This window comes from Streptomyces sp. NPDC004327, from assembly GCF_042873935.1.
Taxonomy (GTDB): Bacteria; Actinomycetota; Actinomycetes; order Streptomycetales; family Streptomycetaceae; genus Streptomyces.
This window is the reverse complement of the sequence record NZ_JBIAME010000006.1, coordinates 55,426-168,107: the sequence shown is the minus strand read 5'-3', so window position 1 is coordinate 168,107 and position 112,682 is coordinate 55,426. Positions and strand designations below refer to the sequence as shown.

104 protein-coding genes and 2 tRNA genes (2 of these 106 only partly in view) are annotated in these 112,682 nt (G+C 72.2%); 64 read left to right on the top strand and 42 right to left on the bottom strand.

Annotated features, from left to right (window positions below; genetic code table 11):
• The 4 genes from ACFYU9_RS21475 to ACFYU9_RS21460 form a co-directional block, all read left to right on the top strand.
• Positions 1-309 carry the final stretch of an alkaline phosphatase gene (locus tag ACFYU9_RS21475; protein ID WP_389345721.1) on the top strand. It extends 1,209 nt beyond the left edge of the window, so 309 of the gene's 1,518 nt are visible here — the last part of the coding sequence; its start codon lies beyond the left edge, outside the window; its stop codon occupies positions 307-309.
• Between the two features lie 91 nt (positions 310-400).
• On the top strand, positions 401-955 hold the full coding sequence (locus ACFYU9_RS21470; protein WP_389345720.1) for a hypothetical protein: 555 nt from the start codon (positions 401-403) through the stop codon (positions 953-955).
• 542 nt (positions 956-1,497) lie between these two features.
• Positions 1,498-1,890 carry a hypothetical protein gene (locus tag ACFYU9_RS21465; protein WP_389345719.1) on the top strand — a complete coding sequence of 131 codons (393 nt, stop codon included), beginning with the start codon at positions 1,498-1,500 and terminating at the stop codon, positions 1,888-1,890.
• 62 nt (positions 1,891-1,952) lie between these two features.
• Complete coding sequence (locus ACFYU9_RS21460; RefSeq protein WP_389345718.1) at positions 1,953-3,236, top strand: VanZ family protein; 1,284 nt, start codon at positions 1,953-1,955, stop codon at positions 3,234-3,236.
• A gap of 248 nt (positions 3,237-3,484) precedes the next feature.
• Here ACFYU9_RS21460 and ACFYU9_RS21455 read toward each other — a convergent pair whose 3' ends face one another.
• A complete protein-coding gene (locus ACFYU9_RS21455; RefSeq protein ID WP_389345717.1) occupies positions 3,485-3,955 on the bottom strand; it encodes a hypothetical protein in 471 nt (156 codons plus the stop codon).
• 1,473 nt (positions 3,956-5,428) lie between these two features.
• Here ACFYU9_RS21455 and ACFYU9_RS21450 point away from each other — a divergent pair.
• Positions 5,429-5,773: a hypothetical protein gene (locus ACFYU9_RS21450; protein ID WP_389345716.1), complete on the top strand. Its 345-nt coding sequence runs from the start codon at positions 5,429-5,431 to the stop codon at positions 5,771-5,773.
• On the opposite strand, the gene ACFYU9_RS21445 is transcribed toward ACFYU9_RS21450, so the two are convergent.
• The 3 genes from ACFYU9_RS21445 to ACFYU9_RS21435 all read right to left on the bottom strand — a co-directional run bounded on the left by ACFYU9_RS21445 (position 5,755) and on the right by ACFYU9_RS21435 (position 7,561).
• Positions 5,755-5,828: transfer RNA gene (locus ACFYU9_RS21445), tRNA-Pro, on the bottom strand. The two genes, ACFYU9_RS21450 and ACFYU9_RS21445, sit on opposite strands and share 19 nt — an antisense overlap.
• 50 nt (positions 5,829-5,878) lie before the next feature.
• Positions 5,879-6,562 (bottom strand): Pr6Pr family membrane protein, encoded by a 684-nt coding sequence (locus ACFYU9_RS21440; RefSeq protein WP_389211210.1) that lies wholly within the window; start codon positions 6,560-6,562, stop codon positions 5,879-5,881.
• A 57-nt stretch (positions 6,563-6,619) separates the two neighbouring features.
• A complete protein-coding gene (locus tag ACFYU9_RS21435; protein WP_389345715.1) occupies positions 6,620-7,561 on the bottom strand; it encodes a metallophosphoesterase in 942 nt (313 codons plus the stop codon).
• 74 nt (positions 7,562-7,635) lie between these two features.
• Between ACFYU9_RS21435 and ACFYU9_RS21430 the strand changes: the two genes are divergently transcribed.
• Positions 7,636-8,100: a GatB/YqeY domain-containing protein gene (locus ACFYU9_RS21430; protein ID WP_389211214.1), complete on the top strand. Its 465-nt coding sequence runs from the start codon at positions 7,636-7,638 to the stop codon at positions 8,098-8,100.
• 90 nt (positions 8,101-8,190) lie between these two features.
• Here ACFYU9_RS21430 and ACFYU9_RS21425 read toward each other — a convergent pair whose 3' ends face one another.
• On the bottom strand, positions 8,191-10,416 hold the full coding sequence (locus ACFYU9_RS21425; protein ID WP_389345714.1) for a transglycosylase domain-containing protein: 2,226 nt from the start codon (positions 10,414-10,416) through the stop codon (positions 8,191-8,193).
• Positions 10,417-10,696: 280 nt separating this feature from the next.
• On the opposite strand from ACFYU9_RS21425, the gene ACFYU9_RS21420 reads away from it, so the two are divergent.
• The gene (locus tag ACFYU9_RS21420) at positions 10,697-10,999 is read left to right on the top strand and encodes a hypothetical protein (RefSeq protein ID WP_389345713.1); all 303 of its coding nucleotides are present in this window, start codon (positions 10,697-10,699) and stop codon (positions 10,997-10,999) included.
• Positions 11,000-11,409: 410 nt separating this feature from the next.
• On the top strand, positions 11,410-11,754 hold the full coding sequence (locus ACFYU9_RS21415; RefSeq protein ID WP_389211220.1) for a WhiB family transcriptional regulator: 345 nt from the start codon (positions 11,410-11,412) through the stop codon (positions 11,752-11,754).
• A 34-nt stretch (positions 11,755-11,788) separates the two neighbouring features.
• Here ACFYU9_RS21415 and ACFYU9_RS21410 read toward each other — a convergent pair whose 3' ends face one another.
• Both ACFYU9_RS21410 and ACFYU9_RS21405 read right to left on the bottom strand, forming a co-directional pair.
• The gene (locus ACFYU9_RS21410; protein ID WP_389211511.1) at positions 11,789-13,084 is read right to left on the bottom strand and encodes an ArsA family ATPase; all 1,296 of its coding nucleotides are present in this window, start codon (positions 13,082-13,084) and stop codon (positions 11,789-11,791) included.
• Positions 13,085-13,170: 86 nt separating this feature from the next.
• Positions 13,171-14,133, bottom strand: coding sequence for an ArsA family ATPase (locus ACFYU9_RS21405; protein WP_389211222.1), 963 nt, complete (start codon positions 14,131-14,133; stop codon positions 13,171-13,173).
• A gap of 129 nt (positions 14,134-14,262) precedes the next feature.
• Here ACFYU9_RS21405 and ACFYU9_RS21400 point away from each other — a divergent pair, with 129 nt between their 5' ends.
• The 5 genes from ACFYU9_RS21400 to ACFYU9_RS21380 all read left to right on the top strand — a co-directional run bounded on the left by ACFYU9_RS21400 (position 14,263) and on the right by ACFYU9_RS21380 (position 17,698).
• Complete coding sequence (locus tag ACFYU9_RS21400; RefSeq protein ID WP_176101022.1) at positions 14,263-14,418, top strand: DUF4177 domain-containing protein; 156 nt, start codon at positions 14,263-14,265, stop codon at positions 14,416-14,418.
• On the top strand, positions 14,418-14,888 hold the full coding sequence (locus tag ACFYU9_RS21395) for a RidA family protein (RefSeq protein ID WP_389211223.1): 471 nt from the start codon (positions 14,418-14,420) through the stop codon (positions 14,886-14,888). The genes ACFYU9_RS21400 and ACFYU9_RS21395 overlap by 1 nt, the downstream gene beginning before the upstream one ends.
• A gap of 89 nt (positions 14,889-14,977) precedes the next feature.
• Positions 14,978-15,907, top strand: a complete 930-nt coding sequence (locus ACFYU9_RS21390; protein ID WP_389345712.1) for an NUDIX hydrolase — start codon at positions 14,978-14,980, stop codon at positions 15,905-15,907.
• On the top strand, positions 15,904-16,734 hold the full coding sequence (locus tag ACFYU9_RS21385) for an MBL fold metallo-hydrolase (RefSeq protein ID WP_389345711.1): 831 nt from the start codon (positions 15,904-15,906) through the stop codon (positions 16,732-16,734). The genes ACFYU9_RS21390 and ACFYU9_RS21385 overlap by 4 nt, the downstream gene beginning before the upstream one ends.
• A gap of 79 nt (positions 16,735-16,813) precedes the next feature.
• On the top strand, positions 16,814-17,698 hold the full coding sequence (locus ACFYU9_RS21380) for a prohibitin family protein (RefSeq protein ID WP_389211228.1): 885 nt from the start codon (positions 16,814-16,816) through the stop codon (positions 17,696-17,698).
• Between the two features lie 79 nt (positions 17,699-17,777).
• Here the strand turns inward: ACFYU9_RS21380 and ACFYU9_RS21375 are convergent, their stop codons facing one another.
• On the bottom strand, positions 17,778-18,452 hold the full coding sequence (locus tag ACFYU9_RS21375; protein WP_046910193.1) for a Crp/Fnr family transcriptional regulator: 675 nt from the start codon (positions 18,450-18,452) through the stop codon (positions 17,778-17,780).
• Between the two features lie 214 nt (positions 18,453-18,666).
• Between ACFYU9_RS21375 and nth the strand changes: the two genes are divergently transcribed.
• Genes nth through ACFYU9_RS21360 form a run of 3 tightly spaced genes read left to right on the top strand, consistent with a single transcriptional unit; the run spans position 18,667 to position 21,677 of the window.
• On the top strand, positions 18,667-19,668 hold the full coding sequence (nth, locus tag ACFYU9_RS21370) for an endonuclease III (RefSeq protein WP_389211230.1): 1,002 nt from the start codon (positions 18,667-18,669) through the stop codon (positions 19,666-19,668).
• 46 nt (positions 19,669-19,714) lie between these two features.
• Positions 19,715-20,428 (top strand): NUDIX hydrolase, encoded by a 714-nt coding sequence (locus ACFYU9_RS21365; protein WP_389211232.1) that lies wholly within the window; start codon positions 19,715-19,717, stop codon positions 20,426-20,428.
• A gap of 49 nt (positions 20,429-20,477) precedes the next feature.
• Entirely contained in the window at positions 20,478-21,677 is a 1,200-nt protein-coding gene (locus tag ACFYU9_RS21360; RefSeq protein WP_389211234.1) for a MarP family serine protease, read from the top strand.
• 101 nt (positions 21,678-21,778) lie between these two features.
• Here the strand turns inward: ACFYU9_RS21360 and ACFYU9_RS21355 are convergent, their stop codons facing one another.
• The 6 genes from ACFYU9_RS21355 to ACFYU9_RS21330 form a co-directional block, all read right to left on the bottom strand.
• Complete coding sequence (locus tag ACFYU9_RS21355) at positions 21,779-21,967, bottom strand: hypothetical protein (protein WP_389211235.1); 189 nt, start codon at positions 21,965-21,967, stop codon at positions 21,779-21,781.
• 231 nt (positions 21,968-22,198) lie between these two features.
• Complete coding sequence (locus ACFYU9_RS21350) at positions 22,199-23,146, bottom strand: alpha/beta fold hydrolase (protein WP_389211236.1); 948 nt, start codon at positions 23,144-23,146, stop codon at positions 22,199-22,201.
• Complete coding sequence (locus ACFYU9_RS21345) at positions 23,143-23,646, bottom strand: phage holin family protein (protein WP_389345710.1); 504 nt, start codon at positions 23,644-23,646, stop codon at positions 23,143-23,145. Before ACFYU9_RS21345 ends, ACFYU9_RS21350 begins: the two co-directional genes overlap by 4 nt.
• A gap of 46 nt (positions 23,647-23,692) precedes the next feature.
• A complete protein-coding gene (gene nhaA, locus ACFYU9_RS21340; protein ID WP_389345708.1) occupies positions 23,693-25,105 on the bottom strand; it encodes a Na+/H+ antiporter NhaA in 1,413 nt (470 codons plus the stop codon).
• Between the two features lie 239 nt (positions 25,106-25,344).
• The gene (gene acs, locus ACFYU9_RS21335) at positions 25,345-27,300 is read right to left on the bottom strand and encodes an acetate--CoA ligase (RefSeq protein WP_389211239.1); all 1,956 of its coding nucleotides are present in this window, start codon (positions 27,298-27,300) and stop codon (positions 25,345-25,347) included.
• 233 nt (positions 27,301-27,533) lie between these two features.
• On the bottom strand, positions 27,534-29,948 hold the full coding sequence (locus ACFYU9_RS21330) for a SulP family inorganic anion transporter (RefSeq protein ID WP_389345707.1): 2,415 nt from the start codon (positions 29,946-29,948) through the stop codon (positions 27,534-27,536).
• Between the two features lie 232 nt (positions 29,949-30,180).
• Between ACFYU9_RS21330 and ACFYU9_RS21325 the strand changes: the two genes are divergently transcribed.
• Positions 30,181-31,497, top strand: a complete 1,317-nt coding sequence (locus tag ACFYU9_RS21325; RefSeq protein ID WP_389211241.1) for a hypothetical protein — start codon at positions 30,181-30,183, stop codon at positions 31,495-31,497.
• A gap of 153 nt (positions 31,498-31,650) precedes the next feature.
• On the opposite strand, the gene ACFYU9_RS21320 is transcribed toward ACFYU9_RS21325, so the two are convergent.
• Positions 31,651-32,637 (bottom strand): ATP-binding protein, encoded by a 987-nt coding sequence (locus ACFYU9_RS21320; protein ID WP_389211243.1) that lies wholly within the window; start codon positions 32,635-32,637, stop codon positions 31,651-31,653.
• A gap of 102 nt (positions 32,638-32,739) precedes the next feature.
• Between ACFYU9_RS21320 and ACFYU9_RS21315 the strand changes: the two genes are divergently transcribed.
• Positions 32,740-33,558 (top strand): oxidoreductase, encoded by an 819-nt coding sequence (locus ACFYU9_RS21315; protein WP_389345706.1) that lies wholly within the window; start codon positions 32,740-32,742, stop codon positions 33,556-33,558.
• A 389-nt stretch (positions 33,559-33,947) separates the two neighbouring features.
• On the opposite strand, the gene ACFYU9_RS21310 is transcribed toward ACFYU9_RS21315, so the two are convergent.
• Positions 33,948-34,787 carry an HAD family hydrolase gene (locus tag ACFYU9_RS21310; protein ID WP_389211247.1) on the bottom strand — a complete coding sequence of 280 codons (840 nt, stop codon included), beginning with the start codon at positions 34,785-34,787 and terminating at the stop codon, positions 33,948-33,950.
• Positions 34,788-35,355: 568 nt separating this feature from the next.
• On the opposite strand from ACFYU9_RS21310, the gene ssd reads away from it, so the two are divergent.
• The 7 genes from ssd (at position 35,356) to ACFYU9_RS21275 (ending at position 40,333) form a co-directional block, all read left to right on the top strand.
• Positions 35,356-36,420, top strand: coding sequence for a septum site-determining protein Ssd (ssd, locus tag ACFYU9_RS21305; RefSeq protein ID WP_389345705.1), 1,065 nt, complete (start codon positions 35,356-35,358; stop codon positions 36,418-36,420).
• A complete protein-coding gene (locus ACFYU9_RS21300) occupies positions 36,417-37,568 on the top strand; it encodes a TadA family conjugal transfer-associated ATPase (protein ID WP_389211250.1) in 1,152 nt (383 codons plus the stop codon). Before ssd ends, ACFYU9_RS21300 begins: the two co-directional genes overlap by 4 nt.
• Positions 37,568-38,413 (top strand): type II secretion system F family protein, encoded by an 846-nt coding sequence (locus ACFYU9_RS21295; RefSeq protein WP_389345704.1) that lies wholly within the window; start codon positions 37,568-37,570, stop codon positions 38,411-38,413. Before ACFYU9_RS21300 ends, ACFYU9_RS21295 begins: the two co-directional genes overlap by 1 nt.
• Complete coding sequence (locus ACFYU9_RS21290) at positions 38,410-39,168, top strand: type II secretion system F family protein (RefSeq protein ID WP_389211255.1); 759 nt, start codon at positions 38,410-38,412, stop codon at positions 39,166-39,168. Before ACFYU9_RS21295 ends, ACFYU9_RS21290 begins: the two co-directional genes overlap by 4 nt.
• A gap of 223 nt (positions 39,169-39,391) precedes the next feature.
• Complete coding sequence (locus ACFYU9_RS21285; protein ID WP_389211257.1) at positions 39,392-39,604, top strand: DUF4244 domain-containing protein; 213 nt, start codon at positions 39,392-39,394, stop codon at positions 39,602-39,604.
• Complete coding sequence (locus ACFYU9_RS21280) at positions 39,591-39,947, top strand: TadE family type IV pilus minor pilin (protein WP_389211258.1); 357 nt, start codon at positions 39,591-39,593, stop codon at positions 39,945-39,947. The genes ACFYU9_RS21285 and ACFYU9_RS21280 overlap by 14 nt, the downstream gene beginning before the upstream one ends.
• Positions 39,944-40,333: an Rv3654c family TadE-like protein gene (locus ACFYU9_RS21275; RefSeq protein WP_389211260.1), complete on the top strand. Its 390-nt coding sequence runs from the start codon at positions 39,944-39,946 to the stop codon at positions 40,331-40,333. Before ACFYU9_RS21280 ends, ACFYU9_RS21275 begins: the two co-directional genes overlap by 4 nt.
• Here ACFYU9_RS21275 and ACFYU9_RS21270 read toward each other — a convergent pair.
• Complete coding sequence (locus tag ACFYU9_RS21270) at positions 40,254-42,752, bottom strand: DEAD/DEAH box helicase (protein WP_389211262.1); 2,499 nt, start codon at positions 42,750-42,752, stop codon at positions 40,254-40,256. The two genes, ACFYU9_RS21275 and ACFYU9_RS21270, sit on opposite strands and share 80 nt — an antisense overlap.
• A gap of 78 nt (positions 42,753-42,830) precedes the next feature.
• Between ACFYU9_RS21270 and ACFYU9_RS21265 the strand changes: the two genes are divergently transcribed.
• The 14 genes from ACFYU9_RS21265 to ACFYU9_RS21200 all read left to right on the top strand — a co-directional run bounded on the left by ACFYU9_RS21265 (position 42,831) and on the right by ACFYU9_RS21200 (position 61,030).
• Complete coding sequence (locus tag ACFYU9_RS21265; RefSeq protein ID WP_389211264.1) at positions 42,831-43,184, top strand: STAS domain-containing protein; 354 nt, start codon at positions 42,831-42,833, stop codon at positions 43,182-43,184.
• A gap of 65 nt (positions 43,185-43,249) precedes the next feature.
• Positions 43,250-43,708 carry an ATP-binding protein gene (locus tag ACFYU9_RS21260; RefSeq protein WP_389211266.1) on the top strand — a complete coding sequence of 153 codons (459 nt, stop codon included), beginning with the start codon at positions 43,250-43,252 and terminating at the stop codon, positions 43,706-43,708.
• A 264-nt stretch (positions 43,709-43,972) separates the two neighbouring features.
• Positions 43,973-46,327: a sodium-translocating pyrophosphatase gene (locus tag ACFYU9_RS21255; protein WP_389211268.1), complete on the top strand. Its 2,355-nt coding sequence runs from the start codon at positions 43,973-43,975 to the stop codon at positions 46,325-46,327.
• 188 nt (positions 46,328-46,515) lie between these two features.
• Entirely contained in the window at positions 46,516-47,151 is a 636-nt protein-coding gene (locus ACFYU9_RS21250; protein ID WP_389211270.1) for a small secreted protein, read from the top strand.
• Positions 47,152-47,263: 112 nt separating this feature from the next.
• Positions 47,264-48,811, top strand: coding sequence for a methyltransferase (locus ACFYU9_RS21245; RefSeq protein WP_389345703.1), 1,548 nt, complete (start codon positions 47,264-47,266; stop codon positions 48,809-48,811).
• Positions 48,812-48,959: 148 nt separating this feature from the next.
• The gene (locus ACFYU9_RS21240; RefSeq protein WP_389345702.1) at positions 48,960-49,271 is read left to right on the top strand and encodes a hypothetical protein; all 312 of its coding nucleotides are present in this window, start codon (positions 48,960-48,962) and stop codon (positions 49,269-49,271) included.
• A 413-nt stretch (positions 49,272-49,684) separates the two neighbouring features.
• Positions 49,685-50,140: a hypothetical protein gene (locus ACFYU9_RS21235; protein ID WP_389345701.1), complete on the top strand. Its 456-nt coding sequence runs from the start codon at positions 49,685-49,687 to the stop codon at positions 50,138-50,140.
• A gap of 31 nt (positions 50,141-50,171) precedes the next feature.
• Complete coding sequence (locus ACFYU9_RS21230) at positions 50,172-50,369, top strand: hypothetical protein (protein ID WP_389345700.1); 198 nt, start codon at positions 50,172-50,174, stop codon at positions 50,367-50,369.
• A gap of 250 nt (positions 50,370-50,619) precedes the next feature.
• A complete protein-coding gene (gene topA / locus ACFYU9_RS21225; RefSeq protein WP_389211276.1) occupies positions 50,620-53,442 on the top strand; it encodes a type I DNA topoisomerase in 2,823 nt (940 codons plus the stop codon).
• 119 nt (positions 53,443-53,561) lie between these two features.
• Positions 53,562-56,723, top strand: coding sequence for a dTMP kinase (gene tmk / locus ACFYU9_RS21220; RefSeq protein ID WP_389345699.1), 3,162 nt, complete (start codon positions 53,562-53,564; stop codon positions 56,721-56,723).
• A gap of 59 nt (positions 56,724-56,782) precedes the next feature.
• Entirely contained in the window at positions 56,783-57,985 is a 1,203-nt protein-coding gene (locus tag ACFYU9_RS21215) for a DNA polymerase III subunit delta' (protein WP_389211279.1), read from the top strand.
• Positions 57,986-58,064: 79 nt separating this feature from the next.
• A complete protein-coding gene (locus ACFYU9_RS21210) occupies positions 58,065-59,603 on the top strand; it encodes an alpha/beta hydrolase (RefSeq protein WP_389345698.1) in 1,539 nt (512 codons plus the stop codon).
• Positions 59,604-59,699: 96 nt separating this feature from the next.
• Positions 59,700-59,776 (top strand) — tRNA-Thr (locus tag ACFYU9_RS21205).
• Between the two features lie 381 nt (positions 59,777-60,157).
• Positions 60,158-61,030: a helix-turn-helix transcriptional regulator gene (locus tag ACFYU9_RS21200; RefSeq protein ID WP_389211283.1), complete on the top strand. Its 873-nt coding sequence runs from the start codon at positions 60,158-60,160 to the stop codon at positions 61,028-61,030.
• An 87-nt stretch (positions 61,031-61,117) separates the two neighbouring features.
• Here the strand turns inward: ACFYU9_RS21200 and ACFYU9_RS21195 are convergent, their stop codons facing one another.
• Genes ACFYU9_RS21195 through ACFYU9_RS21165 form a run of 7 tightly spaced genes read right to left on the bottom strand, consistent with a single transcriptional unit; the run spans position 61,118 to position 67,910 of the window.
• A complete protein-coding gene (locus ACFYU9_RS21195; protein WP_389211284.1) occupies positions 61,118-62,104 on the bottom strand; it encodes an aldo/keto reductase in 987 nt (328 codons plus the stop codon).
• A 39-nt stretch (positions 62,105-62,143) separates the two neighbouring features.
• Positions 62,144-63,781: a vanadium-dependent haloperoxidase gene (locus ACFYU9_RS21190; protein ID WP_389345697.1), complete on the bottom strand. Its 1,638-nt coding sequence runs from the start codon at positions 63,779-63,781 to the stop codon at positions 62,144-62,146.
• A gap of 44 nt (positions 63,782-63,825) precedes the next feature.
• Positions 63,826-64,524 (bottom strand): AAA family ATPase, encoded by a 699-nt coding sequence (locus ACFYU9_RS21185; protein WP_389211288.1) that lies wholly within the window; start codon positions 64,522-64,524, stop codon positions 63,826-63,828.
• Position 64,525: 1 nt separating this feature from the next.
• Positions 64,526-65,572, bottom strand: a complete 1,047-nt coding sequence (locus ACFYU9_RS21180) for an AvrD family protein (protein ID WP_389211290.1) — start codon at positions 65,570-65,572, stop codon at positions 64,526-64,528.
• A gap of 3 nt (positions 65,573-65,575) precedes the next feature.
• Positions 65,576-65,848, bottom strand: coding sequence for a phosphopantetheine-binding protein (locus ACFYU9_RS21175; RefSeq protein WP_389211292.1), 273 nt, complete (start codon positions 65,846-65,848; stop codon positions 65,576-65,578).
• A complete protein-coding gene (locus ACFYU9_RS21170; RefSeq protein WP_389211295.1) occupies positions 65,842-66,567 on the bottom strand; it encodes an SDR family NAD(P)-dependent oxidoreductase in 726 nt (241 codons plus the stop codon). The genes ACFYU9_RS21175 and ACFYU9_RS21170 overlap by 7 nt, the downstream gene beginning before the upstream one ends.
• Complete coding sequence (locus ACFYU9_RS21165; protein WP_389345695.1) at positions 66,564-67,910, bottom strand: class I adenylate-forming enzyme family protein; 1,347 nt, start codon at positions 67,908-67,910, stop codon at positions 66,564-66,566. Before ACFYU9_RS21165 ends, ACFYU9_RS21170 begins: the two co-directional genes overlap by 4 nt.
• A 216-nt stretch (positions 67,911-68,126) precedes the next feature.
• Between ACFYU9_RS21165 and ACFYU9_RS21160 the strand changes: the two genes are divergently transcribed.
• A complete protein-coding gene (locus ACFYU9_RS21160; protein ID WP_389211299.1) occupies positions 68,127-69,059 on the top strand; it encodes an NADP-dependent oxidoreductase in 933 nt (310 codons plus the stop codon).
• A gap of 7 nt (positions 69,060-69,066) precedes the next feature.
• On the opposite strand, the gene lepB is transcribed toward ACFYU9_RS21160, so the two are convergent.
• Positions 69,067-69,855: a signal peptidase I gene (gene lepB, locus ACFYU9_RS21155; RefSeq protein ID WP_389345694.1), complete on the bottom strand. Its 789-nt coding sequence runs from the start codon at positions 69,853-69,855 to the stop codon at positions 69,067-69,069.
• Positions 69,856-70,045: 190 nt separating this feature from the next.
• Between lepB and ACFYU9_RS21150 the strand changes: the two genes are divergently transcribed.
• Entirely contained in the window at positions 70,046-70,723 is a 678-nt protein-coding gene (locus tag ACFYU9_RS21150; protein WP_389211303.1) for a pyridoxamine 5'-phosphate oxidase family protein, read from the top strand.
• Here ACFYU9_RS21150 and ACFYU9_RS21145 read toward each other — a convergent pair.
• Together ACFYU9_RS21145 and ACFYU9_RS21140 are read right to left on the bottom strand one after the other, a co-directional pair.
• On the bottom strand, positions 70,720-71,511 hold the full coding sequence (locus ACFYU9_RS21145) for a sigma factor-like helix-turn-helix DNA-binding protein (protein WP_389211305.1): 792 nt from the start codon (positions 71,509-71,511) through the stop codon (positions 70,720-70,722). The two genes, ACFYU9_RS21150 and ACFYU9_RS21145, sit on opposite strands and share 4 nt — an antisense overlap.
• A 16-nt stretch (positions 71,512-71,527) precedes the next feature.
• Positions 71,528-71,917, bottom strand: coding sequence for a DUF6479 family protein (locus tag ACFYU9_RS21140; protein WP_389211307.1), 390 nt, complete (start codon positions 71,915-71,917; stop codon positions 71,528-71,530).
• A gap of 192 nt (positions 71,918-72,109) precedes the next feature.
• Between ACFYU9_RS21140 and ACFYU9_RS21135 the strand changes: the two genes are divergently transcribed.
• Together ACFYU9_RS21135 and ACFYU9_RS21130 are read left to right on the top strand one after the other, a co-directional pair.
• Complete coding sequence (locus tag ACFYU9_RS21135) at positions 72,110-72,619, top strand: SigE family RNA polymerase sigma factor (RefSeq protein ID WP_389345693.1); 510 nt, start codon at positions 72,110-72,112, stop codon at positions 72,617-72,619.
• A gap of 95 nt (positions 72,620-72,714) precedes the next feature.
• Positions 72,715-74,013 carry a hypothetical protein gene (locus ACFYU9_RS21130; protein ID WP_389345692.1) on the top strand — a complete coding sequence of 433 codons (1,299 nt, stop codon included), beginning with the start codon at positions 72,715-72,717 and terminating at the stop codon, positions 74,011-74,013.
• 150 nt (positions 74,014-74,163) lie between these two features.
• Here the strand turns inward: ACFYU9_RS21130 and ACFYU9_RS21125 are convergent, their stop codons facing one another.
• Together ACFYU9_RS21125 and ACFYU9_RS21120 are read right to left on the bottom strand one after the other, a co-directional pair.
• Entirely contained in the window at positions 74,164-75,876 is a 1,713-nt protein-coding gene (locus ACFYU9_RS21125) for a bifunctional 3'-5' exonuclease/DNA polymerase (protein WP_389211313.1), read from the bottom strand.
• A 47-nt stretch (positions 75,877-75,923) separates the two neighbouring features.
• Positions 75,924-77,192, bottom strand: coding sequence for a LuxR C-terminal-related transcriptional regulator (locus ACFYU9_RS21120; RefSeq protein WP_389211315.1), 1,269 nt, complete (start codon positions 77,190-77,192; stop codon positions 75,924-75,926).
• Between the two features lie 153 nt (positions 77,193-77,345).
• Between ACFYU9_RS21120 and ACFYU9_RS21115 the strand changes: the two genes are divergently transcribed.
• The 7 genes from ACFYU9_RS21115 to ACFYU9_RS21085 all read left to right on the top strand — a co-directional run bounded on the left by ACFYU9_RS21115 (position 77,346) and on the right by ACFYU9_RS21085 (position 84,752).
• Complete coding sequence (locus ACFYU9_RS21115) at positions 77,346-78,263, top strand: NADP-dependent oxidoreductase (protein WP_389211317.1); 918 nt, start codon at positions 77,346-77,348, stop codon at positions 78,261-78,263.
• A 415-nt stretch (positions 78,264-78,678) separates the two neighbouring features.
• A complete protein-coding gene (locus ACFYU9_RS21110; RefSeq protein ID WP_389345691.1) occupies positions 78,679-79,812 on the top strand; it encodes a DUF2786 domain-containing protein in 1,134 nt (377 codons plus the stop codon).
• A gap of 364 nt (positions 79,813-80,176) precedes the next feature.
• On the top strand, positions 80,177-82,243 hold the full coding sequence (locus ACFYU9_RS21105) for an FUSC family protein (protein WP_389211321.1): 2,067 nt from the start codon (positions 80,177-80,179) through the stop codon (positions 82,241-82,243).
• Positions 82,244-82,439: 196 nt separating this feature from the next.
• Positions 82,440-83,012, top strand: coding sequence for a hypothetical protein (locus tag ACFYU9_RS21100; RefSeq protein WP_389345690.1), 573 nt, complete (start codon positions 82,440-82,442; stop codon positions 83,010-83,012).
• A 74-nt stretch (positions 83,013-83,086) separates the two neighbouring features.
• Complete coding sequence (locus ACFYU9_RS21095) at positions 83,087-83,671, top strand: SigE family RNA polymerase sigma factor (protein WP_389345689.1); 585 nt, start codon at positions 83,087-83,089, stop codon at positions 83,669-83,671.
• Positions 83,668-84,372: a hypothetical protein gene (locus ACFYU9_RS21090; RefSeq protein WP_389211323.1), complete on the top strand. Its 705-nt coding sequence runs from the start codon at positions 83,668-83,670 to the stop codon at positions 84,370-84,372. Before ACFYU9_RS21095 ends, ACFYU9_RS21090 begins: the two co-directional genes overlap by 4 nt.
• A 167-nt stretch (positions 84,373-84,539) precedes the next feature.
• Positions 84,540-84,752 (top strand): DUF397 domain-containing protein, encoded by a 213-nt coding sequence (locus ACFYU9_RS21085; RefSeq protein ID WP_389211515.1) that lies wholly within the window; start codon positions 84,540-84,542, stop codon positions 84,750-84,752.
• Positions 84,753-84,829: 77 nt separating this feature from the next.
• Here the strand turns inward: ACFYU9_RS21085 and ACFYU9_RS21080 are convergent, their stop codons facing one another.
• The gene (locus ACFYU9_RS21080; protein WP_389211325.1) at positions 84,830-85,333 is read right to left on the bottom strand and encodes an ATP-binding protein; all 504 of its coding nucleotides are present in this window, start codon (positions 85,331-85,333) and stop codon (positions 84,830-84,832) included.
• Between the two features lie 358 nt (positions 85,334-85,691).
• Between ACFYU9_RS21080 and ACFYU9_RS21075 the strand changes: the two genes are divergently transcribed.
• From ACFYU9_RS21075 to ACFYU9_RS21060, 4 genes are all read left to right on the top strand, one after another.
• Entirely contained in the window at positions 85,692-86,564 is an 873-nt protein-coding gene (locus tag ACFYU9_RS21075; RefSeq protein WP_389211327.1) for a helix-turn-helix domain-containing protein, read from the top strand.
• Between the two features lie 141 nt (positions 86,565-86,705).
• Positions 86,706-88,175 (top strand): aldehyde dehydrogenase family protein, encoded by a 1,470-nt coding sequence (locus ACFYU9_RS21070; protein WP_389211329.1) that lies wholly within the window; start codon positions 86,706-86,708, stop codon positions 88,173-88,175.
• A gap of 119 nt (positions 88,176-88,294) precedes the next feature.
• Positions 88,295-88,843 carry a DinB family protein gene (locus tag ACFYU9_RS21065; RefSeq protein ID WP_389345687.1) on the top strand — a complete coding sequence of 183 codons (549 nt, stop codon included), beginning with the start codon at positions 88,295-88,297 and terminating at the stop codon, positions 88,841-88,843.
• 34 nt (positions 88,844-88,877) lie between these two features.
• On the top strand, positions 88,878-89,492 hold the full coding sequence (locus ACFYU9_RS21060; RefSeq protein ID WP_389345686.1) for a PadR family transcriptional regulator: 615 nt from the start codon (positions 88,878-88,880) through the stop codon (positions 89,490-89,492).
• Between the two features lie 110 nt (positions 89,493-89,602).
• Here the strand turns inward: ACFYU9_RS21060 and ACFYU9_RS21055 are convergent, their stop codons facing one another.
• Positions 89,603-91,018, bottom strand: a complete 1,416-nt coding sequence (locus ACFYU9_RS21055) for a glutamate decarboxylase (protein ID WP_389211334.1) — start codon at positions 91,016-91,018, stop codon at positions 89,603-89,605.
• A gap of 50 nt (positions 91,019-91,068) precedes the next feature.
• A complete protein-coding gene (locus tag ACFYU9_RS21050; protein WP_389345685.1) occupies positions 91,069-92,373 on the bottom strand; it encodes an ion channel protein in 1,305 nt (434 codons plus the stop codon).
• Positions 92,374-92,488: 115 nt separating this feature from the next.
• Between ACFYU9_RS21050 and ACFYU9_RS21045 the strand changes: the two genes are divergently transcribed.
• A complete protein-coding gene (locus ACFYU9_RS21045) occupies positions 92,489-93,250 on the top strand; it encodes a MerR family transcriptional regulator (protein ID WP_389211337.1) in 762 nt (253 codons plus the stop codon).
• 107 nt (positions 93,251-93,357) lie between these two features.
• On the opposite strand, the gene ACFYU9_RS21040 is transcribed toward ACFYU9_RS21045, so the two are convergent.
• Positions 93,358-93,726: a YbjQ family protein gene (locus ACFYU9_RS21040; protein ID WP_389211340.1), complete on the bottom strand. Its 369-nt coding sequence runs from the start codon at positions 93,724-93,726 to the stop codon at positions 93,358-93,360.
• A 255-nt stretch (positions 93,727-93,981) separates the two neighbouring features.
• Here ACFYU9_RS21040 and ACFYU9_RS21035 point away from each other — a divergent pair, with 255 nt between their 5' ends.
• Positions 93,982-94,677, top strand: coding sequence for a DedA family protein (locus tag ACFYU9_RS21035; RefSeq protein WP_389211343.1), 696 nt, complete (start codon positions 93,982-93,984; stop codon positions 94,675-94,677).
• Between the two features lie 69 nt (positions 94,678-94,746).
• On the opposite strand, the gene ACFYU9_RS21030 is transcribed toward ACFYU9_RS21035, so the two are convergent.
• Positions 94,747-96,405, bottom strand: coding sequence for a threonine/serine exporter ThrE family protein (locus ACFYU9_RS21030; RefSeq protein ID WP_389211345.1), 1,659 nt, complete (start codon positions 96,403-96,405; stop codon positions 94,747-94,749).
• 139 nt (positions 96,406-96,544) lie between these two features.
• Entirely contained in the window at positions 96,545-97,036 is a 492-nt protein-coding gene (locus ACFYU9_RS21025; protein WP_389211347.1) for an inorganic diphosphatase, read from the bottom strand.
• Positions 97,037-97,141: 105 nt separating this feature from the next.
• Between ACFYU9_RS21025 and dacB the strand changes: the two genes are divergently transcribed.
• From dacB to folE, 6 genes are all read left to right on the top strand, one after another.
• Positions 97,142-98,581 (top strand): D-alanyl-D-alanine carboxypeptidase/D-alanyl-D-alanine-endopeptidase, encoded by a 1,440-nt coding sequence (gene dacB, locus ACFYU9_RS21020; protein WP_389211349.1) that lies wholly within the window; start codon positions 97,142-97,144, stop codon positions 98,579-98,581.
• A gap of 125 nt (positions 98,582-98,706) precedes the next feature.
• Positions 98,707-99,858, top strand: a complete 1,152-nt coding sequence (locus tag ACFYU9_RS21015; RefSeq protein WP_389211350.1) for a zinc-dependent metalloprotease — start codon at positions 98,707-98,709, stop codon at positions 99,856-99,858.
• Between the two features lie 194 nt (positions 99,859-100,052).
• Positions 100,053-101,075, top strand: a complete 1,023-nt coding sequence (gene tilS / locus ACFYU9_RS21010) for a tRNA lysidine(34) synthetase TilS (RefSeq protein WP_389345683.1) — start codon at positions 100,053-100,055, stop codon at positions 101,073-101,075.
• A gap of 50 nt (positions 101,076-101,125) precedes the next feature.
• Positions 101,126-101,665: a hypoxanthine phosphoribosyltransferase gene (gene hpt / locus ACFYU9_RS21005; protein WP_389211517.1), complete on the top strand. Its 540-nt coding sequence runs from the start codon at positions 101,126-101,128 to the stop codon at positions 101,663-101,665.
• A 198-nt stretch (positions 101,666-101,863) separates the two neighbouring features.
• A complete protein-coding gene (gene ftsH, locus ACFYU9_RS21000) occupies positions 101,864-103,888 on the top strand; it encodes an ATP-dependent zinc metalloprotease FtsH (protein ID WP_389345682.1) in 2,025 nt (674 codons plus the stop codon).
• Between the two features lie 99 nt (positions 103,889-103,987).
• Positions 103,988-104,593 (top strand): GTP cyclohydrolase I FolE, encoded by a 606-nt coding sequence (gene folE / locus ACFYU9_RS20995; protein WP_389211357.1) that lies wholly within the window; start codon positions 103,988-103,990, stop codon positions 104,591-104,593.
• A gap of 75 nt (positions 104,594-104,668) precedes the next feature.
• Here folE and ACFYU9_RS20990 read toward each other — a convergent pair whose 3' ends face one another.
• The 6 genes from ACFYU9_RS20990 to ACFYU9_RS20965 form a co-directional block, all read right to left on the bottom strand.
• Positions 104,669-105,175 carry a DUF3180 domain-containing protein gene (locus tag ACFYU9_RS20990; protein ID WP_389211359.1) on the bottom strand — a complete coding sequence of 169 codons (507 nt, stop codon included), beginning with the start codon at positions 105,173-105,175 and terminating at the stop codon, positions 104,669-104,671.
• 51 nt (positions 105,176-105,226) lie between these two features.
• Positions 105,227-105,826 carry a 2-amino-4-hydroxy-6-hydroxymethyldihydropteridine diphosphokinase gene (gene folK / locus ACFYU9_RS20985; RefSeq protein WP_389345681.1) on the bottom strand — a complete coding sequence of 200 codons (600 nt, stop codon included), beginning with the start codon at positions 105,824-105,826 and terminating at the stop codon, positions 105,227-105,229.
• On the bottom strand, positions 105,823-106,182 hold the full coding sequence (gene folB / locus ACFYU9_RS20980; protein WP_362536891.1) for a dihydroneopterin aldolase: 360 nt from the start codon (positions 106,180-106,182) through the stop codon (positions 105,823-105,825). Before folB ends, folK begins: the two co-directional genes overlap by 4 nt.
• Before the next feature lie 133 nt (positions 106,183-106,315).
• Positions 106,316-106,798: a nuclear transport factor 2 family protein gene (locus ACFYU9_RS20975; RefSeq protein ID WP_389211363.1), complete on the bottom strand. Its 483-nt coding sequence runs from the start codon at positions 106,796-106,798 to the stop codon at positions 106,316-106,318.
• Positions 106,795-107,658: a dihydropteroate synthase gene (gene folP, locus ACFYU9_RS20970; protein WP_389211365.1), complete on the bottom strand. Its 864-nt coding sequence runs from the start codon at positions 107,656-107,658 to the stop codon at positions 106,795-106,797. The genes ACFYU9_RS20975 and folP overlap by 4 nt, the downstream gene beginning before the upstream one ends.
• A gap of 53 nt (positions 107,659-107,711) precedes the next feature.
• The gene (locus ACFYU9_RS20965) at positions 107,712-109,562 is read right to left on the bottom strand and encodes a phosphatidylglycerol lysyltransferase domain-containing protein (RefSeq protein ID WP_389211367.1); all 1,851 of its coding nucleotides are present in this window, start codon (positions 109,560-109,562) and stop codon (positions 107,712-107,714) included.
• A 174-nt stretch (positions 109,563-109,736) separates the two neighbouring features.
• Between ACFYU9_RS20965 and ACFYU9_RS20960 the strand changes: the two genes are divergently transcribed.
• A complete protein-coding gene (locus ACFYU9_RS20960) occupies positions 109,737-110,852 on the top strand; it encodes an alpha/beta hydrolase (RefSeq protein WP_389345680.1) in 1,116 nt (371 codons plus the stop codon).
• On the opposite strand, the gene ACFYU9_RS20955 is transcribed toward ACFYU9_RS20960, so the two are convergent.
• Positions 110,839-111,825, bottom strand: a complete 987-nt coding sequence (locus tag ACFYU9_RS20955; RefSeq protein ID WP_389345679.1) for an ABC transporter ATP-binding protein — start codon at positions 111,823-111,825, stop codon at positions 110,839-110,841. The two genes, ACFYU9_RS20960 and ACFYU9_RS20955, sit on opposite strands and share 14 nt — an antisense overlap.
• A 152-nt stretch (positions 111,826-111,977) precedes the next feature.
• Here ACFYU9_RS20955 and ACFYU9_RS20950 point away from each other — a divergent pair, with 152 nt between their 5' ends.
• A protein-coding gene (locus ACFYU9_RS20950; RefSeq protein ID WP_389211373.1) for an ABC transporter permease crosses the window boundary here: on the top strand, positions 111,978-112,682 show its 5' portion. Its footprint extends 3 nt past the window's final position; the window shows 705 of its 708 coding nt (coding positions 1-705); the start codon lies at positions 111,978-111,980; its stop codon lies beyond the right edge, outside the window.

The following is a 112,682-nucleotide window of genomic DNA, read 5'->3' as shown; positions in this document are numbered from 1 at the left end:
CGCTCCTCCTCGGCCAACGTCAAGGACCCGGCCCGCTCCTCCGGCATCGTCAACGGCGCCGGCGCGAACGACCCGAAGAACTTCGGCCCGGCCACCTTCCGTACGCCCGACGACCCGGCGGACGTCAAGGACGGCACCCCGGAGGCCAGCCTCTGGCTGTCCTACCTGTCCGGCAACCACACCGGCGCCGACGTCCCGATCTACGCGTACGGCCCGGGCGGCAAGCGCTTCGCCGTCAGCCAGAACAACGTGGACCTGTACGGCAAGCTCTACCGCCAGCTGTTCGGCGCGGCTCCGCGCACCAACTGAGCCCGCAGGCGGGGCCGGGGCGCGCCGCCAACGCGGCGCCCCGGCCCCGCGCCCGTCGCCACCCGCACCGACCTCCACCGGGAGTACGCCGATGAGCCCGCTCACCCGCACCACCAAGGCCGCCGTGCTCGGCCTCCTCGCCCCGGCCGCCCTCCTGGCGCTCACCGGCTGCGGCGGCCCCTCGGCGGACGCCGGGCAGGACAAGGCCCCCGAGCCCGCCGCGACCGCGGCCGCCCCGGTCACCTTCCCGGCCCCGCGCACCGCCCCGCCCGCCGCGCCCACCCTCGCGCCGGCCCCGGCCAAGGGCGAAGTCCGCATCGAGCAGGGCCCCTTCACCGACCGCGTCCGCCTCACCCGCCTGACGCTCCCGCCCAAGCCCGCGGTGACCGGCCACCTCACCATCACCTCCGACGTCAGCGACGTCCTGGCCCTCGAACTCCGCGCCGCCTTCTACGACGCGACCGGCCACCTCCTCGGCACCGGCTCCTTCCAGTACCAGGAAGAGGGCGAGGCCGCCCACGCCGGCGACGTCCACAAGGGCCCGCGCGCGGTCGGCGAAGGCATCGACTTCACCATCCCGGCGAAGAACCTGAAGGGCACGCCGGCGTCCGCCGTGATCTCGGTACCCGTACTGGTGAACGAGTAAGTCAGCCTGTGCCGACCTTCTGCATCAGATGCAGAAGGTCGTCCGGGGTGAAGTCGGGCTCGACCGCGGACAGTACGCGCCCGCGTGAGTCGCGCGAGGGCCAGCGGGCGTGCCATGTGCATCGCGTCCCCCGCGACTTGACCTTGGTCCGAAGTGAATATCCCTTGGAACGGGCATCGTTCAAGGAGTCAAAGGTCAGGCGTCTCCGCGCGCGAGACCGCGGCAGCTTGTTCAGCGTGGACCTTGAAAACGAACCTGTGCCGCAGTTGAGACCACGTGAATCACCGACATGACAAACGATGCGAATTCATGTTGCGCTGCGGTGTCTTTTCGAATAGGTCCCTTCTGGTATGGTGAAATTCTGCCAAAGTGTGCTGAATCTTGCCTCGCGAATGGGATCAAACGCGGATGAATCGGAAATAAATCAGCGGAACTTTGGCCAAAAGCTTGGTCGGCGTAATTTTCCTTCCTGTTTCGTAGGTAGCCTCTTGTAGGTGTAGAGCCACCTCGGGGTGGTCTGCACCTGATCGAGAGGAATGAAAATGCTGAAGAAGGCCTTAGCTGTAGGTGCGGCGACCGCGCTCCTGGCCATCTCGGGGGGATCTGCATTTGCGGCCTCGAAGAGCACACAGCTCAGCAACGGTGTTCTTACTGTCACAGCGGAAGACGGCTGCACCGTGAGCGGAAATTGCGGCCTCTACTACTCGGCCACGATCTACAAGAAGACCGGTGGCGACACCAAGGTCACGGTTCAGCTCGCTCTGGCCGCCGATAACTGGAACATCTACGACACGCAGAAGACGATATCCAAGGGTCAGACCGTTTCGAAAAGCTGGGGCGGCCGAGCAAAGGCCGACGCGGGCGGGTGCCGCGTCGCTGGGTATATGAAGGCGTCCACGGGTAACTACTACACGCCGACCATCGACGTGTGCTGAGCTAATCTTCCTGATGGCCGGGGCGGAAGATCGCCCCGGCCATCAGGTGTAAGGGTTTCGCGGTGATTGAAGCTTCTGTTTCCGCCCTGCCAGGCCTGGTTGTGTCCTTCGTGCTGCTCGCAGTTCTTTTTGGCGGGGTAACCGCCCTCATCGCGAAAGCTCGATCCAAGCCACTCGCGCCCAGGGTTGCGATAGCTGTCTATCTGAGTGGCGTATTGGCCGTCACGCTCATGCCGGGGAATGCCGGCCTGTCTTCGTGGGAGTGCGACACCGGGCTCCCCGAGCACCTCCTCGATTCCACCAGTTCTCTGCTGAATATCGCTCTCTTCGCACCCGGCGCTGCATTGGTCGTTCTTGTGCACCGGCGACCGCTCGTTGCTGCGTCCTCGTTCATTTTTCTGAGCGGGATTGTGGAACTCGTTCAGTCCAGCCTGAGTTTTGGGCGCTCATGCAGCGTGACCGACCTCGCTGCGAATGCCTTGGGTTCCACCCTGGGAGCCGCGCTCGGATTTTCCCTTCTTAAGCTGCGCCGACTGGGAATCAACCGACCTCGAAAGGACTTCCTTTACGGGGTTGTTATTTTCGTGATCGGCGCGGCAGTGGTCGGTATGTCATTCCATTCCTGGGTCAAGCCCGTGGACATCGTCGCCAAGGACGATCAACTGCATGATCTTGCAGACGCCTCATCTGGGGCCGACGTCTGGATATCTGGTGCTGCGACGGAAGTGTTCGGACGCAATGCGCAAGTCCAGCAGGTTACCGTTGAGAAGTCCGGGGGTTCTCAGAAGGTTACCGCCGAGACGGATCTGGGCAAGATTTCCGGTTGGTGGCCCCAAAAGGAGCTCGATAGCGCCTGGTCTTCGAACACGCTTGGAGACAAGGGCGGCCTTGATGCGAACGGTGCCGCAGTCGTCGGGGAGAAGTTCGCTCAAAAGTGGTTCGCCAAGCATCTTGCTCGGAGCGAACGCAAGGTAAGTCCGATCGGTGAGGGCGCCACGCAGGCATACAACATCAGCTATCGACGCCACGTGGGCAAAGTGATGATGCCTCTGCGTCTCGACATCACGGTCACCAAGTCAGGTCGCATCATGGGCTTCACTGCCAGAACCATACGAGACCCGGAACTTTCCCCTGTGACAGTGAGCGAGGCGCAGGCAAAGAAGGTCGCCGAACAGTCATCGGGACACGCGCCCGGGGCGACGATGCTCCTTGCGGCACGGCTCCACGAGGGATGGCGCCCGGTGTGGCTGGTTGAGGTCGATGGGAAGGATATCGCTGTCGACGCGGCATCAGGTGCACGCGTACTTGAGGAGATCAAGCCCCCGACGGGGCCTCCCAGCGAATAGCGGCAACGCCAGACGGCCTGGCCCCCAAGCATCGGGGCCAGGCCGTCCGCAGTGCTCTGACTGTCAGCCGCATGCCGCCGTCGGCAGACTCGGGCCTTCCCTGCCGTCGTCGCGTCGGCAGTCGGTGCCCGCGGCTCTCAGTTGCACGAAGGGTATACGGAGCGCGCTGGGCAGAGCGTCGGCCGCCAGATCGGGATGAGCGCGCGATCGCTGGTGGTCGTGCTGACGTTTGATGGATCCGAACGCCGTCAGAGGACCACAGTGGGAGACGTCCATTCCTTCCAGGCGATGTCGTCAGCGACGAACGACTTGGCCTGGACGGCATGACCGCTGGCGCCGGCCCGAGTGGCGTTGAAACAGACAGACCGGCCGGCAGGACGAGTCTCGACGTTGCACTCCTTGCTCGGGAAGGTTTCGTTGCCGGCTTCCCAGGTCCTCGTCGATCCAGCGACAGTCGTCGCCGAGGCGAGGTTGATGATGGTCGCGCCCTGGTAGCTGGTACCGCTCACGACGATGCAGGACTGCGCCTGGACGCCCTGCCGGATCGTCACGGTGGCACCGCAGTGCCAGTTGGAGTTCGTGCCGGTGTACGGATTCCACGGGCCATCGACGGCGCTGGCGGGCGTTGCCGTGAGCAGGGCGATCGCTGGTGCAGCGGCAAACAGGAATGCGGCGACCTTCTTCACATCGTCTCCTAGTTCAGCCTGGGCTTCTGGCATGGGCGTGTCATAGACCGCGGCATCGTAAGAGTGGAATGCTGGTGCCGGTAGGGAGCCTGATGCCCGATGGCTGGTCTTCGACTGCACAAGCAGGGAAGTGGTAGCGGTCGCCGGCAGCGTGCACCCGCAGCCGACTCACTTTGGGGACACGGGGGCTCGGCAAGTGCGCTCGCCACCTCCATGGGGGACCAGGCCGTTGGGCCGTGCCCGAGGATGCGGCTTCCATGGGCTGCTGTGCCTCTCACCTGCGCTGATGGTCGCACTCGTCCGCCGCTGTTCGTCGGCGTTGTCGCGCAGTTAGACACTCACCGCTCAACGACCCTTCACGGGCAGGGCCGTTGTCAGTGGCGGCCTCTAGGGTCTCAAGCGCGCGGCCGGCTTCCGGGGCTCCAGCTTTGAAAAGAATGGTTGCATCCTTGGCCTGTCTGGGGGCGGACCGGATACTCGTCCGGGACCTAACCGACGGTCGGGCTTCGTCGATGGCCAGGAGTGACCTGCCAGCGCCGACCGCGCACCACCTCTCGCACTATGCTCACGCGCGTCCGGGGATCAGCGCGGTTTATTGGACTCTCGCGCCCACGCGTATGGCATGGGCTCGTTCGTGTCCAGCACCCAGGGGTTGGGGTACCTGGCGTGACACCCCGTGCACCGAGCGACGAACGTCCCGATCTCGGGGTTCGTCATGATGCTGTAGTTCGATGACGGCAGCGCGCTCATCACGTAGCCGTTTGCAGTCGTTTCAAGGGCCGGCCACTCGGGTGAGCACTCGCACGGCCTGTCCTTCGCGAACGTCTGATCGCCCGGTGCGTCGTACGTGCTCCGGAGCGTCTTAAAAAGCTTCCTCAGTGCCCCCACGACGTCCCTCTGTAATCCCCTGATGCGTTGAACGCGGCCCCCATGAGGCGATCAGGCTACCGCTGGCGCCGACCCCACCATTCACCCCAACTCCCATCCCGTCTGCCGTCGGCCCACACGTGTGTGGAGCGGGCCCGGTGCTGTGGCTGCTCGGCTTGTCCTGGGTCGATGGCAGGCGGGATGGGAGTTCCCCGCCTCAGCACCGCACCGGCCGGCACTCGCGTCCGGTGCCTCCGCCATCGCGGAGTCGGAGCCCCCCGCCGGAGGCATGTCGGTGACCGTGGGAACCCGGCGGCCGTTGGGGCTCGGACTCATGCCCTTGGGCCTGTCCCGTCTTGCAGGGGCGGGCGTCGGCTCAGCGCGCGCGGAGCGGGTGCGATGAGGTAGAGAAACCTGTAACAGGTCCCTAGAGGTGGATCGTTGCGTCGTCGTGCCGCTGGCTCGGGGGGCAGTTCAAGGCGGGGTCGGACCGCTCCGCTTCGCGGATTCGGCGGATCACGTCTTCGGGGCTGCTGTGGCGAGTGGACCCAGATAGCCCCGCCAGTCGGTTCTCCTGGCCCTCGCCTTCGCTTCCGGCGGCTCGATGCCTGCCGCGCCTTCCGCCAGACACTCAAGGACATGGACGGGATCAAAGCCGACGATTGGACGCCTCGAGAGCTCCGGCACAGCTTCGTGTCCCTGCTCTCCGACGGTGGCGTCCCGCTGGAAGTGATCTCGCGTCTCGTCGGGCACTCCGGGACAGCGGTGACTGAGGAGGTCTACCGGAAGCAGATCAGGCCCGTGATCCAGACCGGGGCCAGCCGTGGTCATGGACGGGATCTTGGGCGCCGACGCGCAGCGGCCGTAGACACGCGGGGAGCGGTAGTCACGCAGATAGACGCGCATGCAGAAACAGGTCAGGTAGGTACGGATATCCGTACCTACCTGACCTGCTGTTTCGGCTGTCGGGGTGGCGGGATTTGAACCCACGACCTCTTCGTCCCGAACGAAGCGCGCTGCCAAGCTGCGCTACACCCCGATGTCGCTGCTTCGGTGCTCCCTCTCGGGTCTCCCTCGCGGCGACATCGCTTACTTTAGCCCACCGGCGCCCAGAGACGAAATCCGGTTCTCGCGGCGCCCCACCGCAGGTCGGAAGCGGTCGGCCGTGACGAGGGCGAGGCCGAGGGCGTAGAAGGCGAGGCCCAGGACCAGGGCGTTGGTGAGGACGGCGGGGTAGCCGTGGGCCGGGACGTCCAGGAAGGGGTAGGGGTAGCGGGTCGGGGTGTCGGGGGAGACGAGGGCGCCGCGGACGAGGGCGAAGGCGAAGTAGGCGGCGGGGGCGGCGAGCCACTGGGCGGCGTGGCGCGGGCGGAGGGCGGCCGGGCGGGTGAGGAGGAGCCAGTCGAGGAGTACGCCCACCGGGGTGACGGTGTGCAGGAGCTGGTTGGCGACGGCCCGGGCGCCGGTGAGGCGGGCGAGGGCGGCGGCCTGGTTGAACTCGCTCGACGCGTTGTCCAGGACCAGGTGGAAGACGAGCCCGACGACCGTGATGCAGAGCAGTACCCCGCCCGTCCACAGCGCCGGCAGCGGTGGCTCGCGCCGCCAGGCCCGGACGGCGCCCAGGCCGAGGACGACGGCCACGGCGGTGTTCGACCAGACGGTGAAGAAGCTGAAGACGACGAGGGGGCTGCCCTCGGCGCACTCGAGCGCGATGCCGGTCGCCGCGGCCAGGGCGATCAGCGCGCGGAGGACGGCGGTGAGGCGATACGGCATGGGCCTCACCGTACGGCCCGAAGGCCGCCGGCGAGGCCCGTACGGGTCCCGGCAGGTTCAGTGGTCCCGGGCCGTCAGCGTCAGCAGCGTCGCCTCCGGCGGGCAGGCGAAGCGGACCGGGGTGTAGCGGTTGGTGCCGCAGCCGGCAGAGACGTGGAGGAACGAGGTGTGGCCGCCGGCCGTGTGGGTGGAGAGGCCCTTCACGCGGTCGGTGTCCAGGTCGCAGTTGGTGACGAGGGCGCCGTAGAAGGGGACGCACAGCTGCCCGCCGTGCGTGTGCCCGGCGAGGACCAGGTCGTAGCCGTCCGCGGTGAAGGAGTCGAGGGCCCGCAGGTAGGGGGCGTGGACCACGCCGAGCGTGAAGTCGGCGTCGCGGTCGGGGCCGCCCGCGACCCGCTCGTAGCGGTCGCGCTTGATGTGCGGGTCGTCGATGCCGGTGAAGGCGAGGTCCAGATCGGGCAGCTTGAGCCGGCCGCGGGTGTTGGTCAGGTTGACCCAGCCGGCCGCGTCGAAGGCGTCCCGCAGGCCCTCCCAGGGGTTGTGCACGACGCCGACCGCCGGCGGGTTGCCGTTCAGGCCGTGCTTGCCCTGCACCTTCTCCTTCAGATAGAGCGCGGGGTTGCGCAGCCGCGGCCCGTAGTAGTCGTTGGAGCCGAAGACGTACACCCCCGGGAACTCCATCAGCGGCCCGAGCGCGTCGAGCACCTCCGGCACCGCCTCCGTGTCGGAGAGGTTGTCGCCGGTGTTCACGACGAAGTCGGGGCGCAGCCCGGCGAGCGACTGCAGCCAGGCGCGCTTCTTGCTCTGGCCGGACACCATGTGGATGTCGGAGACCTGGAGAACCCGCAGGTCACGCATGCCGCGGGGGAGCACCGGGATGGTCACCCGGCGCAGTCGGAAGGAGCGGGCTTCGAAGCCCGCCGCGTAGACGAGTCCGGCCGCGGCCGTCGCCGCGAGACCGGCCGTGATCTTCAGGGGGATCCCGTACCGTGCGCGCATCCCCTTATCGTCGCAGACCCGGTGAGCCGAAATGCGTGGGCGGTCCGGGCCCGGCACCTGACACACTTGACCCCATGACCACGCTCAAGGCCAAGCTCCAGGACGACCTCAACGCCGCGATCAAGGGACGCGACGAGCTGCGCTCCTCGACCCTGCGGATGACCATCGCCGCGATCCAGAAGGAGGAGGTCGCCGGCAAGACCAAGCGCGAGCTCTCCGAGGACGAGGTGCAGAAGGTGATCGCCAAGGAGGCGAAGAAGCGCCGCGAGGCCGCCGACGCCTTCACCCAGGGCGGTCGCGCCGAGTCCGCCGAGCGCGAGCTGGCCGAGGGCGAGATCCTCGACGCGTACCTGCCCAAGCAGCTGAGCGACGAGGAGCTGGAGGCCGTCGTGGCCGGCGCCGTCGCGGAGGCCAAGGCCGGCGGCGCCGAGGGGCCGCGCGCGATGGGCGCCGTCATGAAGATCGTGAACCCGAAGGTCGCGGGCCTGGCGGACGGCGGCCGTGTCGCCGCCGCCGTGAAGAAGCTGCTCGCCGGCTGACGCACCAGCGCTGACGCACCAGCACGGACGAGGGCGCCCCTCCCGGACCGGATCCGGGAGGGGCGCCCTCGTTCATGGCCGGGTACGGCGCTACCGGCCGTTGCCGCCTCGGTGGCCGCGGCCCGTCGTCCCGCCGATCATGTTCGGCGGGAGGGTGACGCCGCCGGGGAGCGTGGTGCCCGGACCGTCGCCCGGCTTGTTGTCGGGCTTCTTGGCCGGGTCCTTCGTCTTGTCCTCGGGGTTCGCGCCGCGCGGCACGTCCACCGGGACGAAGCTCGGGATCTGACCGGACTCCAGCGCGCCGGTCATGGCGATCCGCCAGATCGGGCCGGGCAGGCAGCCACCGCAGACCTTGTCGTAGTACTGGCCGCCGATGGTGATGTCGTACATCGAGCGCTTCTCGCCGACGTCGTCACCGACCCACACCGCCGTGGACAGGTTCGGCGTGTAGCCGACGAACCAGGCGTCCTTGCGGTCGTTGGTGGTACCGGTCTTGCCTGCGTTGTCGCGGTCGCTCAGACCGGCGCGGGTACCGGTGCCGTCCTCGACGACGCCCTTCAGCATCTGGTTGACGGTGTCGGCGGTCTTCTCGCTCATCGCGCGCGAGCACTCGGTCTGCGGGACCTTCAGCTTCTCGCCGGCCGCCGTCGTGATCGACTCGATGATGACGGGCGTGCAGTACGTGCCGCGGTTGGCGAAGGTCGCGTAGACCGAGGCCATGTCGAGCGGGGTCGCCTCCTGGCCGCCGAGGGTGATGGAGGGCAGCTCCTTGAGCTTCTTGCCGAGCTCGCGCTCGTACCCCATCTTCTGCGCCATGGTGACCGTGTCGCACAGACCCGTCATCTGCTCCAGCTGCGCGAAGTACGTGTTGATGGACTTGCCGAGCGCGCTGGTCATGTCCCAGCTGCCGGCCTCGGACTGCATCTCGTTCTGCGGGTCCCAGGTGCCGCTGCCGGCCGGGCCGCCCGCGCAGGTGGTGTACGAGCTCATCGGCACCGAGATCTTCCACGGCGTCGTGAACGACTGGGCCGGGCTCAGGCCCTTCTCCAGGGCCGCGGCCGCCGTGATCGGCTTGAACGTCGAACCGACCTGGAAGCCGTAGGTCGTTCCGCCCATCTTCTTGCCGACGGACAGGTTCAGCGTCGTCTGGTGCAGCTTCTGGTCGAGGCCGTACGGGCGGGACTGGCCCATCGAGACGATCTTGCCGGTGCCGGGCTGGACCTGGACCACCGCGGCGGCGACCGGGTCGTCGTTGTCGACCTTGGCGATCGCGGCCTCGTTGGCGGCGGCCTGCGCGCGCGGGTCGAGGGTGGTCCTGATGGTCAGACCGCCCAGGTTCCACAGCTTCTGGCGCTCCTCGGCGGTCTTGCCGAAGACCGGGTCGTTGAGGATCGTCTTGCGGACGTAGTCGCAGAAGAAGCCGGCGCCGTCGACGGCGGTGATGCAGCCGTTCTTCGGCGACTTCACCTTCAGCTTGATCGGGGTGGCCTTCGCCTTGTCGGCCTCGGCCTGACTGATGTCCTTCACGTCGGCCATGCGCTGCAGCACGATGTTGCGGCGCTTGGTGGCCTCCTGGATGTCGTTCACCGGGTCGAAGCGACTCGGCGACTGCACCAGACCGGCCATCATGGCGGACTCGGGGAGGGTCAGGTCGGCGGCGTGCTTGGAGAAGTAGCGCTGCGAGGCGGCCTCGATGCCGTACGCCTGCTGCCCGAAGAACGTGATGTTGAGGTAGTTCTCCAGGATCTTCTTCTTGCCCAGCTCCTCCTCGACCTGGATCGCGAACTTCAGCTCGCGCACCTTGCGGCCCATGGTCTGCTGGGTGGCGAGCGCGACCTTCTCCGGGTCGTCGCCGGCCTCCTCGACGAAGACGTTCTTCACGTACTGCTGGGTGAGCGTGGACGCGCCCTGCGCGACCCCGCCCGACTGCGCGTTGCGGTTGATGGCGCGCAGCACGCCCTTGAGGTCGATGGCGCCGTGCTCGTAGAAGCGCGAGTCCTCGATGGCGACGATCGCCTTCTGCATGTACGGCGAGATCTTGTCGATCGGCACGACCTTGCGGTCTCGCGAGTACACGGTGGCGATGTGGCCGCCGTCGGAGTCGAGGATCGTCGTCCGCTGACTCAGCGGGGGCGTCTTCAGGTTGGACGGGATCTCGTCGAACCCCTCGACCGTGCCCTTGGCGGCCAGCCCGAGCACCCCGGCCGCGGGCAGGGCGATGCCCGCCAGCACGGCTCCGGAGAGCACACTGACACCGAGGAACTTGGCGGCTTGCTGGGTCCGGGTGAGACCACCGCCCGAGCGCTTCTTTGCCATGGGGGCAGCCTAATCCGTAGTGATGAGCGATCCGCAGACGCAGGGGCTTCTCGGAGCGTTCGAGTACCAGACCGTGACATCCAGGTGCAGCCGGGCCGTGGAGGCCTCAACGTGGATCGGTGCGGGGTCCGGTCAGGGTGGTGGCGGCCAGGCGGGCGCTGAAGGGAATGTCTTCGAAGGACCGGGTCCTGGAGGCCTCATCTTCGCTTGCCGCGGCAACGGCAGCCCGACCAGCCGAGACGCCTTGCCCGCAGTGACGGAGGCAGACGATCATGCGCGCATGAGACCCGAAGCGCAGACGTTCGTCGCCGACGGCCCGCTCCCCGACTGGGACTCGACCGAAGAAGAGATCGACAGGCGTTACGACCAGCTCTGCGCGATCGCCAGGCCGGTCACGGGAGAGGAAGCGAAGGCGCTCGTCTCCTGCTTCGGCCCGGACGACTGCTACGGCGTCGCCTGGACGCTCCTGCACCTCATCGAGACCGGCCCCAACCCCGTCCTGGCCGCCGACCCCGGACCGGACGCCAACGAGTGGCACCAGCGGCTCTACCTCCGCGCCGTGAACGGAGGACTCGTCCCCTGAACTTGACGGCATAGCAACGTGAGGCGTCTACGTTCTCATTCGCCGGACACACGTATATGCCTTGGCCTAAGCTGCTCCCAACTGTCACAGCAGTGGGGTCCCGCATCAAGACCCGTGCGTGACATCCGCGTGAAAACCGGCCATGACCGGCCTGATCGGCGTGAGATTCCGCGTACCCGAAGCGCGGGAAGTTCATGCCTGAATCCGACTCATGTCCGAAAAGAGAGCTATGTCCTTCGATCACTCCCCTGGGTGATCTCGCAGGCACGCATAGTCCGTTCGGGCCATTCAAGATTGGGCCCGAAGGGGGTGTTGCGCTGTCGCCACCTTCCGTAACGTCCCAACTGGCAGCGGTGAATATGCCGCTACCGCCGTGGGGGAGCCTCGATTCGGGAGAGGACGGCGCCGGTATGGGCTGGGTAGCTGACTGGAGTGCGCAGGCGGCCTGCCGCACTACCGATCCGGATGAACTTTTCGTGCAGGGCGCGGCACAGAACAGGGCGAAGGCGGTGTGCACCGGATGCCCGGTGCGGACCGAGTGCCTCGCCGACGCCCTCGACAACCGGGTGGAGTTCGGCGTGTGGGGCGGCATGACGGAGCGCGAGCGACGCGCCCTGCTGCGCCGACGGCCGACCGTCACCTCGTGGCGCCGGCTCCTGGAGACCGCGCGCACGGAGTACGAGCGGGGAGCGGGCCTGCTGCCCGTCGCGATGGACGACGACGCGACGTACGAGACGTACGCGGCGGTGTCCTAGCCCCGCAGGGGCCAGGACAGGGCCGGAAGTAGGGCTACGGCCGCGGTATGCGGCCGGCCGTCAGACGATCACCGATGGCGCGCAGTCCGTCGAGATCGTGGACGTCACCGGGCAGGGCGGCCACTTCGGCGACCGCCACCTCGGGATGAAGCGCGGTGAAGCGATCGCGCGTGCGCTGCTCACGCGCGAGCACCTGCATCCGCTCGGCGTGCAGTCGGAGCAGGCCGGCGGTGAGCTCCCTGATGTCGGGGTGCTCGACGTCCTGGGCATCTGCGTCCGGGTCGGCTGTGGGGGCAGCCTGGGGATCGGACGGCTGGGGCGGTACGGCGGCGGTGGCGAGGTCTGACGACTCGGGAGAGGTGGCCAAGGGGCCACGCCCAGTAGTCTTCCCGACCCCCTGATCCACAATGCGGCCCTCGTCAAGATTTTCTGCGGCGGCCCGCGCCCGCTCGGCCGACAGCCGGGCGGCGCCGCTGCCATGGACCCGGTTGAGGACGAGACCGGCCAGCGGCATCTCCTCCGCGGCCAGCCGCTCCACGAAGTACGCCGCCTCGCGCAGCGCGTCCCGCTCCGGCGTGGCGACCACGAGGAAGGCCGTGCCCGGCGCCTGGAGCAGCTTGTACGTGGCGTCCGCGCGGGTCCGGAAGCCGCCGAACATCGTGTCCATCGCGGCCACGAACGTCTGCACGTCCTTCAGGAACTGACCCCCGAGCAGCTTCCCCAGCGTGCCCGTCATCATCGACATGCCGACGTTCAGGAACTTCATCCCGGCCCGGCCGCCGACCTTCGCCGGGGCCATGAGCAGCTTGATGAACTTCCCGTCCAGGAAGGACCCGAGCCGCTTCGGCGCGTCCAGGAAGTCGAGGGCCGACCGGGACGGGGGCGTGTCGACCACGATCAGGTCCCACTCGTCCCGGGCCCGCAGCTGGCCCAGCTTCTCCATCGCCATGTACTCCTGCGTGCCGGCGAAGCCGGCCGACAGGGACTGGTAGAAGGGGTTCTCCAGAATCGCCCGGGCCCGGTCGGCGTCCGCGTGCGCCTCGACGATCTCGTCGAAGGTCCGCTTCATGTCGAGCATCATCGCGTGCAGTTCACCGCCGTCGCTGCCCTTGATGCCGTCCACCTTGCGCGGCACGTTGTCGAGCGAGTCGATGCCCATCGACTGGGCGAGCCGGCGTGCCGGGTCGATGGTGAGCACCACCACCCGCCGGCCGCGCTCGGCCGCCCGGACGCCGAGCGCCGCCGCGGTCGTCGTCTTGCCGACGCCGCCCGCGCCGCAGCACACGATGATGCGGGTGGCCCGGTCGTCGAGCAGCGGGTCGAGTTCCAGGACGGGCGCGACGTCGAGCCCGCCCTGGACCCCGCTCCCCGCCCCGGCCGCCGCCCCGTGCTTCGTCCCGCTCTCCCCGGTCGCCGTCACGCGCCCACCCCTTGTCCCCGCAGCTCCTTCGCCAGCCGGTACAGGCCGGCGATGTCCGCCCCGTCCCCCAGGAAGGGGAGTTCGTACGTCGGCAACCCGATGCCGTTCAGCGCCTCGCGCTGGGCGCGCTCCAGCTCCACCCGCTGGGCGTGCTCCGCGGCCTGCTCCAGGAGCGGTTCGACCAGGCGCGTACCGCCCTTGATGCCGGCGGACGCCAGCGCCCCCGCGACGGCCTCCCGGTGGTCGCCGGAGGCGGCCCGTACCGCCGCCTCGTCCAGGACGTGCGGGCGGACCATGTTCACGATGGCGTGGCCGACGGGCAGTCCGGCCTCGCGCAGCTCCGCGACGCCGTCCGCGGTCTCCTGGACCGGCATCTCCTCCAGGAGGGTCACCAGATGCACCGCCGTGTCCGGGGACTTGAGGAAGCGCATGATCGCCTGGGCCTGGTTGTGTATCGGGCCGATCCTGGCGAGCCCGGCCACCTCGTCGTTGACGTTGAGGAAGCGGGTGACGCGGCCGGTCGGCGGCGCGTCCATCACCACGTAGTCGTACGTGAACCCGCCGTGCTTCTCGCGGCGGCGCACCGCCTCGCACGCCTTGCCGGTCAGCAGCACGTCCCGGACGCCCGGCGCTATGGTCGTCGCGAAGTCGATCGCGCCGAGCTTCTTCAGGGCCCGGCCCGCGCCGCCCAGTTTGTAGAACATCTGGAGGTAGTCGAGGAGGGCGCGCTCGGCGTCGATGGCCAGCGCGAACACCTCGCCGCCGCCCGGCGCGACGGCGATCTTGCGTTCCTCGTACGGCAGCGCCTCCGTCTCGAAGAGCTGCGCGATCCCCTGCCTGCCCTCCACCTCGACCAGGAGGGTCCGCTTGCCCTCGGTGGCGAGGGCGAGCGCGAGTGCGGCGGCGACCGTCGTCTTACCGGTACCGCCCTTGCCGCTGACGACCTGGAGCCTGCTCACGCCTTCGAGCCTAACCACTGGCGGCCCGGACCAATCAGAGGGCCGCCCCGGAGAAGCCCCGGAGTCAGCCCCTACGGGAAATGGGCCCGGGGGAACGGGACGCTCCGCCGCAGCGGCTACAGTCGGCTCATGACCAAGTGGGAGTACGCGACTGTGCCGCTTCTGGTGCACGCGACGAAGCAGATTCTTGACACCTGGGGCGAGGACGGCTGGGAGCTCGTCCAGGTCGTGCCCGGGCCCAACCCCGAGCAGCTCGTGGCCTACCTGAAGCGGGAGAAGTCCTGATGAGCGGGGCCGTCGAGGCGAAGCTCGCCGAACTGGGCCTGACCCTGCCGGACGTCGTGCCGCCGCTCGCCGCGTACCAGCCGGCCGTGCAGTCGGGCGTGTACGTCTACACGTCGGGCCAGCTCCCGATGGTCGGCGGCAAGCTCCCGGTGACCGGCAAGGTCGGCGCCGAGGTGACGCCCGAGCAGGCCAAGGAGCTCGCCGCCACCTGCGCGCTCAACGCGCTCGCGGCCGTGAAGTCGGTCGCCGGTGACCTGGACCGGATCAAGCGGGTCGTGAAGGTCGTCGGCTTCGTCGCCTCCGCCCCCGACTTCACCGGCCAGCCCGGCGTCGTCAACGGCGCCAGCGAGCTGCTCGGCGCCGTCCTCGGCGACAAGGGCGTGCACGCCCGCAGCGCCGTCGGTGTCGCGGTCCTCCCGATCGACGCCCCCGTCGAGGTCGAGGTCCAGGTCGAGCTCGTCCAGGACTGAGCCCCCGCGGCCGTTCCACGAAGCCGGTTCCTCCCGTCGGGGAGAAACCGGCTCTCGTGCATTTCGATGCTTGCGCATAGCATCCGGCCATGTCGAATGGTCAGTCGAACGGCTCGAATGGTCAGTGGTACCCACCGGAGTGGCCGGACCGCATCCGCGCCCTCGCCGCCGGTGAGCTCGTCCCCGCGACACCCAAGCGGGCCGCCACCGTGCTGCTCCTGAAGGACGGCCCGGACGGCCCCCTCGTCCACATGCTGCGCCGCCGCGCCTCCATGGCCTTCGCGGGCGGCGCGTACGCCTACCCCGGCGGCGGTGTCGATCCGCGCGACGAGCACCCGGTGCGCTGGGCGGGCCCGTCCCGCGAGGAGTGGGCGGCCCGGCTCGGCCTCGCCGGCCCGGCCGAGGCGCAGGCCGTCGTCTGCGCCGCCGTCCGGGAGACGTACGAGGAGGCGGGCGTCCTGCTCGCGGGCCAGACGCCGGACTCGGTCGTCGGCGACACCACCGGCGACGACTGGGAGAAGGACCGGGAGGCGCTCGTCGCCCGCGAGCTCTCCTTCGCCGACTTCCTGGACCGTCGCGGGCTGGTGCTGCGCTCCGACCTGCTGGGCGCGTGGGCCCGCTGGATCACGCCCGAGTTCGAGCCGCGGCGCTACGACACCTGGTTCTTCGTGGCGGCGCTCCCGGCCGGCCAGCGCACCCGCAACGCCTCCACCGAGGCCGACCGCACCGTCTGGATCCGCCCGGCGGACGCCGCGGCCGGCTACGACCGGGGCGAGCTGACGATGATGCCGCCGACCATCTCCACCCTGCGCGCCCTGCAGCGGCACGGCACGGCCGCCGGGGCCCTCGCCGCGGCGCCGGAGCAGGACCTGGTCCCCGTGCTCGCGCAGGCGCGGCTCGACGGCGACGAGGTGATCCTGAGCTGGCCGGGGCACGACGAGTTCACCAAGCACGTTCCCTCGCGGACGCCCGGGGCGGGACGCGCGCCGGGGCGCGAGGGCGAGGGAGGAACGGCATGAGCGACGCCCACGCCCTTCCGGGGCAGCCGCGCGGGGCCGTGGTCTCCGGGCCGGCGACCGTGCGCGCGGTCAACGTCCTGGCGCCGAACCCCTCCGCGATGACCCTGGACGGCACCAACACCTGGATCGTCGCCGAGCCGGACGCCGACCTCGCCGTCGTCATCGACCCCGGCCCGCTCGACGAGGGCCATCTGCGGCGCGTCGTGGAGGCCGCCGAGAAGCTCGGCAAGCGGATCGGGCTCACCCTGCTCACCCACGGCCACCCGGACCACGCGGAGGGCGCGGCGCGCTTCGCCGAGCTGACCCGGACCTCGGTGCGGGCGCTCGACCCGGCGCTGCGGCTCGGCGACGAGGGCCTCGCCGCCGGCGACGTGATCACCACCGGCGGGCTGGAGCTCAGGGTCGTACCGACGCCCGGCCACACCTCCGACTCGCTCTGCTTCCACCTGCCGGCCGACCGCGCGGTGCTGACCGGCGACACCATCCTGGGGCGCGGCACGACGATGGTGGCCCATCCGGACGGGCGGCTCGGCGACTACCTGGACTCGCTGCGGCGGCTGCGCTCGCTCACCGTCGACGACGGCGTCCACACGGTGCTGCCGGGCCACGGGCCGGTCCTGGAGGACGCGCAGGGGGCCGTGGAGTTCTATCTGGCGCACCGCGCGAGCAGGCTCGCCCAGGTGGAGACCGCCGTGGAGGCCGGCTACCGGACGGCTCCCGAGGTGGTGGCGCACGTGTACGCGGACGTGGACCGCTCGCTGTGGCCGGCGGCGGAGCTGTCCGTACGGGCGCAGCTGGACTATCTGCGGGAGCACGGCCTGATCTGACGGAACCCCGGAACCCCAGGGCTACGGCGCGTGTCTTACGCTCCGCTTACATTCGGCCGTAGCTCCCGGGGGGAAGCCCGTGTTCGTCATAGCCATCCTGTTGGTCATCACCGCGGCGGTGCTCTACTTCATAGGCCGCTCGAACGACTCCCGCGGTCTCAAGCTGGGCGGGCTCGGCGCGCTGATCGCCGGTCTGTTCTCGCTGGTCGCGAGCATGACGTACGTCGTCAGCGCGTACGAGGTCGGCGTCCCGGTCGCCTTCGGCAAGGTCGGGACGCCGCTGTCGTCCGGTCTGCACGTGGTGTCGCCGTTCACCAGCGTGACGACCTTCTCCACCCGCCCGGTGGACCTCAACCTCTCCGACAAGGACGTGGTCGAGGTGCGTTCCTCGCAGGGCGGCGTGATGTACGTCGAGATCACCGTGAAGTGGGCGGTCCACCAGTCGCAGGCCGTCGAGCTCTACAAGCTGGCCGGCAGCGAGGACGCCATCCAGCAGCGGCTCGTCTACCCGGACAGCCGCGAGATCGTCCGCAACGTCTTCGCCAAGCACACGAGCGAGGAGGGGTACGCCTCCGACCGCGAGGGGATCAACTCCGAGATCGCGACCCTGATCAAGCAGCGGCTCGCCCCGCGCGGCATCCAGGTCACCACGGTCAACCTGCGCAACGTGAAGCCGTCGAACGCCCTGCAGGACCAGATCGACCGCAAGATCCAGCAGCAGCAGGCCACCGAGCGCGCCCTGGAGGCCGCCCGCACCGCGAAGGCCGAGGCCGACCGGCGCCGCATCGAGGCCGAGGGCATCGCCCGCGCCAACAAGATCCTCAACGACTCGCTGACCGACAAGGTCCTGATGAACCAGTGCATCGACGCCTACCGGGAGGCTTCGGCGAAGAACCCGGTCTACGCGGTGCCCTGCGGCGGCGGCAGCTCGAACCCGCTGATCGTGGACGGTTCGAAGCGCTAGGACCGTGGAGACGCGGAAGGGGGCCGCCCGGATCGACCGGGCGGCCCCCTTCTCGTGCGTGCGGGAGCCGCGGCTCCGCTCAGCGCGAGCGCTTCGCGAGGCGCTCCACGTCGAGCAGGATCACGGCACGGGCCTCCAGACGCAGCCAGCCGCGCTGGGCGAAGTCGGCGAGCGCCTTGTTGACCGTCTCGCGGGAGGCGCCGACGAGCTGCGCCAGCTCCTCCTGGGTGAGGTCGTGGACGACGTGGATGCCCTCCTCCGACTGCACGCCGAAGCGGCGCGACAGGTCGAGGAGCGCGCGGGCGACACGGCCCGGAACGTCGGAGAAGACCAGGTCGGACATCTGGTCGTTGGTCTTGCGCAGGCGGCGGGCGACGGCGCGCAGCAGGGCGCTGGCCACCTCCGGGCGCGCGTTCAGCCAGGGCTGGAGGTCGCCGTGGCCGAGGCCGAGCAGCTTGACCTCGGTCAGCGCGGTCGCGGTAGCGGTGCGCGGGCCCGGGTCGAACAGGGACAGCTCGCCGATCAGCTCGCCGGGGCCGAGGACCGCCAGCATGTTCTCGCGGCCGTCGGGCGAGGTGCGGTGCAGCTTGACCTTGCCCTCGGTGACCACGTAGAGCCGGTCGCCCGGGTCGCCCTCGTGGAACAGTGCGTCGCCACGGGCGAGCGTCGCCTCACTCATCGAGGCGCGCAGCTCGGCGGCCTGCTCGTCGTCGAGCGCCGCGAACAGCGGCGCGCGTCGCAGAACGTCGTCCACGAGTTCTCTCCTATGTCGACCTGAGGTGCGATCAATCACAACAAGTTTGACTCACCGGCGGGCCTTTCCGTACGTCAGGGGCCCGATTGGGTCGTGATCGGGTGCGCGCGGGGCGGATGTCGGCCCCGGCCCCTAGGCTGGCCGGGTGTCCAACTCGCCGGTGAGAGCACAGGCCAAGGGGGCTGGAAGAGTGCGGGACGAAGGTAATTCCGCCGTGGGCGAACACGGCGTGTCGAAACGGGCGAATGCGACTAAACGCGCATCGCGGGGCGCGGCTGGCACGTCGAAGAAGACGACGGCGGCCACGAAGAAGGCGACGGCGGGTGAGGCGGCCGCCGCCTCGAAGACGGCTGCCGAGAAGCCTGCTGCGAAGGCTGCCGCGAAGAAGGCCACCGCGAAGGCCGCAGCCAAGCCCGCCGCGCGGCCCGAGTCGCACCTCGCCATGGTCCGCCGGGCCCGGAAGATCAACCGGGAGCTCGCCGAGGTCTATCCGTACGCCCATCCCGAGCTCGACTTCCGCAATCCGTTCGAGCTCCTGGTCGCCACGGTCCTGTCCGCCCAGACCACCGACCTGCGGGTCAACCAGACCACCCCGGCGCTCTTCGCCGCGTACCCGACCCCCGAGGACCTGGCCGCCGCCGTCCCCGAGGAGGTCGAGGAGCTGATCAGGCCGACCGGGTTCTTCCGCGCCAAGACCAAGTCGATCATGGGCCTGGCCGCCGCCCTCCGGGACGACTTCGGGGGCGAGGTCCCCGGCCGCCTGGAGGACCTGGTCAAGCTGCCCGGAGTGGGCCGCAAGACCGCCTTCGTCGTGCTCGGCAACGCCTTCGGCGTGCCCGGCATCACCGTCGACACGCACTTCATGCGCCTCGCGCGGCGCTGGAAGTGGACCGAGTCCGACGACCCCGTGAAGATCGAGGCCGAGGTCGCCGGGATCTTCCCGAAGAGTGACTGGACGATGCTCTCGCACCGGGTGATCTTCCACGGCCGCCGCATCTGCCACGCCCGCAAGCCCGCGTGCGGCGCCTGCCCGATCACCCACCTGTGCCCTTCGTACGGGGAGGGCGAGACCGACCCGGAGAAGGCGCAAAAGCTCCTGAAGTACGAGAAGGGCGGCTTCCCGGGCCAGCGGCTCAACCCGCCCCCGGACTACCCGGGGCAGCCGGCGCCCCCGCTGGGCGCGAGCCCGGCCGGCGGCCGGGGCCCGGGCTCGTGAGGGAACGAACGACGACTCCGACGGCGTTGTGAACACGGGGGTGCCTATGACGCGCACTGGTGAAGAGATCCACGGAGAAGAGCTCCGCGGCGGCGGAGGCCTGCTCAGCCGGGCCGGGCTGCCCGACTGGCTGGGCCCGGTCGACCGGGCGGCGCGCACGGTCGAGCCCGAGCAGCTGAGCCGCTTCCTGCCGCCCGAGGACGGCGCGGGGCGGCAGTCCGCCGTGCTCGTCCTCTTCGGCGAGGGAGAGCGCGGCCCCGAGCTGCTCCTGATGGAGCGCTCCGGCAGCCTCCGCTCCCACGCCGGCCAGCCGTCCTTCCCCGGCGGCGCCCTGGACCCCGAGGACGGCGACCCGGCCGACGACGGCCTGCTGCGGGCCGCGCTGCGCGAGGCCCGGGAGGAGACCGGGCTCGACCCGGCCGGCGTCCAGCTCTTCGGCGTGCTGCCCCGGCTCTACATCCCGGTCAGCGGCTTCGTCGTCACCCCCGTGCTCGGCTGGTGGCGCGCCCCCAGCCCGGTCGGGGTCGTCGACCCCGCCGAGACCGCCCGGGTCTTCACCGTCCCCGTGGCGGATCTCACGGACCCCGCGAACCGCGCCATGGCCGTCCACCCGCTCGGCCACGAAGGCCCCGCGTTCCTGGTCGCATCGGCACTGGTCTGGGGTTTTACCGCCGGTGTGATCGACCGGCTGCTGCACTACGCGGGCTGGGAGCGGCCCTGGGACCGGTCCAGGAAGGTCCCGCTCGACTGGAGGGCATGACAGGCTGGCCCCCGGGGCGATTGAAGACGAATCTGCGAGGCTCTTGACGGTGAACGTGCTGGACATCCTGTTGCTGCTCCTCGCCGTGTGGTTCGCGATCATCGGCTACCGCCAGGGCTTCGTGGTCGGCATCCTCTCGGTGATCGGCTTCCTCGGCGGCGGTCTCGTCGCCGTTCTGCTGCTGCCGGTCATCTGGAACCAGCTGACCGACCACAGCGAGGTCTCCACGGTGGCCACCGGCGTCTTCGTGATGGTGGTCATCGTCTGCGCCTCCGTCGGTCAGGCCTTCACCACCCACCTGGGCAGCAAGCTGCGCCGGCACATCACCTGGACGCCGGCCCGCGCCCTGGACGCCACCGGCGGCGCGCTGGTGAACGTCGTCGCGATGCTCCTGGTGGCCTGGCTGATCGGCTCCGCGCTCGCCGGCACCGTGATGCCCACCATCGGCAAGCAGGTCCGCAACTCCAAGGTGCTGCTCGGCGTCTCCCGGGTGATGCCGGATCAGGCGCCCGGCTGGTTCTCCGACTTCACCTCGGCGCTCGCCCAGAACGGCTTCCCGCAGGTCTTCAGCCCCTTCGCCAACGAGCCCATCACCGAGGTCAGGCCGCCGGACCCGGCGCTCGCCGGCAGCCCCGTCGCCGACCGCGCCCGGCGCTCCATCGTCAAGGTCGTCGGCACCGCGCCCAGCTGCGGCAAGGTCCTCGAAGGCACCGGCTTCGTCTTCGCCGACCGCCGGGTGATGACCAACGCCCATGTCGTCGGCGGCGTCGACGAGCCGACCGTGCAGATCGGCGGCGAGGGCAAGCTCCACGACGCCAAGGTCGTGCTCTACGACTGGAAGCGCGACATCGCCGTCCTCGACGTGCCCGACCTGGACGCCCGGCCGCTCCAGTTCACCGACCATGACGCGAGCAGCGGCGACAACGCCATCGTGGCCGGCTTCCCGGAGAACGGCTCGTACGACGTCCGCTCCGCCCGCGTCCGCGGCCGGATCGCCGCCAACGGGCCCGACATCTACCACCGCGGCGAGGTGCGCAGGGACGTGTACTCGCTCTACACGACGGTCCGCCAGGGCAACTCCGGCGGCCCGCTGCTCACCGAGGACGGCAAGGTCTCCGGCGTGATCTTCGCCCGCTCCCTGGACGACGCCAGCACCGGCTACGCGCTCACGGTCGACGAGATCCAGCACGACATCGCCCAGGGCCGCGCGGCCAACCAGCAGGTCGACAGCCAGGGCTGCGCACTCTAGGAACCGTCCGGCGGACCAGGGCCGGACAGGCCCTGGGAGCGGATCAGAGTCGGACGGGTCCCGGGATGTCCCGGCGGTGATGTGACGTACGGGACCGGTGGCTACGTACGGGTGTGGCGCAGCCGGGCCGAGACCCAGCGGGCGCGGCGGCGCAGGATACGCGAGATCCCCACGGCCGGCGCCGAGCGCGCGTGGCCCTGGTCCTGCGTCCCGCCCCGCTCCGGGGCTCCGGAGCCGCCCATCGAGCGGCGGTCGCGTGCTGTGTCACCGTAGTCGTGCGTCCAGCCCATACCGGGACGTGTGCCCGGGGCCCAAGGTCGGTAACCGCCCCGGGGCCCGCCAATTGGCGTATGCGCGAGGCACATGGCAGTTCGGCGGACGCCTGTGCGCCGCCACGGGCCGGACGCCCGCCCGACGGCCCGTCACCGATCGGCCGGGGGCCGGTCAGCTCCCGCCCGACGGCCCGTCATTGACCGGTCCGGGGTCCCGGCAGCGCTCCTGCCGCAACCCTTGAGGGCCCGTCAGCGGTCCGGCTCGGGGTCCTTCAGCCAGTTGACGAGCTCCGTGGTGAACGCGACCGGGTCCTCCTCGTGCGGGAAGTGCCCGAGCCCGTCGAAGAGCCGCCAGCGGTACGGGGCCTCCACGTACTCCCCGGAGCCCGCCGCGCTGCGGGTGCGCATCACCGGGTCGAGCGAGCCGTGCAGATGCAGCGTGGGCACCCGCACCGGCCGCTTCATGCGCCGGTTGAACTGGATGCCGTCGGGCCGCGCCAGGGAGCGCACCATCCAGCGGTACGGCTCGATCGAGCAGTGCGCGGTCGACGGGATGCACATGGCCCGCCGGTAGACCGCCAGGGCCTCCTCGTCGGCGGCCGAGCGGGGGTGCGGGCCCGACCACTCCTCGATCAGCTTCCCCACGAGCGCCGCGTCGTCCGCGACGAGCTGACGCTCCGGCAGCCAGGGCCGCTGGAAGCCCCACACGTGCGAACCGGCGCGTGACTGGGAGAAGTCGGAGAGCATCGCCGAGCGCCAGCGGCGCGGGTGCGGCATCGAGGAGACCACCAGCCGGCGCACCAGCTTGGGCCGCATGACGGCGGCCGTCCAGGCGAGATAGCCGCCCAGGTCGTGGCCGACGAGCGCCGCGTCCGGCTCGCCCAGCGAGCGGACCACGCCGGTGATGTCGAGGGCCAGGTTGGCCGGGTCGTAACCGCGCGGCGTCCGGTCGCTGCCGCCCACGCCCCGCAGGTCCATCGCCACGGCCCGGAAACCGGCCTCGGCGAGCGCCGGCAGCTGGTGGCGCCAGGTCCACCAGAACTGCGGGAAGCCGTGGAGCAGCAGCACGAGCGGGCCGTCACCCATCTCGGCGATGTGGAAACGGGCGCCGTTGGCGGCCACGTCGCGGTGGGTCCACGGTCCGTCGATGCGGACCGGGCCTCCGCCGTTGGCGTTGCTGCTCTCAGGGACGGTCATGCGGACGAGCGTGCCACAGTCTCGCCCTTGTCCAGGGCGAGCCGCTCCGCGGGGGCGGGCTCGGGGCGCGGGTGCGGCTTGACGTTCTCCATGATCGCCGCGGTCTGCTTGATCGAGGCCAGCGACTTGGACTGCTCCGGCGCCTTGATCTTCTTGAACTTGCGGACCGCGATCAGCACGAACACCGTCGCGACCAGGACGTTCGCGGCGAAGGAGAGCAGGAAGCACCAGACCATGTTCCAGCCGCCGTTGCCGTTGTGCCCGCCGGTCCAGGTGTTGATGGCGTAGGCGAGCGCGAAGCTGAGCAGCGGCAGCGAGAAGAGCAGCACCACGCCCGCGGCGATGCCGGCCGCGCCGCCGATCGCCCCGCGCTTGACGTCCTGCCTGAGCTCGGCCTTGGCCAGGGCGATCTCGTCGTGCACCAGTGCGGACATCTCGGCGGTCGCCGAGGCGACCAGCTGGCCGAGGCTGCGCTCGGTTCCGTCGAACGGGTCGCTCATGGCTGCTCCCTCTTCTCCCCTTACGGGCCGGTTAGTGGCTCTCAGATCATGCCGGACGGTCGGCCTCGTCGCGCGATGCCCCCGCCAGTTGGGCGCGCTCGCGATGCTCGGCGGCCTTGCGCTCGTAGATCTCGGCCATCCTCAGGTGATACTCCGGGTTCTGCTCCTCGTACACATCGGGGATGCCGTCGTGGTCCTCGTCACGCTCCTCCTCGGCGCACAGCGCCTGGTACCTGCGCACCCGCAGCTTCAGCAGCACCGAGGCGAGCGTGGCGGCTATCAGCGAGCCGATGAGGACCGACGCCTTGACCTCGTCGGTGAGGATGGGGTCGCCCGCGAAGGCCAGCTCGCCGATGAGCAGCGAGACGGTGAAGCCGATGCCGGCGAGCGAGGCGACGGCGAAGACGTCCGGCCAGGCCAGGTCGGGGTTGAGCGAGGCCCGGGTGAAGCGGGCGGCGAGCCAGGTGCCGCCGAAGATGCCGATCGCCTTGCCCACGACGAGTCCGAGCACCACGCCGAGCGTCACGGGCTGCGTGAAGACGTCGGAGACGGCTTTCCCGGAGATCGTCACGCCGGCCGAGAACAGCGCGAACAGCGGCACGGCCAGACCGGCGGAGACCGGCCGCACCAGGTGCTCGACGTGCTCGCCGGGGGAGTGCTCCTCGCCCTCCCGGGTGGTGCAGCGCAGCATCAGGCCCATGGCGACGCCGGCGATGGTGGCGTGGACGCCGCTGTTGTACATCAGGCCCCAGATGATCAGGGCCAGCGGCACGTACACGTACCAGCCCTTGACGCCCTTGCGCAGCAGCAGCCAGAAGACGGCGAGGCCGACGACGGCGCCGCCGAGGGCCGCGAAGTTCAGGTCGCTGGTGAAGAAGATGGCGATGATCAAGATGGCGAACAGGTCGTCGACGACGGCCAGCGTGAGCAGGAAGGCCCGCAGCGCCGAGGGCAGCGAGGTGCCGATCACGGCGAGGACGGCGAGCGCGAAGGCGATGTCCGTGGCCGTGGGCACCGCCCAGCCGTCGAGCGAGCCGCCGCCGATCACGTTCACCGCCGTGTAGACCACGGCGGGCATGGCCATGCCGCACATCGCGGCGATGACGGGCAGGGCGGCGGCCTTGGGGTCGCGCAGCTCGCCCGCGACCAGCTCGCGCTTGAGCTCGATGCCGGCCACGAAGAAGAAGATCGCGAGCAGTCCGTCCGCTGCCCAGTGCTGGATCGACAGGTCGAGCCCGAGGGCGGCCGGGCCGATGTGGAAGTCCCGAATCGCCGCGTAGGAGTCCTTCAGCGGGCTGTTGGCCCAGATGAGCGCGGCGATGGCGGCGACGAGGAGCAGCACGCCGCCGACGGTCTCGGTGCGCAGCGCGTCCGCGACGTACCGGCGCTCGGGCAGCGAGAGGCGGCCGAGGAACCTGCGGTCACTGGTGGGCTTGGGCGCGGTCGTGGGCGCGGGCACGGGGCGAACCTCCGGTCGGTGGGCAGCACTGAGTACTTGCCGACCAGACTTCCCGGCGCACCTCGTAAACCCTTACTTTACCTAAAGATGCCCGGTGGTGTCCGGTGATCTTCACTTTAGGTGCGTAACGGGCAACGGGCACCCCCTGTGGACAACGGCCTGTGGACAACGCGGAGGCGCCCGTCCCGGATGCTCCGGGACGGGCGCCCACCTGTGCTTTCGTGGACTCTGCCCGCGGCTCAGTCCTCGCTCGGCGCGGCCGGCAGCCGCGTCTGGATGAGGTCCATGACCGACGAGTCCGTGAGCGTCGTGACATCGCCCAGCTCACGGTTCTCGGCGACGTCGCGGAGCAGCCGGCGCATGATCTTGCCCGAGCGGGTCTTCGGCAGCTCGGCCACCGGCAGGATCCGCTTCGGCTTGGCGATCGGGCCGAGCGTCGCGCCCACGTGGTTGCGCAGCTCGGCGACGAGGGCGTCGTCCTCGCTCGCCGTACCGCGCAGGATCACGAAGGCGACGATCGCCTGGCCGGTGGTCTCGTCGGCGGCGCCGACCACGGCGGCCTCGGCGACGGACGGGTGCGAGACCAGCGCGGACTCGACCTCGGTGGTGGAGATGTTGTGGCCCGAGACGAGCATGACGTCGTCGACGCGGCCGAGCAGCCAGATGTCGCCGTCGTCGTCCTTCTTGGCGCCGTCGCCCGCGAAGTACTTGCCCTCGAAGCGGGACCAGTAGGTGTCGATGAAGCGCTGGTCGTCGCCCCAGATGGTGCGGAGCATCGACGGCCACGGCTCGGTGAGGACCAGGTAGCCGCCGCCTCCGTTCGGGACCTCGTTCGCCTCGTCGTCGACGACGGTGGCGGAGATGCCGGGCAGCGCGCGCTGCGCGGAGCCGGGCTTGGTCTCGGTGACGCCGGGCAGCGGCGAGATCATCATCGCGCCGGTCTCGGTCTGCCACCAGGTGTCCACGATCGGGCAGCTGTCGGCGCCGATGTGCTTGCGGTACCAGATCCACGCCTCGGGGTTGATCGGCTCGCCGACCGAGCCCAGGATCCGCAGCGACGACAGGTCGAACTTGGCGGGGATGTCGTCGCCCCACTTCATGAACGTACGGATCGCCGTCGGCGCCGTGTAGAGGATCGTGACGCCGTACTTCTGCACGATCTCCCAGAACCGGCCCTGGTGCGGGGTGTCCGGGGTGCCCTCGTACATGACCTGCGTCGCGCCGTTGGCCAGTGGCCCGTACACGATGTACGAGTGGCCGGTGACCCAGCCGATGTCGGCGGTGCACCAGAAGACGTCGGTCTCCGGCTTGAGGTCGAAGACGGCGTGGTGGGTGTAGGCGGCCTGGGTGAGGTAGCCGCCGGAGGTGTGCAGGATGCCCTTCGGCTTCCCCGTGGTGCCCGAGGTGTAGAGGATGAAGAGCGGGTGCTCGGCCTCGAACGCCTCCGGGGTGTGCTCGGCGGACTGGCGGGCGACGATGTCGTCCCACCAGACGTCCCGGCCCTCGGTGAAGTCGGTGTCCTGGCCGGTGCGGCGGACCACCAGCACGTGCTCGACCTGCGGGCACTTGGCGACCGCCTCGTCGATCGCGGGCTTGAGCGCGGACGGCTTGCCGCGGCGGTAGCCGCCGTCGGCCGTGACGACCAGCTTCGCGTCGGCGTCCTGGATGCGGGAGGCGACGGCGTCGGCCGAGAAGCCGCCGAAGACGACCGAGTGGGCGGCGCCGATGCGGGCGCAGGCCAGCATGGTGACCGCGGCCTCGGGGATCATCGGCAGGTAGACGGCGACGCGGTCGCCCTTGCGCACACCGAGCTCGGTGAGGGCGTTGGCGGCCCTGGACACCTCGTCCTTGAGCTCGGCGTAGGTGATGGCGCGGCTGTCGCCGGGCTCGCCCTCGAAGTGGATGGCCACCCGGTCGCCGTGGCCGGCCTCCACGTGCCGGTCGACGCAGTTGTACGCGACGTTCAGCTCGCCGTCGGCGAACCACTTGGCGAACGGCGGGTTCGACCAGTCGAGGGTCTCGGTCGGCGCGGTGGCCCAGCTCAGCCGCTTGGCCTGCTCGGCCCAGAAGCCCAGCCTGTCCGCCTTGGCCTGCTCGTACGCCTCCGCCGTCACGTTGGCGTTCGCGGCCAGCTCGGCGGGCGGCGCGAACCGGCGCTCTTCCTTGAGCAGATTGGCCAAGGATTCGTTGCTCACGACATCTCCCTTTCCCAGGGCGTCCTATGTGCCTGTGTGTCCCGCGTCATAGCTCATCAGGCGGATGCCCGGGTGACAAGAGCCTCCGGACAATTGGTTTAGACCTGTGAGGCGCCATGCGCGGGTGGCGCCCGCTCCCCGAGCGGAGGGGAGCGGACGCCACACACTTACACGCGCGAACGGAACGGAAGGTTCGCGCCGGGCACGCCGTGCGGGCGCGGGGCCGTACCGGCTCAGGCCCGGGCTACGTCCAGGACGGGCACCGTCCGCCCCGGTGCCGTGCGCCCCGGCGTCCCCGGGGCGGGCGGCACATGGTTGAACACGTCGTCGTAGCTGTGCACCTCGTCCGTGCCGGCGAGCAGATACGCCTGGGCCTCGCCCACGTGGAAGTACATCCCGTGCAGGGTCAGGGTGCCCTCGGCGAGCCGCCGCGCCACCGGCTCGTACCGCCGCAGATTTTCCAGCTGCTGCACCACGTTGGTCAGGCACAGCTGCTCGACCTCGTCCGCCGGCAGCCGCCCGGAGATCCGGGCCCAGGCGTGGCGGCGGCTCGCCATCCGTTCCAGGCTCGGCCGGCCGTGCCGCAGCCAGCGCCGCAGTGGGGTCGTCGGGTCGTCGGCGCCACCGCCGAGCAGGGCCTGCATCGCCCCGCAGCCGGAGTGGCCGCAGATCGTGATCGACTCGACCCGCAGCACCTCCACCGCGTACTCGATCGCGGCCGCCACCGAGTCGTCCCCGCTCTCCTCGCCCGGCAGCGGCACCAGGTTCCCCACATTGCGCACGGTGAACAGGTCCCCCGGGCCACTGGACGTGATCATGCTCGTGACCACCCGGGAGTCGGCGCAGGTCAGGAACAGCTGCGAGGGCCGCTGTCCTTCCCTCGCCAGCCGCGCCAGCTCGTCCCGGACCAGCGGCGCCGTGTCCCGCTGGAACGCGCCGATGCCGGTCGCCAGCCGGTGCCCGGTGCCGCTCCGGGTCTCGCCGGCCGGCCGCTGCTCACCGCACTGGTGGTTGCGCCACGGCGTCCAGGGGTGGCAACAGGAGTGCGCGGAAGGGGAGCCGGCGGCGCCGCCGTCCTGGTCCTGCGCCCTGTCGACGATCAGGCCGCCGCCCGGCCCGGTCGTCCGCACGCTGCCGCCGTGTGCCAGGTGCGTGGCCTGCCAGTCGTGCAGCGTCTCGTACGCCGCGTGGTCCATGAAGGAGCCGTCGAGCTCCACGACGGCATCCGCCCCCGCCGGGATCTGGTGCAGGGCCCGGCTCAGCCGCGGCACCGCGAGGAAGGTCAACTGGCCTCGGATCCGGACCAGATGCCGGCCCTCCCGCTCCTCCCGGGTGATCCGGGTGCGGGCCAGCCGGTGCATCGCGACGGCCACCGCGAACGCGATCCCGAGGGCCACGCCCTCCAGGATCCCGGCGAACACCACGCCGGCCAGCGTCACCACGTAGACGAGGACTTCACGATGACGGGTGACGGTCCTGATGTGCGTGATGCTGACCATCTGTACGCCGACCACCATCACCAGGGCGGCCAGCGCCGGCAGCGGGATGAGCTCCAGGACCGGGACGAGGAAAAGGGCGGCGAGCGCGATCCAGACGCCGTGCAGTATCGCCGAGTGACGGCTCACGGCCCCGGCCGACACGTTCGCCACGCTGCGCACCGCGACCCCGGCGACCGGAAGGCCGCCGAGCGCGCCGGACACCACGTTCGCCGCGCCCTGGCCCGCGAGTTCGCGGTCGAGCCGGGAGCGGACCACGGCGGAGGAGCCGGTGGCCCCGTCGCCCGTGGCGCGCCGGGCGGCCAGCTTGTCGACCGCGACGGCGGAGAGCAGCGACTGCACGCTGGTGACCAGCGTGATGGTCAGCACGCCGGCCGCGATCCCGAGGACCGGGCCCTGCGGAAGACCGGGCAGCGCGTGGCTGCTCCATGACGGCAGGTCGACCCGCGGCACCCGGAGCCCGGCGAGCTCGGCGAACGCCGTGGCGGCGGCCACCGCGACGAGCGCGGCGGGGGCCGCGCGCAGCAGCCGTCCCGTACGGCCGGGCAGGCGAGGCCACACGAGCAGCAGTGCGACGGTGAGGGCGCTGACGGCGAGTGCGGCTCCGGAGACGTGCGCCAGCTGGGTGGGCAGGCCGAGCGCGTTGTCGACGGTGGAGCTCTGGGGGGTGCCGCCGAGCACGATGTGGAGCTGGGCGAGGGCGATGGTGACGCCGATGCCGGCGAGCATCCCGTGCACGATGGCGGGCGAGACGGCGAGGGCCGAGCGGGCCACTCGCAGGGTGGCCAGGCCGAGTTGGGCGAGACCGGCGAGGACCGTGATGGCGCAGGTGGTGCGCCAGCCGTAGCGCTGGATCAACTCGGCGGTGACGACGGTCAGTCCGGCGGCCGGGCCGCTGACCTGGAGCGGCGAGCCGCCGAGCCGGCCGGCCACGATGCCGCCGACGGCGGCGGCCACCAGGCCGGCCTGGAGCGGGGCTCCGGTGGCGAGCGCGATGCCGAGCGAGAGCGGCAGCGCGATCAGGAAGACGGCGACGGAGGCGGAGAGGTCCGCGCCGGCGATGCGGAAGCGGTGGCGGCGGCCGTCCGGCGGGCCGTGGGGCCGCTGGAGGCGGGGCCTGGTGGTCGGGCAGGTGGGGCGGTAGAGGGGCATGTTCCCGTCTCCTCCGGGTGCAGTGGCGGGGACACCGATCAACGCTCAGTAAATGGATAGTAATGGAGAGTAAAGACTCTGGCATTATTTTCGGGGCAAATAGGGCAATGATTCACCGGATCTGGTGACGGAACGTAGGCATGCCGCTTGTCGTTGCGGCTCTCCCATCGCTCGGGTGCGACGTTTACGCCGCTTGTAAGGAAATCCGAGGATCCGAGGAGAGGTGGGCGGAATGTCAACCGCCGGGAGTAGCACCGGGAGTGGGACCACTGTCCAGCGGAGGGTGCTCGCCGCCGGCGCCCTCGTCGTCGCCCTGACGGCCGGCCTCGCCGGGTGCTCCGGCTCCGACGGTGCCGGTCCGAAGGGCACGCCGGGCGCGGGCGCCGCGAAGAAGGGCGCCGCCGCCGCCCCGCGGAGCGCGTTCCGGCTGATCGGCGACGGCTCCACCGCGTTCACCGGCGCCCAGCCGCGCCAGCCCGCCTGGCAGCGGCTGAAGCCAGGTCAGGAGCCGCCGCAGTTCGTGGTGTTCTCCTGGGACGGCGCCGGCGAGGACAGCCAGAAGCTCTTCTCCCACTTCCGCACGGTGGGCAAGAAGTACGGCGCGACGATGACGTACTTCCTCAGCGGCGTGTACCTGCTGCCGGAGGAGAAGCGCGACCTCTACGACCCGCCGCAGCACTCCCCTGGCCGCTCCGACATCGGCTTCAACGACGTCGAGGGCATCCGCGACACCGTGCGGCAGCTGCGCGGCGCGTGGGAGGAGGGCAACGAGATCGGCACCCACTTCAACGGCCACTTCTGCGGCAAGGACGGAGGTGTGGGCACCTGGTCGGTCGACGAGTGGAAGAGCGAGATCAACCAGGCCAAGTCCTTCGTCAAGCACTGGAAGACCAACGCCGGCCTGAAGGCCGAGCAGCCGCTCCCGTTCGACTACGACAAGGAGCTCGTCGGCGCCCGCACGCCGTGCCTGGAGGGCCGCGAGAACTTCGTCAAGGCGGCTTCCCAGATGGGCTTCCGCTACGACACCAGCGGCGTCAACGACCAGATCTGGCCCAAGAAGGACCAGGGCCTGTGGGATCTGTCCATGCAGCTCGTGCCGGTCCCCGGCCGCGCCTTCCAGACGCTGTCCATGGACTACAACTTCCTGGTCAACCAGTCCGGTACGACGCAGGGCGACCCCTCGCAGCACGAGTACTGGGGCAACCAGATGCGCGACGGCCTCGTGCAGGCCTTCGAGCGCTCGTACCGGGGCAACCGGGCGCCGCTGATCATCGGCAACCACTTCGAGTCCTGGAACGGCGGCACCTACATGCGGGCCGTCGAGGACACCATCGCCACGGTCTGCGTGCAGAAGGACGTCAAGTGCGTCTCCTTCCGCCAGCTCGCCGACTGGCTCGACGCCCAGGACCCGGCCGTCATCGCCAAGATGCGCACCCTGAAGGTCGGCGAGGCTCCCGGGGCGGGCTGGCAGTCCTTCCTGACCTCCCGGCCGGCCGCTCCCGCGGGCGCCCCCGCCGCCGCTCCGGCCAAGCCGGCCGCACGGCACTGAGCCCTTCGCCGTACGGCACTGACACCTTCGCCGCACGGCGCTGAGCCCTTCGGAGGGGCCGAGTCCTTCCGACGGCACGCATCGCCCGGGGCCGACCTGCACCGCCAGGTCGGCCCCGGCCCCTTTTCCTCCCGCCCGCCGGGGCGCCGGCCGTCAGAACGGCTGCGGCACGGCGGCCCGTTCGTCGAGTACGAACCCGGGGTCGACCTGTGCCGCCAGGTCGGCCCCCGTCTTGGCGTTGCCCCAGCTCTCCGCGTTGCGGAGGTGGAAGTGGACCATCTGCCGGGTGTAGCGCTCCCAGTCGCGGTGGGCGTAGGAGTCGTCCGCCGCGCCCTGGAGGGTGCGCAGGGCCGCGCGGTTGGCGGCCTCCAGGGTGTCGAAGCGGGGCGGGCGGCCCTTCTCCATGGCACGGACCCAGTCGGAGTGGCCGACCGTGACCAGCAGGTCGTCGCCGACCTCGGCGCGCAGGAAGTCGACGTCGTCCGCGCCCTGCACCTTGTTGCCGACGACCTTGAGCGCGACCCCGAAGTCCCGCGCGTACTCCTTGTACTGCCGGTAGACGGAGACGCCCTTGCGGGTCGGCTCGGCGACCAGGAAGGTCATGTCGAAGCGGGTGAACATGCCCGAGGCGAAGGAGTCGGAGCCCGCGGTCATGTCGACGACCACGTACTCGTCCGGCCCGTCCACCAGGTGGTTCAGGCACAGCTCCACCGCGCCGACCTTCGAGTGGTAGCAGGCCACGCCGAGGTCCGACTCGGTGAACGGGCCCGTCGCCATCAGCCGGATCTCTTCGCCGTCGAGTCGTACGGGCCGGGCGCAGGCCGCGTAGACCGGGTTCTCCTCGCGGACCCGGAGCAGCCGCGAACCCTCCCCGGGCGGTGTCGTCTTGATCATCGTGTCGGGGGAGGCGATCCGGGGGTTGTCGCCCCGCAGGTACTCCTTGATCAGGGGCAGATGCGCGCCCATCGCGGGCAGCGCGGCGGCCTCCTCGTCGGAGAGGCCGAGCGCCGCCCCGAGGTGCTGGTTGATGTCGGCGTCGACGGCGACGACCGGGGCTCCGGTGGCGGCGAGGTGTCGGATGAAGAGCGAGGACAGCGTGGTCTTCCCGCTGCCGCCCTTCCCCACGAAAGCGATCTTCATGTTCACCTAGCGTAGCGGCATGATTGCGGCACGTGGTCGAGATGCGTGAAGAAGACCACTCCAAGGTGGGGCGGGCCCGCCGGGCGCGTAGCCTCCCTACTTATGAGTACGCACGCCTCTGACCCCCTGGCCGCCCTCGGCTCCCTGCCGGGCGTCGCCGACTCGGTGGACTCCGTACGCAAGGCCGTCGACCGGGTCTACGGCCACCGTGTGATGCGCCGCCGCAGCAACGAGATCACCGCCGAGGCGGCGCTGCGCGGTTCGCGCGGATCGGCCGCGCTCTCGGGTGCGGACTGGGCCCTGGAAGAGGTCCGCCGGCGCACCGACTTCAGCGCCGACGCGGAGGCCCGTACGCTCGGCGCGGCCCTCCGGCTGACCGCCGAGTGCGGGCAGTTGCTGTCCATCTGGCGCCAGTCGCCGGTGCGGGTGCTCGCCCGGCTCCACCTGGTCGCCGAGGGCCAGCCCGTCGACTCCACGGGCCGGCCGCGCCAGGCGGGCGAGACGGTGGACGAGCCGCTGATCGAGGCGCCGCTCCCGGCGCCCGCGGAGGTCTCGGCCCGGCTCGACGGGCTCGCGGAGCTGATCATCGCGGGCGGCGACGCCCCCGCCCTGGTCACCGCGGCCGTCGTGCACGGCGAACTGCTGGCCCTGCGCCCCTTCACCTCGCGCAACGGCCTCGTCGCGCGGGCGGCGGAGCGGATCGTGCTGATCGGCAGCGGCCTCGACCCCAAGGCGATCTGCCCGGCCGAGGTCGGCCACGCGGAGCTGGGGCGGGCGGCCTACGTGGCGGCCTTCGAGGGGTATCTGTCCGGCACTCCGGAGGGCATGGCCGCCTGGATCGCGCACTGCGGGCGCGCGGTGGAACTCGGCGTCCGCGAGTCGACGGCCGTCTGCGAGGCGCTGCAGCGGGGCGCGGCCTGAACGTCCCGTAGCGGGGCCCGAGAAGTCCCCGTACAAGGGTTGCGGCGGTACCAGACTTCGGTACCGCCGCTGGCACGTCTACCCAGTTACCAAGCGTCCTCGATATGTGCCCATCAAGCGGGGAACTTTGCCCTGCGCCTGGTGCGGCTGGCCCTTAATCGAAGGGTCGACGTCGCGTGGGTGCCAGGTTTCTGTGCGTTAGGTCCGTGGGGCCGACTTGCTCAACAGGTGATCCTCTCGGATGTCCCAGGTCTCGCGGGCCTGATTCCTTTCTACTCCTGTCCGCCAGGAAGCGAAAGTGCTGACTCCGCTTCTTTGCTTTCGCCTCAAATCCGGGCAAAGTGATCGGCAAGGCGGAGGGGCCGTGCGGCCCGGGCGAGCTCGGTGGCCTAGGCGAGCGCGGCCGCCTGCCGGCGCCGGCTGGCGTACCAGACGAGCGCGGCGGTGGCGGCGGCCGCTCCCACCGCCGCCGCGGCGACGAGCGCCGGGCGCGGCGGCATCCTGAACTCCGGCAGCCGCTGCTTCAGCCGGACCGGCTTGTCGAAGACGAGCACCGGCCAGTCCCGGGCGACCGCCTCGCGCCGCAGTGTCCGGTCCGGGTTCACCGCGTACGGGTGGCCCACGGCCTCCAGCATCGGCAGATCGGTCGCGGAGTCGCTGTACGCGTAGCAGCGCGCGAGGTCGTACCCCTCGGACTCGGCCAGCTCCCGGACCGCGTCGGCCTTGGTCGGTCCGTACGCGTAGTACTCCACCTCGCCGGTGAAGCAGCCGTCCTCGCCGACCACCATCCGCGTGGCGACCACCCGGTCGGCGCCCAGCATCTCGCCGATGGGCTCGACGACCTCGGCCCCGGAGGTCGAGACGATCACGACGTCGCGGCCGGCGGCGTGGTGGTCCTCGATGAGCGAGGCCGCCTCGTCGTAGATGATCGGGTCGATCAGATCGTGCAGGGTCTCGGCCACGAGCTCCTTGACCTGCGCCACGTTCCAGCCTTTGCAGAGCGCGGAAAGATATTCGCGCATCCGCTCCATCTGGTCGTGGTCGGCTCCGCCCGCCAGGAACACGAACTGGATGTACGCCGTCCGCAGTGCGGCGCGGCGGCTGATCAGTCCGCCCCGGTAGAAGGACTTGCTGAAGGTCAGCGTCGAGGACTTCGCAATGACCGTCTTGTCCAGGTCAAAGAAGGCGGCTGCGCGCGGCATCGAGTGGTTTTCCACGAGCCCGAGCATAGGTGCCCGCCATTCGGCGTACGCTGGGGCGCGTGGGTTTGCCTGAGAAGGCTCTCGGGTACACCATGGAAGTCACGGATCGTTCGCGACCGTGCTAACCCGGACCGGCTCCTCCCCCCCCGAGTCGGCCGGAGAGACGACCCCCGCTCTCCCCCCCGGCGGGGGTCGTCGCATGTCCGGACGTGTTTTCGGCCGTCGAACCCGCATCGCCCTCACTCCTTTCGTCCCGCGCCCCGGCGTCGCCCGGGAGGTCGTGCGGCACCCCATTTCGTCACTCAGCGTAGTCGCCGGGCTGCTCTCCGGGCAGTCCCTGTTTGGGTGGCGAAGTTATTCACAGACGGCGGGTTATCCACAGTTTTCGAGCAAGATCCACAAGATTTCCCGGATGGCTGCACGGTGATTCCGGCCGCGAAGTTCGCGGACCGCGGGAATCGCATGAGGAGTGTGTGCCGTGCACGGATCGATCACTTCCGGAAGGCCGGTGCGAGGCGGGGCGACCGCCCGCCGGGACAGGGACGCGAGCTCGGGCGCGGGTTCGGGCGCAAGCCCGGGCGTTGGGGAGGAAGGGGTGGTGCGGACGGCCCGGCCGCTGATCGTCACCGAGGACCTTGACCTCCTCGACGACCTGCTGCGGCTGTGCGCCGCCGCCGGAGCCGAACCCGAGGTCCACCACGCCGTGCCCGAGCGCAGGCCCGGCTGGACCGACCCGCCGCTCGTGCTCGTCGGCGACGACGCGGCGGCCCGCTGCCGGGGCGCCACCCGCAGGCCCGGCGTGCTGCTCGTCCGCAGGGAGCCGGACGACCCCGGCGTCTGGCGGCGCGCCGTCGAGATCGGAGCGGAAGGCGTCCTCGTCCTGCCCGGCGAGGAGAGCCGGCTCGTCGACCTGATCGCCGACGCCGTCGAAGGGACCGGCCGGCAGGCCCTCACCGTCGGCGTCATCGGCGGACGCGGCGGCGCCGGCGCCTCCACCCTCTCCTGCGCCCTGGCGCTCGCCGCCGCGCGGGCCGGGCAGCGCACCCTGCTCGTCGACGGCGATCCACTCGGCGGCGGACTCGACGTGCTGCTCGGTGGTGAACGCGCCGAAGGCCGGCGCTGGCCCGACTTCGCCGCCTCGAAGGGGCGGGTGGCAGGCGCCGCCCTGGAGGAGTCGCTGCCCGCCGTCCGGGGCGTGCGCGTGCTCAGCTGGGACCGCGGCGACCCGGTCCAGGTGCCGCCCGAGGCCATGCGCTCGGTGCTCGCCGCCGCCCGCAGGCGCGGCGGAGTCGTCGTGGTCGACCTGCCCCGCCGGGCCGACGGCGCGGTCACCCAGGCGCTGGCCCAGCTCGACCTCGGGCTGCTGCTCGTCCCGGGCGAACTGCGCGCCGTCGCCGCCGCCCACCGCGTGGCCGGAGCGGTCGGCACGGCGCTGCGCGACCTGCGCACGGTCGTCCGCGGGCCGTACGCGCCCGGGCTCGACGAACGGTGGATCGCCGACGCCCTGCGGCTGCCCCTCGTCGGTGAACTCCCCGCGGACGAAGGCCTCTCGGCCGCCGGTGACGGCGGCCCGCCACCCGGCGCCGACGCCCGCGGCGGACTCGGCCGCTTCTGCGATGCCTTCTGGGAGCAGGTCCTCGCCCCGGAGCGTGCGGCATGAGCGGCGCGGGGCTGCTCGACGCGGTGCGGCAGCGCCTCGCCGAGAGCGGCGCCGAACCGACTCCGGCCCGCGTCGCCGCGGCGCTGCGCGCCCAGGGCCGGCTGCTCGGCGACACGGAAGTCCTCGGGGCGGCCGAGGAGCTGCGCTGCGAACTCGTCGGCAGCGGACCGCTGGAGCCGCTGCTCGCCGACCCGCAGGTCACCGACGTCCTGGTCTCGGCGCCCGACCGGGTCTGGGTGGACCGCGGCGCCGGGCTCGAACCGACCGGGGTGACCTTCCCGGACGCGGCGGCCGTACGGAGGCTGGCGCAGCGCCTCGCGGCCGTCGCGGGGCGGCGCCTGGACGACGCCCGGCCCTGGGTGGACGCCCGGCTGCCGGACGGCACCCGGATGCACGCCGTGCTGCCGCCGGTCGCGGTCGGATCCACCTGCCTCTCGCTGCGGGTGGTGCGGCCGAGGGCCTTCTCCGTGGCGGAGCTGACCGAGGCCGGCACGGTCCCCCACGGCGGCGAGCCGCTGCTCCGGGCGCTGATCGAGGCCCGGGTCTCGTTCCTCGTCAGCGGCGGCACGGGATCCGGCAAGACGACCCTGCTCTCCACGCTCCTCGGCCTGGTGGGCGAACGGGAGCGGATCGTCATCGCCGAGGACTCCGCCGAACTGCGCCCCGACCACCCGCACGTGGTGCGCCTGGAGGCGCGCCCGCCGAACCAGGAGGGCGCGGGCCTCGTGACGCTGCGGGACCTCGTGCGGCAGGCGCTCCGGATGCGGCCGGACCGGCTGGTCGTCGGCGAGGTCCGGGGGCCCGAGGCGGTCGATCTGCTCGCCGCACTCAACACCGGCCACGAAGGCGGCTGCGGGACGGTCCACGCCAACACGGCGGCCGACGTGCCGGCCCGCCTGGAGGCCCTGGGCACGGCGGCGGGGCTCGACCGGGCCGCCCTGCACAGCCAGTTGGGCGCCGGGCTCTCGGCGGTGCTGCACGTGGTGCGCGACCGCTCGGGCCGCCGGCGGATCGCCGAGGTGCACGTCCTGGAGCGGGACCGGGAGGGGCTGGTGGTGACGGTGCCCGCGCTGCGCTGGGCGGCCGGCGGGTTCGAGCGCGAGCAGGGCTGGGGGCGGCTGCGGTCGCTGATCGGAGGGGAGCGGTGATGACGACGACGGTCGCGGCGGTGGTGATGTGCGCGGCGGCGCTGTGGTGGACGGCCGAGCGGGCGCGGGCGCTGCGCCGGGCCCGTCTGGTCCTGGCGCTGCCCGCCGGGACGGGAGTGCTGCTCCGGCCGGCGGCCGCCCGGCGCTGGTGGCACGTGGTGCGCGGCCGGCGGGAGTGGTGGTGTCTGCCGGTGGCGGCGGTGTGCGCGCTCCTCGGGGCGTCGCCGCTCCCGCTGCTCGCGGGCGCGGTGGCGGTGCCGCTGGTGGGGCGCGGGCTGCGGGGTGCCCAGAGGCGCCGTGAGCAAGAGGCGCGGGCGGCCCGGGTGGTGGACCTGTGCGGGGCGGTCGCCGGGGAGCTGAGAGCCGGGTGGCAGCCCGCGCCGGCGCTGGCCTTCGCCGCGCGGACGACGGGGGCGCTGGGCGGCCACGAGGCCGCGGTCCTCGCGGCGGCCCGCTTCGGCGGGGACGTGCCGGAGGCGCTGCGCCGGGCCGCCCGGCGGGACGGGGCCGACGGGCTCGCCGGGATGGCCGCCTGCTGGCAGGTCGCCGTGGACGGCGGCGCGGGCCTCGCGACCGGCCTCGACCGGCTGGAGGCCGCGCTGCGGGCCCACCGGGACCGGCAGGAGAAGCTGCGGGCCCAACTGTCCGGGGCCTGGGCCACGGTGGCCGTCCTCGCGGTGCTGCCGGTCGCCGGACTCGGTCTCGGCGCGGCGCTCGGGGCCAGGCCGCTGTGGGTGCTGCTGCACACCCCGGCCGGCCTGGGATGCCTGCTCGTCGGCGGCGCCCTGGAGGCCGTGGGGCTGTGGTGGGCGGCCCGGATCGTGCGGGGCGGTGAGCGGCTGTGACGGCGGTTCTCGCGGCGCTGTGCGCGCTGGCCGCGGCAGCCGTGGCGCTTGCCGGCCGGCACCGGGACCGGCGGACACGCCGAAGGGCCGTTCTGCTGCTCGCCGTGGAACCGGCACCCGAGCGCCGGCGTAGCCCCGAGCTTTCCGCCCGCGTGCGGGCCTTGGGCGTGCCATGTGCGGCGGGTCTCGCGGGATGCGTACTGGTCGGCGGGGTGCTGGGGCTGCTCGTCGGGGCCGGGGCCGCCGGGGCCGTGTGGTGGTGGCGGGCGCGGCGTCCGCGCGAAGAGCCCGAGATCGCGAAGGAGCGGGCGGAGGCGGAGCGTCAGCTGCCGCTCGCCGCGGATCTGTTGGCGGCCTGCGCCTCGGCCGGGGCCGCGCCCGGCGAGGCGGCGGAGGCGGTGGGCCGGTCGCTGGGCGGGCCGGTCGGCGAACGGCTGATGCGGACGGCGGCCGAGCTGCGGCTCGGCGGCGAACCGGCCGAGGTGTGGCGGAGGTTCGGGGAGATACCCGGAGCGGCGGGTCTGGCCCGCTGCCTGGAGCGCGCGGCCTCCTCCGGGGCTCCCGCGGCCGAGGCCGTGGCGCGGCACGCCGAGGGCCTGCGCTCGGCCCGCGCCCGCGCGGCGGCCACCCGGGCGCAGCGGGCGCAGGTGCTCATCACGGCACCGGTCGGGCTGTGCTTCCTGCCCGCCTTCCTGGCGGTGGGGGTGGCCCCGGTGGTGATCGGCCTGGCGAGCGGACTGCTCGGCGGCAGATGAGGAAGCGGCAGGCGGAGAAACAACCGCCCGGTGTGCCGGCGGGCGACTCGGCAGACAGCCGAAGTCAGCAGGCGGCTGACCGTGACGGACGGCCGAAGGCGGACAGCCGAAGTCAGCAGGCGGCTGACCGTGACGGACGGCCGAAGACGGAAAGCGGCTGATGGTGACGGACAGCCGAGGACAGAAGACAGCCGAAGGCGACCAATCGAACGAGGAGTTGGACATGAAGGTCGGGAAGTGGACGTCCCTGAAGAAGTGGTGGCGGGCCCGGATGGCGGCGGTGAAGCGCGACGCGGGCATGAGCACCACCGAGTACGCGATGGGCACGATCGCCGCGGCGGCGTTCGCGGCCGTGCTCTACAAGGTGGTGACCAGCGGCACGGTCTCGAAGGCGCTGGAGTCGGTGATCGGGAAGGCCCTCGATGCGCCGTTCTGACCGGGGCTCGGTGACCGCGGAGGCGGCGGTCGTGCTGCCCGCTCTCGTCCTGTTCACGGCGGCGCTGCTGTGGGCGCTGGCCGCGGCGGCCGCGCAGATCCGGTGCGTGGACGCGGCCAGGGCCGGGGCGCGGGCGGTGGCCCGGTCAGAGCCGGTGCCGGCCGCCGAGGCCGCGGCCCGGGCGGCGGCTCCCGAGGGCGCCCGGGTGACCGTGGCGCGGGAGGGCGAGCTGTGGCGGGTGACGGTGGAGGCGACGGCGCCCGGTCCCGGCGGCCTGGGGCTGACGCTGCGGGCCGGGGCGGCGGCGCTCGCCGAGGAGACGGTGGGGGAGGCGGCGCCATGAGCCGGCGGCGCGCGGACCGGGGATCGGCGACCGTGTTCACCGCGTTCGCCGCGTGCGCCTTGTGCGTGGTGTTCGGCGCCGTCCTCGCCCTCGGCCAGGCCGTCACCGCCCGCCACCGGGCGGGTGCGGCCGCCGATCTGGCGGCGCTGGCCGCCGCCGACCGTGCCCTGTGGGGCGAGGCCGACGCGTGCGCGGCCGCCGGCCGGGTGGCCGCCGCGCAGGGGGCCGCGCTGACCCGCTGCCGGGTCCGGGAGGACATCGCTGATGTCGGCGCACGCGTCACCCTCGGGCCCTGGTCGGTGGAGGTCAGGTCGCGGGCGGGCCCTCCGGGGCCCCGGGGGCTTCCGGGTCTGTCGGCAGGGGAGCCTCGCGGAGGAGTTCCGTGAGGAGGCGGACCGCGCCGCGCTTGTGGAGGGGGTCGTTGCCGTTGCCGCACTTGGGGGACTGGATGCAGGAGGGGCAGCCGGCGTCGCACTCGCAGGAGGCGATGGCCTCGCGGGTGGCGCTGAGCCAGGCGCGGGCGGTGTGGAAGGCGCGTTCGGCGAAGCCGGCGCCGCCGGGGTGCCCGTCGTAGACGAAGACGGTCGGCAGCAGGGTGTCGGGGTGGAGCGGGACGGAGACGCCGCCGATGTCCCAGCGGTCGCAGGTGGCGAAGAGGGGGAGCATGCCGATGGAGGCGTGTTCGGCGGCGTGCAGGGCGCCGCCGAGGATCTCCGGGTTGATCCGGGCGGCGTCGAGCTGGTCCTCGGTGACCGTCCACCACACGGCCCGGGTGCGCAGGGTGCGGGGCGGCAGGTCGAGCTTGGTCTCGCCGAGCACCTCGCCGGTGATCAGACGGCGGCGGAGGAAGGAGACGACCTGGTTGGTGACCTCGACGGAGCCGTAGCAGAGGCGGCCGGCTCCCCAGGGGATCTCGGTGTCGGTGGACAGGACGGAGATGGAGGTGGTGTCGCGGGCGGTGGTCGAGTACGGCGGGTTCGCCTCCTCGACCAGGGCCACGGAGTCCTTCAGGTCGAGCTCGCGGACCAGATAGGTGCGGCCCTGGTGGAGGTGGACGGCGCCCTCGTGGACGGAGGCGTGGGAGGCGGCCTCGTCGACGGTGCCGAGCAGCCGGCCGGTGCCGGCCTCGACGATCCGGACCGGGCTGCCCCCGCCGCCCCGGATGTCGGTGAGGTCGGCGGCCCGCTCACGGCGGGTCCAGTACCAGCCGCCGGTGCGGCGGCGCAGCAGCCCGGCGGACTCCAGCTGGGGCAGAAGTTCGGGCACGGCCGGGCCGAAGAGTGTCAGGTCGGCCTCGGTCAGCGGCAGCTCGGCGGCCGCCGCGCACAGATGGGGGGCGAGGACGTAGGGGTTGTCGGGGTCGAGGACGGTCGACTCGACGGGCTGCCGGAAGATCGCCTCGGGGTGGTGGACCAGGAAGGTGTCCAGCGGGTCGTCGCGGGCGACCAGGACGGCGAGGGCGCCCTCGCCCGATCGGCCGGCGCGGCCCGCCTGCTGCCACAGGGAGGCGCGGGTGCCGGGATAGCCCGCGATGACCACGGCGTCCAGGCCCGAGACGTCGATGCCCAGCTCCAGGGCGGTCGTCGCGGCGAGGCCGAGCAGTTCCCCGGAGTGCAGGGCCCGCTCCAGGGCGCGCCGCTCCTCGGGGAGGTAGCCGCCCCGGTAGGCGGCGACCCGGCGGGCGAGGGAGCGGTCGACCTCGGCGAGGCGTTCCTGGGCGATCACGGAGATCAGTTCGGCGCCGCGCCGGGAGCGGACGAAGGCGACCGAGCGGACGCCCTGCACGGTCAGGTCGGTCAGCAGGTCGGCGGTCTCGGCGGTGGCGGTGCGGCGGACCGGGGCGCCCTGCTCGCCGTGCAGCTCGGTCAGCGGCGGCTCCCACAGGGCGAAGACCAGTTCGCCGCGCGGGGAGGCGTCGTCGGCGACCTCGGTGACCGGCAGGCCGGTGAGCCGGCCGGCGGCCAGGGCGGGCTGGGCGGAGGTGGCCGAGGCGAGCAGGAAGACCGGCTCGGAGCCGTACCGGGCGCAGATGCGCCGCAGGCGGCGCAGCACCTGGGCGACGTGGGAGCCGAAGACGCCCCGGTAGGTGTGGCACTCGTCGACGACGACATAGCGCAGGGAGCGCAGGAAGGAGGACCAGCGGGGGTGGGAGGGGAGTATGCCCCGGTGCAGCATGTCGGGGTTGGTGAGCACGTAGTTGGCGTACTGCCGGACCCACTCGCGCTCCTCGACCGGCGTGTCGCCGTCGTAGACGGCGGGCCGGATCCGGTTGCCGAGCGGGGCGGCCAGTTGGCGCACGGACCGCCGCTGGTCGGCGGCGAGGGCCTTGGTGGGGGCCAGGTAGAGGGCGGTGGTGCCGCGGCCGTTCGGGGCCTCGGCGCCGTCCAGGAGGGTGGACAGGACCGGGGTGAGATAGGCGAGCGACTTGCCCGAGGCGGTTCCCGTGGCGATCACCACGGAGGTGCCGTCCAGGGCGTGCTCGGCCGCCTCCGCCTGGTGGGCCCAGGGGTGGTCGATGCCGGCCTTCTCGATGGCGGCGATCACTTCCGAGCGGATGCGGTGCGGCCACACGGCATGGCGGCCCTCGCGGGCGGGCAGATGCTCCGTATGGGTGATGCGCGCGGCCCGGCTCTCGCCTCGCGAGAGCCGGTCGAGCACCTCGCTCGGGGAGGGGCGGCTGCCCGTCTCTGCGGCGGGTCGGCTGGGGCGGTGATTCTCGGCCATCGGCTCCGAGTGTGTCACCGGCGTGACGGACAATGCTCCCAAGGCGTCGTGCATGGCTGCCGGTAAGTGATTGAATGCCATCGCGGCCGGCGTCCGTCCCGTGGCTCCGCACGGGAGTCCAGAGGGACGGCCGCTCGATAGCTAGGTGCTGGAGGACCCGTGGACCTGTCTCTGTCGACTCGCACTGTGTCCGGCCCCAACGGCGACCGAACGGTCGTCGAGGTCGGTGGCGAGATTGATGTGTATACCGCGCCCAAGCTGCGCGAGCAGTTGGTCGAGTTGGTGAACGACGGCAGCTACCACCTGGTTGTCGACATGGAAGGCGTGGACTTCCTCGACTCGACTGGCCTCGGCGTGCTTGTGGGCGGTCTGAAGCGCGTGCGCGCGCACGAGGGATCGCTGCGCCTGGTCTGCAACCAGGAGCGCATTCTCAAGATCTTCCGGATCACCGGTCTCACCAAGGTGTTCCCGATCCACACCTCGGTGGACGAGGCCATCAACGCTGCCGACTGAGGCCCCGCGCAGCCGTCGCGCGGCCCTCGCCCTCGTGCATCCGTCGAGAATCCCAGGGGGATCGCATGGCCACCGTTGAACTGCTCTTCAGTGCCCAGCCCGAGCACGTCCGCACGGCCCGTCTCGTGGCCGCGGCGGTCGCCCGCCGGGCCGGGGTCGACGAGGCGGTCCTCGACGAGGTCCGGCTCGCCGTGGGCGAGGCGTGTTCCCGCGCGGTCGGGCTGCATCGCAGCAACGGGGTCACCACCCCGGTGCGCGTCGTGCTGACCGAGGAGGAGAAGACCTTCTCCATCGAGGTCGGCGACGAGGTGCCCGGGGCGGGTGTGGCCGCGGCCGACGCCGCCGGGGTGCCCGGCGAGCGCGACGCGGCACCGGCCGAGGACTTCGACGACGCGAACGGCGAGGACGAGATGGGCCTTGCGGTGATCCGCGGGCTCGTCGACGACGTCGAGGTGAGCGCCGGCGAGGACGGCGGCACCATCCGGATGAGCTGGCCGGCCGACCCGGACGCCCCGCTCGCCTGACCCGTGGCCGCGGCTCGGCCGTGGCCGGCCGGAGCGGTGGACGCGCCGGAGTGTGAAGAGAGAGGCCCTGCCCTGCAGGGCCTCTTCTCGTTGCTCCGGGTCGTTGCTCCGGGACCCGAACGGTCGCGTTTTCCTTCGTCCCGTTACCGCATTCGGCGGTACTTGCGAAGTATTCGCCCTTTACAAATGCGGCGCCCTGTTTTGAGCTGGTTTCCGTCCTTACAATCCGCCTTGTCCTGACCTCGCGACGTCAAGGAGGACGAAATGGCGGGTCTCGCAGCCGCGGTGCTCACCCAGGAGAACCGCGTGATCGTGGTCGCCGTCGCGGCCGTCGCGCTCGCGGCGCTGGTCGTGGCCCAGCTTCTCGTCCGGCAGGTACTGCGGGCGGGCGAGGGCACGGAGAAGATGAAGGAGATCGCGGGCGCCGTCCAGGAGGGCGCGAACGCCTATCTCGCCCGGCAGCTGCGCACCGTCGGCGTCTTCGCCGTCGTCGTGTTCTTCCTGCTCTTCCTGCTGCCCGCCGACAACTGGTCGCAGCGGGCCGGTCGCTCGCTGTTCTTCCTGGTGGGAGCGCTTTTCTCGGCGGTCACCGGCTATCTCGGCATGCGGCTCGCCGTCCGCGCGAACGTGCGCGTCGCCGCCGCGGCCCGGGAGGCCACGCCCGCCCCGGGCGAACCGGAGCGGGACCTGACGACCGTCGCCCACCGGGCCATGAAGATCGCGTTTCGCACCGGTGGCGTGGTCGGCATGTTCACCGTCGGCCTCGGGCTGCTCGGCGCCTCCTGCGTGGTGCTCGTCTACGCCGCCGACGCGCCGAAGGTCCTGGAGGGCTTCGGCCTCGGCGCCGCGCTCATCGCCATGTTCATGCGCGTCGGCGGCGGCATCTTCACCAAGGCCGCCGACGTCGGCGCCGACCTGGTCGGCAAGGTCGAGCAGGGCATTCCCGAGGACGACCCGCGCAACGCCGCCACCATCGCCGACAACGTGGGCGACAACGTCGGAGACTGCGCCGGCATGGCCGCCGACCTCTTCGAGTCGTACGCCGTCACGCTCGTCGCCGCGCTGATCCTCGGCAAGGCCGCCTTCGGCGACCTCGGGCTCGCCTTCCCGCTGATGGTGCCGGCGATCGGCGTGGTCACCGCGATGATCGGCATCTTCGCGGTCGCCCCGCGGCGCGCCGACCGCAGCGGGATGAGCGCCATCAACCGGGGCTTCTTCCTCTCGGCGCTGATCTCGCTCGCCCTCGTCGCCGTCGCCGTCTTCGCCTACCTGCCGTCGTCCTACGCCGACCTCAAGGGCGTCACCGAGCCCGGCATCCCCACCCACCCCGGCGACCCGCGCGTCCTCGCCCTGGTCGCGGTCGCCATCGGCATCGTGCTCGCCGCGCTGATCCAGCAGCTCACCGGCTACTTCACCGAGACCGGCCGGCGTCCGGTCCGCGACATCGGCAAGTCCTCCCTGACCGGACCCGCCACCGTCGTCCTCGCCGGCATCTCGCTCGGCCTGGAGTCCGCCGTCTACACGGCCCTGCTCATCGGGCTGGCCGTCTACGGCGCGTTCCTGCTGGGCGGCGCCTCCATCATGCTGGCGCTGTTCGCGGTCGCCCTGGCCGGTACCGGGCTGCTCACCACGGTCGGCGTGATCGTCGCCATGGACACCTTCGGACCGGTCTCCGACAACGCGCAGGGCATCGCGGAGATGTCCGGGGACGTGCGGGGCGCGGGCGCGCGGGTGCTCACCGACCTCGACGCCGTCGGCAACACCACCAAGGCGATCACCAAGGGCATCGCCATCGCCACCGCCGTCCTCGCCGCGGCCGCGCTGTTCGGTTCCTACCGGGACGCCATCGCGACCGCCGTCGCCGACGTCGGGGCGAAGGCGAGCGCGACGAACCTCGCCATGGACATCTCCCAGCCCAACAACCTCTTCGGCATGGTCCTGGGTGCCGCCGTCGTCTTCCTCTTCTCCGGGCTCGCGATCAACGCCGTGTCCCGGTCCGCCGGTGCGGTGGTGTACGAGGTGCGGCGGCAGTTCCGCGAGCACCCGGGGATCATGGACTACAGCGAGAAACCCGAGTACGGGCGGGTCGTCGACATCTGCACCAAGGACGCGCTGCGCGAGCTCGCCACGCCCGGCCTGCTCGCGGTGATGGCCCCGATCGCGGTCGGCTTCACCCTCGGCGTCGGCCCGCTCGGCGCGTACCTCGCCGGCGCGATCGGCACCGGCGCCCTGATGGCGGTCTTCCTCGCCAACTCGGGCGGCGCCTGGGACAACGCCAAGAAGCTGGTCGAGGACGGTCACCACGGCGGCAAGGGCAGCGACGCGCACGCCGCGACGGTCATCGGCGACACGGTCGGCGACCCGTTCAAGGACACCGCGGGCCCATCGATCAACCCGCTCCTGAAGGTGATGAACCTGGTGGCGCTGCTCATCGCCCCGGCGGTCGTGCAGTTCAGTTACGGGGCCGACGCGAGCGCCTGGCTGCGGGCGCTGGTGGCGGTCGTCGCGCTGGCCGTCATCGTGGCGGCGGTCCGCGTCTCCAAGCGGCGCTCGGTGGTGGTGGGCGACGACACGCCCGAGCGGAACGGTTCGTCGACGGACGCCGCGGTCCCCTCGTAGCGCTTGTTGATGCACCGCCAAAGGGGCGGTGCCGGGCGGGGGACGATGTCAGGTTCCGACGTGATGTCCGCCCCTGTTCGCTTGGGGCAAAAGGCTGCAATATCGGATGAACCGGTCGCACGATCGGTGGATCCTCCGCGTCCGGCGTGTATGTTCCGGGGCCGAGAGCCTTGGAAGGGACCGATCCGGTGAACAAGAAGCTTGCGGCCGCACTGTCCGGCGGCACGGTACTGATGCTCGCGCTGTCGGGTTGCAGCAACGACGAGGGCAACAAGGTCGACGACTGGGCCAAGACGTTCTGCGACCAGGCGCAGCCGCAGATCCAGAAGCGGGCCAACGCCAACCAGCTGATCATCTCCACGGCGGCCGACAGCAAGCCGGCCACCATCCAGGCCGCCGACTCCAAGGCCTTCGCGGACATCGCCGCCGCCGACCGGGCCCTCGCCAAGGCCGTCGAGAGCGCCGGTGCGCCTCCGGTCGACAACGGCCAGAAGATCCAGCAGGACGCCGTCAAGGAGCTCAACGCCACCGCGGTGGCCTACGACGGGCTGAAGAAGCAGGTCGACGCGCTCGACACGACGAACCAGCAGAAGTTCGCCGACGGGCTCAAGGTCGTCTCCGACAACCTGGCGAAGATCCAGAACATGGACCAGGACGCCGTGGCCAAGCTCCAGGCCGGCGAGCTCGGCCAGGCCATGGCCAAGCAGCCCGGCTGCCAGACCCCGAAGGCGTCCGCGCCGCCGGCCGCGTCCCCGAAGGCGGGCGCCCCGGACGCCAAGCCCTCCGGCTCGGCGAAGCCTTCCGCCTCCGCCAAGAGCGAGTAGTCCGCACCGGGCTCCGGTACGGGCCGGCCGGGCGTCATCGCCGGGCCGGCCCGCCCGTCGTCGACAGGGCCACGGGTGGCGGTGGCGCCCGTTGTCGGTGGCGGCCGTCACAATGGGGCACGTGAGTACGACCAGCACGACCCCCAGCCTTCCGGTGCCCACGCACGCAGCCCGACTGCGCGAGGCACTGCTCGCCGCCGACTTCACCGCCGACGGTCTGCTCGACCTGCTCGGCGCCCAGGCGTACGCCGCCCTCGCCCGCAGCGAGGTCGTGCCCGCCCTCCGCGCCACCCGCGGGGACGCCCCGCTGGACACCCTCGTCCGGCTGTTCCTGCTCCAGCGGCCCGTGGAGCACAAGCGGGCTGCCGCCGCGCTGCCCCTGGACGAGGCGCTCGCCGACGGCTGGGTGGTGCGGGAGGACGACGCCGTGCTCGCCACGGTCGACGTCCGGCCGTACGGCGGCCCGGACGGCGAGGACTGGTTCATCGTCTCCGACCTGGGCTGCGCCGTCGGCGGCGCCGGCGGCATCGGCACGAAGGACGAGGGCGTCGTCCTCGGTGTCGGCGGGGCCTCCACCACCCTCGCCGGCATCACCGTCCGCACCCCCGTCGCCACCGCCCTCGACCTCGGCACCGGCTCCGGCATCCAGGCGCTGCACGCCGCCCAGCACGCCACCCTGGTCACCGCCACCGACCTCAACCCGCGCGCGCTCGACTTCACCCGGCTCACCCTCGCCCTCTCCGGGGCCCGCGGCGCCGAGCTGCTCCAGGGATCGCTCTTCGAGCCGGTCGACGGGGACACGTACGACCTGATCGTCTCCAACCCGCCGTTCGTGATCTCGCCCGGCGCCGGTCTCACCTACCGCGACGGCGGGATGAGCGGCGACGACCTGTGCCGCACGCTGGTGCAGCAGGCCGGCGACCGGCTCAACGACGGCGGGTACGCGCAGTTCCTCGCCAACTGGCAGCACGTCGAGGGCGAGGAGTGGCAGGACCGGCTGCGCTCCTGGGTGCCGCGCGGATGCGACGCCTGGATCGTGCAGCGCGAGGTCCAGGACGTCACGCAGTACACCGAGCTGTGGCTGCGCGACAGCGGCGACCACCGCGGCGACCAGGCCGAGTACCGCCTCGCGTACGGGCGTTGGCTCGACGAGTTCGAGGCCGCCAAGACCAAGGGCGTCGGCTTCGGCTGGATCACCCTGCGCAAGAACGCGGCCGTCGCCTCCGGCGCCGTCGAGCCGTCGATCGTCGTCGAGGAGTGGCCGCACCCGGTCGAGCAGCCGCTCGGCGACACCGTGCGGGCCCACTTCGAACGCCAGGACTATCTGCGCGGCCACGACGACGCGGCCCTGCTCGCCGGCCACTTCGTCCTCGCGCCCGAGGTCGTGCAGGAGCAGGTCGGCATGCCCGGCGCCGAGGACCCGGAGCACGTGCTGCTCCGGCAGAACCGCGGGATGCGCCGCGCCACCCGCGTCGACCACGTCGCCGCCGGCTTCGCGGGCGTCTGCGACGGCACCCTGAGCGCCGGGCAGATCCTGGACGCCATCGCCCAGCTCACCGGAGAGGACCCGGTCGTGCTGCGGGACCGCACCCCGCAGGCGATCCGCAGCCTGGTGGAGGAGGGCTTCCTGCTGCCCGCCGCGGACGGGCGCACCGCCTGATACGGATCGCTGGACGAGGCCACGCGGCGCGACCCGGATCGCGCTGAGCCCGCTGCGGGACGCCTTCTGCGCCCTGTACCTCCAGCTGAGTTGCCCTGGCGCACCCCCTCCTGGCCGAAACAGGAGTGGGTGGGCCACGCCCGGGGCGGTGTGGGCCGGGGACGACCGGCTGCGGCCGCTGTGGGACCTGTTCGCCGAAGGGCGGTACGACGTCTCCGACTTCCTGCCGCCCCGGCCGACCGGCACTCCCGACGTGTACGAGGAGCTGGACGCGCTGCGGGCCACCGACCCGGGTTTCGCGCGTGTCCGGGTCGCCGTCTGCTACCCGGGCCGGGCCGAAGCGCCCTTCCTGCGGCCCTATCTGACGGATCCGCAGGCTGCCCGCTGGCCGCCTGCGCCGCGCTCGCCGATGCGTAGGCCGCCTGGTGGGAGGAGGCCGTCGCCCCGTACTGGACGGTGATGCGCAGGCTCGTCGAGGACGAAGTCCTGGTCCGCGCCAGGACCTTCGCCGGCCTGCTCCTGGCCGCCACCCTCGCCCTCGTCCGAAAAGCCGCCAGAGAAGTTCCACTTCCGTGCCCGCGCACGGCTGCTCGTGGTCGGCGGGGCAATGTCGTACCGAGCCCTGTCCAACTGGACGGCCCCGTCCATGTTCATCGGAACGCTGCTGGTCGGACCGCTGCTCCAGGTCTTCTTCCCCGTCTTCCTCGGACGGGAACCCGGGGTCGCGGACGACCGTTTCCATCGTGTCGGGAACGCCGTCCTCGCAGCCTCCGCCACCTGCGTGTACGGCGGCACGACGGCCGTCGCCAACGAGCGCCGGTACGGCATGCGCGGCGCCGTCCCGCTCTCGCCGCCGGGCTGCGCTTCCGGGACGTGCTCCTGGTGTCGAACGTGGCGAGCTCGCCGCTGCTGCTCCTCACGGCGCCGCCGTGCCCCGGGACACGCTGCCCGGGCTGGATGTGCGCGGCCGGGGAACCGCTGTCGCTGACCCATGCGGCGGAAGCGGCGCGCCGGCTCGCCGTGGGCGGCGGGCTCGACGGGCGGCTGCTCGGGGCCGAGCTGCTCGTGGCCGCGGGGTACGCGGTGGCGGCGGTGGCGCTGCTCGTGCCCTTCGAACGGGGCAGCCGGCGGCGCCACGCTCGATGTGATGTGACGAAGAGCGCCGCGGGGAGAACCGGGGAGAAAGAGAGGAAGAAGGAGGAAGGGAGGGGAGGGAGGGGAAGGGGAGTACCGGCCATCCTCGTGAAACCGTTCCGGCCCGTGCGCGTCGTTCACCGGGAATTCGCCCTGCTGACGCCGGGAGGTGCCAGCCTCGGCCGTGGGGGCTGAAGAGCCATGGGCGAGTGAACGGGGCAGGGGCATGGAGAGCGGGCCGGCGATCTTCGCGGGGGCGGCGTTCACGCTGTTCGGGGCCGCGCTGCTGCTGTGGACGGGGGTCCGGGTCCGCCAGGGCGAGCCGGTCGCACTCGGCGTGGCGCCCCGCCCCGCCGCCGCGCTCACGACGCTCTTCGGCGCGGCCTTCGTGCTGCTCGGGATCTGGTGCTTCGGCAGGCTGTGACGCGGACCCGCCGGAGGGGCTGTCCGGGAGTCCGGGCGGCAGGATGGGCCGGAGTCGGGTTACCGTTCGAGTGGCCGTTGCGGGCTTTCCCTGTTTGACACGGGGGCGGGTTGTACCGTCACACTCCGCAGCGACGGCAGTGTCACCGTACGTGCCGCTGCCGTGCGTACCAGCGCCGTACGTACGCCGCGACCGCGTAGGTACGCGGTCGGTACGTGCCAGAGAGCGTCGACCGGAGAGAAGAGCGAAGTTGTCCCCGACCAGCGAGACCGCACACGGCGGCCGCCGACTCGTCATCGTCGAGTCGCCTGCCAAGGCGAAGACGATCAAGGGCTACCTCGGCCCCGGCTACGTCGTCGAGGCGAGCGTCGGGCACATCCGCGACCTCCCGAGCGGCGCCGCCGAGGTGCCGGAGAAGTACACGGGCGAGGTGCGCCGGCTCGGCGTCGACGTCGAGCACGACTTCCAGCCCATCTATGTCGTCAACGCCGACAAGAAGGCGCAGGTCAGGAAGCTCAAGGAGCTGCTCGCCGAGTCCGACGAGCTCTTCCTCGCCACCGATGAGGACCGCGAGGGCGAGGCCATCGCGTGGCACCTCCAGGAAGTCCTGAAGCCCAAGGTCCCGGTCCACCGGATGGTCTTCCACGAGATCACCAAGGACGCGATCCAGCAGGCCGTGCGCAATCCGCGCGAGCTGAACAAGCGGATGGTCGACGCCCAGGAAACCCGCCGCATCCTCGACCGGCTCTACGGCTACGAGGTCTCGCCGGTCCTGTGGAAGAAGGTCATGCGCGGCCTGTCCGCGGGCCGCGTCCAGTCCGTCGCCACCCGGCTCGTCGTCGAGCGCGAGCGCGAGCGCATCGCCTTCCGCTCCGCCGAGTACTGGGACCTGACCGGCACCTTCTCCACCGGCCGCGCCGGCGACCCGTCCGACCCGTCCTCGCTGGTCGCGCGGCTCGCGACGGTCGACGGCAAGCGCGTCGCGCAGGGCCGTGACTTCGGTGCCGACGGGCAGCTGAAGACCCAGAACGTGCTCCACGTCGACGAGGCGAACGCCCGCGCGCTCGCCGCCGCGCTCGCCGACACCCGGTTCGCCGTCCGCTCGGTCGAGTCGAAGCCGTACCGCCGCTCCCCGTACGCCCCGTTCCGCACCACCACCCTCCAGCAGGAGGCCAGCCGCAAGCTCGGCTTCGGTGCGAAGGCGACGATGCAGGTGGCGCAGAAGCTGTACGAGAACGGCTTCATCACCTACATGCGTACGGACTCCACGGTGCTGTCCGACACGGCCGTCAGCGCGGCCCGTGCGCAGGTCACGCAGCTGTACGGCGCCGACTACCTGCCGGAGAAGCCGCGCGTCTACGCGGGCAAGGTCAAGAACGCCCAGGAGGCGCACGAGGCGATCCGCCCCTCGGGTGATCGTTTCCGCACCCCGGCGGAGACCGGTCTGACCGGCGACCAGTTCAAGCTGTACGAGCTGATCTGGAAGCGGACCGTCGCCTCCCAGATGAAGGACGCGACCGGCAACTCCGTCACCGTCAAGATCGGCGGCACCGCGGCGGACGGCCGCGACGCCGAGTTCTCGGCCTCCGGCAAGACGATCACCTTCCACGGCTTCATGAAGGCGTACGTCGAGGGCGCCGACGATCCGAACGCCGAGCTCGACGACCGCGAGCGGCGCCTGCCGCAGGTCGCCGAGGGCGACGCGCTCGCCGCCGAGGAGATCACCGCCGACGGCCACGCCACCAAGCCGCCGGCCCGCTACACCGAGGCCAGCCTGGTCAAGGAGCTGGAAGAGCGCGAGATCGGCCGCCCGTCGACCTACGCCTCGATCATCGGCACCATCCTCGACCGCGGCTACGTCTTCAAGAAGGGGACGGCGCTCGTGCCGTCGTTCCTCTCCTTCGCCGTCGTCAACCTCCTGGAGAAGCACTTCGGGCGGCTCGTCGACTACGACTTCACCGCCCGCATGGAGGACGACCTCGACCGCATCGCGCGCGGCGAGGCCCAGGCCGTGCCGTGGCTGAAGCGTTTCTACTTCGGCGAGGGCGGCCCCGAGGGCTCCGGCGCCGCCGATGCCGGCAACGGCGACGGCGACCACCTCGGCGGTCTGAAGGAGCTGGTCACCGACCTCGGCGCCATCGACGCCCGGGAGATCTCGTCCTTCCCCGTCGGCAACGACATCGTGCTGCGCGTCGGCCGCTACGGCCCGTACGTCGAGCGCGGCGAGAAGGAGCAGGAGGGCCACCAGCGCGCCGACGTCCCCGACGACCTGGCGCCCGACGAGCTCACCGTCGCCTACGCGGAGGAGCTGCTCGCCAAGCCGAGCGGCGACTTCGAGCTGGGCGCCGACCCGGTGACCGGCCACCAGATCGTCGCCAAGGACGGCCGCTACGGCCCGTACGTGACCGAGATCCTCCCCGAGGACACCCCGAAGACGGGCAAGAACGCGGTCAAGCCGCGCACCGCCTCGCTCTTCAAGTCGATGGCCCTGGACACCGTCACCCTGGAGGACGCGCTCCGGCTGATGTCGCTGCCGCGTGTCGTCGGCACCGACGCCGACGGCGTCGAGATCACCGCGCAGAACGGCCGCTACGGCCCGTACCTGAAGAAGGGCACGGACTCGCGGTCGCTCACGGAGGAGGAGCAGCTCTTCACGATCACGCTGGAGGAGGCGCTGGCGATCTACGCCCAGCCCAAGCAGCGTGGCCGCGCCGCCGCCAAGCCCCCGCTGAAGGAGCTCGGCACCGACCCCGTCAGCGAGAAGCCCGTGGTCGTCAAGGACGGCCGCTTCGGCCCGTACGTGACCGACGGCGAGACCAACGCCACCCTGCGCACCGGCGACAGCGTGGAGACGATCACGCCCGAGCGCGGCTACGAGCTGCTCGCCGAGAAGCGGGCCAAGGGCCCGGCGAAGAAGGCGGCCAAGAAGGCGCCGGCGAAGAAGACGGCGGCCAAGAAGACGACCGCCAAGAAGACCACGACGGCAGCGGCGAAGAAGACCGCGGCCAAGAAGACGACGACGGCGAAGAAGACCACGACGGCGAAGAAGGCGGCTGCCGCCAAGCCGGAGTGACGTTCCTGACATGACGGGCGGGGGCACGGGCCGTGGGGCCGGTGCCCCCGCCCGTTCGTCCCGCCCGTTTGTTCGGTCGAAGGCCGCGGGGAGCAAGGCCGTCCGGATAGGGTGGACGGATGACGCGAGCAGAGCAGCCATCCACCGACGCCGCACTCGTCGCGGATTCCAGGGAGCGTGCCGTACGGGCCCTCTTGCGCCATCAGCCGCTGCGCAGGCTGTGGAGCGCCCAGCTCGTCGGCGGCACCGGCGACGCCCTCGCCGTCCTCGTCCTGATCCTGCTCGGATTCCAGGCGGCCGTCACCCAGAACATGCTCGGCGGCGGTTACCGCGGTGCCGCGCTCGCCGTCGCCGCCGTCATCGGCGCGCGGCTGCTCGCCGCCGTCCTCTTCGGCGCCGTCCTGCTCGGTCCGCTCACCGCGCTCACCGCGTCCGGCGGCCCCCTCGACCGCCGCTGGACCATGATCGGCGCCGACGCGCTGCGGCTCGCGCTGCTCGTCGTCGCCCCGCTGTGGATCGACTGGACCCCCGGCAAGGCACTGTGGTTCCTGATCGGCACCGTCTTCGTCTGCGGCGCCGCCGAGCGCCTGTGGACCATCGCGAAGGAGGGCGCGGCGCCCGCGCTGCTGCCCGCCCCGCCGATCGAGGGCGCCGCCGTCCGGCCGCTGCCCGACCACCTGGGCGCGCTGCGCACCCTGAGCCTGCGCACCGGCTTCGTGGCGGTGCCCGCCGCCGCGGCCGCGCTGCTGCTCGCGACGCTCGTCGGCAACCTGCTCGGCGCCGGCGTCGACTGGTTCGGCGAGCACCAGGCCGCCCTCGGCTCGTACGTCGCCGCCGGTCTCTTCTCGGCGTCCGTCTCCGTCCTGTGGTTCCTCACGCTGCCCGGCGGCCAGACCCCGCGGCCCCGCTCGCCCCTGGAGGGCCTGCGCCGGCCGGCGTCCGGCGAGCCCGGTGCCGACAAGCGCCCCGAGAAGGGCCGCACGGGCGCGCTCGGACTGCTCGTCCTGGCCTGCGCCACCGTCGCCGGTGCCATCGCCGCCGCCGCGGCCGTCGCCGTCCTGCACGCGTACGACCTGGGCGGCGGGCCCGTCACGTACGCCCTGCTGATCCTCGCGCTGAGCGGCGGCACCGGCGTCGGCATCCGCACCGCCGGATCCGTCCTCACCGTGCTCTCCCGGCGCCGGCTCTTCGCCCTGGCGATCGCCGTCACCGGCATCGCGCTGCTCGCGATGGGCCTCGTGCCGGACACCGCGACCGTGCTGATGATCGCCGCGCTCGCCGGTTACGCCGCCGGGGTCGCCGCCCGCACCGGGCACAGCCTCGTCGACCAGGAGACCGAGGAGGCCCGCCGGGCCCGGGTCACCGAGCACCTCCAGGCCGTCGCCCGCGTCGGCATGGGCGTCGGCGCGCTCGCCGCGCCGCTGCTCGCCGCCGCGATCGGCCCGCACCGGCTCGCCTCCGGCAGCTTCGTCTTCGCCCACGGCGGCGCCGGCTTCACCCTGATGCTGGTCGGCGCGCTGCTGCTGCCCGTCGCCGCGCTCGTCCTCGCCAAGACCGACGACCGGGCGGGCGTGCCGCTCCGCCGCGACCTGCGCGACGCGCTGCGCGGCGCCGACCCGGTCCAGGCGCCCTCGCCGACCGGCTTCTTCATCGCCCTGGAGGGCGGCGACGGTGCCGGCAAGTCGACCCAGGTCGAGGCGCTCGCCGAGTGGATCCGAGCCAAGGGCCACGAGGTCGTCGTCACCCGCGAGCCCGGCGCCACGCCGATCGGCAAGCGGCTCCGCATGATCCTGCTCGACGTCTCCAGCGCCGGCCTGTCCAACCGCGCCGAGGCGCTGCTGTACGCCGCCGACCGCGCCGAGCACGTCGACTCCCTCGTCCGGCCCGCCCTGGAGCGGGGCGCCGTGGTGATCTCCGACCGGTACATCGACTCGTCCGTCGCCTACCAGGGCGCCGGCCGTGACCTGTCCGCCACCGAGATCGGCCGCATCAACCGCTGGGCCACCGGCGGCCTCGTGCCGCACCTGACCGTGCTCCTCGACGTCTCCCCGGAGACCGCGCGCGAGCGCTTCACCGAGGCCCCGGACCGGCTCGAGTCCGAGCCGCCGGAGTTCCACGCGCGCGTACGCGCCGGTTTCCTCGCCCTCGCCGCCGCCGACCCGGGCCGCTACCTGGTCGTCGACGCCGGCCAGGAGCCCGCGGCCGTCACCACCGTCGTCCGCCACCGGCTCGACCGGATGCTGCCGCTCTCCGAGGCCGAGGTGAAGGCCCAGGAGGAGGCCCGCCGCCAGGCCGAGGAGGACGCCAGGCGCAAGGCCGAGGAGGAGGCCGCCCGCAAGGCCGAGGAGGAGCGCCTGGAGCGAGAGCGCCAGGAGCAGCTCGCCAAGCTGCGCGCCGAGGAGGAGGCGCGGCGCAAGGCCGAGGAGGAAGAGGCCCGGCGCATCGAGGCCGAGCGGCAGGCGGAGGAGGCCAGGCGGCGCGCCGAGGAGGCCCGGATCGCCGCCGAGGAGGAGCGCAAGCGGCGCGAGGCCGAGGACAAGGCCCGCCGCGAGGAGCAGGAGCGGCTCCGCAAGGAGGCCGAGGAGGAGGCCCGGCTGCGGGCCGAGGCCGAGGAACGCCGCAGGGAGAAGCAGCGCAAGGCCGAGGAGGCGCTGCTGCGCGCCGAGGAGGCCCGCAAGCTCGCCGAGGCCGCCGCGGCGAAGGCGGCGGAGGAGGCCGCGCGCAAGTCGGCGGAGGAGGCCGCGCGCAAGGCCGCCGAGCACGAGGCCGAGGTGGCGCGCGCCGCCGCGGAGGCCGAGCGCAAGGCCGCCGAGGCGAAGCGCCTGGAGAAGCGTGCGGCGGAGTCGGCGAACGAGATCACGGTGGCGACGCCGGTCGTGCAGCCGGACGCCGGGCCCGCGGACGCTCCCACCGTCTCCCCGAACGAGGTCACCGTCCCCACCCCGATCGTGAAGCTCGGCGACGACGAGACGACCGTGATCCCGCGGATCAAGGACACGAAGAGCGCCCGGGACGCGGACGAGACGGCCGTGCTGCCCCCCGTACGGGCCAAGGACCCCGCCGACCGGGTGCCGCAGGACTTCTTCCGCGAGGACGAGGCCGCCGGGTCGAACGACCGCACGCGCGAGCTGCCGCAGCTCGACGAGGAGGGCCGGCCGCGCCGCCGCTCCGACTGGGCGGAGGAGACGCCGCTGGACGACCTGCCGACGCTCGCGGACGAGCTGCTCGGCGGGTTCGGGGACGAGGACCGGGACCAGGACCGCAGGCGCCGCAAGGGCTGAGTCCGGCTGTCAGTGGATTGCCCCACAATGGAACGCGTACCTGAGGAGGGGCATCGGACATGGCCGTATGGGACGACCTGGTGGGTCAGCCGCGGGTCGAGGAGCAGCTGGCCGCCGCCGCGCGTGACGCCGACGCCCTCGTGACCGCGCACGCCGCCGGCGAGCCCGCCCCGGAGGCGTCGAAGATGACGCACGCCTGGCTGTTCACCGGGCCGCCCGGCGCCGGCCGGGACACGGCGGCCCGGGCGTTCGCGGCGGCGCTGCAGTGCGTGAGCCCCGACCGGGCGCTCGGCGGGGCGCCGGGCTGCGGCTTCTGCGACGGCTGCCACACGGCCCTCGTCGGCACGCACGCGGACGTCGAGGTGGTCCGTACGGACCTGCTCTCCATCGGCGTCAAGGAGACCCGCGACCTGGTGCGGCGGGCCCAGCTGTCGCCCGCCGTCGGCCGCTGGCAGGTCATCGTCCTGGAGGACGCCGACCGGCTCACCGAGGGCGCGGCGAACGTGCTCCTGAAGGCCGTCGAGGAGCCCGCGCCGCGCACCGTGTGGCTGCTGTGCGCGCCGTCCCTGGAGGACGTGCTGCCCACGATCCGCTCCCGCTGCCGGCACCTGACGCTGACCACGCCGTCCGTGGACGCCGTGGCGGACGTGCTGATCCGACGCGACGGCATCGAGCCGGAGCTCGCGCACTCGGCCGCCCGCGCCACCCAGGGCCACATCGACCGCGCCCGGCGGCTGGCGACCGACGAGCGGGCGCGGGCCCGCCGCTCCGTGGTCCTCAAGCTGCCGCTGCGGGTCGGCGACGTCGGCGGCGGCCTCAGGGCCGCCCAGGAGCTGATCGACGCGGCCGCCGAGGACGCCAAGCAGATGGCCGAGGAGGTCGACGTCAAGGAGACCGAGGAGCTGAAGGCGGCGCTCGGCGCGGCCCAGGGCGGCCGGATGCCGCGCGGCACGGCCGGCGCGATGAAGGAGCTGGAGGAGCGCCAGAAGCGGCGCCGCACCCGCACCCAGCGCGACAGCCTCGACCTCGCGCTCACCGACCTGACCGGCTTCTACCGCGATGTGCTCGCCCTGCAGCTGCGCGCCGCGACGCCGCTGGCCAACGAGGACGTGCGCGACTCCCTGGAGCGGATCGCCGGCGACACCACCCCGGAGCGCACGCTGCGCCGCATCGAGGCGATCCTCGGCTGCCGCGAGGCCCTCGACCGGAACGTGGCGCCGCTGCTCGCGGTGGAGGCGATGACGATGGCCCTGCGCGACTGAGCCCTCGCCGTCCACAGGGGCGGGGTTGTCCACAGGGGCGATTGGACACGTTGTGTACCGGTCCCGATACGCTCCGGGAATGGACTCCAGGCGCCTGCTCCGCATCACCGCCACGGCCCTCGCGGTCGGTGGCCTCGTCCTCTCCGGCTGTACGGGCGGGAGCGGCGCCGCCGCGCCCTCGAAGAGTCCGTCCGGCGCGTCCGGCACGGCCGCGCTCCAGAAGTTCTACGCGCAGAAGGTGACCTGGCGGGACTGCGGCGTCGCGAACTTCCAGTGCGGCACCGTCCGCGCCCCGCTGGACTACGCCAGGCCCGGCGGCGAGGAGGTGAAGCTCGCCGTCTCCCGGGTCCGCGCCACCGGCCCCGGCAAGCGGCTCGGCTCCCTCCTGGTGAACCCGGGCGGCCCCGGCGGCTCGGCGGTCGGCTATCTCCAGGGATACGCGGGCATCGGCTACCCGGCCCCGGTCCGGGCGCGGTACGACCTCGTGGGCGTCGACCCGCGGGGCGTGGCCCGCAGCGAGCCGGTCGAGTGCCTGACCGGCAAGCGGATGGACGCGTACACGCAGGTCGACCAGACGCCGGACGACGCGGCCGAGCAGAAGGCGCTGGCGGACGCCTACAAGGAGTTCGCGGCGGCCTGCCGGCAGAAGTCCGCCGCGGTGCTCCCGCACGTGTCCACGGTGGAGGCGGCCCGTGACATGGACATCGTGCGGGCGGTGCTCGGCGACAAGAAGCTGACGTACGTGGGCGCCTCGTACGGCACCTTCCTCGGCGCCACGTACGCCGAGCTGTTCCCCGAGCGGGTGGGGCGGCTCGTCCTCGACGGGGCGATGGACCCGTCGCTGACCGCCGAGGAGCTCAACCGGGACCAGACGGCCGGCTTCGAGACCGCGATCAACGCCTTCGCCGCCGACTGCGTGAAGCAGACCGACTGCCCGCTCGGCACCACCTCCACGGCCGCGGCCCTGGACAGGCTCCGCGCCTTCTTCCGCGAGACCGACGCCAAGCCGGTGCCGACCGGCGAGAGCCGCCCGCTCGGCGAGTCCCTGGCCACCACCGGCGTGATCGCCGCGATGTACGACGAGGCCGCCTGGCCCGAGCTGCGCGAGGCCCTCACCCGGGCCATGGGCGGCGAGGGCTCCGCGCTGCTCGCCCTCGCCGACAGCTACTACGAGCGCGAGGCGGACGGCACCTACGCCAACCTGATGTCCGCCAACGCGGCCGTGAACTGCCTCGACCTCCCGCCCGCCTTCCCCGGTGGCCCGGCGGACGTCGTCAAGGACGTGCCGGCCTTCGAGAAGGCGTCCTCGGTCTTCGGCCGCAACCTCGCCTGGGCCGCGCTCAACTGCACCTACTGGCCGACCCCGGCCACCGGCCACGCCCACCGCATCACCGCGCGGGGCGCCGCCCCCATCGTCGTCGTCGGCACCACCCGCGACCCGGCGACGCCGTACAAGTGGGCCCGGTCCCTCGCCGGCCAGCTCTCCTCCGGCACCCTGCTCACCTACGAGGGCGACGGCCACACCGCGTACGGCCGCGGCAGCGACTGCATCGACACCGCCATCGACACCTACCTCCTCGACGGCACCCCGCCCGCCGACGGAAAGCGCTGCTCATAGCCCCTGAACGGCCCGCAGCCGGGGGTGGTCGGAGCACCCCCGGAAACTGTGTAGACTTGGCGACGCTGCTGCACCCACCATGGGAACGCAGGGCGCGCCGCCTTAGCTCAGTTGGCCAGAGCAACGCACTCGTAATGCGTAGGTCTCGGGTTCGAATCCCGAAGGCGGCTCCATGAAGACCCAGGACGGATGACCTCCGGACTGGGTCTTTTTCGTTGCGGGGTGCGGGAGTAATACGCCGTGGACACACGCACCCCTGGCGTATGACCAAGAGTTGTCAAAGAACAGCGGACGGTGCCCACGTTTCCTGGTCAAGCCGCCCTGATCAGGAGAGTCTCATGCGTGTAGTGGCAACGCATCGAGACCGCGTCGGCGTGCCGGGAGCGAGCGGCAAGCTTCCCGATGAGGGTGCCTCACGTTTCCCGTGCGTCCAGGTCCGTGCCACACGATGAGCAGGCCGCCGGGGGGCGGCAGGAGGGGAGCACATCCTGTACACCATCAGCAGTCAGTCGCCGAAGGCCCAGAACGCGCCACCACCACCGGTGATCCCGTCGGTGGCAGCACCGGACGACCTCGCTCCGGCGGCGCGCCGCCGCTCCACGGCGAAGGACCGACGCCGCACGGAGCTGCGGGACTTCCTGGTCAACCGGCGTGGCCGGCTGACCCCGGCGGACGTGGGGATCCCGAACTACGGCCGGCGCAGGACGCCGGGGTTAAGGCGGGAGGAAGTCGCCTTCCTGGCGGGAGTCAGCGCCTCCTGGTACCAGTGGCTCGAACAGGGCCGGGACATCTCGGTGTCCCCGCAGGTGCTCGACGCCATCGGGCGGGCGCTCCGCCTCGACCAGGCGGAGCGCAGCTACCTCTACGCGCTGGCCGGCCTCAATCCGCCGGTGCCGCTCGGTTCCGAACCGGTCGAGGTGGACGTCATGCTGGCCCGTCTCGTGGAGAACAACTCCCCGTACCCGGCCTTCGTCGTCGACCCGTACTGGAACCTGGTGATCGCCAACGAGGCGACGTACGACATCCTCGGGTACCGCAGGACCTACCGGAACTCCCTGGTGGCCTTCTTCACCAGTGCCCGGCTGCGCGAGCGCATCGTGAACTGGCGCGAGCTCGCGCCGTGGATCGCCGCGCAGTACCGGTACGGGATGATCAACAGGCCGCAGGACCTCGGATACGAGATCGTCGTCGGCGAACTGATGAAGCAGAGCCCGGAGTTCGCCGAGCTGTGGTCGCGGCACGACGTGCGGGCCGAGGGCGTGAACTTCAAGATCCTCGACCATCCCGAGCTCGGAGAGCTGCACTTCGATGTCGCACGCATGCGCATCCCGCAGTTCGCCGACCTGCTGATCGTCCTCTACACGCCGCGGCCCGAACGGGAGACCGGCGTGGACACCCAGGGGATCATCCAGCGGGCCCGCGCCTGACAACGGGAGTGCCGGTACGCGAGTGCCGGCGGTGTGCCCCTGGGGAAGAGGGGCACACCGCCGGCACGTCCGTGTCAGCCGTCGAGGTCAGCCGTTGAGCGTGGCCATCATCGGGGCCGGGTAGCGGTCGCCGACGGCGGTGCCCGCGGCGAAGACCGCGGACAGCTCCTCGGCCTCGGTGTCGGTCAGGACGATGTCCAGCGCCGCCGTGTTCTCGTCCACGCGCTCGGGGCGGGTCGTGCCGGGGATCGGCACGACCGACTCGCCGGCCCGCAGCACCCAGGCCAGCGCGACCTGAGCGGGCGTCACGCCCCGGTCCGAGGCGATCTCCTGGAGACGGCCGAGCAGCTTGCGGTTGGCCGCGAGGTTGTCGCCCTGGAAGCGCGGGGCGATGCGCCGGAAGTCGTTGTCGGCCAGGCCGTCGACCGAGGAGATCGCCCCGGTGAGGAAGCCGCGGCCGAGCGGGGAGTACGGCACGAAGCCGATGCCCAGCTCCGCGAGGGTCGCCAGGACCCCGTCCTCCTCGGCGTCCCGCGTCCACAGCGAGTACTCGGACTGCACCGCGGTGATCGGGTGCACCGCGTGGGCGCGCCGGATCGTCTGCGCCGACGCCTCGCACAGGCCGAGGTAGCGCACCTTGCCCTCGGCCACCAGCTCGGCCATCTCGCCGACGGTCTCCTCGACCGGGACGCGCGGGTCGACGCGGTGCTGGTAGTAGAGGTCGATGTAGTCGGTGCCGAGCCGCTTCAGCGAGCCCTCGACGGCCCAGCGCACCGTCTCGGGACGGCCGTCCGGGATCCGCGGCGGGGTCTCGCGGGAGTACGTGCCGAACTTGGTGGCCACGACCACCTCGTCGCGGCGGCCGGCGATCGCCCGCCCGATCAGCGTCTCGTTGGTCTCCGGGCCGTAGTGGTCCGAGGAGTCGAGGAAGTCGACTCCGAGCCCGAGGGCCCGCTCGATGGTGGCGATCGAGCGCGACTCCTCGACGGAGCCGTACCCGAAGGTCATGCCCATGCACCCGAGACCCACCGCCGAGACGGTCAGGCCCTGGCTTCCGAGCTGTGTCCTGCGCATTGTCTTCCCTGCTTCCTGCTGTGTGTGCGTGTGGGGGGATCAGATGGTGACGGCGGTGCCGTCGAAGCGGGTGAAGGAGAAGCCGCCGCCCTCGTTGAACAGCGGCTTCTGCTCCCGCATCACCTCAAGGGCGATCGACTCGCCGAGCCGGAACGCCTCGGTGTTGTCGCTGCGGTAGTGGACGCCCGCGGAGGCGCGGCCCGCACCGATGTTGGCCGCGAGCTTGTTGAGCTCGCCGCCGATGGTCAGGGAGCCCTTGTCGGCGCCGGTGTACGGCACGAGGGTCGTGCCGTCCGCGCTCGGCACGACCGGGGCGTCGAGGACGTACGACTCGTTGAACCACGCCTTGAGCACGGTCGTGCACGCGCCGGCGACGGTCCCGTGGCCGCTCTGGTACGACGGGCTCATCGGCGAGCCCTCGGGGAAGGACTGGGGCAGCAGGTAGGAACCGTGCGCCGCCAGGGTCCGGTCGAGCACCTCGGACCGCAGGATCTCCTCGTGGAGCATCCCCGCGTAGCGGCCGGGGGCGCGCCGCAGGTGCACCTCGATCCGGCCGCCGAACGCCTCGGGCCGCAGCCGCCGGTGGACGTAGAACTGCTGGTACTCGGTGTGCTTGATGGCCCGCACGGCCACCTCGGCGAGGAGCGAGACCAGGTGCGGCGTCCCGTAGGTGGGGAAGCCCATCTGGTTCTTGGAGGCCAGGTACGGGTTGCCCGGGTCCTGGGCCTTCGCCTGCGGCAGGGCCAGCATGATCAGCGCCGCGTTGAGGTAGGCCTGGTAGAGGACGTCGAAGTGCGTGTAGTGCGCCATGTCGCGCGGCGTCTGCACGTAGCGGGTGCGGGTGAAGTCCCGCTGGGTGGCGCGCGCGGCGCCGCGCTGGAGCGCGAGCCACTCCCCGAACTCGGTGCCGTAGTCCACGCCCGGCTGGACGGTGTCGTGCAGCTGCGGGACGTGCAGGGTGCCGTACGGGACGGTCTGCAGCAGGAACTGCGAGACGAACGGGCCGGTCAGGTCGGCCGGGGTGTTGCCGCGGAAGAGCGTGTGCGGGGTGACCTTGCCGTCCTGCGTGGCCATCCGGCCGTCGGAGTACGTCGACAGGTCGGCGGCCGCGGCGGCGGCGAGCGCCGAGTCCTCGAAGTCGGTGAACCGCACGTCGCGCAGCAGCGCCAGCCAGTACAGCTCGGCCATCTCGGCGGCCGCGTGCGCGCTGCCCATCCGGGGCGCGGGCGGGACGACCAGCTTGGCGTAGTCGGGCCCGGCGAGGTCGTAGGCGAGACCGCCCTGCGGGCCGAGCTGCTTGCGCTCGCCCGCCATCGGGATCGCGTCGAAGTCGGCGGGGTTCCCGCTGGTGAGCGCCTTCAGCATCAGCGCGTAGGCCGGGACGTCGACCTCGCCGATGTCGGTGTGCGGCAGGCCCTTGGAGTAGCTGCCGATCCGGCCGGGCAGCGACGACTCGTCGCCGTTCACCGGGTGGTCCGGCAGCGTCGCCGGATAGTCCCGCTCGGCGGCCTGCCGGCGCAGCGCGCGGCCGATCCGGGTGCGCTCGCTCAGCTGTGCCTTGTCGGCGACGACCTCGTCGGCCGCGTAGGAGGGGGTGGAGACGCCGGCTTCGGCCGCGGTGAGGCCGAGGGCGGCGGACAGGGCCGCGGTGGATCTGAGGAGGGTTCTGCGGTGCATCGGTGTTCCCCGTTTCTCGCGTGTGGCGTACGTGCCCGGGCGGGTCAGGCCCGTTCGGTCTCGAGGCGGAAGTCCTGGGCGTCGTAGTCGCGCTTGCCGAGTTCCAGGGCACGCTCGATGCTCATCACGGGAGTGAGGCCGAGGACGGCGGTGATCTTCTCCATGCGCTCGGGCATGGTGCCGCTGACCCGGTGCAGGGGTATCCCGAACTCCTCGACGGTTTCGAGGAGCATGCGGTCGATCGTGTCGCGGAAGCCCTTGTTCATGGGGCGGTGGCCGTCCGAGGTGATCTCCAGCTCGTGCTCGAGGTGGATGAACACGTCGTAGGTCTGGCGCACGTGCGCGCGGAACGCCTTGCCGTACTCGTCGACGACCTCGCCGAAGAAGCGCATCTCGTCGCTGGTCTCGGGGGCCAGGCCGCCCTCGTTGGCGGCGGTGGCGCTGGGGTTCATGCCGTGGGCGACGCGGGCGGCGCCGTAGAGCCACTCCTGGAGGGAGGAGCCGTCGGACAGGAAGGTGTCGCCGAGCTTGGCCTCCTCGACGGCCCGCCCGCAGTGGCGGCGCAGCATCAGGTGGAGGAACTCGGCGGGGGTGACCTCGGCGAGCGCCTTGCCGGGCACGGCCTCCGGGAGGATCTCGCGGATCGTCCTGGCCAGGGTGCGCGGAACGCCCAGGTAGTGCGAGAGGGCCATGACCGTGGAGGTCTTTCCGGCCGAGTAGGTACCGGATACGGAGATCTTCATGTCAGGCCCTCAGGGTGGTCTGGCCGGCGGCGAACGCGGCGGCGTTCGACGGGAGTTCATGGGCGAAGGAGCACTGCATCTCGTAACCGCCGAGCCGGGCGCCGATCGTGACGTCGCGCCACAGTCCGCCGCGCAGCGGCACGAGCGCCTTGTCGGTGAAGGCGACGTGGGCGGCGGTGGGTTCGGCCGCGGGGAGGTCGGGGCCGACGGCGGTCAGGACCGTCTGCTGCATCCACAGGGTGTTGCTGTCCTGGCGGCTGATGCCGTCGAGCTCGTACAGGAGCACCTGGATGAGCTGCAGGTTGGTGACGAAGCAGTCGATGGCCGAGAGGCCGTCCGTCAGGCGGTCGCCGTCCAGGCCGTCGGTGACGGCCTCGTAGCCCGGCAGGCTGCGCGTGGTGACGGTCGCGGTGGCGGTCGAGGCGTCCACGTCGGCGCGGACGTCGCCGATGGTGTGCTCGCGCAGCTTGAAGCCCTCGCCGTAGTAGCGGCCGGAGGCCGGGCCGAGGACCGTGTCGAGCGAGTCGTAGGAACCGTCCTCGGCGACCTGGGCCGGCGAGGCGTGCTCGATCTCGTACCGGGCCGTCATCACGCCGACGTGCGCGGTGAAGGTCGACACGTGGCCGCCCTCGGCGGCGGGGTCCTGGAGGGTGCGGCGGAGCTCGGCTCCGGCGGGCAGGCCGGTCAGCTCCTCCTGCGGGGTGGTGCCCGCCCGCAGGGTGATCTTCCGGACGCGGGTCCGGCGGCGCCGGTCGGCGTCGAGCCCGTGGGTGTGGACGAGGTACGCCTCGCACAGCTGGAGGCCGAGCACCAGCATGTCGACGGTGCTGACGTGCGGGAACAGGTCGGTCGACGCCTTCTTCTTCGACCAGTCACGCGGGTAGGAGAGGGAGACGGCGGCGGTGACGCCCGGCCGGTCCCCGGTGGTGACGCGGACGTCGTGGACGGCGTACTCGGCCCGCCGGTAGCCGGCGGAGAAGAAGCGGGTCTCGCCGGGGCCGAGGTAGTCCTCGACGGAGGGCAGGCGCAGCAGGGTCGGTGTGGACATGGTTCAGGACTCCTCGCGCGATCTCAGCGCCTGCTCGTACGACCGGACCAGCGCGCCGACGGTGCGCAGGGTCACGAAGTTGCCGTCCTCGCCGAAGGGGTCGACGCCGACCTTGGTCTCGAGGCGGATGATGAGCCGGGCGAAGGCGAGCGAGTTGAGGCCGAGGTCGCTCAGCTCGGTCTCGGCGGTGACGGCGCCGAGGTCGTCGGCGATGTCCTCGTCGAGGACCGCGGTGATCTCCTCGACGACCAGGGCCTGTACGTCCATGGTCAGCATGTGATTCCTCCATCGATGACGAGTCGCTGGCCGGTGACGAAACCGGCCCGCGGTGAGGCGAGAAAGAGCACGGCGTCGGCGATCTCCTCGCGGTCGCCGAGCCGGCCGAGCGGGGTGCGGCGCTGGATGCGCTCGCGGTACTCCGGGGTGACCACCTCGGTCATGTCCGAGTCGAAGAAGCCGGGCACGACCGTGTTGACCCGGATGCCGGCGGGACCGAGCTCGCGGGCGAGGCTGTGGGTCAGGCCGTCCAGGCCCGCCTTGGCGGCGCTGTAGGCGGCCACGCCCCGGTAGCCGCGGACGGCGTTGACCGACGAGACGTTGATGATCTGGCCGCCGCCCGAGGCCACCATGGAGCGGGCGACCGTCTGGGCCAGGGCCACGGGCGAGGTCAGGTTGGCGGTGATGAGGGCCTCGACCTGCCGCGGCGGCATCGTCACGAACAGGCCCTGGTCGAGCACGCCCGCGTTGTTCACCAGCAGGTCGACCCGGCCGAAGTGCCGGATCGCGGCCTTGGCGGCCGCCCGTACGGTGCCGGGTTCCTGCAGGTCCGCCCCGGTCCAGAAGAAGCGGTCGGGCTCGGCCTTCAGCGTCTCCTCGACGAACTCGCCGGCGCTCCGGCTGAAGGTGGCCACCTTCCAGCCCTCCGCGAGCAGCCGGGTGACCAGGGTCCGGCCGAGGCCGCGGCTGCCGCCGCTGACCAGTGCCACGCCGCTCATGCCGCGCTCCTGGTCTTCTTGAAGCGGTCCGAGTGCTGCTCGGCCTCGGAGACCGTGACGACGAGGGGCACCTTGTAGGGCTCCAGGCGGGCGGCGCAGTGCTCCTGGACGCGGGCGGTGACGGTCTGCTCGTCCTCCGGTCGCACGAGCTTGACCGTGGCCTGGACGATCATGCCGGTCACCGCGTTGCGCCGGCCGGAGACGGTGACGTCGGCGATGTTGTCCACTTCGAGGACGGCGTTCTCGACCTCGGCCGGGTAGACCTTCTCGCCGCCCACGTTGATGATCTCCGAGCGGCGGCCGAGGATCTTCACGTACTCGCCCTCGCACACCACGACGTCCTGGGTGTTGAAGTAGCCCTCCTCGTCGAAGGGGGCGGGGGCGTTGAGGTAGCCGAGCATGGCCATCTCGGAGCGGACCCACAGCACGTCGTCGACGATCTTGTAGTCGAAGCCGCTGCCGCTGCCGAGCTTGACCCACAGCGAGGAGTCGTCCTTCGACTTGGTCGGCAGGATGCCCAGTTCGGACAGGCCGTAGGTCTGCTTGAGCCGGACCTCGGGCAGCGCGTCGTGGAAGGCGCGCAGGGTCTGCTCGGGCATCGGCTCGGTCCCGTAGGAGACCAGGCGCAGCGAGGAGGCGTCGTGCCGCCGGCAGGCGCCGGAGACCAGGGCCATGGTGAGGAAGGTCGGCGTGGTGGGCAGCACCTCCACCCGGTGGGCCTCGATGGCCGCGAAGACGCTGTCCGGGGTGCGCTCGGCGACGGTGACGACCGCACCTCCGTGCACCAGGGTGTGCAGCAGGGTGTTGATGCCGCCGATGTGGTCGAGGTTGAGGAAGGAGAGCGTGCGCGCGGCGCGGCCGCCCTGGTAGCGGGCGAGGACCTTGGTGAAGTCCAGGACGGACGCCTTGCTGCGGCCCGTGGTGCCCGAGCTGAACAGGACGAGTCCGGGCGCCTCGTCGCGGCGCAGCGCGGCGAACAGCTCGTGGCCCGCCGAGCGCCCCGTGCTGCTGATGCTCAGGCCCGAGTCCGTGCCGTCGAGGGTGATGACGGTCTCGACCTCGGCGATCTCGTGGAACTCGGCGCGCTTGGCGTCCGGCAGCGTGACCAGCGGGACGATGATCGCGCCGGCCTCGATGAGGGCGACGAGCGCGGCGCAGGCCTGCGGCGAGTACGCCGACTCCAGCGCGACGACCCGCCCGGCGCGGATGCCGTGCTCGTCAAGCCGGTCCCGCCACTGCTCGACGGCGCTCAGCAGGGTCCGGTAACTCGTGGCCTGACCATGGAAGATGATCGCCTCTCGGTCGCCGTGCGACCGCAGCGCCTCTGTCAGTGACTGGATCATGCACCGATCGTGCGGCCGCGCCGAACGGACAGAAAGGTGGGAGCTGGTCCTGGTGTCACGGGCACCAGCCAGCGCTTCCGCTCAGCACCTACGTTGAACTGGCTGTCCCCTCAGGACATTTCCTCCGCGGCGTCTTCCGCGACCGCTTCCGCGATCCTTTCCGCGGTTCCTGCCGCGGAACCCTCCGCGGTCTTCCCGACAACGATCAGGAGCGCCATGCGTGCGATCAGCCAGCAGGACGTCTACGGCGGCCCGGAGGTCCTGAAGGAGGTGGAACTGCCGGTGCCGAAGCCCGGTCCCGGTCAGGTCCTCGTGCGGGTGCGGGCCGCGGGGCTCAACCCCACCGACTGGAAGGGCCGGGCGCGGCAGAACTGGTTCGAGCGGCCGCCGAAGGTCCTCGGCTGGGACCTCTCCGGCACGGTGGAGGAGGTGGGCTTCGGGGTCGCCCTCTTCCAGCCCGGCGACGAGGTGTTCGGCATGCTGCCGTACCCGCACGGGGTGGGCTCCCACGCCGAGTACGCCGTCGGCCCGGCCCGCGCCTTCGCCCGCAAGCCGGCCGGGATCGACCACGTCCAGGCGGCCGCCCTGCCGCTGGCCGCCCTCACGGCCTACCAGGCCCTCGTCGACACCGCCGGCGTCGGGCCCGGACAGCACGTGCTGGTCCACGCCGCCGCCGGAGGCGTCGGCCACCTCGCCGTCCAGCTCGCCAAGCACCTCGGTGCCCGCGTCACCGGTACGGCCAGCGCCGCCAAGCACGACTTCGTGCGCTCCCTCGGCGCGGACGACGTGATCGACTACCGCACCGTGGACTTCCGCGACGCCGTCCGGGACGTCGACACGGCGCTCGTGCCGCTGATGGACGACACCCGGATCCGTACGGTGGACGTGCTGCGCCCCGGGGGCACCCTGGTCGCCCTGCTGCCCGGCGCCACCGAGGAGGAGCTCGCCGCCGCCGCCCGCCGCGGTGTCCGCTACGCCGCGATGCTGGTGGAGCACGACCACACGGGCATGAAGGCCGTCGCCGAACTGGCGGCCAAGGGAGTGCTGCGCGCCCATGTGCAGGAGGCCATTGCGCTGTCCGAGGCCGCCCGCGCCCACGCCCTGGGCGAAGAGGGCCGGGTGACCGGCAAGTTGGTACTGGTCCCCTGACCGGCCGCTACGGCGCCGGGGCGATGCCCGGCTGACCGAAGGTGTCCGGGACCGGGAGGGTGGCCCAGTGGCCGACCGGCCAGGCGAGGACGACGGCGCGGCCGACGACGTCGCCGACCGGGACCATGCCGCCGTGCGGGTCGGTCTGGTGGTAGCGGGAGTCCAGGGAGGACTGGCGGTGGTCGCCCATCACCCAGATCTCGCCGCTCGGGACCTTGACCTTGAACTGGCCGGGCGCGTCCGGGCTGCACGCGGTGTTGCCGGCGAAGACGTACGGCTCGTCGAGCGGCTTGCCGTTGACCTTCAGGGGACCGGTGCCGGAGCACTCGACGGTGTCGCCGGCGATACCGATGACGCGCTTGATCAGGTGCTGCTCGCCGGCCGCGGGCATCAGTCCGATGAAGCCCAGGAACTTCTGGGCCGCGTTGGGCTCCGCGACCGGCCGGCCGGCGAGCCAGCCGGCCGGGTCGCGGAAGACGACGACCTCGCCGCGCTCGGGCTCGGAGCCGAACCACGGCGTGAGCTTGTCGACGAGGACGCGGTCGTCCTTCTGGAGGGTGTTCTGCATCGAACCCGAGGGGATCAGGAACGCCTGGAGCAGGAAGGTCTTGATCAGGAAGGCCAGGGCCAGCGCGAGGGCGACCAGGATCGGCAGCTCCTGCCACAGGGGCCGCTTCTTCTTTCCGCTCTTCCTGCCGCCGTGCCCGCCGTCGCCGGCGGCGGTGCCCGCCTCCTCGCCGGGGCCGCCCTCCGGGCGCTCCCGTTCGGGCTGCGCGTCGATCGCCACGTCCCCCACGTCCACCGCTCCTGACTCCGTCGGGCCGGCCGGCTCCGCCGGACGCGCGCCGAAAACTCCTGCCGTCTGACCGGACTTTATGCCGCATGATGCCGTCGGGGTGCCCGCCGGCCCACTCTCGCCACGTACGAGTGACCCGGCGGGCCCCGGCAGTGATTTCCGGTCTTTGTTTCTTGACGAGGGGGATGGCATGAGCGGCGACGGCGAGGAGTTCGAGGTCACCGAGCGGACCCGGCTGCGGCGGATGCGGGAGAACGGCAGCCACCGGCGAGCTGATCTGGACGCGGTGCTCGCGGCGGGCTTCCTGTGTCACCTCGGCGTCGTGGTGGACGGGGCGCCGATGGTGGTGCCGACGGTGTACGGGGTCGACGGGGACCGGTTCTACCTGCACGGGTCGGTCGCGAGCCGCAGCCTGGTGCGGGCGCCCGACGGGGTCGTCTGCGTGAACGTCACGCACGTCGACGGCCTCGTGCTCGCGCGGTCCGTCTTCGAGCACAGCGTGAACTACCGCAGCGCGATGATCTACGGCGTGCCGCGGCTCGTCACCGACCCGGAGGAGAAGCTGCGCGGACTGCGGGCGCTGAGCGAGCAGTCCGCGCCGGGGCAGTGGGAGTACGTACGGCAGCCCAGCCGCAAGGAACTGGCGGCGACCGCGCTCGTGGCGCTCGACCTGACCGAGGCGTCCGTGAAGGTCTCCAGCGGCTTCCCGGACGACGGCGACGGGCCCGACGCCGCGCTGGGCGTGTGGGCCGGGGTGCTGCCGATGGTCACCCGCTTCGGCGAGCCGGTCGCCGATCCGCTGCTCCCGGCCGGGATCGCGCCGCCCGCGCACATCGCCGAGCGGGCCGGGACCGTGTTCGGAGGCTAGGGCCTGTCCGACCCTGGTCCGCCGGACAGGCCCTGGCCGCGCTCCTGCGCCATCCGGGTGAGCGTCAGCCGGGCCAGGTGCTCCCCGTCCGACAGCGCGTCGACGGCCGTGATCCGGTCGTCGAGGACGGTGAAGCGGAAGACCGTCTCCGGCCGGCCGTCCGGTGCCGTGCGCAGCAGGCCGGCGGCGCCGTCGACCAGGGCCGGCAGCGTCGCCCGTACGCGTTCGGCGAGGGCCCGGGCGACCGCCGGCGCGCCGTGGGCGGGGGGCGTGGCGGAGGTGTCCGAGCGCAGTACGGCGTCCGGGTCGAGGAGGGCGCGCAGGGCCGCCGGGTCGCCGCCGCGGGCGGCGGAGCGGAAGGCGAGGACGGCCTCGCGCTGGCGCGCGGGGTCGGGGGCGGGCATCTCCTCGGTGCCCTCCAGGCGGTGCCGGGCGCGGCCGGCGAGCCGGCGGGTGGCGGCGGGGGAGCGGTCGAGGACCGGGGCGATGTCGTCGTAGGGGATCGAGAACTCGTCGTGCAGCACGAAGACGACCCGCTCGGAGGGCGTGAGGACGTCGAGGGCGTCCCGTTCGCCGCGCCTGGGCAGCGAGCGGTCCCACGGGTCCTTCAGGACCGGGCGCCGGGCCTCGCGCGAGCGCAGCAGGTCCAGGCAGGTGCGGGCGACGTCCTGGGGCGTCGCCCCCACCCGCAGCGCCTCGGCGGCCTCGCCTGACGGGCCGAGGAGGCGGGACGCCATGGCCGCCCGCAGGTCGGCGGGCGCGGCCGGGCCGGCGTCCGGGGCGTTCACCGTGCTCCCCGGCCGGTCAGTCGCCGTGGCCCGGGCCGCCGCTGCCGAAGCCGCCGCTGGAGATGCCGCCCCACTTGCGCTTCTCCTCGGTGGGCGGCTCGTCCTGGGTCTCGCCGCCGTCCTTCAGCTGGTACGGCATGAGCCGGTGCTCGCCGTCGGTCTGCGGCATCTCGGAGGGCTTGCGGTACTCGGACGACTCGCCGGGCAGGGTGCCGTCCTCCGGCCGGTGCGGCTGGGTCTCCGGATCCGGTGGCGGCAGCTCCTTGTTCTTGACGCGGATGCCGTACATGAACGCGCCGATGAGGACGCCGACGACGATCAGACCACCGAGGACCTGCGCCAGGCCGGACTGCCAGACACCGGCCGCCGTGGTGACCTGAGCGGATGCCACGAGGAAAGTGTTCATATCGTCATGAATACCCCTTTTCGGATGGTTCGGACAGTCCGCGTCCGGGTTGCGCGCGCGGAGATCCCCGGAAGCCGGGAAATCCGCGGAATCCGCGCTGAAACATTTCCCGGGGGCCATCGCGTCAGTGAGGTGTGAGCGCGAAACGAGCGCTCGCGAGCGAACTCGTGACAGCGACGGAGGGGAGGGACATTGAGACAGTCCCGCGCGGACGAGTTCCTGGAGTTCGCCGCCGCACGGTCGGGACATCTGTTCCGCTCGGCATGCCTGCTGACCAGCGGCGACACCCATCTCGCGGAGGACCTGACGCAGGAGACGCTGGGCCGGATGTACGCCCTGTGGGGGCGCGCCAACCGGATCGGCAACCCGGCCGGCTACGCACAGACCGTGCTCGTACGGACCTTCCTGAGCCACCGCAGGCGCCGCTCGGCCACCGAGCGCCCCCTCGGCGAGCTCCCCGACCGGGCGCCCGACAACGGCGAGGACCCCGCCCTGCGGATCGCCCTGCTCGACGCCCTCGCCGGGCTCGCGCCGAAGGACCGGGCGGTGGTGGTGCTCCGCTACTGGGAGGACCGCAGCATCGAGGAGACCGCGCACGCCCTGCACGTCAGCTCCGCAGCGGTGCGCACCCGCTCCACGCGGGCCCTGGCGAAGCTGCGCGAGCGGCTCGGCGCCGGAATGACCGAACTCGTCGCCCGCTGACCCCGATTTTTTTCGAGACCTTCGAGACCTTCGAGATTTTCTCCACCACGGACCGGAACGGTGATCCCGCCATGCCTCAGCACGAGGAGCACGACGTGACGAACGGACGATTCGAGGACGAACTGGGCGCGGTCCTGCGCGCCACCGGCGAGGGCTTCGCCGTCGACGACCGGCGCGAGCTCGCCGCCGGCGGGCTCGCCCGCGGCCGCCGCCGGCTGGTGCGCCGGCGCGTCGCCACGGTCGGCGGCGCGCTCGCGCTCGCCGCGATCGGTGTGGGCGGGGTGTACGGGGGTTCGCTCCTCGGCGGCTCCGCCGGCTCCGGCGGCATCGAGCAGACCTCGGTGGCCGGCCCGGCACCGGCCGGCGACGGCGGGCAGGGCGCCGGCCAGAAGGGCGGCGCCGGTCCCGGCACGCCGTCGATCCCGGTCGCCGAGCTCGCCGCCGTCCTCAAGGCCAACACCCCGGCCGGCACCTGGCAGATCGACAACGAGCAGGGCACCGGCCAGAGCGTCACCGGCGTCTACGACGACGGCAAGGGCAAGTCGGGCGTCTCCGTCGGCCTCTACCGGGCGGGCTCCGACGGCGAGTCGGGCACGTCCCAGGTGACCTGCCCGGACCAGGTGGCCGTCCCGTACGACGCCTGCACGACCGAGCGCCTCGCGGGCGGCGCGAAGCTGATGGTCTTCCAGGGCTACGAGTACCCGGACAAGCGGGTCCTCACCAAGAACTGGCGGGCGGTGCTGCTCACCAAGGACGGCTTCCTCGTCGACGCGAGCGAGTACAACGCGCCCACCGAGAAGGACTCGGCGATCACCCGCCCGAACCCGCCGTTCGACCCCGCGCAGCTGAAGAAGCTGGTCACGGCCGACGGCTGGCGCCCGCTGCTCGCGCAGCTGCCGGCCCTGAAGAAGGCGGAGCGCGCCGGGGCGCCCAGCGCCCCCGACGCCCGGGTCTCCGGGCCGACCGGCGCCCAGGTCCGGTCGACGCTGACGTCCCTGCTGCCCAAGGGCCTGGGCCTGCGGGTCGTCGGCAAGGGCGGCGAGGGCGAGCACGGCTACGTCGTCGTCGACGACGGCCATGGCCGCAGCCTCGTCCAGGTCAACGTCCAGCCCGACATGGGCGGCGTCCGCAAGGAGCTCTTCGACGGCCCCGGCGTCACCACCGAGCCCGACGGCACGATGGTGAAGCTGGAGAAGAAGGCCGGCGAGAAGGGCGGCGCGGGCGTCGTCTGGTGGAGCGCCGACACCATGGACAAGAACGGCTTCCGGGTCATCGTCTCCGCGTTCAACTCGGGCACCCAGCACGACGCCGCCACGCGCACCGACCCGGCGCTGACGACGGAGCAGCTGAAGGAGATCGCGCTCAGCTCGAAGTGGCACCAGCTGGTCAAGTAGGTCGGGGGGCCAAGCCCTTGACCGGCTCCTGAGCGTGCGGGTCCGGACCTCGGCGGAGGCCCGGGCCCGCACCCGTATTCGCACCCGTGCCCGTTACTTCGCGTCCGTGCCCGTGCCCGTCACTTCGCGTCCGTGCCCGTACCCGTCAATTCACTTCGCGTCCGAGTACCGCTCCACCGTCGCCGTCGTGAACGGGAAGCGCACCGGCGTCTCGCCGAACGCGATCCGGCCCGCCTCGTCGCCCGCCGCCGCGATCGCCTCCGCCACCGCCCCGGCCTCCTCCGCCGGGCAGTGCACGATCACCTCGTCGTGCTGGAAGAAGACCAGCTCGGCCCGCATCCCGGCGGTGGCGCGGCGCAGCGCCGCCAGCATCAGCAGGGCCCAGTCGGCGGCGCTGCCCTGCACGACGAAGTTCCGCGTGAAGCGGCCCCGGGCGCGGGCGTCGGTCGACGCGTACCCCGGCACGTAGCCGTCGGAGCCGTCGGCGGCCGCGGACCCGCCGTCCGCGGGCAGGCCCTGCGGCAGCCCCGCCTCCCCGTCCTCGTCCGCGCCCGCCGCGCGCGGGCTGGTGCGGCCGAGCCAGGTGCGGACGAGCCGGCCCTCCTCGCCGGCCCGGGCCGCGTCGTCGACGTACGCCACCGCGCGCGGGAAGCGGCGGCGCAGCGCGGCCAGGTTCTTCAGGCCGTCGCCGCTGGTCTGCCCGTAGATCGCGCCGAGCAGTGCCAGCTTGGCGTGGTCGCGGTCGCCGGCGAAGGCGCGGTCGGACAGCCGGGTGTAGAGGTCGTCGGGGTGCCCGGCGACCTCCATCAGGCCCGGGTCGCGGGAGATCGCGGCCAGCACCCGCGGCTCCATCTGGTCGGCGTCGGCGACGACGAGCCGCCAGCCCTCGTCGGCGACCACGGCCTGCCGGATGACCTTGGGGATCTGCAGCGCGCCGCCGCCGTTGGTGGTCCAGCGGCCGCTGACCGTGCCGCCCGGCAGGTACTCGGGCCGGAAGCGGCCGTCGCGGACCCACTCGGCCAGCCAGGACCAGCCGTGCGCGGTCCAGATCCGGTACAGCTTCTTGTACGCGAGCAGCGGGGCGACCGCCGGATGGTCGATCTTCTCCATCTCCCAGCGCCGGGTGGAGCGCACCCGGATCCCGGCCTGCGCGAAGGCCCGCACGACGTCGGCGGGCAGCTCGGGGCGGACCCGGCGGCCGAACGCGGCCGAGATCTCGTCGGCCAGCTCCGCGAGCCGGCGCGGCTCGCCGCCGCCCGCGTACCGCTCGCCGAGCAGCCCGTGCAGCACCTCCCGGTGCACGTCGGCCCGCCAGGGCAGCCCGGCCCGGTACATCTCGGCGGCGACCAGCATGCCCGCCGACTCGGCCGCCGTGAGCAGCCGCATCCGGCCCGGGTGCGCCGTCAGGTCATGGCGGCGCTGCTGCTCCGCGTACACCTCCAGGAGCGCCTCGAAGGGCAGCGGGGCGGCCGTCGCCGCCGGCTCGAACAGCGAGTCCTGGGCCGCCGGGCCCCCGGCTGGGCGCAGCGGCGGGTCGGGCGGCACCGGCGCGTTCCGCAGGCGGGCCCAGGCGGCGGCGGCCGAGCGGGGCTCGCCGAGCCGCCCCTCGTGGCCGAGGAGCAGCTGCTCGGCGTCCTCGATGTCGTAGCACCGCTCGACCCGCACGCCCGCGGCGAGGAGCCGCGGATACACCTCGCCGGTGCTCCGCCACACCCAGCGCCCGACCCCCGGCCGGGCCCGCACCGCCGCCACCAGGTCCGGCTCGCGGCGTACCGCCCCGGCGGGCCGCCCGTCGCCCCCGAGCGGCACGAGCAGCGCCCCGTCCCCCTCCGGCTCGGGCGCCAGTGCCCACTTCTCGTTCACGGGTGCGAGTCTGGCACCCGGCACTGACAATCGGCCGGTTCGGCCCGCTATGCCGCCTTGTGGAAGAGGGCGGCGGCCTCGCCGCGGGTGCCGACGCCCAGCTTGGTCAGGATCTTGGCGACGTGGAACTTCACCGTGGACTCGCTGATGTGCAGTTCCTCGGCGATCTGGCGGTTGCGGTGCCCGAGCGCCAGCTGGGTCAGCACCTGGAGCTCGCGCTCGCCGAGGTCGCGCAGCGGGTTCAGGGTGCCGGCGGGCGGGGCGTCCGGCAGGGCGAGCGGAACGGTGGCGGTGATCGTGGTGCCCCAGTTGGGCACCGCGTCGACGTCCAGGCGGCCGCCGAGCACCTCCAGGCGGTCGGAGATGCTGCCCGCGCCCAGCGGGCAGACGTCGAGGAGGCCGGGGCCGTCGTCGCGGACGGTGGCCCGGAGCTCGTGCTCGGTCAGCGTCCAGCCGACGTGCACCCGGCCGACCGCGTCCTGGTCGAGGACGACGAGGAGCAGCGCGCGGACCACGGCCCGCACGCCGTGCGCCACGTCGGCGGGCAGGCTGCGGGTGGCGTCCGGGCCCTCGGGCGGGCCGAGTTCGAGCCGGACCGGCGTGTGCCGGAGCATCGGGCGCAGCCCGTCCGCGAGCCGCGCGAAGGCCTCGAAGGCCGGCTCCTCGGCGATCGTCCGGTCCCTGCGCGCCTCGGCCCGCAGCTCGATCAGCGCCGACACCGCGAGGTCGGTCGCGGTCGCCCGGGCCGCCGCGTCGTCCAGGGCCCGGCTGCGCAGCACCCCGAGCACCCCGGAGAACGCCGCGGCGTGCGCGGTGCTCAGCTCGGCGATCACCCGCGCCCGGGTGTCGGCCGCCGCCCGCGACCGGGCGAGCGCGCCCGGCATCGCCTCGGTCGCGAACCGGTCGAAGTGGCTGGTCACCAGGTCCCACAGGTGCTGGGCCAGGGCGAGTTCGGCCTCGCCGGCCGGCTCGGCGCCGGCGTCCCGCACGAGCACCAGGACCGAGCCGCGGGCCGTCGCGTCGCTCCGTACCGCCACCACCTCGCGCTCCGCCCCGCCGACGCCCGCCCGGCCCTGCCACGGCCGGCCGGCGACGCCGGCGGCGAGCAGCGGTGCCAGCTCGGCGGCCGTGACCGGGACGCCGGGGTCGCCGGTGTGCTTGAACGGGGAGTGCGCGCAGTGCGTGGACAGCTCGGCCGCCGACCGGTGCGGGATCAGCGGGGCGAGCGCCTCGGACAGGCGCGGCAGGATCGCGCCCAGCGGTTGGCCGATGATGTCGCGGGCGGCCAACAGGGCGCCGGTCGCGGTGAGTTCCATGGGGTCAAGGGTAGGGACACCGGTCGCCGGACGGCTGTCCTTTCGGCCAGGTGCCACTGGCCGTTCGGATGGCGGGGACAGGTGGGTGCCGGGCGGAAGCTTGATCACATCAAGCGGATGACTCAGCGGATGACTCATTGGGGGAGCGGAATCATGGAAGCGATCGTGTACGAGGAGTTCGGCGGCGCGGACGTGCTGCGTCACGAGACCGCCGTGGCCGTGCCGGAGCCCGGTCCGGGCGAGGTGCGGGTGAAGGTGGCGGCCGCCGGCGTCAACCCGGTGGACTGGAAGCGGCGTTACGGCTGGGTCGAGCAGTTCTTCCCGACCACCTTCCCGGCCGTGCCCGGCCTGGAGTTCGCGGGCACCGTCGACGCGCTCGGCGAGGGCGTGAGCGGACTCGCCGTCGGCGACGAGGTGTTCGGCTGGACGGCGACCGGCGCCTATGCCGAGTACGCCATCGCCGGCACCGTCGTCCCCAAGCCCGCCGAGCTCTCCTGGGAGACGGCCGCGAGCATCCCGGTCGCCGGCGAGACCGCCCAGCGCGTCCTCGACCTGCTCGGCGTCCGGTCCGGCGAGACCCTGCTGCTGCACGGTGCCGCCGGCGCGGTCGGCGCGGTGGCGGCGCAGCTGGCGGTGGCGGCCGGGCTGACCGTGATCGGCACGGCCTCGGAGCGCAACCACGACTTCCTGCGCGACCTCGGCGTGACCCCGGTGACGTACGGCGACGGGCTCGCCGACCGGGTCCGCGCGGCCGCCCCGCAGGGCGTCGACGCGGTCTTCGACGCGGCCGGCCACGACACCCTGCCGGTCTCGATCGAACTCCTCGGCGGCGAGAAGTCCCGCATCGTCACCATCGCCGCGACCGACGCCGCCGAGCACGGCATCGTCTTCTCCGGCCTGACCGCCGATCCGGACGCGGTCCGCGGCTGGCTGACCGACCAGGCCCGCCTGGTCGTCGAGGGCCGGCTCCGCCTCGACATCGCGGAGGTGCTCCCGCTGAAGGAGGCCGCGCGGGCGCAGGAGCTGAGCGAGACCGGGCACGTGCGCGGGAAGCTGCTCCTGGTGCCGTAAGGCGCCGCGCGGAGCGGGTCGGGGCCGCGTCGCCGGTACGGGGGTCCGGCGGCGCGGCCCTCTGCGCGCCCGGAGGCCGTGCGCGGGGCCGCAGGCCGTGTGCGGGGCCGGTGCCCTCACCGCAGGCCGCCCTCGGCACCGGCCCGCCGTCGCCGCCGGGTGCCGGACGGACGGGCCGGGACGGGGACCCGGCTCCGACCCCGGTCCCCGTCCCGACTTACCAGCGTCACCCCTGAGCGGGGTCTTTGCACCCGGGGAGCCACCCGGACCGCTCACGGGCTCGCTCACGGGATCGCTCACGAGTTCGGTGTCCACAGGCTGTGGACGAAGGGCTGTGGACAGCCCGCCGACCCGGCCCCGCCCCGTTCCTGCGACCATCGTGTCGGGACGGTCGCGAGCACGGAAGGAGACGTCCGTGACGGGCACGGTGGGCGAGGCGTTCAAGGCGCTGTACGGGGACGACGAGCACGCCGTCGACACGGCCGCGTCGCTGCTCGCCGCCGACCGCGGCGCCGACGCGGAACTGGTCAGGCGCGGCGAGGAGTTCCTCGGCACCCTCTGGGCCCGTGGCTGGCAGCCGGCCGACGTCGTACGGATGGCCCGCCGCGAGCTCGACGACGAGCACGTACGGCTCCTCGTCGGCCTCGTCCGCACCGAGACGGCCCGCTACGAGCGCCTCCCGCACCGCTGGCAGGCCCAGCTCGACGCCCTCGACGCACCGGGCGACGGCCCCGCCCGGCCGGCGCCGGACCGCTTCTCGCACGCGACCGCCGTCCTGGAGCTCTACCGGCTGCTCGTCCGGCTGCCGCGGCTCGACGCCGTCGGGCCGGTGCCCGGGGAGGCGCTGCCGCCCGCCGTCGCCGGCGAGCCCAAGCAGCTGACCCGGATCAGGGCGCTGCTCGCGAAGGCCGAGGCGACGAACTACGCCGAGGAGGCCGAGGCGCTGACCGCCAAGGCGCAGGAGCTGATGGCCCGCCACAGCCTGGACGAGGCGACGCTCGCGGCGGGCGCGCCGTCGCCGGAGACACCGGGGGCGGTACGGATCGGGGTGGAGCCGCCCTACGAGCAGGCCAAGGCGATCCTGCTCGACGCGGTCGCGGGCGCGAACCACTGCCGGGCCGTGTGGAACGAGTCCTTCGGCTTCTCGACCGTCGTCGGCTTCGAGGCCGACCTCGACCCCGTCGAGCTGCTCTACACCTCGCTCCTGGTCCAGGGCACCGCGGCGATGACCCGCGCCGAGGCCGAGCAGCGGGCCGGCGGCCGCAAGCGCACCAAGTCCTTCCGGCAGTCCTTCCTCCTCGCCTACGCCAACCGGCTCGGCGCCCGGCTCGCCGCCACCAGCCGCCGCGTCGCCGCCGAGGCCCCGACGCTGCTCCCGGCCCTCGCCTCCCGCGAGGTCGCGGTGAGCGCCCGCACCGACGAGCTCTTCCCGGAGACCCGGACCAGCCGGGTGCGGGCCGCCTGGGACGAGGCGGGCTGGACGCACGGCACCTCGGCGGCGGACCGGGCCGGCCTGCGGGCGCCGGGAAGCCGCGGCGAGATCCGCTAGGCGGCCTGTCCGACGCCGGTCCGCCGGACACGACCAGCTCAGGACACGACCCAGCCCCGGAGGCGACCCGGCCCCGGGCCGCGTACGGGTCGGCCCCAGCCCCGGAGACGACCCGGCCCCGGGCCCGTACGACCCGGTCCGGGCCCGTACGACCCGGTCCGGGCCCGTACGACCCGGTCCGGGCCCGTACGACCCGGTCCGGGCCCGTACGGGCCGGCCCCGGGCCCGTACGGGTCGGCCCCAGCCCCGGAGGCGACCCGGTCCGGGCCCGCACGGGTCGGCCCAGCCCCGGACACGACCCAGCCCAGGGCCCGTACGGGCCGGATGCCCGTTTCGCCCCGTATCGGCGGCTAGGCTCATGGTCATGAGCTGGCTCCGGGCGCTGAGGGAGACCGCGCGCTCGGGGCTCAGCGTCGAGCGGCAGCGGCTCGAACCGGCGATCGCGGCGCGCGGGGCGCTCGGGCTCGCCCTCGTCGTCGGGGTGACGCTCGCCCGGTTCGGGCCCGCGGTGGCCGCGTCGTCCGCGTTCGGCGCCTACCAGGCGGCGATCGCGACCTTCCAGCGCTCCTACCGGCCGCGCCCCACCCTCGCGCTCGCGTCCGGCCTGAGCCTCGCGATCTCCACCTTCCTGGGGTATCTGACCGGCACCCACCTCCTCGCCTTCCTGGCGCTCCTCGCGCTGTGGACGTTCCTCGCCGGGCTCTCCTGGGCCGTCGGGCCGACCGTCGGGATCATCGCGTCGTCGAACGTGGCGATCATGCTGGTGACGGTCACCCTGCCGACCTCCGTCGCCGCGGCCGCCGGCCACGCCGCGATGATCGCGGTCGGCGGGCTCGTGCAGGCCGCGCTGATCGTCGTGTTCCCGGTCCGCCGCTGGGGCGCCCAGCGCGACGCGCTCGCCGACGCGCTGGCGGCCGAGGCCGACTACGCCCGCCGCCTGCGCCACGACCCGACCTGCGTCTTCGACCCGGTACCGCTGATGACGGCCCGCAGCGCCGCCGCCGTCACCGCGCGCCAGGCCCGCAGCCGCCCCGCCGAGCTGCACGGGGCGCGCGGGCTCGCCGAGCGGATCCGCCCGGTGCTCGCCTCGCTCGCGGACCCGGCGGTCGGCGCGCCCGCCGAGGGCCCGCAGCGGGACCGGGTCCGCGAGCTGCTCGCCGCGGCCGGGCAGGTCCTGGACGCGGCCGCGCACGCGATCCGGCACGGCGAACGGGTCGACCTGCCGCCCGCCGCCCTCGCCGCGCTCCGCACCCCCGACACCGGCGCGATCCTGACCGGCGCCCCGCGCCGGGCCGCCGTCCGGCTCGCCGCGCTGCTGGAGGACGTCGTGGAGACGGCCGAGCCGCGCACCGAGACCGAGCTCACGAAGGATCCGGCCGTGGCCGCCGCCCGCCGCCGCCCCGGCCTCCTCCGGCTCGTCCCGGTGGCGCTCGGCAGGATGCGGGCCGAGCTGCGCCACGAGTCGCCGGTCCTGCGCCACGCGATCCGGGTCACGGCGGTGGCCACCGCCGGCTACGTCCTCGGCACCGCCCTCCCGCTCGGCCACGGCTACTGGGCGCCGATGGCCTCCGTGATGGTGATGCGCCCGGACTTCACGCAGACCTACGCCCGCTCCGTCGCCCGCTTCGGCGGCACCCTCGTCGGCGTGGCCCTCGCCACCGGCATCGTCCAGGCCGCCCACCCCGGCACCTACCTCTCCGCCGCGCTCGCCGTCGTCTGCGCCTTCGCCATGTACCTCCTCATGCGCACGGGCTACGCGGCCGGCCAGGTCTTCGTCGCCGCGTACGTCGTCTTCCTGCTCGGCATGGAGGGCGCGGGCGTCACCCAGACCGTCCGCGAACGCGTGCTGCTCACCCTGCTCGGCGGGCTGCTCGCCATGCTGGCCTACGCCGTCTACCCGGCCTGGGAGACGCCGCGGCTGCGCGGCCGGCTCGCCGACTGGCTGAAGGCGGACGGGCGGTACGCTGCCGCCGTCGTCGCCCACTTCGCCGCACCGGCCGGCCCGGCGAGTCCCGACGTCCGCGAGGCGCTGCTCGCCACCCGCACGGCCCGGATCGCCTGGCGGGACGGCGTGGCCAGGGCCACCCACGAGCCGGTGCGCCACCGGGGCCTGTCCCGCGCGGCGGCGGACGAGGCCGAGGAGGCCCTGGCCCAGTTCAGCCGGGTCGCCATGCTCCTGGAGGCGCACCTGCCCGAGCGCGGCGCCGAACCCGTACCGCAGGCCGCGGCCCTCGCGGAGGCGCTGCGCCGGGCGACGGAACGGGGTGCCAAGGCCGTACGGGAGCGCAGGGCGCCGCGCTGGGACGAGCTGCGCACGACGGTCGCCGCCTGGGCGAAGGGGGACGGGGCGCCGGACCACTTCCTGCTGCGCACGGGCGCGGTGCTGCTCCTCGACGCGCTCGACGGGCTGACCGAGGCGCTGGGGCACTGAGCCCGGCCGCCCGGGCCGCCGGGCCTCCCGGTCGGGTCCGCTCGGGTCCGCTCGGGTCCGATCCGGCCCGGTCCCGACGTCGCCGGAAAATTCTCGGCGGTCCGTGTCATCCGCCGAAGCGGTGGCGGGAGTTGGAAGAGGTGAGGGGCCCTCACCGGATGCCGGATTCCAGACTTCAGACCCCAGGAGCACACGTATGAAGAAGTACCTCGTGGCCGCCGCCGTGGTCGCGGCGGCCGCGCTGACCGCCACGCCGGCCCTCGCCGCCACCTCCGCGACCCGTGCCGCCGCCTTCGCCACGCCCGCCGTCGCGGCCGCCGCCGCTCCGCACGCCGCCGAGCCCGCCGTCGCGGCCGCGCCGGTCTCCGCCGTGCGCGTCGTCCGGTCCGGCGAGCGCGTCGACGCCGGCGGCGGATTCACGGTGTGGCTGACGCCCGACGGCAAGCACTGGGCCGGCGCGGACGGCTTCGAGAACTTCCGCAGCGTCGTCGACGGCAACATCGACCCGTCCCAGCCCGGCGTCAGCCACCAGTCCGAGGGCGACGCCACCGGAAGCTTCCACTCCGGCCTCTACTACGGAACCAGGAAGGCCGGGAAGGTCGTCCTGACCGGTGCGGACGGCCGCAAGACCACCGCGACCCTCCTCGAACTGCCGGGCCACCCGGGCTGGGGCGTCTGGTACGCCCACCGGGACGGCTCGTCCAAGGGCGTCGGCGTGGCGCTGTACGACCGCAACGGCCGGCTGCTGACCGAGCTTCCGCCATTCTGACCGGCGGATTGGCAGGGCCCGGCACGGGGCGGGCCCTGCCCCTTTCTTCCGGAACGAGCGCGAGGTCCGTCACGGTGTCGCACGAACCAGCGCCCCTGGCCAGAGCCGACAGAGCCGACAGAGCCGACAGAGCCGACAGAGCCGACGGGGACGACGGCTTCGCCGAGTTCGCCGCGGCCGCCTGGCCCCGCCTGGTGCGCACGGCACAGCTGCTCACGGGCGACTTCCACGAGGCCGAGGACCTGGTGCAGACGACCCTCGCCAAGGTGTACGGCCGCTGGCGGCGGGTGCCGCGCGCGGAGATCGACCTGTACGTGAAGCGCGCGCTGGTGAACAACAACCTCAGCCGGCTGCGCCGCAAGCGGGTCGCGCACCTGCTGACCCCGGTCCTCCCGGAGTCGCTGCGGCACGCGTACGCCGGGCACGCCGAGGCGGTGGAGCGGCGCACCGCGCTGATGGGCGCGCTGGCGGACCTGCCGGCGCGGCAGCGGGCGGTGATGGTGCTGCGCTACTGGGAGGATCTGAGCGAGCAGGAGATCGCCGCCGTCCTCGACTGCTCGATCGGCACGGTCAAGACGCACGCCCGGCGCGGACTCACGGCCCTGCGCAACCATCCCGGCCTCACCACTCCCATGAACCCCACCGGAGCGCGACGATGACCCCCGATTCCGAAGCGGACGTGGACGATGCACTGCGGGCCGTGTTCGCGCGGGCCGTCGGGGACATCACGCCGGGTCCGGTGCCGCTGGCGGCCGTCCGGCGCCGGGGCCGGGCGATCAGGCGCCGCCGGACGGCGACGGTCGCGGCCCTCGCGGCGCTCGCGGTGTCGGGCGTGGTGACGGTGACGGCCGTGTCCCTGACCGGATCCGGCCGCCCGGCGACGGCGGCCCCGCCCGCCCCCGTCACGGCCGCCGCCACCTCGCCGGTCGCGCCGCCGGCCACGTCGCCGGTCACGCCGGTCCGTGTCGTGCGGGCGGGGGAGCGGGTGACCGTCCGGGGCTGGACGGTGTGGCTGACGTCCGACGGCAAGCACTGGAAGGACCCCGACGGCGTCGAGAACTTCCGCAGCGTCTCGGACGGCAATCTGGACACGGCCCAGCCGGGCATCTCGCACCAGTCGGAGGGCAACGCCGCCGGCGCCTTCCACTCCGGCCTCTACTACGGCACGCGGGACGCCGGCCGCGTCGAACTCCGGGGCGCGGACGGGCGCACGGCCGTCGCGACCCTCCTCGAACTGCCGGGCCGCCCGGGCTGGGGCGTCTGGTACGTCTACACCGCCCTCACCGATCCGGGCGTGGACCTCTACGACGCCAGGGGCGCCCGGCTGGCCGGCTATCCCGGAACACCGACCGGCCGGTAACACGTTGAGTCGCGTAGTCGATACACCACCCCTCGTGCACGTGCATCTGCCCGTGCGTCTGCTCATGCAGACGCATATGAACACAGCTATGATCCGAGGAAGTTGACACCTGCACCAGTGAACTCGGGGAGCTACCAGTGCATCACGCGCACCACGCGTACAACGGCATGGCGGCCACGGAGCTTCATGGTGTCGTGTGGCAGAAGAGCCGGGCCAGCAACTCCCAGGGCGCCTGCGTGGAGTTCGCGAAGCTGCCCGGCGGCGACGTCGCCGTGCGCAACTCGCGGCACCCCGAGGGTCCCGCGCTCGTCTACACGCCCGCCGAGATAGAGGCGATGCTGCAGGGCGTGAAGGACGGGGAGTTCGACCACCTGGTGTGAGCCGGAACGTGACGAGAGGGCCCCGGTGGCGATCGCCACCGGGGCCCTCTCGTGCGTCTGCGCCGTCTTCGCCGCCGCTACTCCGGGCCCAGCCGGAAGAGCGCCCACACCACCTTGCCGTGCAGCGTCCCGGCGAGCGGGTGCCAGCCCCAGCTGTCGCTGAACGACTCGACCAGGAACAGGCCGCGGCCCGACTCGGCCGCGAAGTCCTCGCCGCCCTCGCGGGCCTCCGGGCTCTCCTGGCTGGGGTCGCGCACGGCGCACACCAGGCGCGAGGCCCAGCGCATCAGGTGCAGCCGCACGGGCGGGTTCAGGCCTTCTTCCGGCGCCGGCTCGGCGCCGTGCGGCACGGCGTGTCGCAGCGCGTTCGTGACGAGCTCGGACACCACGAGCGCCACGTCGTCGAAGCGGTCGTCGAGATCCCAGTTGCGGAGCGTCCGGCTGGTGAACTTCCGGGCGCCGCGCACCGCTTCGTAACGGGGCGGGAGCGCGCAGGAGGCCGAGTTGGAGACGGTCGCGGGATCGATCGGCGGAAGCCCCTGCCGTAACGGCTCGAGCATGGTCGATGTGTTCGTCCCCATGCGAGGCACTCCCGGGAATCGCGACGTGTGGTGCGACAACTGGTGCGACAACGGTGCGGCAACACGAGCGAGTACGCGGCTGCGCGAGCACCATGGTTCCGAATGCGCCGAAGGGATGCAAGGGCAGATGCACGTGCACGCGCCGGACCTGTCCTGCCACGTGCCGATTCTGTGCATAAGTCGTCCACCCCTTCTGCTGAAGCTGCCCGGAACCGGTCCCCTATCCGTAATCGAATGTGTACGCGCTGAAGCGTTTAGTGGCAGAATCCGGGGCTCAGCGGGGACTCGACGAGGACTCCACGGGGGCTCGACAGCGAAAACAGCATCAGGGCAGCACCGTGAAGGGGAGGCTGGAGCCGTGACGGCAGGCGAATCGAGCGGGGCGAACGGGAGTGTGGTGCGCCGCATCCTGCTGGGCTCCCAGCTGAGGCGACTGCGCGAATCGCGTGGCATCACCCGGGAAGCCGCCGGCTACTCGATCCGGGCGTCCGAATCCAAGATCAGCCGTATGGAGTTGGGAAGGGTGAGCTTCAAGGCAAGGGACGTCGAGGATCTGCTCACGCTCTACGGAGTCACCGAGGAGACCGAACGCGGCGCGCTGCTCGGACTGGCCCGCGAGGCCAACCTGGCGGGCTGGTGGCACAGCTACGGCGACGTGCTGCCGGGCTGGTTCCAGACGTACATCGGTCTGGAGGGTGCCGCCTCCCTCATCCGCATCTACGAAGTCCAGTTCGTCCACGGCCTGTTGCAGACCGAGGCGTACGCCCACGCCGTCGTGACCCGCGGCATGCCCGGCGCCGCGCACGCCGAGATCGAGCGCCGGGTCGCGCTCCGCCTGGAGCGCCAGAAGGTCCTCGTCGCCGAGAACGCCCCGCATCTGCACGCCGTCCTCGACGAGGCCGCGCTGCGCCGGCCCTACGGCGACCGGGCCGTGATGCAGGGCCAGTTGCGGCACCTCATCGAGATCTCCGAGCACCCCAACGTCACCCTCCAGGTCATGCCCTTCAGCTTCGGCGGGCACGCCGGCGAGAGCGGCGCCTTCACGATGCTCAGCTTCCCCGAGTCCGACCTGTCCGACGTCGTCTACCTGGAGCAGCTGACCGGCGCCCTCTACCTCGACAAGCGCGAGGAGGTCGCCCAGTACGGCCGGGTGCTCCAGCGGCTCGCCGCGGACAGCCCGGATCCCGCGGAAAGCCGCGATCTTCTCCGTGGACTCCTCCAACTCTCCTGATACGTCAGTACGATGACGGCACATCAGTGAGACGGCTGTGACCGCGGCCGCGTGGGCTCGCACGGCCCGCGTGCCGCGACGGGGCCGTCTCGTGCCGATTGCCGACGTCCGCCACCGCGGGCGGGTAAGGGGTCTCGTTCCATGACGACGCCGACGTCCTACTTCACCGAACTGGCGCACCAGTACATCGACGGCGAGTGGAAGCCGGGCAGCGGCTCGTGGGACATCATCGACTTCAACCCGTACACCGGGGAGAAGCTGGCCGCGATCACCGTCGCCACCGCCGACGAGGTCGACCGCGCCTACCGGGCCGCCGAGCGCGCGCAGGCAGAGTGGGCCGAGACCAACCCGTACACCCGCCGGCTCGTCTTCGAGCGGGCGCTGCGGATCGTCGAGGACCGCGAGCAGGAGCTCGCCGAGGTCATCGTCGCCGAGCTCGGCGGCACCCGCCTCAAGGCCGGCTTCGAACTGCACCTCGCCAAGGAGTTCCTGCGCGAGGCGATCCAGCTGGCCCTGCGCCCCGAGGGCCGCATCCTGCCCTCGCCGGTCGACGGCAAGGAGAACCGCGTCTACCGCCTGCCGGTCGGCGTCGTCGGCGTCATCTCGCCCTTCAACTTCCCCTTCCTCCTCTCCATCAAGTCGGTCGCCCCGGCGCTCGCGCTCGGCAACGCGGTCGTCCTCAAGCCGCACCAGAACACCCCGATCACCGGCGGTACCCTCGTCGCCAGGGTCCTGGAGGAGGCCGGGCTGCCGGCCGGGCTGCTCAACGTCGTCGTCACCGACATCGCCGAGATCGGCGACGCGCTGCTCACCCACCCGGTCCCGAAGGTCATCTCCTTCACCGGCTCCGACCGCACCGGGCGCCACGTCGCCACGGTCTGCGCCCAGCACTTCAAGCACGCGGTGCTCGAACTCGGCGGCAACAGCGCCCTGATCGTCCTCGACGACGCCGACCTCGACTACGCCGTCGACGCCGCCGTCTTCAGCCGCTTCGTGCACCAGGGCCAGGTCTGCATGGCCGCCAACCGGATCCTGGTGGACCGCCGCCTGGAGGCCGAGTTCACCGAGAAGTTCGTCGCCAAGGTGAAGACCCTGCGGGTCGGCGACCCGGCCGACCCGGCCACCCACATCGGCCCGCTCATCAACCACCAGCAGGCCGAGGCGGTCGCCGCGGTCGTCGAGCAGACCGTCGCCGGCGGCGCCACCGCGCTGCTGCGCGGCTCGGTCGAGGGCAGCCTGGTCTCCCCGACCGTGCTCAGCGGCATCGCGGCCGACGCGCCGGTCCTCAGCCAGGAGATCTTCGGCCCGGTGGCCCTGATCATCCCGTTCGACGGCGAGGACGAGGCCGTGACGATCGCCAACGACACCCCGTACGGGCTCAGCGGCGCCGTCCACACGGGCGACATCGAGCGCGGTGTGCGGGTCGCCAAGCGCATCCACACCGGCATGATCCACATCAACGACGGCACCGTGCACGACGAGCCGATCGTGCCCTTCGGCGGCGAGAAGCGGTCGGGCGTCGGCCGGCTGAACGGCGAGGCGATGATCGAGGCGTTCACGACCCAGAAGTGGATCTCGATCCAGCACGGCCGCAGCCGGTTCCCGTTCTAGGAATCGCGGATTCCACGGCCTTGTAGGACATCATCCGACCTAGATGGTCCGTAGGTTGGTCGTTGTCGGGGGAGAGGTCAGCACCCCGGCACCGACCAGATCTGTGGAGGGTGGACAACATGGTGGCTCTTGTTCCCGCGGAGCAGCCCGGCGACGAGCGCGGCGCGTTCCTGAACTTCCTGAAGGCCCAGCGCGAGGCCATCGTCCGGGCGTCCTTCGGCCTCACCGAGGAGCAGGCGGCGAGCCGTCCGAGCGCCAGCGAGCTCAGCCTCTCCGGACTGATCAAGCACGTCGCCGAGGCCGAGCTGAACTGGCTGCGCATGGCGCAGCAGCAGCCGAACGAGCTGCGCCGCGACGAGTCGACCTGGCACGAGAGCTTCCGGCTCGTCGGCGACGAGACCGTCGCGGGGACCGTGGACTTCATGGCGCGGGTCGCCAAGGAGACGGAGGAGTTCGTCCGGTCCGTGCCCAGCCTGGACGACACCTTCCCGCTGCCCGAGGCGCCCTGGTTCCCGAAGGACGGCCGGGTCTCGATCCGCTGGATGCTGCTGCACCTGGTCCAGGAGACCGGCCGGCACGCCGGGCACGCGGACATCATCCGGGAGTCCCTGGACGGCAAGGGCTCCTTCGACCTCATCGCGGAGGAGAAGGCCGCCGAGGTGTCCTAGTCAACGTTGACCAGTGCCTCACTAGACTCGGGGCATGTCAGCGATCCGGCTTCTCGTCCTCGGCGCGGTCAAGCAGCACGGCCGCGCCCACGGCTACCAGGTGCGCAACGACCTGGAGTACTGGGGCGCGCACGAGTGGTCCCACGCCAAGCCCGGCTCGATCTACCACGCGCTGAAGCAGATGGCGAAGCAGGGACTGCTGCGCGCGGACGAGAGCGCGCCCAGCACGGCGGGCGGGCCGCCGCGCGTCGAGTACGAGATCACGGACGCCGGCCGCGAGGAGTACCTGCGGCTGCTGCGCGAGGCGCTGTCCTCGTACGAGCAGGGCCTGGACGTGCGCGCGGCCGGCATCGGCTTCATGGTCGACCTGCCGCGCGCGGAGGTCGTGGAGCTGCTGGGGGCCCGGATCCGGGCCCTCGACGAGTGGCGGGTGCGGGTCACCGAGTACTACACGCCGGAGGGCGGGCCCGAGCAGCTCGGCCACATCGGCGAGCTCATGCGCCTGTGGGTGTTCTCGGCGGACGCGGGCCGGGAATGGGCGCGGGGGCTGATCGAGCGGATCGAGGCGGGGGCGTACGTGTTCGCGGGGGAGGGCGGGGAGCCCTTCGTCGGCGTCCTCGCGGACGGTCAGGACAACCCGTACGCCTGACGCGCCGCCGTGACCGGCGTCCGGGGCGGACGTCGGCGGTGGATCTCGGCGGTGGAATCCAGCAGTGGAATCCTTGAGGCGGATTCCTGCGGTGGTTCTCAGTGGCGGTTTCAGTGGTGGAAGGACGTCGCGGCCGCCTTGTCGTGGGTGAAGGGGCCGGACTGGCGGCGCAGTTCGGGCAGCAGCTGCTCCAGGTCCTCCACGAGCAGGTCCGCCAGGTCGGCGGAGAAGCCGTTGCGGCAGACGATCCGCAGTACCGACAGGTCCTCCCGGTTCTTCGGGAAGGTGTACGCGGGCACCAGCCAGCCCTGTTCGCGCATCCGCCGTGACACGTCGAACACGTCGAAGGCGGTCACGTCGGAGGCGGTGGTGAAGGCGAAGACGGGCAGCTCGTCGCCGCGGGTGAGCAGCTGGAAGTCGCCCATGGCGTCGATGCGTTCGGCGAGGCCGCGGGCGACGTCCCGGCTGGTCTGCTGGACCGCCCGGTAGCCCTCCCGGCCGAGCCGCAGGAAGTTGTAGTACTGCGCGACGACCTGGGCACCGGGGCGGGAGAAGTTGAGCGCGAAGGTCGGCATGTCGCCGCCCAGGTAGTTGACCCGGAAGACCAGGTCCTCGGGGAGCTCGGCGGGCGTGCGCCACAGGGCCCAGCCGACGCCCGGGTAGACCAGGCCGTACTTGTGTCCCGAGGTGTTGATCGAGGAGACCCGGGGCAGCCGGAAGTCCCAGATCAGCCCCTCGTCGACGAAGGGCGCGACCATGGCTCCGGAGGCGCCGTCGACGTGCACGGGGATGTCGAGGCCGGTGCGCTCCTGGAGCTCGTCGAGGGCGGCGCAGATCTCGGCGACGGGCTCGTAGGAGCCGTCGAAGGTGGAGCCGAGGACCGCGACGACGCCGATGGTGTTCTCGTCGCAGAGCGCGGCGGCGGAGGCGGCGTCCATGTGGAAGCGGTCGCCGTCCATGGGCACCAGCCGGGGCTCGACCTCCCAGAAGTTGCAGAACTTCTCCCAGCACACCTGCACGTTGATGCCCATGACCAGGTTGGGGCGGGCGCCGGGGTAGCGGTCGGCGTTCCGCTTCGTCCAGCGGCGCTTGAGGGCCATGCCGGCGAGCATGCAGGCCTCGCTGGAGCCGGTGGTGGAGCAGCCGACGGCCGCCGCCGGGTCGGGGGCGTTCCACAGCTGGGCGAGCATCGAGACGCAGCGGCGCTCCAGTTCGGCGGTGCGCGGGTACTCGTCCTTGTCGATCATGTTCTTGTCGCGGCACTCCGCCATCAGCACCCCGGCCTGCGGCTCCATCCAGGTGGTGACGAAGGTGGCCAGGTTGAGCCGGGAGTTGCCGTCCAGCATCAGCTCGTCGTGCACCAGCTGGTAGGCGCTCATCGGCGGCAGCGGTCCGTCGGGCATCCGGTGGCGCGGCGGCGCCTCGGTCATGCCGCCGAGCGGGTTGGCCTCGCCGTAGAACGGGTTGAGGGCGAGGCGCCGGAAGGGTTCGCTCTCGCGCTCGTCGGGACCCTTGTGCAAGGCCATGGGGCTCCTTCCAGAGGGATTTCTCGGGGCTGGCGGTGTTCTCGGTGGTCTCAGTGCACGGAGGCGCCGTGCTGGTCGAGTTCCATCTCCGGGCGGCCGGTGACGACCAGCCAGGCGGGCAGGGAGGCGAGCACGAGCAGCGCCACCAGTGGGGGCGAGCCGGCGATCACGGCGGCGACGAAGAGGCTCACCCAGCCCTGGCGGGTGTGGGCGAGCAGGATGCCGAGGACGGCCGAGGAGACGGCCACCGTGGGATTGATCTCGGGGACGAGCGCCTGGGCGAGCAGCCCGAAGGAGGCGCCGATGAAGACGGCCGGGAAGACCCGGCCGCCGACGAAGCCGCACGAGGCGGCGACGAGCAGCGCGGCCGACTTCACCACGGTCAGCTTGGTCAGTTCGCCAGAGTCGTACGAGCCGATCGACTGGACGAGCTCCTTGGTCTCCGTCAGCCCCTTGAAGAGGGTCAGCTGTCCGCCGAGCGCACCGAGCAGTCCGAGCACCAGGCCGCCGGCGGGCAGCATCACCATGGGGTGCCGCATCCGCTGGAAGGCCCGGTGGACGTAGGGGAAGGCGTAGCAGGACAGCAGCCCGAAGAGGGCGGCGAGGGTGGCCACGATCAGGGCGGCGAGGACGTCCTCGTAGCCGGGGTCGTTCAGCGCCGGCAGCCCCATGTTGAAGCTGGGGTGGTCGGCCAGCTGGGTGGTCATGGCCCCGGCCCCGGCGGCGAGCAGCGGGGAGAAGAGCCGGTCCCACAGCGCGGGGCCCGGCCGGCCCGGCCGGGTGGCCAGCGACTCGGAGAGGACGAGCGCGGCGGCCACCGGGGTGCCGAACAGGGCGCCGAAGGTGCCGGCGGTGGCCAGCGAGACCCAGAAGACGCCCGGCACGTCGGCCCGGACCATCCGGCCCAGCCAGAAGGTGAGGGCGATGGCGGCGGCGATGGTCGGGTACTCCGGGCCGAGGCTGACGCCGCCGGCCAGGCCCAGGGTGCTGGCGAGCAGCAGGCCGGGGACCACTCCCGGCGGCACCGGCGGCCCGCCGAGCCCGCCCTCGGCCGGGTCGGGGCCGGCGTGCCCGTACACCTTCCAGATGACGAGGCCGACGGCGATGCCCGTCGCGGTGAGCACCGAGATGATCCAGAGCGAGGAGTAGCGGCCGATGCCGAGTGCGTCCGGAAGGGTGTTCCAGACCACGTGCTCCAACTGGTCGGCGATTCCGCTGATGGCGAGGAACAGCAGGGCCGAGCCCACCCCGACCACGAGCGCGGGCAGGATCTGGGGCAGCAGGACCTTCAGCGGTGCCTCGGGGGCGGAAGTCTCGGTGGCCACCGCCCCACCATAAGTGGGCAAATGCCGCATGACATCCCGAGATTCGTGCCCCGGCCGGAGAACCGGGCCAGGCCCGGGCTTGCACCTCACGTCGCGTCAGGGCCGAGGCTCGGGGACGACCGACGAAACACGAGACGGGGAACCGATGAGCTATTCCGTGGGACAGGTCGCCGGATTCGCCGGGGTCACGGTGCGCACCCTGCACCACTACGACGCGATCGGGCTGCTCTCGCCGGGCGGCCGCAGCACGGCGGGCCACCGCCGCTACGACGACGCCGACCTCGACCGGCTCCAGCAGATCCTGTTCTACCGGGAGCTGGGCTTCCCCCTCGAAGAGGTCGCCGTCCTCCTCGACGACCCGGGCGCCGACCCGCGGGAGCACCTGCGGCGCCAGCACCGGCTGCTCACGGCGCGGATCGGGGAACTGCAGCGGATGGCGGCGGCCGTCGAACACGCCATGGAGGCGAAACGCATGGGCATCAACCTCACGCCCGAGGAGAAGTTCGAGGTCTTCGGCGACAAGGACCCCGAGCGCTACGCGGAGGAGACCGAACGCCGCTGGGGCGGCACCCACACCCACGCGCGGACGCAGGCCCGCGTCGCCACGTACACCAAGGACGACTGGCAGCGCATGAAGAACGAGATCGACGCCTGGGGCGCCGCCTACGGCGCCCTGATGGACGCCGGCCACGCCCCGGACTCCCCGGCCGCCATGGACCTCGCCGAGGCCCACCGCGACCACGTCACCCGCTGGTTCTTCGACTGCCACCCGAAGATCCACCAGGGCCTCGGCGACTCCTACGTCTCCGACGCGAACTACCGCGCCTTCTACGACGCGATCCACGAGGGCCTGGCCGAGCACCTGCGCGCCGCGATCCACGCGAACGCGCGCCGCCTGGCCGCGTAGCGGGCACAGCCCCGTAGCCCTGCGCCCGGGCGCGCACGGCTACGCCCGCCCGCGCCGGACGCCCAGCCCCTCGCCTGAGCCCGGCCGCGCAGGACGCCCGGCCGGGCTCAGGCGCGCGGCGCGATCACCACGGCGGTCCCGTACGCGCACACCTCCGTGCCCACGTCGGCGGCCTCCGTGACGTCGAACCTGAACATCAGGACCGCGTTCGCGCCGCGCACCCGCGCCTGCTCCACCAGCCGCTCCATCGCCTGGTTGCGCGTCTCCACCAGGGTCTTCGTCAGACCTCTCAGCTCACCGCCGACCAGCGACTTCAGCCCGGCGCCGATCTGGCTGCCGATGTGCCGCGAGCGGACGGTCAGGCCGAAGACCTCGCCGATCACCTGCTTCACCTCGAACCCGGGCACGTCGTTCGTCGTGACCACCAGGACATCCGACTGGCCCGTCTGGCCGCCGCCGTACTCCTCGATGCCCATGCGCATACACCTCCTGATCCGGCTCCCGCGCCGGCTCCTGGACCTGCTCCTGGAAGATCAGACTGCCGTCGCCGCAGGCCCCGCGCATCCGGGACGGACCCGGACGGACCCCGGAGAAAGACCCGTAAGGGCCGGGCGCGGAGCGCGTGGAACCAGGGGTGTTCACTCCACGTTGATAGCTTGGAGCGGTCGTCCCGTACGACAATCCCCTTGCACGCCCCCTCGCCCCCACCGACCGCAGGAGCCCGGAACCCCGTGAACACGCTTGCCCTCGGACCGAGCTGGCTGGATCCGGACTATCTGATCCAGACCTTCGGCCTGATCGGTGTCCTCGTCATCGTCTTCGCCGAGTCCGGCCTCCTCATCGGCTTCTTCCTGCCCGGTGACTCGCTGCTCTTCACCACCGGCCTCCTGGTCACCACCGGAAAGCTGCACACCCCCCTGTGGGCGGTGTGCGCGCTCGTGGTCCTGGCGGCCGTCGTCGGCGACCAGGTGGGCTACCTGTTCGGCCGCAAGGTCGGCCCCGCGCTCTTCAAGCGCCCCGACTCCAAGCTCTTCAAGCAGGAGAACGTGGAGAAGGCCCACGCCTTCTTCGAGAAGCACGGCCCCAAGTCGCTGATCCTGGCCCGCTTCGTGCCGATCGTCCGCACGTTCACGCCGATCATCGCCGGCGTCAGCCGGATGAACTACCGCTCGTTCCTCGTCTTCAACATCATCGGCGGCGTGCTGTGGGGCGCCGGTGTGACGCTGCTCGGCGCCTCGCTCGGCAAGGTCGAGTTCGTCCACAAGCACATCGAGCTGATCCTCGTCGGGATCGTGCTGATCTCCGTGATCCCGGTCGTCATCGAGCTGCTGCGCGCCCGCTCCCAGTCGAAGAAGGCCCCGGCCGAGGGCGCCTACGGCGACCACGACGCCGCCACCCCGTCCCGCCGCCGCCACGCGAAGCGCTGACCCGCGCGTACCCGCCCGCGAAGGCGAGTGGGCCGAAGGGCGCCCGGAGGCGAACCCAGCCTCGATGAATCAGAAGCCCCGCGTGCGCTTGGCGGCCCGACGGGCCGCCGCCGCGCGGGGCGCCTGCATGAAGAGGCGGGCCAGCTCGCCACCGAGGTTCACGCCGATCGCGATCGCCAGGGCCAGGGCCGCGGCCTTCGCCAGTGAGGCGAAGCCCCCGTCCAGGTTGTTCTGGGCGATCGCGAGGACACCGAAGTACGTCGCCGAACCGGGCAGCAGCGGACCGATCGCCGCCGTCACGTACGGCAGCGACGACGTGTGCTGGTAGCGCGCCGCCAGCTGCCCGAAGAGGCCCACCAGACCGGCCGCGACCGCCGTCGCCATCACCGCGGACCCGCCCGCCGTCACCGCGATCGACGCGTACACCACCCACGCCACTCCGCCGTTCAGCGTCGCGAACAGCACCGTCGCCCGCGACTGCTGCAACAGGATCGCGAAGGTCGCGCACAGCACCATCGAGGCCGCGATCTGCACCCACGGCCGCTCCACCGCCCGCAGCGCCCCCTCCGGGTTCAGCTCCGCCCCGAACTGCACCGCCAGGTACAGCACCGACAGCACGCCGATCACGATCGCCACGAAGAAGTAACCCACTTCGAGGATCCGGGCCGAAGCCGTGATGTAGAAGCCCGTCAGCCCGTCCTGCACGGCCGCCACCAGCGCCCGCCCCGGGATCAGCGCGAACAGGCCACCGGTGATCACCGCGGAGGGCCGCAGCTCGGTGTGCGCGACCGTCAGCGCCACGCCCATCGCCGCCGGCGGCATCGCCGCCACCAGGAACTGGTAGAACTCCGGCAGCCCGCGCCCCGCGCACAGCCACGCGAGCCGGTCGCCCAGCATCGCGCCGAGCGCCGCCACGAGGAACACCGTCACCCCGCCGCCCAGCAGCACCGAGGCCGCGCCCGCGAGCACCCCGGCCGCGAGCGTCAGCACCCAGCCCGGGTACGGGTGCCGGTTGCGGCGGATCTCCGCCAGCCGCCGGTACGCCTCCTCCGGCGTCACGTCGTGGTCCGGGTCGTTGATGTCCGCGAGCAGCTGGTAGACCGCGGCCAGCCGGGTGTAGTCGGTGCCCCGGCGCCGTACCGTCCGGTTCGCCGTCACCGGGTCGTCCACCAGCGACGGCTGGTACGTCACCGACAACAGCGTGAACGTCACCGTCGGCTCGCAGCGGTCGAGCCCGTACGAACGGCAGATCGCGAACATCGCCGCCTCGACGTCCTCCGCGCCCTCCCCGCCCGCGAGCAGAAGCTCGCCGATGCGCAGCGTCAGGTCGAGCACGCGCGGCACCGGCGGCCCGGACTCGTCCGGCTTGCCCCGTGCCTCCGGCACCGGCCGGTCGGCCAGCGGCAGCCGCAGCATCGTCCGCATCCGGTCCTGCCACGGCGCGTCCGCCGGCAGATTCACCAGCGGGATCCCGTACGCGGGCGTGAACGCCGGCGGCGAGGTCTGCGCCGAGTACGTCGACGGCGGCGCGAAGGCCGAACCCTCCGGCTCGGCGGCCGGCTCGGGCGCCAGGCCCTCCGGCACGGCGAACTCGGAGGTCGGATGCTCCTCCTCCGGTGGCTCGGGCGGCGCCACCCCGGCCGGTGGGACGAACGCGCTGCGCGCCTCGTCCGACTGCGGCTTCCGGTCCTCCGGGGCCTCCTCGGGCCCGTTCGGCTGCGCCACCACTTTTCCCTCGCCCCTCGTCCTCGCTCGTCACGTCGACCCGAACAATCAAGCCAAGTATGAACGCGCGAAGGGCGGCGCACCTCAGTAGGTGCACCGCCCTTCACAGGCTCAGTCGAGCCGGGCCGCTTCGAGCAGGGGCTCAGTGGCCGCCCTGCTCCTTGGCGCGCTTGTACGACTTCTCGATCTCGGCCTCGGCCTCGGCGCGACCGACCCAGTCGGCACCCTCGACCGACTTGCCCGGCTCCAGGTCCTTGTAGACCTCGAAGAAGTGCTGGATCTCCAGGCGGTCGAACTCGGACACGTGGTGGATGTCGCGCAGGTGCTCCATGCGCGGGTCCGTCGCCGGCACGCACAGCAGCTTGTCGTCGCCGCCGGCCTCGTCCGTCATGCGGAACATGCCGATGGCGCGGCACTTGATGAGGCAGCCCGGGAACGTCGGCTCGTCCAGGATGACGAGCGCGTCCAGCGGGTCGCCGTCCTCGCCGAGCGTGTTCTCGACGAAGCCGTAGTCCGTCGGGTAGGCGGTCGAGGTGAAGAGACGGCGGTCCAGGCGGATCCGACCGGTCTCGTGGTCGACCTCGTACTTGTTCCGCGACCCCTTCGGGATCTCGATGGTGACGTCGAACTCCACGGGTGGATCTCCTCCTGAATCAACACATGTCAATGCTCGCGACGACGCGCGGTGGTTAAGTGTCTCTCACGCACGCTCTTGATCGCGAAAGGGGCTGGTCATCACATGCCGGAGCCGAGAACCTGGCAGGTCGTGGCGGGCTCCGCCGTGCTCGGTCTGGCCCTGGCCGCCGGAGCGGTGGCCGTGGCCGGCCCGTGGGACTCCGGTCAGCGTAAGGCCGAGCGCGCCCGCGCGGTCACCGCCGACGCCCGAGGTGGCGCACATCACGCGGGCGCCCCCGCCGGCGCCGCCCCCGGCCGCCCCGCCCCGGCCCCCAGCGCCCAGGGCGTCCTGCGCGCCCTGAGCCCCGCCGTCGGCACCACCGGGACCACCCGGACGGGCGACGACCTCGCCGCCCTCCTCGTGCCCCTGCTCGCCGACCCCGGCCTCGGCCCGCTGCGCACCGCCTCCGTCGTCGACGCCGAGACCGGCCGCCCGCTGTACGCGGAGGGCGCCGGCACCCCCATGCCCCCCGCCTCCGTCGTCAAGATCGCCACCACCGCCGCCGCGCTCCGCGCCCTCGGCCCCGACCACCGCATCACCACCCGCACGGTCGCCACGCCCGACGGCCGCACCGTCACCCTCGTCGGCGGCGGCGACCCCACCCTCGACCCGGCCCGCCTGAAAGCCCTCGCCGACGCCACCGCCCGCGCCCTCAGGGCCCGCGGCACCGGCACGCCCACCGCCCCCGTGCGGCTGGCGTACGACACGAGCCTCTACCAGGGCCCCGCCCTGCACCCCATCGGCCCCAACGAGAACCTCGCCCCGCTCAGCGCCCTGATGACCGACGAGGCCCGCCTCGACCACAGCCGCAGCGGACCCGCGCCGCGCGCCGCCGACCCGGCCCGCGACACCGCCACCGCCTTCGCCGGCCTGCTCAAGGCCGCCGGCGTCACCGTCCAGGGCGCCCCCGGGCCCGGCCGCGCCCCCGGCGGACCGCAGGCCGCGCCCCTCGCCCGCACCGACTCCGCGCCCCTCGCCGACCTCGTCGAACGCACCCTGACCCACAGCGACAACGACCTCGCCGAGGCCCTCGCCCGGCAGACGGCCCTCGCCCGCCACCAGCCCGCCAGCGCCGACGGCGCGGGCAAGGCCGTCCACGACGAACTCGCCGCCCTGCGGCTCCCCCTCGCCGGCGCCCGATTCGCCGACGGCAGCGGCCTCGACCGGCGCGACCGGGTCTCCGCCGCCCTGCTCACCGGCATCCTCACCCGGGCGGCCGACCCGGCCCACCCCGAACTGCGGCCCGTCCTCACCGGACTGCCCGTCGGCGGCTTCAGCGGCACCCTCGCCGGCCGCTTCGGCGACGGCCCCGCCGCCTCCGGCGCCGGCCTCGTCCGCGCCAAGACCGGCACCCTCACCGGCGTCAACACCCTCGCCGGCACCGTCGTCACCGGCGACGGCCGGCTCCTCGCCTTCGCCTTCCTCGCCGGGCGCACGAGCTCCCCCGGCGCCGCCCAGCCGGCCCTCGACCGCCTCGGCGCCGCCCTGGCCCCGCGCCGCTGACCCCGCCCCGGCACGTCCCCCACCCGCCCCCGACCGCCCCCGGCCGGCCCCCGACCCGTCCCTGACCCGGGCGAATACTCGCCCGAACCCTCACCGAACGGGCGCCGAGAACGTACGGTTGACGCATGACGAGCATCGGTGGTGCAGGGACATCGGGGATGGTCGACTGGAACCTCGCCGTCGCGACGGCGACCCGGCTGGTCCGTCCGGGCCCGGAGGTGAGCCGGGAGGAGGCGCGCGACGTCGTCGCCGAACTCCGCAGACACGCCAAGGCCGCCGAGGAACACGTCCGGGCCTACACCCGGATGATCCCCGAGGACCGGCTCCCCGCCGACATCGCCGACACGCCCGTCCTCGTCGTCGACCGCGTCGGCTGGATCAAGGCCAATGTCGCCGGCTTCCGCGAACTCCTCACCCCGCTCCTCGACAAGATGAAGGAACGCCGCACCGGCACCACCGGCGGCGCCATGCTCAACGTCGTCGGCGGCAAGGTCACCGGCGTCGAACTCGGCATGCTGCTGTCCTTCCTGGCCTCCCGCATCCTCGGCCAGTACGAGACCTTCGCCCCCGCCACCCGCGAACTCCCCGCCGGCCGCGACGGCGGCGGCCGCCTCCTGCTCGTCGCCCCCAACATCGTCCACGTCGAACGCGAACTGGAGGTCGACCCGCACGACTTCCGGCTCTGGGTCTGCCTCCACGAGGAGACCCACCGCACCCAGTTCACCGCCGTCCCCTGGCTCCGCGACCACCTCCAGGGCGAGATCCAGTCCTTCCTCGCCGCCACCGACGTCGACCCCTCCACCGTCGTCGAACGCCTCCGCGAAGCCGCCCAGGCCCTCGCCGGCGGGAACCGCCCCGAAGGCGAACAGGGCGAACCCGCACCCAGCATCGTCGAACTCGTCCAGACCCCCGAACAGCGCGAGATCCTCGGCCGCCTCACCGCCGTCATGTCCCTCCTCGAAGGCCACGCCGACCACGTCATGGACGGCGTCGGACCCGACGTCGTGCCCTCCGTCGCCGAGATCCGCGAGAAGTTCCAGCAACGCCGCGCCCGCGGCGCCTCCCGCCTCGACCTCGCCCTGCGCAAACTCCTCGGCCTCGACGCCAAGCTCCGCCAGTACCGCGACGGCGAACGCTTCGTCACCGCCGTCGTCGACCAGGTCGGCATGGACGGCTTCAACCGCGTCTGGACCTCCCCCAACACCCTCCCCACCAAGGCCGAGATCGCCAGCCCCGCCGACTGGGTGGCGAGGGTGCACCGTAAGGCAGACTCATGAGACGGATGCGTCGCACGACGGAAGAACACCCCACCAATCACCCATCCGAGGGACCGTAAGCGGCGGGTGGGGCGTGCAATGCTCGGGTAACGGCCAGGTTCTGTCACCATCGACGCACTCTGGGTGACCGAACCCCCACTTCCGACCGTTAAGACTCCGACGAGGCACCCCACTCTCCACGAAGGGCACCGGACATGGGTCCCCATCCCGCGGTCGCGGCGATACGCCTGGCGGTCCGCCGCGTACTCCACGACGTCCTCACCGCGCACAACACCTCCCCGCACCCCGGCACGCCGGCCGACGCACACCCCCTCGTGCTCGTCGCCTGCTCCGGCGGCGCCGACTCCATGGCACTCGCCTCCGCACTCGCCTTCGAAGCCCGCAAGCTCCCCCTGCGCGCCGGCGGCATCACCGTCGACCACGGCCTCCAGCAGGGCTCCGACCAGCGCGCCCGCGAAGTCGCCGACCGCATGACCGCCCTCGGCCTCGACCCCGTCGAAGCCGTCGCCGTCACCGTCGGACGCGACGGCGGGCCCGAAGCCGCCGCCCGCGACGCCCGCTACGCCGCCCTCGACGCCGCCGCCGAACGCCACGGCGCCACCGCGATCCTGCTCGGCCACACCCGCGACGACCAGGCCGAAACCGTTCTCCTCGGCCTCGCCCGCGGCTCCGGCATCCGCAGCCTCTCCGGCATGGCCGCCGTCTCCGGCACCGCAGGCCGCTACCGCCGCCCCTTCCTGGAACTCGACCGCCAGACCGTGCGCAAGGCCTGCATCGCCCAGGAACTCGCCGTCTGGGACGACCCCCACAACGCCGACCCCGCCTACACCCGCAGCCGGCTCCGCCACGAAGGCCTCCCCGCCCTCGAAAAGGCCCTCGGCAAGGGCGTCGTCGAAGCCCTCGCCCGAACGGCCCAGCTCTCCCGCGACGACGCCGACGCCCTCGACGCCTGGGCCGCCGACGCCGAGACCGCCGTACGCGACGAAGCCGGCCGCCTCGAATGCGCCAAGCTCTTCGGCCTGCCCCCCGCCGTACGCCGCCGCGTCCTGCGCCGGGCCGTCATCGCCGAGGGCGCCCCGGCCGGCTCCCTCTTCGCCCGGCACATCGAAGAAGTCGACCGACTCGTCACCGGCTGGCGCGGTCAGGGAGCCATCAACCTGCCCGGACGCGTCGAGGCACTGCGACAGGGTGGCAGACTGGTCATTCGGCAAGGCTGACCGCAAAGTCGCAAGCTGCAACGAAAGTGACCCGGGTGAACGAGAAGGACATGGGCACCGACCTCCAGTCGGTGCTCATCACCAAGGAAGAGATCGACGCGAAGCTCGCCGAGCTCGCCGCGAAGATCGACGCGGAGTACGCGGGCAAGGACCTGCTCATCGTGGGCGTCCTCAAGGGCGCCGTGATGGTGATGGCGGACCTGGCGCGTGCCCTGTCCTCCCCCGTCACCATGGACTGGATGGCCGTCTCCTCCTACGGCGCCGGCACCCAGTCCTCCGGCGTGGTCCGCATCCTCAAGGACCTCGACACCGACATCAAGGGCAGGCACGTCCTGATCGTCGAGGACATCATCGACTCGGGCCTGACCCTGTCCTGGCTCCTGTCCAACCTCGGCTCCCGTGAGCCGGCCTCCCTCGAGGTCGTCACCCTCCTGCGCAAGCCGGAGGCCGCCAAGGTCGCCATCGACGTCAAGTGGATCGGCTTCGACATCCCCAACGAGTTCGTCGTGGGATACGGCCTGGACTACGCCGAGAAGTACCGCAACCTCCCCTTCGTCGGCACCCTCGCCCCGCACGTCTACGGCGGCTGAGGACCCCCCTTCGCAGGGACTCCCCCAGGGGAACCCGCGCCGTCTTCCCTCCGTTGAACCAAGCAGAAGCGAGGGAGGACGGCCGCAGGCGCCCATGCTGGGGTACCGTCCGAAGAACAGCTTTTTCATACCGCAGCTACTCACAGCAGCACTCACCTACGGGCAGGAGGGACGGGGCGGCAAGTGCGCCCCGTATGGATGGACGTGAAGCGATACTTCCGTGGGCCGGTCATGTGGATCGTGCTGGCCGTCCTCGCCGTGGTCGTGCTGATGCAGGTCGTCGGCTCGTCCGAGGGCTACAAGACGGTGGACACCGGCAAGGTCGTCCAGGCGATCGACAAGAACCAGGTCAAATCCGCACAGCTCACCACCGGTGACGAGCAGGTCGTCAAGATCACGCTGGTCGACGGCCAGAAGATCGACAAGAGCGGCAAGGTCCAGGCCAGCTACATCGGCACCCAGGGCGCCGACCTGGCCGACAAGCTGCAGGAGAAGTTCGAGGCCGGACAGATCGAGGGCGGCTACACCGTCTCCCCGACGAAGCAGTCCCCCTTCATCTCGGTCCTCCTCTCCCTGCTGCCCTTCGTCCTCATCGTGGTCGTCTTCCTCTTCCTGATGAACCAGATGCAGGGCGGCGGCTCCCGCGTCATGAACTTCGGGAAGTCCAAGGCGAAGCTCATCACCAAGGACACCCCCAAGACGACCTTCGCCGACGTCGCGGGCTCCGACGAGGCGGTCGAGGAACTCCACGAGATCAAGGAATTCCTCCAGGAGCCGGCCAAGTTCCAGGCCGTCGGCGCCAAGATCCCCAAGGGCGTGCTGCTGTACGGCCCGCCCGGAACCGGCAAGACCCTCCTGGCCCGCGCCGTCGCCGGCGAGGCCGGAGTGCCGTTCTACTCGATCTCCGGCTCCGACTTCGTCGAGATGTTCGTCGGCGTCGGCGCCAGCCGCGTCCGCGACCTCTTCGAGCAGGCCAAGGCCAACGCCCCGGCCATCGTCTTCGTCGACGAGATCGACGCGGTCGGCCGCCACCGCGGCGCCGGCCTCGGCGGCGGACACGACGAGCGCGAGCAGACCCTCAACCAGCTGCTCGTCGAGATGGACGGCTTCGACGTCAAGGGCGGCGTCATCCTGATCGCCGCCACCAACCGGCCCGACATCCTCGACCCGGCCCTCCTGCGCCCCGGCCGCTTCGACCGGCAGATCGCCGTCGACCGCCCGGACATGCAGGGCCGCCTGGAGATCCTCAAGGTCCACCAGAAGGGCAAGCCGGTCGCCCCGGACGTCGACCTCGGCGCCGTCGCCCGCCGCACCCCCGGCTTCACCGGTGCCGACCTCTCCAACGTCCTCAACGAGGCGGCGCTCCTCACCGCCCGCTCGGACAAGAAGCTGATCGACAACAAGGCGCTCGACGAGGCCATCGACCGCGTCGTCGCCGGTCCGCAGAAGCGGACCCGGATCATGTCGGACAAGGAAAAGAAGATCACCGCGTACCACGAGGGCGGTCACGCCCTGGTCGCGGCGGCCTCGCCGAACTCCGACCCGGTCCACAAGATCACCATCCTGTCCCGCGGCCGGGCCCTGGGCTACACCATGGTCCTGCCCGACGAGGACAAGTACTCGACCACCCGCAACGAGATGCTCGACCAGCTCGCCTACATGCTGGGCGGGCGCGCCGCCGAGGAACTGGTCTTCCACGACCCGACCACCGGCGCTGCCAACGACATCGAGAAGGCCACCGCCACGGCCCGCGCGATGGTCACCCAGTACGGCATGACGGAGCGGCTCGGCGCCATCAAGTTCGGCGGCGACAACACCGAGCCCTTCCTCGGCCGCGAGATGGCGCACCAGCGCGACTACTCCGAAGAGGTCGCCGCGCTGGTCGACGAAGAGGTCAAGAAGCTCATCGAGACCGCGCACAACGAGGCGTGGGAGATCCTCGTCGAGAACCGTGACGTCCTCGACAACCTGGTCCTGGCCCTCCTGGAGAAGGAGACCCTGGGCAAGGAGGAGATCGCCGAGATCTTCGCCCCGATCGTCAAGCGCCCGGCCCGCCCGGCCTGGACCGGCTCGGCCCGCCGCACGCCGTCCACCCGCCCGCCGGTCCTGTCCCCGAAGGAGCTGGCCCTGACCAACAGCGCCAACGGCTCCTCGGCGGCCGGCACCCCGGTCGACACCACCAAGTCGCTCGAGGTCGCCCCGGAGGACACCCCGGAGCCGTAGGCTCCGGCAGCCCGGAATGGAAGCGGCGCCCCCACAGGTTCTAGCCTGTGGGGGCGCGGCCTTTTTCGCGCCTAGTCAGACAGACGGAACGAGGCACAGATGACCGACCCGGTGACGCTGGACGGCGAGGGCACGATCGGCGTTTTCGACGAGAAGCGCGCCGAGAACGCCGTACGGGAGCTCCTCATCGCGGTCGGTGAGGACCCGGACCGCGAGGGGCTGCGGGAGACGCCGGCGCGCGTCGCGCGGGCGTACAAGGAGCTCTTCGCGGGTCTGTGGCAGAAGCCGGAGGACGTCCTGACGACGACGTTCGACCTCGGGCACGACGAGATGGTCCTGGTGAAGGACATCGAACTGACATCGCAGTGCGAACACCATTTGCTCCCGTTCCATGGCGTAGCGCACATCGGTTACATTCCGGCCGAAACGGGCAAGATCACCGGTCTGTCGAAGCTGGCCCGTCTGGTCGACGTCTTCGCCCGCCGTCCGCAGGTGCAGGAGCGTCTGACGACGCAGATCGCCGACTCGCTGATGAGGATCCTCGACGCGCGTGGCGCGATCGTCGTGATCGAGGCCGAGCACATGTGCATGGCGCTGCGCGGCGTCCGCAAGCCCGGCGCGAAGACGACCACCTCGGCGGTGCGCGGACAGCTCCGTGACGCCACCACGCGCGCCGAGGCGATGTCCCTGATACTGGCCCGCTAGCCGGCCCCGCTCCATGAGGATGGCCCCCCGATCACGGATCGGGGGGCCATCCTCATGCGCGGCTCAGGACACGGCTCAGGAGACCGGCGCGTGGCCCTGGCCCTGGCCGTTGTGGTTGCCCGTGCTGTCGGGGTCTTCGGGGAGTTTGCAGACGCGCTCCAGGAAGAGGGCGGCGGCGATGACGGCGATGCCCGCGAGGACCGAGAAGCCGGCGTAGATGGCCTGGTCGCGTCGGGCGGGGATGTCGAGGGAGCCGAGGAGGAAGACGCCGGTGCCGCCGTACATGCCGGCGACGAGGGCGGCAACGAGGGCGCTGGCCTGGCCGAAGACGACGGCGCGGGCGGCCATGAGGGGCTCGACGCCCTTGGCGCCGGGGCGGCGCTCGCGCTGGGCCTTGAGGCGGGCGCGCAGCGAGAGGGCCGTGGCGGTGAGGACGGCGGCGATGACGGCGAGCACGATGGGGGCGGCGAGCGGCACGCTGGGGAGCGTGCCGAGCGCGTCCCAGAGGCGGGCGGCGCCCCAGGAGAGGACGCCGGCGCCGATGAACAGACCGGCGAGCACCTTCAGCCGCAGTTGTTTCACCGGGTGTCCTTCGTCGCGTGGGGGGTGGGCGGTCTCTGACGAGACTAACGACTACTCGGGCAGCCGCAGTTCCAGGTCGGCGCGTGCCGTGAGGCCGTCCTGGCCGACGGCGGCGAGGAGGTCGGCGACGGTGCCCTGGCCGGGGATGGTGGCCTCGGGGTCGATGTCGTGCCAGGGGGCGAGGACGAAGGCGCGCTGGTGGGCGCGGGGGTGCGGCAGGGTGAGGACGGGGTCGTCGGAGACGACGTCGGCGTACGTGATGATGTCGACGTCGATGGTGCGGGCGCCCCAGCGCTCGTCGCGGACGCGGTGGAAGGCCTCCTCGACGGCGTGGGCGCGCTCCAGGAGGGAGGAGGGCGGCAGCGTGGTCTTCACGAGGGCGACGGCGTTGAGGTACGAGGGCTGGGTGCCCGGCTCGACGCCCCAGGGCTCGGTCTCGTAGACGGGGGAGACGGCCTTGACGCGGAGGCCGGGGGTGTCGCCGAGGGCGTCGATGGCGCCCTGGAGGTTCTCCAGGCGGTTGCCGAGGTTGGCGCCGAGGGCGAGGACGGCCCATTTGGGGTTGGAGAGGGTGACGTCGGCGGCGTCGACGGCCGCGGTGACGGCGGCGGGGACGGGCTGCACGGTGGGGTCGCTGTGCTGGGGCTTCATGCGCGGCTCCGGGTGATGGTGACGGTCACGTCGTCGAAGGGGACGGTGATCGGCGCGTCCGGCTTGTGGACGACGACCTCCACCTCCTGGACGCCGGCGTGCTTGAGGCACTGCTGGGCGATGCGCTCGGCGAGCGTCTCGATCAGGTCGACGGGCTCGCCCTGGACGACGTCCACGACCTCTTCGGCGACGATGCCGTAGTGGACGGTCTTCGTCAGGTCGTCGTCGGCGGCCGCGGGGCGGGTGTCGAGGCCGAGGGTGAGGTCGACGATGAACGTCTGGCCTTCCTCGCGCTCCTTGGGGAAGACGCCGTGGTGTCCTCGGGCCTTGAGGCCGCGCAGCGCGACACGATCCACGCGAATCACTCCTGCTGTCGTAGTTCGGGTGGCCACGCAGCCGGGTGCGGACGGCCGGGTGTCCACCATCGAATCTACCTGCGGGGTCCGACAGCCGGGTCGGCGCCCGGGGGGTGTCCGGGTTGGGGGCGGTTCAGTCCGTGCCCTCGCCGTCGTCCGTTCCGTCGTTTTCGGGGATGACGGGGGAGCCGTGGTGGGACCACACCTTCCACCCTTCCGGCGTGCGGCGGAACACGTTGGTGGCGACGACGAGCTGGCCGACGAGGGGGCCGAGCTCGGCGCCGTCCTCGGCGGGTCCGCCGCTGAGGATGTTCTCGGTGCACGTGACGAGGGCCACGTCGCCGGCGAGGGAGATCTCGACGTCGGTCAGGAAGAACTGGATGTAGTCGGTGTTCGCCATGATCAGGGCGTACGAGCGCAGGACGTCGCCGCGGCCGCTGAGGACGGGCCAGCCGGGGTGGACGCAGGAGACGGGGGTGGCGCCGTCGTCGAGCCAGAGGTCGGTGATGGTGTCGAAGTCGCCCTGTTCCATCGCCTCGTAGAAGGCGGTGTTGGCGGCTTCGACGGCGGCCTCGTCGCTGCCGCGGGGGTGGTCGGGGGAGTCGGCGGGGGTCACCTGGCTCCTTCGACGGCTCTGGCGACGCGTACGGCGTCGGCGGTGGCGCGGACCTCGTGGACGCGGACGGCCCAGGCGCCTTCGTGGGCGGCGAGGGCGGAGACGGCGGCGGTGGCGGCGTCGCGTTCGCGGGCGGGCGGCGGGGTGGCGCCGGGTTCGCGGGTGAGGACGTGGCCGAGGAAGCGCTTGCGGGAGGCGGCGACGAGGAGGGGGCGGCCGAGGGCGCGGAGCTCGGGGAGGTGGGCGACGAGCGCGAGGTCGTGCGGGGCGAGCTTGGCGAAGCCGAGGCCGGGGTCGACGACGAGGCGTTCGGGGGCGATGCCGCCGTCGATGACGGCTTCCATGCGGGTGCGGAGTTCGCGGACGACTTCGCCGACGACGTCGTCGTAGACGGCGAGGCTGTTCATGTTGTCGCTGAAGCCGCGCCAGTGCATGACGACGAAGGGGACTTCGGCGGCGGCGACGGCGGGGACCATCTGCGGGTCGGCGAGGCCGCCGCTGACGTCGTTGACGAGTGCGGCGCCGGCGGCGACGGCCCGGGCGGCGACGGTGGCGCGCATGGTGTCGACGGAGACGGTGACGCCTTCGGCGGCGAGGCCGCGGACGACGGGGATGACGCGGCGGAGTTCCTCGTCCTCGTCGACGCGGCTGGCGCCGGGGCGGGTGGACTCGCCGCCGACGTCGACGAGGTCGGCGCCCTCGGCGACGAGGTCGAGGCCGTGTTTGACGGCGGCCGTGGTGTCGAACCAGCGGCCGCCGTCGGAGAAGGAGTCGGGGGTCACGTTGACCACGCCCATGACCGCGCAGCGGTCCCACTCCGGCAGGCCGAGCGCCGTGCCCCGGTCGATCGTCGTACTCATGCCTCCAGCGTAGGGCCCGGTCGGCGGACCGGGGCTGGGCGGGCCCTGCGGGCTCAGGCGGCGTGGGCCTCGTGGTCGGGCTTGGCGGGGGTGATGTGGCTGCAGGGGCGGGGTTCGGCGGTGCGCCGGCGGCGGGTGAAGGGGCGGGGCAGGGTGACGTTCACGAAGCCCTCGGCCTGCATGATGGCGAAGCCGATGCGGGGCAGGTCGCCGCTCTTGCGGTAGACGAGGAAGCGGGGCTCCCAGCGGGGCTGGAACTTGGCGTTGAACTTGTAGAGCGACTCGATCTGGAACCAGCGGGAGAGGAAGACGAGCAGTCCGCGCCAGAGCCGCAGGACGGGGCCGGCGCCGATCTTCTCGCCGCGGGCGAGGGCGGCGCGGAACATGGCGAAGTTGAGGGAGATCCGCTCGATGCCGACGCGGGGGGCGTTCTGCAGGGCGGCGACGATGAGGAGCTCGTTCATGCCGGGGTCGGCGCTGCGGTCGCGGCGCATGAGTTCGAGCGACATGCCGTCGGTGCCCCACGGGACGAAGTGGAGGATCGCCTTCAGGTCGCCGTAGGGGGAGACGGTGCCGGTGGGATCGTCGGGATCCTCTTTGTGGGCGGTCGCTATCACCGCTTCGCCGTCGCCGGGGCCGCCGATGCGGCCGAGGGCCATGGAGAAGCCGCGCTCGGTGTCGGTGCCGCGCCAGTCCTCGGACGCGCGGCGGACCCGCTCCAGTTCGCCGTCGCTGAGGTCGCTGACGCGGCGGACCTTGGTGGTGTAGCCGTTGCGTTCGATGCGCTTGACCATCTGGCGGACGTTGCGCATGGCGCGGCCGGAGAGGGAGAAGTCGGCGACGTCGACGATGGCCTCGTCGCCGAGTTCGAGGGCGTCGAGTCCGGTCTCGCGGGTCCAGACCTGGCCGCCGGTCTCGGAGCAGCCGACGACGGCGGGGGTCCAGGAGTGGGCCTTGGCCTCGTCCATGAAGCGTTCGATGGCGCCGGGCCAGGCTTCCACGTCGCCGATGGGGTCGCCGCTGGCGAGCATGACGCCGGAGACGACGCGGTAGCAGACGGCGGCCTTGCCGCTGGGGGAGAAGACGACGCCCTTGTCGCGGCGGAGCGCGAAGTGGCCGAGGGAGTCGCGGGCGCCGTGCTTGGCGAGCAGTTCGCGCAGCCGGGCCTCGTCGTCCTCGGTGAGCCGGGCGGCCGGGTGCTCGGGCCGGAAGGCGAGGTAGATGGTGGTGAGGGCGGTCAGCATGCCGAGGGCGCCGAGGGAGTAGCCGACGGTCCAGCCGGTGTTGCCGGTGTAGTCGACGGGGCCTTCCATGCCGAACAGTCCGTAGAGGACGTGTTCGAGGCGGTCGGTGAGGCTGGGGCTGCCGATGACGCGGCGCGGGTGGGCGCTGACGATGACGAGGCCGAGGGCGAGGGAGCCGGCGCCCATGAGGACGAAGTTGGCCAGGGCGCGCCAGCGGCTGCGCGGGTCGGGCAGGGCGGCGAACTGGTCCCGGTGCCGTACGAGGAGGGTGAGCAGCCCGAGGGAGAGCACGGCGCCGGTGACGGAGTGGCGCCAGGTGAGCTGGGCCACCGCGCCGATCGGCAGGAGCACGACGGCGGCGCGCCAGGCGCGGCGCTTGTTGCGCTTGAGGCCGTGGGCGAGGAGCAGGAGCAGGACGCCGGCGCTGAGCGAGAGGGCCGCGGAGAGCGGTCCGAGGGTGCCGGGGAGGACCTCGGCGGCGGCGTGCATCTTGCTGGCGCGGAACCGCGGCAGGACTCCGGCGGCGACGTCGACCAGGCCGATCACCGCGCCGGCCGTGCCGACGAGGGCCGGGACCCTCTCGGCTCGGGGTCCGCGCAGAATCCGGCGTACACGATCCGGAACCGATCCGGACTTGTCCCCATCTACCGTGACAGACATCGCTTCCCGTGCTTCCCGTGGTTCCGCGAGAGATCGTTGATCCGGAGGGCCGCGCGGCTGTTATCGGGCCGTTCCGGAGGTTTGCGCCTTCTAGGACGGAGCAGCGATGGGGCGGGTTCACTGCCCGCAGGAGAAATCTCAGGGAAATATCAGGGAAGAAAGCTCGGGCGTCACATGGGTCTCACCAGCAACTCTGTTCTCGCGGTGGCGGTCGTCGCGGCCGTGGCACTGTTCGGTGTCACGATCTGGCTGTGGCCGCGGCTGGCGCGCGGCGGCTGGCGTTCCGTCCTGGGGCGGGTGGGCGTGCTGCTCGCCACCCAGCTGGCCTTGTTCGCCTCGGTCGGTCTCTTCGTGAACAACACGTTCCAGTTCTACGGCTCGTGGGCCGACCTGTTCGGCCAGGAGCAGGACATGGGCGTGGTGCTCGATCACTCGGGCGGCTCCAAGGACGTGAAGGTGCTCGGGACCCAGGCGATCGACGGGGTGCCGGGCGGCGGGCGGCCGGCGATCGGCGGGCAGATACAGAAGGTGGTGATAGCCGGCCGGAAGTCGGGGATCGACTCGCCGGCCTACGTCTATCTGCCGCCGGAGTACTTCCAGCCGGGCTACGCGAAGACGACGTTCCCGGCGGCCGTGGTGCTGACCGGCTACCCGGGCACGGCGGAGAACCTGCTGAAGGGGCTGAAGTACCCGAAGACGGCGTACCAGCAGGCCAGGGCGGGCAAGATGCAGCCGATGATCCTGGTGATGCTGCGCCCGACGGTGGCGCCGCCGCGGGACACCGAGTGCGTGGACATCCCGGGCGGCCCGCAGACCGAGACGTTCTTCGCGGAGGACCTGCAGAAGGCGATCTCGGGCACCTACCGGGTGGGCACGAAGGCCCGGAACTGGGGCTTCATGGGGAACTCGACCGGCGGCTACTGCGCGCTGAAGATCGTGATGCACCACCCGGACCGGTTCGCGGCGGCCGCCGGCTTCTCCGCGTACTACAAGGCGGCGGACGACGTGACGACCGGCGACCTGTTCCAGGGCGACCAGGCGGCGAAGAACCGGGCGAACCTGCTGTGGAGCCTGGACCACCTGCCGCAGGGCGACGCGTCGTTCCTGGTGACGACGTCCAAGCACGGCGAGGGCAACCTGAAGAGCACGATGGCCTTCATCAAGAAGGTGAAGAACCCGGCGCTGGTCTCGTCGATCGTCCTGGACAGCGGCGGCCACAACTTCAACACCTGGAACCGGGAGATCCCGCCGGGCCTGGTGTGGATGGCCGGCAAGCTCAGCGCGAGCTGAGGTCCACCGAGCGCTTCCGCAGCGTCCGGTGGACGCCGTCGGCGGTGAGGGTGCCGAGCACCCGGGCCGGGTCCCCGGGGGCGTGCACCGCGATCCGCCCGGCGTCGCCCTGGAGGAGGGCGGCGAGGGCGTCCTGGAGCGATCCGCCGAGCGGGATCCGCGTGAGGGTGTCCTCCGCCAGGGGTACGGGGTCGGGTACGGGGTCGAGGTCGGCCTCGGTCAGGTCGGTGACCGCGAGGCGGCGCAGCGCGCGGTCGGCGCCGACGAAGTCGGCCACGTAGGGGGTCGCGGGGGCGCCGAGCACGCGGGCGGGGGTGTCGAACTGCTCGATGCGGCCCTGTCCGTAGACGGCGATGCGGTCGCCGAGCCGGACCGCCTCGGCCAGGTCGTGGGTGACGAGCAGGACCGTCTTGCGGACGGTGGCCTGGAGGTTCAGGAACTCGCTCTGGAGGTGTTCGCGCACCACGGGGTCGACGGCGCCGAAGGGCTCGTCCATGAGCAGGACCGGCGGGTCGGCGGCGAGCGCGCGGGCCACGCCGACGCGCTGGCGCTGGCCGCCGGAGAGCTGTTCGGGGTAGCGGCGGCCGTGGACCGCGGGGTCGAGGCCGACCAGGTCGAGGAGTTCGGCGGCGCGCTCGCGGGCCTTCGCCTTCTTCCAGCCGAGCAGCGCAGGCACGGTGGCCGTGTTGTCGAGGACGGTGCGGTGCGGGAAGAGGCCGACCTGCTGGATGACGTAGCCGATGGTGCGGCGCAGCCGGACCGGGTCGACGGCGGCCACGTCCTCGCCGCCGAGCAGGACGCGGCCCGAGGTGGGCTCGACGAGCCGGTTGACCATCTTCATCGTGGTCGTCTTGCCGCAGCCCGACGGCCCGACCAGGGTGACCAGCTCTCCCTCGGCGACCTCGAAGGAGAGGTCGTCGACGGCCGTCGTGCCGTCCGCGTACCGCTTGGTCACGTGCTCGAACCGGATCATGGTTCCCCATTCTTACCGCTCGCGGGCCGCGATGTGTGAAGGAAGTATTTCCACCCCGTGGCGCTTCGGCCGGGATCACCGGCGGTTGTCGGTGGCGGGGGATAGGGTCGGCAGGCAGGTGTTCGGGGGAGCGCGGGAAGGGGGGAATGCGCATGGCCGGGGCGAACTGCCTGGTGACGAACGACTGGATCTGCGGGGAGTATCTGCGCACCCGTTCCCAGGAGTTGACCGACGCCACGGTCCAGCATGTGGGAATCACCGTCGTGTCGGTGCTCCTCGGGATCGCCGTCGCCTTCCCGCTCGCGCTGCTCGTGCGGGCCTGGCCGCGGCTGGCCGGACCCGTCCTCGGGCTCACCACCCTGCTCTACACGATCCCCTCGCTCGCGATGTTCTCGCTGCTGCTGCCGTTCCTCGGGCTGTCGTCGGCACTCGTCGTCACCGGGCTCGTGCTGTACTCGCTGACCATCCTGGTGCGCGGCCTGCTGGCCGGGCTCGCGGCCGTGCCCGCCGAGACCAAGGAGGCGGCCAGCGGCATGGGGTACGGGCCGTGGCGGCTGCTCTGGGAGGTCGAGCTGCCGCTGGCGCTGCCCGCCCTGATGGCCGGCGTGCGGACGGCGACGGTCTCCACGATCGCGCTCACCACCGTCGGCTCCCTCGTCGGCCGCGGCGGCCTCGGCAATCTCATCGAGGACGCGCTGCCCTCGTTCTTCAAGGCACAGGTGCTCACCGCCGCCGTGCTGTGCGTGCTGCTCGCCGTCACCGCCGACCTGCTGCTCCTCGGCCTCCAGCGGCTCCTCACGCCCTGGACCCGGACACGGGCGTCGGCGGGCGGCCGGGCGGCGGCGGGCGGGGGTGCG

Bases quoted from the DNA above. Each gene is read 5' to 3' on its own strand.
- ACFYU9_RS21470 (WP_389345720.1), top strand. From the start codon at position 401: ATGAGCCCGCTCACCCGCACCACCAAGGCCGCCGTGCTCGGCCTCCTC.
- ACFYU9_RS21465 (WP_389345719.1), top strand. From the start codon at position 1,498: ATGCTGAAGAAGGCCTTAGCTGTAGGTGCGGCGACCGCGCTCCTGGCC.
- ACFYU9_RS21455 (WP_389345717.1), bottom strand. From the start codon at position 3,955: ATGCCAGAAGCCCAGGCTGAACTAGGAGACGATGTGAAGAAGGTCGCC.
- ACFYU9_RS21450 (WP_389345716.1), top strand. From the start codon at position 5,429: ATGGACGGGATCAAAGCCGACGATTGGACGCCTCGAGAGCTCCGGCAC.
- ACFYU9_RS21440 (WP_389211210.1), bottom strand. From the start codon at position 6,562: ATGCCGTATCGCCTCACCGCCGTCCTCCGCGCGCTGATCGCCCTGGCC.
- ACFYU9_RS21435 (WP_389345715.1), bottom strand. From the start codon at position 7,561: ATGCGCGCACGGTACGGGATCCCCCTGAAGATCACGGCCGGTCTCGCG.
- ACFYU9_RS21430 (WP_389211214.1), top strand. From the start codon at position 7,636: ATGACCACGCTCAAGGCCAAGCTCCAGGACGACCTCAACGCCGCGATC.
- ACFYU9_RS21425 (WP_389345714.1), bottom strand. From the start codon at position 10,416: ATGGCAAAGAAGCGCTCGGGCGGTGGTCTCACCCGGACCCAGCAAGCC.
- ACFYU9_RS21420 (WP_389345713.1), top strand. From the start codon at position 10,697: ATGAGACCCGAAGCGCAGACGTTCGTCGCCGACGGCCCGCTCCCCGAC.
- ACFYU9_RS21415 (WP_389211220.1), top strand. From the start codon at position 11,410: ATGGGCTGGGTAGCTGACTGGAGTGCGCAGGCGGCCTGCCGCACTACC.
- ACFYU9_RS21400 (WP_176101022.1), top strand. From the start codon at position 14,263: ATGACCAAGTGGGAGTACGCGACTGTGCCGCTTCTGGTGCACGCGACG.
- ACFYU9_RS21395 (WP_389211223.1), top strand. From the start codon at position 14,418: ATGAGCGGGGCCGTCGAGGCGAAGCTCGCCGAACTGGGCCTGACCCTG.
- ACFYU9_RS21390 (WP_389345712.1), top strand. From the start codon at position 14,978: ATGTCGAATGGTCAGTCGAACGGCTCGAATGGTCAGTGGTACCCACCG.
- ACFYU9_RS21385 (WP_389345711.1), top strand. From the start codon at position 15,904: ATGAGCGACGCCCACGCCCTTCCGGGGCAGCCGCGCGGGGCCGTGGTC.
- ACFYU9_RS21365 (WP_389211232.1), top strand. From the start codon at position 19,715: ATGACGCGCACTGGTGAAGAGATCCACGGAGAAGAGCTCCGCGGCGGC.
- ACFYU9_RS21355 (WP_389211235.1), bottom strand. From the start codon at position 21,967: ATGGGCTGGACGCACGACTACGGTGACACAGCACGCGACCGCCGCTCG.
- ACFYU9_RS21350 (WP_389211236.1), bottom strand. From the start codon at position 23,146: ATGACCGTCCCTGAGAGCAGCAACGCCAACGGCGGAGGCCCGGTCCGC.
- ACFYU9_RS21345 (WP_389345710.1), bottom strand. From the start codon at position 23,646: ATGAGCGACCCGTTCGACGGAACCGAGCGCAGCCTCGGCCAGCTGGTC.
- ACFYU9_RS21330 (WP_389345707.1), bottom strand. From the start codon at position 29,948: ATGCCCCTCTACCGCCCCACCTGCCCGACCACCAGGCCCCGCCTCCAG.
- ACFYU9_RS21325 (WP_389211241.1), top strand. From the start codon at position 30,181: ATGTCAACCGCCGGGAGTAGCACCGGGAGTGGGACCACTGTCCAGCGG.
- ACFYU9_RS21320 (WP_389211243.1), bottom strand. From the start codon at position 32,637: ATGAAGATCGCTTTCGTGGGGAAGGGCGGCAGCGGGAAGACCACGCTG.
- ACFYU9_RS21315 (WP_389345706.1), top strand. From the start codon at position 32,740: ATGAGTACGCACGCCTCTGACCCCCTGGCCGCCCTCGGCTCCCTGCCG.
- ACFYU9_RS21310 (WP_389211247.1), bottom strand. From the start codon at position 34,787: ATGCTCGGGCTCGTGGAAAACCACTCGATGCCGCGCGCAGCCGCCTTC.
- ACFYU9_RS21300 (WP_389211250.1), top strand. From the start codon at position 36,417: ATGAGCGGCGCGGGGCTGCTCGACGCGGTGCGGCAGCGCCTCGCCGAG.
- ACFYU9_RS21295 (WP_389345704.1), top strand. From the start codon at position 37,568: ATGACGACGACGGTCGCGGCGGTGGTGATGTGCGCGGCGGCGCTGTGG.
- ACFYU9_RS21285 (WP_389211257.1), top strand. From the start codon at position 39,392: ATGAAGGTCGGGAAGTGGACGTCCCTGAAGAAGTGGTGGCGGGCCCGG.
- ACFYU9_RS21280 (WP_389211258.1), top strand. From the start codon at position 39,591: ATGCGCCGTTCTGACCGGGGCTCGGTGACCGCGGAGGCGGCGGTCGTG.
- ACFYU9_RS21275 (WP_389211260.1), top strand. From the start codon at position 39,944: ATGAGCCGGCGGCGCGCGGACCGGGGATCGGCGACCGTGTTCACCGCG.
- ACFYU9_RS21270 (WP_389211262.1), bottom strand. From the start codon at position 42,752: ATGGCATTCAATCACTTACCGGCAGCCATGCACGACGCCTTGGGAGCA.
- ACFYU9_RS21260 (WP_389211266.1), top strand. From the start codon at position 43,250: ATGGCCACCGTTGAACTGCTCTTCAGTGCCCAGCCCGAGCACGTCCGC.
- ACFYU9_RS21255 (WP_389211268.1), top strand. From the start codon at position 43,973: ATGGCGGGTCTCGCAGCCGCGGTGCTCACCCAGGAGAACCGCGTGATC.
- ACFYU9_RS21245 (WP_389345703.1), top strand. From the start codon at position 47,264: ATGGGGCACGTGAGTACGACCAGCACGACCCCCAGCCTTCCGGTGCCC.
- ACFYU9_RS21230 (WP_389345700.1), top strand. From the start codon at position 50,172: ATGGAGAGCGGGCCGGCGATCTTCGCGGGGGCGGCGTTCACGCTGTTC.
- tmk (WP_389345699.1), top strand. From the start codon at position 53,562: ATGACGCGAGCAGAGCAGCCATCCACCGACGCCGCACTCGTCGCGGAT.
- ACFYU9_RS21215 (WP_389211279.1), top strand. From the start codon at position 56,783: ATGGCCGTATGGGACGACCTGGTGGGTCAGCCGCGGGTCGAGGAGCAG.
- ACFYU9_RS21210 (WP_389345698.1), top strand. From the start codon at position 58,065: ATGGACTCCAGGCGCCTGCTCCGCATCACCGCCACGGCCCTCGCGGTC.
- ACFYU9_RS21195 (WP_389211284.1), bottom strand. From the start codon at position 62,104: ATGCGCAGGACACAGCTCGGAAGCCAGGGCCTGACCGTCTCGGCGGTG.
- ACFYU9_RS21190 (WP_389345697.1), bottom strand. From the start codon at position 63,781: ATGCACCGCAGAACCCTCCTCAGATCCACCGCGGCCCTGTCCGCCGCC.
- ACFYU9_RS21185 (WP_389211288.1), bottom strand. From the start codon at position 64,524: ATGAAGATCTCCGTATCCGGTACCTACTCGGCCGGAAAGACCTCCACG.
- ACFYU9_RS21180 (WP_389211290.1), bottom strand. From the start codon at position 65,572: ATGTCCACACCGACCCTGCTGCGCCTGCCCTCCGTCGAGGACTACCTC.
- ACFYU9_RS21175 (WP_389211292.1), bottom strand. From the start codon at position 65,848: ATGCTGACCATGGACGTACAGGCCCTGGTCGTCGAGGAGATCACCGCG.
- ACFYU9_RS21170 (WP_389211295.1), bottom strand. From the start codon at position 66,567: ATGAGCGGCGTGGCACTGGTCAGCGGCGGCAGCCGCGGCCTCGGCCGG.
- ACFYU9_RS21165 (WP_389345695.1), bottom strand. From the start codon at position 67,910: ATGATCCAGTCACTGACAGAGGCGCTGCGGTCGCACGGCGACCGAGAG.
- ACFYU9_RS21160 (WP_389211299.1), top strand. From the start codon at position 68,127: ATGCGTGCGATCAGCCAGCAGGACGTCTACGGCGGCCCGGAGGTCCTG.
- ACFYU9_RS21150 (WP_389211303.1), top strand. From the start codon at position 70,046: ATGAGCGGCGACGGCGAGGAGTTCGAGGTCACCGAGCGGACCCGGCTG.
- ACFYU9_RS21140 (WP_389211307.1), bottom strand. From the start codon at position 71,917: ATGAACACTTTCCTCGTGGCATCCGCTCAGGTCACCACGGCGGCCGGT.
- ACFYU9_RS21120 (WP_389211315.1), bottom strand. From the start codon at position 77,192: ATGGAACTCACCGCGACCGGCGCCCTGTTGGCCGCCCGCGACATCATC.
- ACFYU9_RS21115 (WP_389211317.1), top strand. From the start codon at position 77,346: ATGGAAGCGATCGTGTACGAGGAGTTCGGCGGCGCGGACGTGCTGCGT.
- ACFYU9_RS21105 (WP_389211321.1), top strand. From the start codon at position 80,177: ATGAGCTGGCTCCGGGCGCTGAGGGAGACCGCGCGCTCGGGGCTCAGC.
- ACFYU9_RS21100 (WP_389345690.1), top strand. From the start codon at position 82,440: ATGAAGAAGTACCTCGTGGCCGCCGCCGTGGTCGCGGCGGCCGCGCTG.
- ACFYU9_RS21090 (WP_389211323.1), top strand. From the start codon at position 83,668: ATGACCCCCGATTCCGAAGCGGACGTGGACGATGCACTGCGGGCCGTG.
- ACFYU9_RS21085 (WP_389211515.1), top strand. From the start codon at position 84,540: ATGGCGGCCACGGAGCTTCATGGTGTCGTGTGGCAGAAGAGCCGGGCC.
- ACFYU9_RS21080 (WP_389211325.1), bottom strand. From the start codon at position 85,333: ATGGGGACGAACACATCGACCATGCTCGAGCCGTTACGGCAGGGGCTT.
- ACFYU9_RS21070 (WP_389211329.1), top strand. From the start codon at position 86,706: ATGACGACGCCGACGTCCTACTTCACCGAACTGGCGCACCAGTACATC.
- ACFYU9_RS21065 (WP_389345687.1), top strand. From the start codon at position 88,295: ATGGTGGCTCTTGTTCCCGCGGAGCAGCCCGGCGACGAGCGCGGCGCG.
- ACFYU9_RS21060 (WP_389345686.1), top strand. From the start codon at position 88,878: ATGTCAGCGATCCGGCTTCTCGTCCTCGGCGCGGTCAAGCAGCACGGC.
- ACFYU9_RS21055 (WP_389211334.1), bottom strand. From the start codon at position 91,018: ATGGCCTTGCACAAGGGTCCCGACGAGCGCGAGAGCGAACCCTTCCGG.
- ACFYU9_RS21050 (WP_389345685.1), bottom strand. From the start codon at position 92,373: ATGCGGCATTTGCCCACTTATGGTGGGGCGGTGGCCACCGAGACTTCC.
- ACFYU9_RS21045 (WP_389211337.1), top strand. From the start codon at position 92,489: ATGAGCTATTCCGTGGGACAGGTCGCCGGATTCGCCGGGGTCACGGTG.
- ACFYU9_RS21040 (WP_389211340.1), bottom strand. From the start codon at position 93,726: ATGGGCATCGAGGAGTACGGCGGCGGCCAGACGGGCCAGTCGGATGTC.
- dacB (WP_389211349.1), top strand. From the start codon at position 97,142: ATGCCGGAGCCGAGAACCTGGCAGGTCGTGGCGGGCTCCGCCGTGCTC.
- ACFYU9_RS21015 (WP_389211350.1), top strand. From the start codon at position 98,707: ATGACGAGCATCGGTGGTGCAGGGACATCGGGGATGGTCGACTGGAAC.
- tilS (WP_389345683.1), top strand. From the start codon at position 100,053: ATGGGTCCCCATCCCGCGGTCGCGGCGATACGCCTGGCGGTCCGCCGC.
- hpt (WP_389211517.1), top strand. From the start codon at position 101,126: ATGGGCACCGACCTCCAGTCGGTGCTCATCACCAAGGAAGAGATCGAC.
- ftsH (WP_389345682.1), top strand. From the start codon at position 101,864: ATGGACGTGAAGCGATACTTCCGTGGGCCGGTCATGTGGATCGTGCTG.
- folE (WP_389211357.1), top strand. From the start codon at position 103,988: ATGACCGACCCGGTGACGCTGGACGGCGAGGGCACGATCGGCGTTTTC.
- folK (WP_389345681.1), bottom strand. From the start codon at position 105,826: ATGAAGCCCCAGCACAGCGACCCCACCGTGCAGCCCGTCCCCGCCGCC.
- folP (WP_389211365.1), bottom strand. From the start codon at position 107,658: ATGAGTACGACGATCGACCGGGGCACGGCGCTCGGCCTGCCGGAGTGG.
- ACFYU9_RS20965 (WP_389211367.1), bottom strand. From the start codon at position 109,562: ATGTCTGTCACGGTAGATGGGGACAAGTCCGGATCGGTTCCGGATCGT.
- ACFYU9_RS20960 (WP_389345680.1), top strand. From the start codon at position 109,737: ATGGGTCTCACCAGCAACTCTGTTCTCGCGGTGGCGGTCGTCGCGGCC.
- ACFYU9_RS20955 (WP_389345679.1), bottom strand. From the start codon at position 111,825: ATGATCCGGTTCGAGCACGTGACCAAGCGGTACGCGGACGGCACGACG.